This is a genomic window from Vibrio sp. Isolate23 (genome assembly GCF_022398095.1).
Lineage (GTDB): Bacteria > Pseudomonadota > Gammaproteobacteria > Enterobacterales > Vibrionaceae > Vibrio > Vibrio coralliilyticus_A.
In genome coordinates this window covers 1-115,343 of sequence record NZ_JAKEUV010000011.1, presented here as the reverse complement: position 1 = coordinate 115,343, position 115,343 = coordinate 1, and the positions used below count along the sequence as shown (strand labels likewise).

The 115,343-nt window shown below is 46.4% G+C and carries 96 protein-coding genes, 5 tRNA genes and 1 pseudogene (1 of these 102 running past the window's edge); 65 read left to right on the top strand and 37 right to left on the bottom strand.

Annotation, left to right across the window (positions count from 1 at the left end; translation table 11 throughout):
• The 3 genes in view from thiS to thiH are tightly spaced (at most 17 nt apart) and all read left to right on the top strand, a layout consistent with a single transcriptional unit that may run on beyond the window.
• Positions 1-184: the 3' portion of a sulfur carrier protein ThiS gene (gene thiS, locus L1D31_RS19985; RefSeq protein WP_239838777.1), read on the top strand. It extends 26 nt beyond the left edge of the window; the window shows 184 of its 210 coding nt (coding positions 27-210); its start codon lies off the left edge, out of view; its stop codon occupies positions 182-184.
• 5 nt (positions 185-189) lie between these two features.
• Positions 190-957 carry a thiazole synthase gene (locus L1D31_RS19980; RefSeq protein WP_239838767.1) on the top strand — a complete coding sequence of 256 codons (768 nt, stop codon included), beginning with the start codon at positions 190-192 and terminating at the stop codon, positions 955-957.
• Positions 958-974: 17 nt separating this feature from the next.
• Complete coding sequence (gene thiH, locus L1D31_RS19975; protein WP_239838766.1) at positions 975-2,087, top strand: 2-iminoacetate synthase ThiH; 1,113 nt, start codon at positions 975-977, stop codon at positions 2,085-2,087.
• A 97-nt stretch (positions 2,088-2,184) separates the two neighbouring features.
• Here thiH and L1D31_RS19970 read toward each other — a convergent pair whose 3' ends face one another.
• Positions 2,185-3,972, bottom strand: coding sequence for an aminopeptidase P family protein (locus L1D31_RS19970; protein WP_239838765.1), 1,788 nt, complete (start codon positions 3,970-3,972; stop codon positions 2,185-2,187).
• Between the two features lie 89 nt (positions 3,973-4,061).
• Positions 4,062-5,003, bottom strand: coding sequence for a LysR family transcriptional regulator (locus L1D31_RS19965; RefSeq protein ID WP_239838764.1), 942 nt, complete (start codon positions 5,001-5,003; stop codon positions 4,062-4,064).
• A gap of 142 nt (positions 5,004-5,145) precedes the next feature.
• Between L1D31_RS19965 and L1D31_RS19960 the strand changes: the two genes are divergently transcribed.
• Complete coding sequence (locus tag L1D31_RS19960; protein ID WP_239838776.1) at positions 5,146-6,306, top strand: multidrug effflux MFS transporter; 1,161 nt, start codon at positions 5,146-5,148, stop codon at positions 6,304-6,306.
• Between the two features lie 84 nt (positions 6,307-6,390).
• Positions 6,391-6,675, top strand: coding sequence for a hypothetical protein (locus L1D31_RS19955; RefSeq protein WP_239838763.1), 285 nt, complete (start codon positions 6,391-6,393; stop codon positions 6,673-6,675).
• A 35-nt stretch (positions 6,676-6,710) separates the two neighbouring features.
• Here L1D31_RS19955 and asnC read toward each other — a convergent pair whose 3' ends face one another.
• Positions 6,711-7,175, bottom strand: coding sequence for a transcriptional regulator AsnC (gene asnC / locus L1D31_RS19950; RefSeq protein ID WP_239838762.1), 465 nt, complete (start codon positions 7,173-7,175; stop codon positions 6,711-6,713).
• Positions 7,176-7,271: 96 nt separating this feature from the next.
• Here asnC and L1D31_RS19945 point away from each other — a divergent pair, with 96 nt between their 5' ends.
• The 3 genes from L1D31_RS19945 to L1D31_RS19935 all read left to right on the top strand — a co-directional run bounded on the left by L1D31_RS19945 (position 7,272) and on the right by L1D31_RS19935 (position 11,916).
• On the top strand, positions 7,272-10,418 hold the full coding sequence (locus L1D31_RS19945) for an EAL domain-containing protein (RefSeq protein ID WP_239838761.1): 3,147 nt from the start codon (positions 7,272-7,274) through the stop codon (positions 10,416-10,418).
• Positions 10,419-10,471: 53 nt separating this feature from the next.
• Complete coding sequence (locus tag L1D31_RS19940; protein ID WP_239838760.1) at positions 10,472-11,251, top strand: class I SAM-dependent methyltransferase; 780 nt, start codon at positions 10,472-10,474, stop codon at positions 11,249-11,251.
• Positions 11,252-11,352: 101 nt separating this feature from the next.
• Positions 11,353-11,916 (top strand): hypothetical protein, encoded by a 564-nt coding sequence (locus L1D31_RS19935; RefSeq protein WP_239838759.1) that lies wholly within the window; start codon positions 11,353-11,355, stop codon positions 11,914-11,916.
• Between the two features lie 34 nt (positions 11,917-11,950).
• Here the strand turns inward: L1D31_RS19935 and L1D31_RS19930 are convergent, their stop codons facing one another.
• On the bottom strand, positions 11,951-12,832 hold the full coding sequence (locus L1D31_RS19930) for a carboxylate/amino acid/amine transporter (protein WP_239838758.1): 882 nt from the start codon (positions 12,830-12,832) through the stop codon (positions 11,951-11,953).
• 56 nt (positions 12,833-12,888) lie between these two features.
• Entirely contained in the window at positions 12,889-13,314 is a 426-nt protein-coding gene (uspA, locus tag L1D31_RS19925) for a universal stress protein UspA (RefSeq protein ID WP_239838757.1), read from the bottom strand.
• A gap of 155 nt (positions 13,315-13,469) precedes the next feature.
• Here uspA and ftnA point away from each other — a divergent pair, with 155 nt between their 5' ends.
• From ftnA to L1D31_RS19910, 3 genes are all read left to right on the top strand, one after another.
• Complete coding sequence (gene ftnA / locus L1D31_RS19920; RefSeq protein WP_239838756.1) at positions 13,470-13,997, top strand: non-heme ferritin; 528 nt, start codon at positions 13,470-13,472, stop codon at positions 13,995-13,997.
• A gap of 74 nt (positions 13,998-14,071) precedes the next feature.
• On the top strand, positions 14,072-14,395 hold the full coding sequence (gene uspB / locus L1D31_RS19915; protein WP_239838755.1) for a universal stress protein UspB: 324 nt from the start codon (positions 14,072-14,074) through the stop codon (positions 14,393-14,395).
• Between the two features lie 107 nt (positions 14,396-14,502).
• Complete coding sequence (locus L1D31_RS19910) at positions 14,503-15,696, top strand: NAD(P)/FAD-dependent oxidoreductase (protein ID WP_239838754.1); 1,194 nt, start codon at positions 14,503-14,505, stop codon at positions 15,694-15,696.
• Positions 15,697-15,764: 68 nt separating this feature from the next.
• On the opposite strand, the gene L1D31_RS19905 is transcribed toward L1D31_RS19910, so the two are convergent.
• From L1D31_RS19905 to L1D31_RS19895, 3 genes are all read right to left on the bottom strand, one after another.
• Complete coding sequence (locus tag L1D31_RS19905; RefSeq protein ID WP_239838753.1) at positions 15,765-17,246, bottom strand: aerolysin family beta-barrel pore-forming toxin; 1,482 nt, start codon at positions 17,244-17,246, stop codon at positions 15,765-15,767.
• Positions 17,247-17,574: 328 nt separating this feature from the next.
• Positions 17,575-18,036, bottom strand: a complete 462-nt coding sequence (locus L1D31_RS19900) for a hypothetical protein (protein ID WP_239838752.1) — start codon at positions 18,034-18,036, stop codon at positions 17,575-17,577.
• Positions 18,033-18,794 carry a winged helix-turn-helix domain-containing protein gene (locus tag L1D31_RS19895; protein ID WP_239838751.1) on the bottom strand — a complete coding sequence of 254 codons (762 nt, stop codon included), beginning with the start codon at positions 18,792-18,794 and terminating at the stop codon, positions 18,033-18,035. The genes L1D31_RS19900 and L1D31_RS19895 overlap by 4 nt, the downstream gene beginning before the upstream one ends.
• A 242-nt stretch (positions 18,795-19,036) precedes the next feature.
• Between L1D31_RS19895 and L1D31_RS19890 the strand changes: the two genes are divergently transcribed.
• On the top strand, positions 19,037-19,861 hold the full coding sequence (locus L1D31_RS19890; protein ID WP_239838750.1) for an HDOD domain-containing protein: 825 nt from the start codon (positions 19,037-19,039) through the stop codon (positions 19,859-19,861).
• 5 nt (positions 19,862-19,866) lie between these two features.
• Here the strand turns inward: L1D31_RS19890 and L1D31_RS19885 are convergent, their stop codons facing one another.
• Positions 19,867-20,772: a DMT family transporter gene (locus tag L1D31_RS19885; protein WP_239838749.1), complete on the bottom strand. Its 906-nt coding sequence runs from the start codon at positions 20,770-20,772 to the stop codon at positions 19,867-19,869.
• A gap of 164 nt (positions 20,773-20,936) precedes the next feature.
• Between L1D31_RS19885 and rmuC the strand changes: the two genes are divergently transcribed.
• The 7 genes and pseudogenes from rmuC to tatC all read left to right on the top strand — a co-directional run bounded on the left by rmuC (position 20,937) and on the right by tatC (position 27,113).
• Positions 20,937-22,487, top strand: a complete 1,551-nt coding sequence (gene rmuC, locus L1D31_RS19880; protein WP_239838748.1) for a DNA recombination protein RmuC — start codon at positions 20,937-20,939, stop codon at positions 22,485-22,487.
• 56 nt (positions 22,488-22,543) lie between these two features.
• The gene (ubiE, locus tag L1D31_RS19875; protein ID WP_239838747.1) at positions 22,544-23,326 is read left to right on the top strand and encodes a bifunctional demethylmenaquinone methyltransferase/2-methoxy-6-polyprenyl-1,4-benzoquinol methylase UbiE; all 783 of its coding nucleotides are present in this window, start codon (positions 22,544-22,546) and stop codon (positions 23,324-23,326) included.
• Positions 23,327-23,341: 15 nt separating this feature from the next.
• Positions 23,342-23,947, top strand: coding sequence for an SCP2 domain-containing protein (locus L1D31_RS19870; protein WP_239838746.1), 606 nt, complete (start codon positions 23,342-23,344; stop codon positions 23,945-23,947).
• Complete coding sequence (gene ubiB, locus L1D31_RS19865) at positions 23,944-25,575, top strand: ubiquinone biosynthesis regulatory protein kinase UbiB (protein ID WP_239838745.1); 1,632 nt, start codon at positions 23,944-23,946, stop codon at positions 25,573-25,575. Before L1D31_RS19870 ends, ubiB begins: the two co-directional genes overlap by 4 nt.
• A gap of 52 nt (positions 25,576-25,627) precedes the next feature.
• The gene (tatA, locus tag L1D31_RS19860) at positions 25,628-25,864 is read left to right on the top strand and encodes a Sec-independent protein translocase subunit TatA (protein WP_239838744.1); all 237 of its coding nucleotides are present in this window, start codon (positions 25,628-25,630) and stop codon (positions 25,862-25,864) included.
• A gap of 3 nt (positions 25,865-25,867) precedes the next feature.
• Positions 25,868-26,158: pseudogene (gene tatB, locus L1D31_RS19855) on the top strand (Sec-independent protein translocase protein TatB); the annotation flags it as partial.
• A 199-nt stretch (positions 26,159-26,357) separates the two neighbouring features.
• Positions 26,358-27,113, top strand: a complete 756-nt coding sequence (tatC, locus tag L1D31_RS19850) for a twin-arginine translocase subunit TatC (protein WP_239838742.1) — start codon at positions 26,358-26,360, stop codon at positions 27,111-27,113.
• A 47-nt stretch (positions 27,114-27,160) separates the two neighbouring features.
• On the opposite strand, the gene L1D31_RS19845 is transcribed toward tatC, so the two are convergent.
• Positions 27,161-27,922: a TatD family hydrolase gene (locus L1D31_RS19845; protein ID WP_239838741.1), complete on the bottom strand. Its 762-nt coding sequence runs from the start codon at positions 27,920-27,922 to the stop codon at positions 27,161-27,163.
• Between the two features lie 148 nt (positions 27,923-28,070).
• Here L1D31_RS19845 and hemB point away from each other — a divergent pair, with 148 nt between their 5' ends.
• From hemB to polA, 3 genes are all read left to right on the top strand, one after another.
• Positions 28,071-29,117 (top strand): porphobilinogen synthase, encoded by a 1,047-nt coding sequence (gene hemB, locus L1D31_RS19840; protein ID WP_239838740.1) that lies wholly within the window; start codon positions 28,071-28,073, stop codon positions 29,115-29,117.
• Between the two features lie 61 nt (positions 29,118-29,178).
• On the top strand, positions 29,179-29,613 hold the full coding sequence (locus L1D31_RS19835) for a GNAT family N-acetyltransferase (protein WP_239838739.1): 435 nt from the start codon (positions 29,179-29,181) through the stop codon (positions 29,611-29,613).
• A 619-nt stretch (positions 29,614-30,232) separates the two neighbouring features.
• Positions 30,233-33,016: a DNA polymerase I gene (polA, locus tag L1D31_RS19830; protein ID WP_239838738.1), complete on the top strand. Its 2,784-nt coding sequence runs from the start codon at positions 30,233-30,235 to the stop codon at positions 33,014-33,016.
• Between the two features lie 774 nt (positions 33,017-33,790).
• On the opposite strand, the gene yihA is transcribed toward polA, so the two are convergent.
• On the bottom strand, positions 33,791-34,453 hold the full coding sequence (gene yihA / locus L1D31_RS19825) for a ribosome biogenesis GTP-binding protein YihA/YsxC (RefSeq protein ID WP_239838737.1): 663 nt from the start codon (positions 34,451-34,453) through the stop codon (positions 33,791-33,793).
• A 148-nt stretch (positions 34,454-34,601) separates the two neighbouring features.
• Here yihA and L1D31_RS19820 point away from each other — a divergent pair, with 148 nt between their 5' ends.
• The 5 genes from L1D31_RS19820 (at position 34,602) to hemN (ending at position 39,273) form a co-directional block, all read left to right on the top strand.
• The gene (locus tag L1D31_RS19820) at positions 34,602-35,219 is read left to right on the top strand and encodes a c-type cytochrome (protein ID WP_239838736.1); all 618 of its coding nucleotides are present in this window, start codon (positions 34,602-34,604) and stop codon (positions 35,217-35,219) included.
• Positions 35,220-36,007: 788 nt separating this feature from the next.
• Entirely contained in the window at positions 36,008-36,646 is a 639-nt protein-coding gene (locus L1D31_RS19815; protein ID WP_239838735.1) for a class I SAM-dependent methyltransferase, read from the top strand.
• Positions 36,646-37,203: a Der GTPase-activating protein YihI gene (gene yihI / locus L1D31_RS19810; protein ID WP_239838734.1), complete on the top strand. Its 558-nt coding sequence runs from the start codon at positions 36,646-36,648 to the stop codon at positions 37,201-37,203. The genes L1D31_RS19815 and yihI overlap by 1 nt, the downstream gene beginning before the upstream one ends.
• 7 nt (positions 37,204-37,210) lie before the next feature.
• Positions 37,211-37,699 carry a DUF2489 domain-containing protein gene (locus L1D31_RS19805; protein WP_239838733.1) on the top strand — a complete coding sequence of 163 codons (489 nt, stop codon included), beginning with the start codon at positions 37,211-37,213 and terminating at the stop codon, positions 37,697-37,699.
• A 185-nt stretch (positions 37,700-37,884) separates the two neighbouring features.
• Positions 37,885-39,273 (top strand): oxygen-independent coproporphyrinogen III oxidase, encoded by a 1,389-nt coding sequence (gene hemN, locus L1D31_RS19800; protein ID WP_239838732.1) that lies wholly within the window; start codon positions 37,885-37,887, stop codon positions 39,271-39,273.
• 77 nt (positions 39,274-39,350) lie between these two features.
• On the opposite strand, the gene ilvY is transcribed toward hemN, so the two are convergent.
• Complete coding sequence (ilvY, locus tag L1D31_RS19795; RefSeq protein ID WP_239838731.1) at positions 39,351-40,241, bottom strand: HTH-type transcriptional activator IlvY; 891 nt, start codon at positions 40,239-40,241, stop codon at positions 39,351-39,353.
• Positions 40,242-40,386: 145 nt separating this feature from the next.
• Between ilvY and ilvC the strand changes: the two genes are divergently transcribed.
• A complete protein-coding gene (ilvC, locus tag L1D31_RS19790) occupies positions 40,387-41,871 on the top strand; it encodes a ketol-acid reductoisomerase (RefSeq protein ID WP_239838730.1) in 1,485 nt (494 codons plus the stop codon).
• Positions 41,872-42,086: 215 nt separating this feature from the next.
• On the opposite strand, the gene L1D31_RS19785 is transcribed toward ilvC, so the two are convergent.
• The 4 genes from L1D31_RS19785 to L1D31_RS19770 form a co-directional block, all read right to left on the bottom strand.
• Complete coding sequence (locus tag L1D31_RS19785) at positions 42,087-42,338, bottom strand: accessory factor UbiK family protein (protein WP_004745538.1); 252 nt, start codon at positions 42,336-42,338, stop codon at positions 42,087-42,089.
• A 146-nt stretch (positions 42,339-42,484) separates the two neighbouring features.
• Complete coding sequence (locus L1D31_RS19780; protein WP_239838729.1) at positions 42,485-45,607, bottom strand: multidrug efflux RND transporter permease subunit; 3,123 nt, start codon at positions 45,605-45,607, stop codon at positions 42,485-42,487.
• 11 nt (positions 45,608-45,618) lie between these two features.
• Positions 45,619-46,725 (bottom strand): efflux RND transporter periplasmic adaptor subunit, encoded by a 1,107-nt coding sequence (locus L1D31_RS19775; RefSeq protein WP_239838728.1) that lies wholly within the window; start codon positions 46,723-46,725, stop codon positions 45,619-45,621.
• An 18-nt stretch (positions 46,726-46,743) separates the two neighbouring features.
• Positions 46,744-47,325: a TetR/AcrR family transcriptional regulator gene (locus L1D31_RS19770; protein ID WP_239838727.1), complete on the bottom strand. Its 582-nt coding sequence runs from the start codon at positions 47,323-47,325 to the stop codon at positions 46,744-46,746.
• A 201-nt stretch (positions 47,326-47,526) separates the two neighbouring features.
• Here L1D31_RS19770 and rep point away from each other — a divergent pair, with 201 nt between their 5' ends.
• Entirely contained in the window at positions 47,527-49,545 is a 2,019-nt protein-coding gene (gene rep, locus L1D31_RS19765; RefSeq protein WP_239838726.1) for a DNA helicase Rep, read from the top strand.
• Positions 49,546-49,628: 83 nt separating this feature from the next.
• Here rep and L1D31_RS19760 read toward each other — a convergent pair whose 3' ends face one another.
• Positions 49,629-50,042, bottom strand: a complete 414-nt coding sequence (locus tag L1D31_RS19760; RefSeq protein ID WP_239838775.1) for a cytochrome c5 family protein — start codon at positions 50,040-50,042, stop codon at positions 49,629-49,631.
• Between the two features lie 287 nt (positions 50,043-50,329).
• On the opposite strand from L1D31_RS19760, the gene L1D31_RS19755 reads away from it, so the two are divergent.
• The 10 genes from L1D31_RS19755 (at position 50,330) to L1D31_RS19710 (ending at position 58,319) form a co-directional block, all read left to right on the top strand.
• Positions 50,330-50,406, top strand: a tRNA-Arg gene (locus L1D31_RS19755).
• A 41-nt stretch (positions 50,407-50,447) separates the two neighbouring features.
• Positions 50,448-50,523 (top strand) — tRNA-His (locus L1D31_RS19750).
• Positions 50,524-50,576: 53 nt separating this feature from the next.
• A tRNA-Pro gene (locus L1D31_RS19745) sits at positions 50,577-50,653 on the top strand.
• 48 nt (positions 50,654-50,701) lie between these two features.
• Positions 50,702-50,777: transfer RNA gene (locus L1D31_RS19740), tRNA-His, on the top strand.
• Between the two features lie 145 nt (positions 50,778-50,922).
• Positions 50,923-50,999 (top strand) — tRNA-Pro (locus L1D31_RS19735).
• A gap of 792 nt (positions 51,000-51,791) precedes the next feature.
• Positions 51,792-53,507 (top strand): ABC transporter ATP-binding protein, encoded by a 1,716-nt coding sequence (locus L1D31_RS19730; RefSeq protein WP_239838725.1) that lies wholly within the window; start codon positions 51,792-51,794, stop codon positions 53,505-53,507.
• Between the two features lie 87 nt (positions 53,508-53,594).
• Positions 53,595-55,145 carry an ABC transporter substrate-binding protein gene (locus L1D31_RS19725; RefSeq protein WP_239838724.1) on the top strand — a complete coding sequence of 517 codons (1,551 nt, stop codon included), beginning with the start codon at positions 53,595-53,597 and terminating at the stop codon, positions 55,143-55,145.
• A gap of 176 nt (positions 55,146-55,321) precedes the next feature.
• On the top strand, positions 55,322-56,299 hold the full coding sequence (locus tag L1D31_RS19720; protein ID WP_239838723.1) for an ABC transporter permease: 978 nt from the start codon (positions 55,322-55,324) through the stop codon (positions 56,297-56,299).
• Between the two features lie 2 nt (positions 56,300-56,301).
• Positions 56,302-57,240 carry an ABC transporter permease gene (locus L1D31_RS19715; RefSeq protein ID WP_239838722.1) on the top strand — a complete coding sequence of 313 codons (939 nt, stop codon included), beginning with the start codon at positions 56,302-56,304 and terminating at the stop codon, positions 57,238-57,240.
• A gap of 170 nt (positions 57,241-57,410) precedes the next feature.
• The gene (locus L1D31_RS19710) at positions 57,411-58,319 is read left to right on the top strand and encodes an SPOR domain-containing protein (RefSeq protein ID WP_239838721.1); all 909 of its coding nucleotides are present in this window, start codon (positions 57,411-57,413) and stop codon (positions 58,317-58,319) included.
• A gap of 14 nt (positions 58,320-58,333) precedes the next feature.
• On the opposite strand, the gene L1D31_RS19705 is transcribed toward L1D31_RS19710, so the two are convergent.
• Positions 58,334-59,104 (bottom strand): chromosome partitioning protein ParA, encoded by a 771-nt coding sequence (locus L1D31_RS19705; RefSeq protein WP_239838720.1) that lies wholly within the window; start codon positions 59,102-59,104, stop codon positions 58,334-58,336.
• A 105-nt stretch (positions 59,105-59,209) separates the two neighbouring features.
• On the opposite strand from L1D31_RS19705, the gene L1D31_RS19700 reads away from it, so the two are divergent.
• Complete coding sequence (locus L1D31_RS19700; protein WP_239838774.1) at positions 59,210-60,106, top strand: response regulator; 897 nt, start codon at positions 59,210-59,212, stop codon at positions 60,104-60,106.
• Between the two features lie 8 nt (positions 60,107-60,114).
• On the opposite strand, the gene L1D31_RS19695 is transcribed toward L1D31_RS19700, so the two are convergent.
• Entirely contained in the window at positions 60,115-61,722 is a 1,608-nt protein-coding gene (locus tag L1D31_RS19695) for a hypothetical protein (RefSeq protein ID WP_239838719.1), read from the bottom strand.
• Between the two features lie 409 nt (positions 61,723-62,131).
• Between L1D31_RS19695 and L1D31_RS19690 the strand changes: the two genes are divergently transcribed.
• The 12 genes from L1D31_RS19690 (at position 62,132) to L1D31_RS19640 (ending at position 80,356) form a co-directional block, all read left to right on the top strand.
• Positions 62,132-62,869 (top strand): hypothetical protein, encoded by a 738-nt coding sequence (locus L1D31_RS19690; protein WP_239838718.1) that lies wholly within the window; start codon positions 62,132-62,134, stop codon positions 62,867-62,869.
• Positions 62,839-63,222, top strand: a complete 384-nt coding sequence (locus L1D31_RS19685; protein ID WP_239838717.1) for a VOC family protein — start codon at positions 62,839-62,841, stop codon at positions 63,220-63,222. The genes L1D31_RS19690 and L1D31_RS19685 overlap by 31 nt, the downstream gene beginning before the upstream one ends.
• Positions 63,223-63,228: 6 nt before the next feature.
• Positions 63,229-64,428, top strand: a complete 1,200-nt coding sequence (locus L1D31_RS19680; protein ID WP_239838716.1) for an MFS transporter — start codon at positions 63,229-63,231, stop codon at positions 64,426-64,428.
• A gap of 276 nt (positions 64,429-64,704) precedes the next feature.
• On the top strand, positions 64,705-65,163 hold the full coding sequence (locus L1D31_RS22695) for a toxin VasX (protein WP_345772844.1): 459 nt from the start codon (positions 64,705-64,707) through the stop codon (positions 65,161-65,163).
• On the top strand, positions 65,129-68,164 hold the full coding sequence (locus L1D31_RS19675) for a hypothetical protein (RefSeq protein ID WP_345772843.1): 3,036 nt from the start codon (positions 65,129-65,131) through the stop codon (positions 68,162-68,164). The genes L1D31_RS22695 and L1D31_RS19675 overlap by 35 nt, the downstream gene beginning before the upstream one ends.
• Positions 68,165-68,173: 9 nt before the next feature.
• Complete coding sequence (locus L1D31_RS19670) at positions 68,174-69,124, top strand: hypothetical protein (RefSeq protein WP_239838715.1); 951 nt, start codon at positions 68,174-68,176, stop codon at positions 69,122-69,124.
• Between the two features lie 369 nt (positions 69,125-69,493).
• Complete coding sequence (locus tag L1D31_RS19665; protein WP_239838714.1) at positions 69,494-69,934, top strand: PTS sugar transporter subunit IIA; 441 nt, start codon at positions 69,494-69,496, stop codon at positions 69,932-69,934.
• A gap of 11 nt (positions 69,935-69,945) precedes the next feature.
• Complete coding sequence (locus tag L1D31_RS19660; RefSeq protein WP_239838713.1) at positions 69,946-71,343, top strand: fructose-specific PTS transporter subunit EIIC; 1,398 nt, start codon at positions 69,946-69,948, stop codon at positions 71,341-71,343.
• An 88-nt stretch (positions 71,344-71,431) separates the two neighbouring features.
• Positions 71,432-73,846, top strand: a complete 2,415-nt coding sequence (locus L1D31_RS19655) for a GH92 family glycosyl hydrolase (protein ID WP_239838712.1) — start codon at positions 71,432-71,434, stop codon at positions 73,844-73,846.
• 62 nt (positions 73,847-73,908) lie between these two features.
• Positions 73,909-76,614 carry a GH92 family glycosyl hydrolase gene (locus tag L1D31_RS19650; protein ID WP_239838711.1) on the top strand — a complete coding sequence of 902 codons (2,706 nt, stop codon included), beginning with the start codon at positions 73,909-73,911 and terminating at the stop codon, positions 76,612-76,614.
• Between the two features lie 83 nt (positions 76,615-76,697).
• Positions 76,698-79,151 carry a GH92 family glycosyl hydrolase gene (locus tag L1D31_RS19645; protein WP_239838710.1) on the top strand — a complete coding sequence of 818 codons (2,454 nt, stop codon included), beginning with the start codon at positions 76,698-76,700 and terminating at the stop codon, positions 79,149-79,151.
• Positions 79,152-79,513: 362 nt separating this feature from the next.
• Positions 79,514-80,356, top strand: coding sequence for an AraC family transcriptional regulator (locus L1D31_RS19640; RefSeq protein ID WP_239838709.1), 843 nt, complete (start codon positions 79,514-79,516; stop codon positions 80,354-80,356).
• 6 nt (positions 80,357-80,362) lie between these two features.
• On the opposite strand, the gene L1D31_RS19635 is transcribed toward L1D31_RS19640, so the two are convergent.
• Positions 80,363-81,139, bottom strand: coding sequence for a PTS sugar transporter subunit IIA (locus tag L1D31_RS19635; protein ID WP_239838708.1), 777 nt, complete (start codon positions 81,137-81,139; stop codon positions 80,363-80,365).
• 8 nt (positions 81,140-81,147) lie between these two features.
• Positions 81,148-81,450, bottom strand: coding sequence for a PTS fructose transporter subunit IIB (locus tag L1D31_RS19630; RefSeq protein WP_239838707.1), 303 nt, complete (start codon positions 81,448-81,450; stop codon positions 81,148-81,150).
• A gap of 198 nt (positions 81,451-81,648) precedes the next feature.
• On the opposite strand from L1D31_RS19630, the gene L1D31_RS19625 reads away from it, so the two are divergent.
• Positions 81,649-83,511 (top strand): fructose-specific PTS transporter subunit EIIC, encoded by a 1,863-nt coding sequence (locus tag L1D31_RS19625; protein WP_239838706.1) that lies wholly within the window; start codon positions 81,649-81,651, stop codon positions 83,509-83,511.
• Between the two features lie 29 nt (positions 83,512-83,540).
• Here the strand turns inward: L1D31_RS19625 and L1D31_RS19620 are convergent, their stop codons facing one another.
• From L1D31_RS19620 to budA, 3 genes are read right to left on the bottom strand one after another with little or no spacing between them, the layout of a single operon-like run.
• The gene (locus tag L1D31_RS19620) at positions 83,541-84,299 is read right to left on the bottom strand and encodes an SDR family oxidoreductase (RefSeq protein ID WP_239838705.1); all 759 of its coding nucleotides are present in this window, start codon (positions 84,297-84,299) and stop codon (positions 83,541-83,543) included.
• On the bottom strand, positions 84,296-86,002 hold the full coding sequence (gene alsS / locus L1D31_RS19615; RefSeq protein ID WP_239838704.1) for an acetolactate synthase AlsS: 1,707 nt from the start codon (positions 86,000-86,002) through the stop codon (positions 84,296-84,298). Before alsS ends, L1D31_RS19620 begins: the two co-directional genes overlap by 4 nt.
• Before the next feature lie 31 nt (positions 86,003-86,033).
• Positions 86,034-86,819 (bottom strand): acetolactate decarboxylase, encoded by a 786-nt coding sequence (gene budA / locus L1D31_RS19610; protein ID WP_239838703.1) that lies wholly within the window; start codon positions 86,817-86,819, stop codon positions 86,034-86,036.
• 108 nt (positions 86,820-86,927) lie between these two features.
• On the opposite strand from budA, the gene L1D31_RS19605 reads away from it, so the two are divergent.
• Positions 86,928-87,830, top strand: a complete 903-nt coding sequence (locus L1D31_RS19605; RefSeq protein ID WP_239838702.1) for a LysR family transcriptional regulator — start codon at positions 86,928-86,930, stop codon at positions 87,828-87,830.
• 306 nt (positions 87,831-88,136) lie between these two features.
• On the opposite strand, the gene gorA is transcribed toward L1D31_RS19605, so the two are convergent.
• Both gorA and L1D31_RS19595 read right to left on the bottom strand, forming a co-directional pair.
• Positions 88,137-89,492, bottom strand: coding sequence for a glutathione-disulfide reductase (gene gorA, locus L1D31_RS19600; protein ID WP_239838701.1), 1,356 nt, complete (start codon positions 89,490-89,492; stop codon positions 88,137-88,139).
• 173 nt (positions 89,493-89,665) lie between these two features.
• Entirely contained in the window at positions 89,666-90,505 is an 840-nt protein-coding gene (locus L1D31_RS19595) for a 23S rRNA (adenine(2030)-N(6))-methyltransferase RlmJ (protein ID WP_239838700.1), read from the bottom strand.
• Between the two features lie 160 nt (positions 90,506-90,665).
• Here L1D31_RS19595 and prlC point away from each other — a divergent pair, with 160 nt between their 5' ends.
• Entirely contained in the window at positions 90,666-92,708 is a 2,043-nt protein-coding gene (gene prlC, locus L1D31_RS19590; protein ID WP_239838699.1) for an oligopeptidase A, read from the top strand.
• A 58-nt stretch (positions 92,709-92,766) separates the two neighbouring features.
• Here the strand turns inward: prlC and L1D31_RS19585 are convergent, their stop codons facing one another.
• The 5 genes from L1D31_RS19585 to L1D31_RS22625 all read right to left on the bottom strand — a co-directional run bounded on the left by L1D31_RS19585 (position 92,767) and on the right by L1D31_RS22625 (position 95,500).
• Positions 92,767-93,222, bottom strand: coding sequence for a DoxX family protein (locus L1D31_RS19585; RefSeq protein ID WP_239838698.1), 456 nt, complete (start codon positions 93,220-93,222; stop codon positions 92,767-92,769).
• 17 nt (positions 93,223-93,239) lie between these two features.
• Positions 93,240-94,001, bottom strand: coding sequence for a DNA-binding domain-containing protein (locus tag L1D31_RS19580; RefSeq protein WP_239838697.1), 762 nt, complete (start codon positions 93,999-94,001; stop codon positions 93,240-93,242).
• Positions 93,998-94,858, bottom strand: coding sequence for a DUF692 domain-containing protein (locus L1D31_RS19575; RefSeq protein WP_239838696.1), 861 nt, complete (start codon positions 94,856-94,858; stop codon positions 93,998-94,000). The genes L1D31_RS19580 and L1D31_RS19575 overlap by 4 nt, the downstream gene beginning before the upstream one ends.
• Before the next feature lie 71 nt (positions 94,859-94,929).
• Complete coding sequence (locus tag L1D31_RS19570; RefSeq protein ID WP_006957632.1) at positions 94,930-95,190, bottom strand: DUF2282 domain-containing protein; 261 nt, start codon at positions 95,188-95,190, stop codon at positions 94,930-94,932.
• 175 nt (positions 95,191-95,365) lie between these two features.
• Positions 95,366-95,500 (bottom strand): hypothetical protein, encoded by a 135-nt coding sequence (locus L1D31_RS22625; protein ID WP_275666183.1) that lies wholly within the window; start codon positions 95,498-95,500, stop codon positions 95,366-95,368.
• On the opposite strand from L1D31_RS22625, the gene uvrD reads away from it, so the two are divergent.
• Positions 95,499-97,673: a DNA helicase II gene (gene uvrD / locus L1D31_RS19565; RefSeq protein WP_239838773.1), complete on the top strand. Its 2,175-nt coding sequence runs from the start codon at positions 95,499-95,501 to the stop codon at positions 97,671-97,673. The genes L1D31_RS22625 and uvrD overlap by 2 nt on opposite strands.
• A 720-nt stretch (positions 97,674-98,393) precedes the next feature.
• Here the strand turns inward: uvrD and ggt are convergent.
• From ggt to rarD, 4 genes are all read right to left on the bottom strand, one after another.
• On the bottom strand, positions 98,394-100,142 hold the full coding sequence (ggt, locus tag L1D31_RS19560) for a gamma-glutamyltransferase (RefSeq protein WP_239838695.1): 1,749 nt from the start codon (positions 100,140-100,142) through the stop codon (positions 98,394-98,396).
• A 95-nt stretch (positions 100,143-100,237) separates the two neighbouring features.
• The gene (locus tag L1D31_RS19555; RefSeq protein ID WP_038514407.1) at positions 100,238-100,906 is read right to left on the bottom strand and encodes a LysE family translocator; all 669 of its coding nucleotides are present in this window, start codon (positions 100,904-100,906) and stop codon (positions 100,238-100,240) included.
• Between the two features lie 63 nt (positions 100,907-100,969).
• Positions 100,970-101,770, bottom strand: a complete 801-nt coding sequence (locus L1D31_RS19550; protein ID WP_239838694.1) for an AraC family transcriptional regulator — start codon at positions 101,768-101,770, stop codon at positions 100,970-100,972.
• A gap of 71 nt (positions 101,771-101,841) precedes the next feature.
• Positions 101,842-102,756, bottom strand: coding sequence for an EamA family transporter RarD (gene rarD, locus L1D31_RS19545; RefSeq protein WP_239838693.1), 915 nt, complete (start codon positions 102,754-102,756; stop codon positions 101,842-101,844).
• A gap of 153 nt (positions 102,757-102,909) precedes the next feature.
• Between rarD and recQ the strand changes: the two genes are divergently transcribed.
• The 3 genes from recQ (at position 102,910) to L1D31_RS19530 (ending at position 105,974) form a co-directional block, all read left to right on the top strand.
• Positions 102,910-104,745 carry an ATP-dependent DNA helicase RecQ gene (gene recQ / locus L1D31_RS19540; RefSeq protein WP_239838692.1) on the top strand — a complete coding sequence of 612 codons (1,836 nt, stop codon included), beginning with the start codon at positions 102,910-102,912 and terminating at the stop codon, positions 104,743-104,745.
• On the top strand, positions 104,738-105,058 hold the full coding sequence (locus tag L1D31_RS19535) for a DUF3630 family protein (RefSeq protein WP_239838691.1): 321 nt from the start codon (positions 104,738-104,740) through the stop codon (positions 105,056-105,058). The genes recQ and L1D31_RS19535 overlap by 8 nt, the downstream gene beginning before the upstream one ends.
• Positions 105,059-105,305: 247 nt before the next feature.
• A complete protein-coding gene (locus L1D31_RS19530; protein ID WP_239838690.1) occupies positions 105,306-105,974 on the top strand; it encodes a 7-cyano-7-deazaguanine/7-aminomethyl-7-deazaguanine transporter in 669 nt (222 codons plus the stop codon).
• A 59-nt stretch (positions 105,975-106,033) separates the two neighbouring features.
• On the opposite strand, the gene gppA is transcribed toward L1D31_RS19530, so the two are convergent.
• Both gppA and rhlB read right to left on the bottom strand, forming a co-directional pair.
• Positions 106,034-107,524, bottom strand: a complete 1,491-nt coding sequence (gene gppA / locus L1D31_RS19525) for a guanosine-5'-triphosphate,3'-diphosphate diphosphatase (RefSeq protein WP_239838689.1) — start codon at positions 107,522-107,524, stop codon at positions 106,034-106,036.
• A 7-nt stretch (positions 107,525-107,531) separates the two neighbouring features.
• On the bottom strand, positions 107,532-108,833 hold the full coding sequence (rhlB, locus tag L1D31_RS19520) for an ATP-dependent RNA helicase RhlB (protein ID WP_239838688.1): 1,302 nt from the start codon (positions 108,831-108,833) through the stop codon (positions 107,532-107,534).
• A 112-nt stretch (positions 108,834-108,945) separates the two neighbouring features.
• Here rhlB and trxA point away from each other — a divergent pair, with 112 nt between their 5' ends.
• The 6 genes from trxA to fre all read left to right on the top strand — a co-directional run bounded on the left by trxA (position 108,946) and on the right by fre (position 114,765).
• Entirely contained in the window at positions 108,946-109,272 is a 327-nt protein-coding gene (gene trxA / locus L1D31_RS19515; RefSeq protein WP_239838687.1) for a thioredoxin TrxA, read from the top strand.
• Between the two features lie 202 nt (positions 109,273-109,474).
• Entirely contained in the window at positions 109,475-110,734 is a 1,260-nt protein-coding gene (rho, locus tag L1D31_RS19510) for a transcription termination factor Rho (RefSeq protein ID WP_004745495.1), read from the top strand.
• A gap of 103 nt (positions 110,735-110,837) precedes the next feature.
• On the top strand, positions 110,838-111,833 hold the full coding sequence (locus L1D31_RS19505; protein WP_239838686.1) for a hypothetical protein: 996 nt from the start codon (positions 110,838-110,840) through the stop codon (positions 111,831-111,833).
• 81 nt (positions 111,834-111,914) lie between these two features.
• Positions 111,915-113,771 (top strand): 4-hydroxy-3-polyprenylbenzoate decarboxylase, encoded by a 1,857-nt coding sequence (gene ubiD / locus L1D31_RS19500; protein WP_239838685.1) that lies wholly within the window; start codon positions 111,915-111,917, stop codon positions 113,769-113,771.
• Positions 113,768-114,037, top strand: coding sequence for a 2Fe-2S iron-sulfur cluster-binding protein (locus L1D31_RS19495; protein WP_239838684.1), 270 nt, complete (start codon positions 113,768-113,770; stop codon positions 114,035-114,037). The genes ubiD and L1D31_RS19495 overlap by 4 nt, the downstream gene beginning before the upstream one ends.
• 14 nt (positions 114,038-114,051) lie before the next feature.
• Positions 114,052-114,765: an NAD(P)H-flavin reductase gene (gene fre, locus L1D31_RS19490; protein WP_239838683.1), complete on the top strand. Its 714-nt coding sequence runs from the start codon at positions 114,052-114,054 to the stop codon at positions 114,763-114,765.
• The last annotated feature ends 578 nt before the right edge of the window (positions 114,766-115,343 follow it).

The window sequence follows — 115,343 nt, the reverse complement described above, 5'->3', positions numbered from 1 at the left end:
TGAACGGCCTCATAATGTGAGTGCGGGGTCGGACTTAGAGAGCATTATTAAGCAATTTTCATTGCCAGAAATCGGCTGTGTGTTTGCTATTAACAATACGGTTGTGCCTCGTAGCGAGTGGCGCACAACATGTCTGAGTGAAGGAGATACCATTTCACTTTTTCAGGCCATCGCCGGGGGATAATAGTCATGCTGAAGATCGCAGACAAAGAATTTAGTTCAAGATTGTTTACGGGTACAGGAAAGTTTGCCAGCAAGTATTTAATGGGAAACGCAATAAAGGCGTCTGGTTCTCAATTAGCTACAATGGCACTTAAGCGAGTAGATGTGCATGATCACCAAGATGATATCCTACAGCCTTTGCTCCAATCAGGAGTGAATTTATTGCCTAATACTTCGGGGGCGAAAAATGCGAAAGATGCAGTTTTCGCAGCGCATTTAGCCAGAGAGGCGCTAGAAACGAACTGGTTAAAGCTCGAAATTCATCCTGATCCAAAATATCTAATGCCAGATCCCATTGAAACATTATTAGCAGCCGAGCAACTAGTGAAAGACGGATTTACGGTTTTGCCATATTGCCATGCGGACCCAGTTCTGTGTAAGAGATTGGAGGAAGTGGGATGTGCTGCAGTGATGCCACTGGGAGCACCGATTGGTTCGAATAAAGGGATTGTTTCCCATGATTTTCTTGAGATCATTATTGACCAAGCTAATGTGCCGGTTGTAGTGGATGCGGGAATTGGCGCGCCTTCACATGCAGCAAGAGCAATGGAAATGGGAGCGGATGCCGTACTTGTAAACACAGCAATAGCTGCGGCCTCTGATCCAATATCAATGGCAACGGCATTTAAGATGGCCGTTGAGTCTGGCCGATTAGCCTATGAAGCTGGCTTGGCTGGGCAAGTCTCTCATGCTGTTGCATCGAGCCCTTTGACGTCATTTCTTGATGATCTCTAATATGAGTAGGTGTGAGAATGACTTTTACCGACCAATTTAACAGGCTAAATTGGGATGACATTTCGATGTCGATATACGCCAAAACCGCGCAAGATGTTGAGCGAGCATTAGCTAAGCCAAAGCGTGATCTAGAAGACTTTAAGGCACTCATTTCACCTGCTGCAGAGCCTTACATAGAAGCAATGGCCAAGCAGTCTTATGCTTTAACTAGACAGCGCTTTGGCAATACGCTTTCGTTATATATTCCTCTTTACTTGTCGAATCTGTGTGCTAATGCTTGTACTTATTGCGGTTTTTCAATGGAAAATCGCATCAAACGTCGAACCCTGAATCAAGAAGAAGTCAGAGCTGAAATGAATGCCATTAAACAGATGAAGTTTGATAGCATATTATTAGTGACAGGTGAGCATGAAACTAAAGTGGGGATGAAGTACTTCCGTGAGATGTTGCCTATCATCAAACAGAAATTTAACTACTTAGCGATGGAAGTGCAGCCGCTTGAACAAGACCAGTACGCAGAACTCAAATCATTAGGTCTGGATGCTGTCATGGTGTATCAGGAAACTTATCACCCTTTGACGTATGCGGAACATCATCTTCGAGGCAACAAAACGGATTTTGAATATCGCTTAGAAACTCCGGATCGGTTAGCAAAAGCTGGCATAGACAAAATAGGTATTGGCGCATTGATCGGCTTGGAGGAGTGGAGAACTGACTGCTTCTATGTTGCTGCTCACCTTGATTATTTAGAGCGTACATACTGGCAAACGCGTTATTCAATTTCGTTTCCAAGATTAAGACCATGCGCGGGGGCATTGCAACCTAAATCGGAGATGAGTGACAAGCAGTTAGTGCAATTGATTTGCGCATATCGATTACTCAATCCTGAAGTAGAACTCTCTCTATCGACACGTGAATCAGCACACTTTAGAGATAATGTTTTGCCACTGGGTATTACGTCAATGTCTGCAGCATCAAAAACACAACCAGGTGGCTACGCATCAGAAGAAACTGAATTGGAGCAGTTCGAGATCAGTGATGAGAGAAGTGCAAGCTCGGTTGAAGCGATGATTCGCGCCAAAGGCTTTGATCCAGTATGGAGGGATTGGCACTCAGTCTATTCCGGCTGAAGTGCTTAAAGTGTTTCACGTGGAACATTAGTGATACGCTTAAACCTAAAGCTCTCCATTGGAGAGCTTTAGTTCAAGAATCGATTGCTAATAGTAATCAGTAGTGCAGTGGTTGGGTTGCTTTTTCTAACCACACCTTTACATCCCCTTCGACTAAGGGGCTAATATCATGCCAAACTTTTTGGTGGTAATCATTTAACCATGCCAGCTCAGGCTTAGTTAGCATATTAACATCAATATTTCTTGCATCGATCGGACAACGAGTTAGAGACTCGAACGAAAGAACTGGAAAGTCACCATTGGTTTCAGTCTCAACCACTAGCTCTAGGTTTTCAATACGAATTCCAAAGGCATCCGCGCGGTAATAGCCTGGCTCGTTTGAAAGCACCATCCCTTCGACTAAAGGAACATCAATCTGTCGCTTCGATATACTAGCAGGTCCTTCATGAACATTTAGGAAGTGGCCAACACCATGGCCTGTGCCGTGGTCATAATCATAGCCTTCTGCCCACAAATGCTGGCGTGCTAATGTGTCAATCTGATAACCACGTGTGCCTTTCGGGAAACGGGCACGAGCAACACCAATATGGCCTTTCAGAGCAAGCGTGAATTGCTTAATCATTTCGTCACTTGGTTGACCAATAGCAATAGTACGCGTGATATCCGTTGTACCATCCAAATACTGACCGCCAGAGTCGACTAGATAAAGTGTATTGAGTTCTAGCTTACCAGGTTCAGGTTGATTCTCATGATTATAGTGGCACATGGCTGCATTACTACCCGCAGCAGAAATGGTGTCGAAACTCAGATCCATTAGAGTTGGGTCTTGCTTGCGGAAAGACTCTAATTTATCGGAGAGCGTTGCTTCATCATGCAAGTTGCCCGCAGCTACTTGTGCATCTAACCAACACAAGAACTTACTCATCGCAACACCGTCTCGAATATGACAGGCTTTCATACCTGCAACTTCAGTCTCATTCTTCGCAGCTTTAGGCATCAAGCAAGGATCTGCCGCACCAACTACATGAGCGCCGCTGTTTTGCAGAATTAATTTGAACCATGCATTACTGGTCGTTGGGTCGAGCAATACTCTCTTGCCCGCCAATGATTCAAGTCGTGCTTGGAGTGTCTCTGGATGATGAACACTAACTCCTTGTCCGACATGCTGTTCAAAGCCGTTAGGCAGGCGAGCTGGGTCAAGGAAGTATTCCAGTGTTGAATCTGTATGTAAGAGCACATGTGATAAAAGAACCGGTAATCGAGAAACATCTAAACCGCGTACGTTGAGTAGCCAGCAAACGGAATCTAGTGCTGTGATCACGGCACTATCAGCGCCTGATTGCGCGACCAATTGACTGATCTCCTGACGCTTAGATTGGCAAGATTGACCAACCGCTTCCGTTGGCATTAAACGAACGTCTGAAACCACAGGTTTCGGCCGGTCATGCCACAGCTCGTCAATAGGATTGCTGGAGAGTACTTTGAGCTGCAATACGTCTGCAAGCTTTGTCTGCGCCATGGATAGCCAAGCTGAGTTGTGCATTCGCGGATCTATCGCCACAACTTGCCCCAGGGAAAGCTGGTCTTTAACCCAATCTAGAGCTGGTTCTTCAATTAAATGGCAATACTCAAATAAGTCTGCAGGGACTTCTTTGGTCACCTGAACCGTATAACGACCATCAACAAACATCGCTGCTTTGCTCTGAGTGATAACCGCGGCACCGGCTGAACCAGTGAAACCGGTTAACCAATGCAGACGTTCATTATGAGCGGGTACATATTCGCCTAAGTATTCATCTTCATGGGGTATTAGCAACGCATCAATATCGTGCTGAACCAGCCATTCGCGAATGGCTGCCAAACGTTGTTCAGTAGTGGTAAGCATCTATTAATCCTTCATCATTTATTCACGCGTCCTTTCTATAAAGCGGACGATGTGGCAATAAGCTACTCCTTTTACCGTCAGCCTGCAAATCATCTCAATGCGGTAGTTTTTTCTCTGATTATTCTACGTAACCAAGACAAAGCAGGGTCATTTTCTCGGTCTCTATGCCAGAACAAGGTATACGCCATTGGCGGAAACTCTAAAGGCAGCGGTAAGACGGTCAGACCAAGTTGTTTAGACGATAGCTTCACAAAGTGACTCGGGGCGGTAAAGATAAAGTCCGTATAGGAACAAAGGCTGGCTGCACTGTTAAAGTCAGGTACTGTGATGGCAATATCCCGCTCTTTACCAATGTCTGCCAAGCGATAATCCAGTAGCCAGCGATCATTACCATCACAACGAACCTGAACATGGCGTTGTTCGAGGTAAGCTTCTAGGTTCCAGTATCCAGAGAGAATTGGATGATTATGGCGCAATAAGCACATCTGGTTATCTCTGTATATTTCCTGCTCGCAAATATCGTTAGGTGGAAGCATAGTGAGTTTTGCATCGTTAATATCTATGTCTTTACCTGTTATACCGAGATCAATGTCGCCGCGTTGGATCTGACGAAAGGTTTGATCGGCCCATGAATGGGTACTGATGGTCACTCCTGGCGCCCGCTTAAAAATTTCCGGTAGAAAATGAGGAAGAATTAATGGGTAAACACTTTCCACGGCGGCAATCTGAAACTTATGGTCACTCGAGTCTGGCGAGAATTGTTCAGGCTGAGTAATTTGTTCTAGGTGATGGATCAAGCTATCCAGTTTTGGTTTGAGGAACAGTGTTTTTGGGGTTGGCTTTAAGCCATGAGCGTGGCGAACAAACAGAGGATCGTCGAATTGATTACGCAGTTTTGCGAGGTTCTTGCTCACAGCCGACTGACTGAGGCATAGGCGATGTGAAGCGCGAGTCACGTTTAACTCTTCTGAGAGTACTTTCAAGCATACAAGAAGGTTAAGGTCGAGGCGGGCAAGTTTTTCTATGTTCATATGAAATTCCTATGTGGAATATCTTTAATGATTATGTGTCATTGGATGTCATAACTAGACTAGCTTACACTGCAAACAATTTCATCAATTCTTGTCGGGAGTCTTCTTCGTGCCAACCGCTCATCAACAAAATCACGGTAAAATGCAAATGGTGCTACTCACTTTGCTAGTACTGTTTAGTCCTTTGGCAATTGATATCTATTTGCCAGCCTTACCGCTGATTTCTCAAGCGTTTCACGTGGAACACACACTGGCTCAAGATACGATTACATGGTTTTTGTTCGCTATGGGTGTAGGTCAATTATTTGCAGGCCCACTGGCAGACATGGTAGGACGTCGAACTGTTGCATTAGGTGGAATTAGTATCTATGCGTTGAGTGCCTTATTGGCGTGGGGCGCTCAGACGATTGAGTGGATGCTAATCGCGAGGCTGCTACAAGGCTTAGGTGCGTGCGCGACATCGGTAGCAGCCTTTGCAACAGTTCGCGATATTTTTGGGCCACAAAAAAGTGGCAAAATGATCAGCTACTTGAATGGTGCCATTTGCTTTATTCCAGCGTTAGCGCCAATTCTTGGTAGCTGGCTAACTCAGCAATTTGGTTGGCGTTCTAACTTCTCGTTTATGGCTGGGTTTGCCTTGACCGTGTTGGTTGTGATGTTCATGAAAATGAAGGAAACCAACCCTGCGCCAAGTAAAGAACCAGTTTTTCGTCCTAGTCGCTATATGGCGGTACTCAAAACACCTTCGTTTATCTTTCATGCTTCGCTGTGTATGCTCGCGATGGCCGTGATTCTTGCTTACGTAACATCAGCGCCAGTGGTGTTGATGGAGAACCTGGGTCTGAGCATGAACGAGTTTACTCTGTGGTTTGGTATCAACGCCGTGATTAACATTGCGGCTTGTATGACCGCGCCTAAATTTATGGATAAGTATGGTACGCATAAAGCGCTAGTTGTAGGAATCATGACCCTTGGTCTAGCTGGTATTGTGATGCTAGCGATGGCTAAAACACCGACGGCCATGGCTTTTATGTTGCCGATTTTTATGTCTTCGGTCGGATTCGCATGGGTGCTAGGCGCTGCGGCAGGAAAAGCTCTCGCGCCATTCGGTGACAAAGCCGGTACTGCGGCTGCTTTACTTGGCTTGTTCCAGATGAGTGGTTCTGGCCTTGTTGTCGGGACCGTGCAACGACTTGGAATGGAACCACAAGTAATGATAGCGGTGCAGATGTTCATCATTGTTCCAGGGATTTTTGTATTGATGAGTAAAGCAGGAAAAAAATGGCATGCTGCCATAGCGTAAGTTTGTCTAATTGCTTTGAACGACTAAGAAAACATTGTATATTTGATCCTCACTTCTAATAACTAATGTGGATATTAAACCTCGATGTCGATGACAACTTATGAAATGGCTCGTGTACTGGAACAACTAGAAGATGCTCCGGAAAAAGTGATGTTTGGAAAACTATTGAACGAGCTGGGTAACCAAAGTGGAGAGCGTATTCGCAGTGCAGCGAAGCAAGTGCCACTTCATATGTTGCGTGATATTGTGTATCAGTTTCAACAGGTAGTGGAAGACCGTAAAGGGGAAGAGGTTGCTTCGATTGCAAAAACGATTGCCGAACAAGGCATTTCTGCCGAAGAACTCAAAAAGTACCTAGAATCCAAATAGCATAAAGAAGGCCTGCATTATGTAGGCCTTCTTGCTTATGGATTAACGTTACGGTTGATGGGGTTCTGGAGAGAAATCAAAGTCTCTGTTGATTGAACTTCATCGATGGCCTGAAGTTTATCTATCAGAACAAATTGGAGCTCTTCAATTGAGCGACACATCAGTTTAACGAAGATATTATAGGCTCCAGTGGTGTAATAGGCTTCAACCACTTCCTCCAATGCATTTAGCTTCTCAAGTGCCGAATGGTAGTCACGAGCAGCATTAAGGTTGATGCCGATAAAGCAACAGACATCGTAACCCAACTTTTTGGTATCAACGATCACCTCAGTGCCTTGAATGATGTCGGCCGCTTTCATCTTCTCGATACGAACATGGATAGTGGCTGGGCTGACCTCGAATTGTTTCGCCATCTCCGCGTAGGCAGTTTTGGCATTTTCCATCAGTGTTTTTAAGATCGCACGGTCAAGGTCATCGAGCTTGGTATGGTGAGCTTGCATCTTTATCCCTATTTAAAACGCTATGTCCTTAGTTCAAAATATCAACAAGAGTGATACTATTAAACTAATTGCTAACTTCATCTGAGAGCTATTTTAGTGCGCTTTTGCCTGATTCTTCTAGCTGTATTTTGTGCGGCGCTCCCTTATGCTCACGCCAAAGACAAAGATGTACTGATTGTTCACTCTTATCACCAAGGCTTTTTTTGGACTGATGCATTTCAGCGTGGTCTTGAGGATGTGTTGAGAGGAGAAGATATTGCCACGCGCGTGGTGTACCTCGACTCAAAACGATTACAAAATCCAGCCTACTTAGAACAGCTCTATAAGCTTTACCAAACCAAGTTTTCTCAGGAAATCTTCACAGCTATTGTAGTGAGTGATAACAATGCACTTAACCTAATGCAACGCCTGGCCCCCGAGCTTGGTGATACGCCTGTGGTATTTGGTGGCATCAACCACTATAGACCACAAATGCATTCACAACTAAGAGCAACGGGAGTAATAGAAGATATTGATATCTATAGTAATGTTGCCTTGATTGAACGTATACAGCCGCAAGTGGAAAAGATTTATGTTGTCAGTGACTACTCTGTCACAGGTCAAGCGGTTAGGCGACAGGTTGAACATTTCCTGACCCTCAATAGTGAATATCAGCCAATGGTTGAGCTACTAGTACCGGAAAGCTACCAGCAGCTGATAGACTTTTCTGCCAGCCTTGACAGCAAAAGTAGCATACTGTTTTGGGTCTATTACCGAGATAAGCAAGGCCGGATAGCCACGAAGCAGGAGTGGAAAAAACTCAGTCGAGAGTCTAATGCTCCGATATATATGGTGCATGACTTAGGGCTTGGCAATGGTGCGGTTGGAGGCGTTATTCTCAATGGCCGAACACAAGGACAGCAAACGGCTAAACAGCTTCTTAAAGTGCTAAAAGCTGACGATCAATCGTTACCTAAAGTTGAAGTGGCGACTCCCGAAATCAAACTGGATTACCAAGCTGTTGTTAAATGGGGGTTGGGCATTGAAGGAGAGGCCGCGACAACCCTATTCAATAAGCCGCTGCCTTTTGCGGTTCGGTATGAGAAAGAGCTGAGAATCATTACTGGGCTGGTTGTCTTGCTGTCGGTGATCATCATTGCCTTGGTTTACTACCTGAGCCGACTTAAGAAAAGCGAATCCTTAGCCAAAGAGAGCCAAACTTTGCTTGAGATGGTCTTTGACCAGAGCTACCACTTTATCGGCCTGTTGGATGCACAGGGGCGGTCAATATCCAGCAACAGTAAGCTGCAAGAACTCCTCTATCATCAGAATTTCAGTGTTGATCGGCCGATTTGGCAACACCAACACTGGGAAGATCATGCGGCAGATAAATTAAAACGCTACTTCAATGATCGACACCAGAAGCAGAATACTCAGTTTGAAGCTGAAATCTGGCACACCGAACAGGGGACCATGGTGCTTGAAATGTCACTCAAGCCTCTACCCGAAATGGGTCAGGGAGCGGAGTATTTATTGGAAGCTCGTGACATCACCTCAAGGAAAATCACAGAGGCACGTCTCTATCAGAGAGAGGCCAACCTTAGTCATTATTACGACCAGCAGCCTGTGATGATGATTACGCTTGATGAGCACAACCGTATTCAGCAGGTAAACCAATTTGCTGAGCAACTGATTGGTTATTCATCAGACAAAGTACTCGGGCACCGGCTAAGAGAGTTCTACCTACATGAAGATGCGGTTATCCCTCGTCAGGTATTGTTACAGCCGAAACAAGCAATGCGTGGCGTTTGGCGGCGAGAAATTGAGTACCGTCATGCCGATGGCAAACCGGTGTGGATCCGTGAAAATATTCGCCCGCTTGTTGAGTCAGGGCACTTGCTGATCGTTGGTGAAGATATTACCGAAACTAAGCAGTTAGCAGAGCAATTAGAGTATCAGGCTCGTCACGACTTGCTGACAGGGACGTTTAACCGGAATCACTTTGAGATGGAGCTGGCAAAGTCATTATTGGAAGTGGAAAGCTATACACGTACTCATGCCATGCTGTATTTGGACCTCGATCAGCTTAAGGTGCTCAATGACACGGCGGGCCATGAGGCCGGAGATACCGCCATCCAGTTCTGCGCTAGTATGCTGGAAGAGGTCTTACCGTATAACGCCATTCTCGCGCGAATGGGGGGGGATGAATTTGCTGTGCTACTCAAAGACTGTACTGAGCGTGATGCTAAAAACGTTGCCAATACGATTATCATGACACTTAGTGAGCAACCTTTTGTTTGGGATGAGATTCGTCTCAACCTGACGTGTTCGATAGGAATTCGTTTGATTGATCATACCGCTGATTCTCCGCAAATGGTTCATGCGCAGGCTGATACAGCTTGTCACGCGGCGAAGGAAGAAGGGCGCAACCGTTTCAATCTTTACTGCCAAGGTGACGCTGATTTGCGCCGTCGTGAACAGGAAATGGAATGTGTCAGTTTGGTTCACAATGCACTGGCGAATCAGCGCATTGAGCTGTTTGCTCAGCAAATATTAGCGCTAAACCAACAAGAGTCGCTGATGCATTTTGAGATCCTGATCCGTATACGTAACGCGGCAGGTGAATACATTTCTCCGGGCATCTTTATGCCTGCCTCTGAGCGCTACAACATTGCTCAGTTGCTTGATAAACAGGTGGTGACTCAAACCTTAGATTGGCTGGCTGCCAATCCCGTGGCGTTGGCGAATCTTGGCATGTGCTCAATCAATCTATCAGGGCACTCGATGGGCAATAAGGAGTTTATTGCTTTCCTACTAGATAAGCTGCAGCACAACCCTGTACCGTGTGAAAAAATCTGTCTTGAAATTACTGAAACGGCGGCAATGAGTAATATGAATCAGGCAATAGATCTGTTTACTCAGTTTAAACAGCTTGGTTGTAAGATAGCGCTCGACGATTTCGGCTCTGGTTTGTCATCATTTGGCTATCTGAAAAAATTGCCAGTCGACATCGTTAAAATTGACGGATTATTTGTCCGAGATATCGATGTCAATGAAGTTGATCACTTGATGGTTCGCTCAATCAATGACCTGGCAAAGCAAATGGGTAAGAAAACCGTTGCCGAGTTTGTTGAAAATAGCCGTATCATCGACCTCTTAGTCGAGTTGGAAGTTGACTACGCTCAGGGATACGTGATTGGCAAACCCAAACCACTTGAAGAGCTGGTCGATGAGCTGCTGACTGACAAGCATAGTGTCAACTAGCAAAATCCATTACACTGGCGCCCGAGAATTTGACCACTCCTATGGAGCCTATCGTGCAGCTACAACTCATTAGTGAAGATCCGAACCGAAATGAGCAACTGAATCAGTTGGCTCAGCGTTGGGGGCTGTCGCATGATCAACAAAGCGCCTTTGCGCTGGTTCTGACTGCGGAACGCTTAGAGCTGCGTAAAGTCGATGAGCCTAAGTTGGGCGCTATCTTCGTCGATTTAGCGGGTGGTGCAGTGGCTCACAGGCGCAAGTTTGGTGGTGGAAAAGGGCAGGCGATTGCAAAAGCTGCCGGTTTAAATAAAGGCGTGACACCCACAGTGCTCGATGGTACGGCGGGGTTGGGCCGTGATGCGTTTGTACTGGCTTCACTAGGTTGTAAAGTACAAATGGTGGAACGTCACCCTGTTGTGGCAGCCTTGTTAGATGATGGATTGGAACGAGCAAAGCAGAACCCAGAAATCGGAGACTGGGTCAGTGAGCGAATGTCTCTGCTTCATGCTTCTAGCCATAACGCCCTAGAATCTCTAGCCAACGACGCAGAGTTTACCAAGCCTGATGTGGTTTACTTAGACCCTATGTACCCACATCCAGAAGGCAAAAAGAAGAGTGCACTGGTCAAAAAGGAAATGCGAGTTTTTCAATCTCTGGTCGGGGCCGATCTGGATGCTGATAAGCTGTTAGAACCTGCGTTAGCCCTTGCGAGTAAAAGGGTGGTGGTTAAGAGACCTGACTACGCAGAGTGGCTGAATGGGCAAAAGCCCGCGATGGCTATTGAGACGAAAAAAAATCGTTTTGACGTTTATGTGAATGCATCAATGACTTAGCACTCAATCGTGTTTTACAGCGTTATTTAGTGCTTGCTTAATCGTCACCATACAGGTATATCATACTAAGAATTATTCGTATTCTTAGCTGGAGTGGTAGCATGGCTAAACGACTTTGTAAGATGAATCGCAAGCAAATTGCTGATGGATTGAATGAAATCCATCGTTTGGTGGTCGCACCTAAGTTCGTCTGTCGTTCTTGTGCTCGTTCTTCAGCAGAGAAAACCTCTTTGTGCAAGCCTGCCGCCATCCCTCCTCAGCAATGCCAGAGCAAACCTATAGAGCAGCAACGCGCCTGTGGTTTACTAGCGGAAGCTTTACCACCTCAAGAGACTCAAGTACCTCACCTTTCTGAAGAGAAGTCCCAAGCGGTGCGCCGCGTTGTGGAGCGAGTTAAAGAGAAAGCGCAGCCTAAGGTGTCTATAGAAGCCAAAACCACTGCCGATGAGCTGACGCTGGACTTATCCGATAAGAAAGCGATTAAGCAGGCTAAGAAAGCGCTTAAGAAACACTACAAGCAGCAGAAGAAGCTATTAAAGCTGGCTAAGAAGCAACACAAACTGCAAAAGCATGAAGCTAAAATCAAGGCTCGTCTCAGTCAAAACCCTGCCTTGAACCTACCACCAGAGATGTTCGAATCGGCATCGACACCCAATATGCATTGATAAAAAACGCTCTCCAACTGGAGAGCGTTTTTGTTTAGCTTGCGGCTTGATAACTCTGGGCGACTTTACGTTTGACCCAGGTTTCATTTATCCATAGCGACAGCATGATGATCGCACCGCCAATTGCTAGGCGGGTGAGGTCAACGTCTCGATTCCAAATCACTATATTTACGATAAGCCCAGCAGGAACCAGCGCATTATTCATCACCGCTAGTGCACCAGCGTTCACCATAGTCGCTCCTTTATTCCAGGCAAAGTAGCCAAAACCAGAAGCAATTAGACCTAGATAAATCAGAATGCCCCACTGCGTGCTGGTGGTTGGCATTTTGTCGATATTACCCATCAGCGCAAACGCCACCAAAGCAACACATAGAGCCCCTAAGTAGAAATAACCAAAAACAGTATGCTGGGGTAAATCAACCGGTTGCTTCTCCATCAGATATTTGTAGCCCACCTGACCGATGGCAAAGCATACGTTAGCACCTTGCACAACGAGGAAGCCGATCAAGAAGTTTTCATTGATACCTGCAAACTTAATGAAGGCCGCGCCCGCCACCGCGATAGCGGCAGTGACGAGATACCAAGGTGAGAATCGACCTTTGAGTAAATCGTAAATCAAGGTGACGTAGATAGGTGTGAATACGGTGAACAGTAGAACTTCCGGTACAGAGAGTAAAAGAAAAGACTGGTAGTAGAAGCAATACATTAAACCAAGCTGGAAACCGCCCACGGTCATCAGCTTAATGATTAGCGATTTATCAACTCCTTTAAACTTAAGGAATGGAATAAACACCAAGCTGGCGAGCGCAACGCGCATTAGCACAGAGAACCAAGAATCAACCTGACCAGCGAGATAAACGCCAATCAGGCTAAACGAGAACGCCCACAACAGGGTGACTGCAGATAGATAACCCATGATTAATACTCATTATCAACAACTGTTCTGCAGTCTATACCAAAAGTCAGCCGCGATCAGTCTTTAAGTGGCACGACCAACATGTCGACCGGAGAGCAATTGATCAGCTGTCGGGTGGAAGACAGCAGTTTGCTCCAAAAGTCCTGATGATGGCCACATACCACTAAATCGATGTTGAACTCTTTGATGGTATCGCACAGCTCATTACCTAGATCACCGCTACCAACTAAGGTGTGCTTGATAGGGTGATTGGCGTGCTCAGCAAAGCTCTGCAGTTGCTGCTGAGAGGCTTCGATAGCCTGATGCTGGGTTTCGGCGAGGTTAATGTCAATCAAGCCGGTATACAGTTCAGCGTAGTTGACATCAATATGAATAAACGAGACATCGGCGCCGAGAGGTTTGGCAAGGGCTACCGCTTTATCTACTAAGATTTTACTGTCTTCAGATAGGTCTACAGCAACTAAAATATGTTGATAACTCATAGTGCTACCTCCATTTAGGTATCTGATTATAGGTTAGCACTAAGGTGAGAACATTTTTGCCGTGGTGATCTCAGATCCACATTCATTCGTCAAAGTGTTATGGTGTGGAAATGATATAGTTCATTGAAGTTCATCGAGTTAATTAGGAGTGATAAATGCTTTCACAGGCAATGGTTGATCAATTGAATGAGCAAATTAATCTCGAATTTTTCTCATCCAATCTATACTTACAAATGAGTGCTTGGTGTGAAGACAACGGTTTTGAAGGTGCTGCTGAATTTTTACGTGCGCATGCCGTAGAAGAAATGGAGCACATGCAAAGACTATTCACTTACGTGAGCGAAACAGGCGCGATGCCAATTCTAGGGGCGATTGATGCTCCAAAACATGAGTTCGGCAGCCTAGGCGACGTCTTCCGTGAAACCTATGAGCATGAGCAGATGATTACTCAAAAAATCAATAAGCTGGCTCATTTAGCGTTTACATCTCAAGATTACTCTACTTTCAACTTCTTGCAGTGGTACGTCGCTGAGCAGCACGAGGAAGAGAAGTTGTTTAAAGGGATTTTAGACAAGCTAGAGTTAGTGGGTGAAGATGGTAAAGCACTGTTCTTCATTGACAAAGACCTAGCGGCTCTAGCGAAAGAAGGTTCATCTTCTATCATGGATGCCCCTGCTGAATAATGTTCAGCTAAAGACTTTCTAGGCAGATCGTCTTTTTCTTCTGGGCTTCGTATAGAAGGTGTAGGGAGGAAAAGATGATCAATGCTGATACTATTCTATTCACGCTGATGCTAGTGACTCTAGTCAATATGGCTAGGTATCTAACTGCGCTGCGTTCTCTTATCTACATCATGCGTGAAGCGCATCCGCTGCTCTATCAGCAAGTCGACGGAAATGGCTTCTTTACCACTCATGGTAATGTCACTAAACAAGTGAGGCTGTTCCATTACCTGAAGAGCAAAGAGTACCACCATCATCACGATGAAGTGTTTACCGGTAAATGTGAGCGAGTGAGAGAGCTCTTTATTCTCTCAACCTCACTGCTTGGAGTGACGCTATTTGCGGCGTTCATCTTATAACGGGTGATTTGGCAAGCGCTGCATTTGCCGTTAGAATAGCGCCGAAACTGGCTAAGGATGTGCTAAACGCACATCCTTTTTTATTGGATTTTGGTTGAGAAAAGGTCATGACGGAAAAGTTTGATGTGGTCGTCATCGGTGCAGGTGCGGCTGGCTTGATGTGTGCTGCAGAAGCAGGTAAGCGTGGGCGAAAAGTGCTTGTGCTGGATCACGCTAAAAAACCGGGCCGAAAAATCCTCATCTCGGGCGGCGGTCGCTGTAATTTCACTAACTACGATGTCTCAGCCAAAAACTACCTATGTCGTAATCCGCACTTCGTGAAATCAGCATTGGCCCAATACACCAACTGGGACTTTATCTCGATGATCTACAAGCATGAAATCGAGTTTGAAGAGCGTGACCATGGCCAGCTGTTCTGTGTCGGGGATTGCGATGCGAAAGACATCGTCAAAATGTTGTTGGCAGAGTGTGACTTGCCGACGGTAGAGCAACGCTATCGTCAGGATATTCACCATATTGAAAAAACCAATACGGGCTTTGAGTTGCACGCCAATACCGAGGTGATTGAATGCCAGTCATTGGTGGTGGCGACTGGTGGATTGTCGATGCCAAAACTGGGCGCGACGCCCTTTGGCTACAAAGTCGCAGAGCAGTTTGACTTGCCTGTGTTGCCGACGACGGCGGGCTTGGTGCCATTTACCTTACACAAAGAAGATAAAGAGGGTTTCGCTGAGCTGTCCGGTATCGCGATTCCTGTCGAAATCACCACACAAAGCAATACAACCTTCAAAGAAGCCTTGCTGTTTACTCATCGCGGATTATCTGGACCTTCTGTCCTACAGGTCTCGTCCTACTGGAAGCCAGGCGAAGCGGTAACTGTGAATCTCGTACCGGATGCAGATATTGATACTTTGCTGATCCGCTCTTTGGAAAAGCACCCGAACCAAAGCCTGAAAAATACCTTAGCCAAAGTTTTGCCGAAGCGCTTAGTGGAAGTGCTGATTGAACGTAAAGTGCTGACCGATCTGCCACTCAAGCAGTTTGGCGTTCATCAGCTGAGACAGATTACCCAGCAGCTAGAAAACTGGACCATCGCGCCCAACGGAACAGAAGGCTATCGCACTGCAGAAGTAACGCTAGGTGGCGTTGATACTGATCACTTGTCGTCAAAAACGATGGAATGCAAGGATGTTAAAGGCCTGTATTTCATTGGTGAAGTAATGGATGTGACAGGTTGGCTCGGAGGTTACAACTTCCAGTGGTGCTGGAGCTCAGGTTTTGTTGCTGGCCAGTGGGTATAAATTCTCATTAATAAAAAAACGGAAGAGTAGGGAGCTCTTCCGTTTTTGCGTATTGGCCTATGGGCAAGTTATTTAGCTGGTGTAATGGTCAACTGAGCATCACCGAAGCCAAGTGCCTCAAGTTCTTGTGCATCGAAGTTAGTGGTGACTTCGATATCACCGATTCGTTCACTCACCAGAGCTTCCGCTGAGCGTTTGACGCGGCTGCTTTGCGCTGCAGTACCAATCGGTGTGGCTTGGCCGATTTCGATCGTGCCAGCAAATTGAGATTCGGCGTAGAAATCCCCAGAGACGTAAGAGTAAAACGGACGTAGGCTGGCTCCTGTTGCGTACTGCATGTTACCCAAACCATTCTCGTTGATGGCCCAGCTCCAATCCCACCATTTGACTTCACCAGGAATATAGCGGTGGTCCCATTGATAACGGATATCTGCGGAGTTTTCGCTACCGCGTCCCATCGTAAAGGTGTGTGCTTTGTAAGGGCGGTTGTCAGGATGAGAATGCCACGCGTTGCCACCCCAGCGTAGGAAGCCATTAAATTCGACATCGTAGCTGATATCCGCGCCAAAGCGATACGGATAGGAGATGCTCGAACGGTACAACTCGACACGAATTGGGATTTCAGAATTTGCAGGCACGGTTGGTCTTGCTTGAAGCGTCACCTGCTCGCTGGTGGAGCCACCATTCGTGTTAGCGAAACTTTGATTGGCTTCTAGAGTTATGGTCAGTTTGGTGTCACCGACCAAAGGCCATTTGAAGGTGTTTTCTGTCGATACCTTCTGAGCAAAACCATAGCTGTTGGTTTTAGACCAGTTGGTAGACTCATCCACTTTCAGATCCACTACTACTTGTTGCGGGATATCACTGTTGTTGCGGGCGACTGCCGTCACGGTTTTTACCAACTGACGATCCGACTCAGTCACAGTGCCGTGCCAGAAATCGCTGTCGTTAAGAGTATAGGCAAAGTTATCGACGGTGATTTTGGTTTTCTCATCACAGCGATAGCCACTGCATGAGCCGTCATTATTGCCTTGAATTACCCAGCCGTCACCTTCACGCCTGACATCCATATCTTCGCCGACGTATTGGCTATGGTTACCGCCAACCCAAGCGTATCCGAGATAATGAGCAAGGTAGCTTAATGGACGAACAAAGTTGGAGTGATTAGTTACCAGCTCATACTGAATGTCCAGTTCATCACCTTCTGGGATGGATTTAGAAGGGTAGTTTGGAATTTCAGACAAAGCGTTGTCAGGGTAGCACCAAGTGCTGCTATTGGGGTTATCCTGTTTGATTTGACCATGGTAACCAGAGCCCATTATCACCCAGTTGTCTTTTAGTCCTGCGATTTGCCACTGACCCATGCGAGAAACAATGTAGTCCTTTTGCTCAGAGGCTTCGAATCGATCGATAGGACGGTAGCCAGAACGGCAGACATCTTCACCCAGTTGATCAAGTACTAACTGATCAGGGTAAATCTTGGCTTGTGCGCCTGCAGAGAGAACGGAAAGTACCGCTGCTGATAACACATGTTTTTTCACCGTAGACATAGACGTTTCCTTTCGTGATTTTTCTTAGTTTTATGAAGTTGTGTTGTCATTGTTGGCTGCTTATCAAAGCAACAGGTTTACCTTTCCATAGTCATGTAATTTACAATACTGAAAAGAGTTGAATTTTATTTCTATTTAAATTCAATTGGTTGAATTGTGTTGTTTGTCATTTTTATGTAATGAAAATCATCACTGATCGATGGGTGTGATCTTGCTTCGATGGGATTTAGAAAAATTGTGATGTGTTTAGGTAGGAGGAAGAACAGGAGGGCCTGTACTGGCTAAACCATGGGAAGATAACGCTTAGGCTGGTGAGCTTTGTCGATGTTTATCGCTTAGCCAGCAGTTGAACTCGGCCTGTTTGCCTATCACGCACAATCACGAAACGGTCAGTGGAATAAAGAATATCGATATCAAGTGTGTAAGGGTCGTCATTGAGCAAGAGGTAGGGCGAAATGGTCGCATCGTTCATCACGGGGGTTAACGTTTGTACCGAGAGCAGGTTGATGATACCAGACAATGAAAAACCAAACTGACGGAATGATTCCGCTTGGCCCTGAAAACGAATCACAATCGGCTGATCCATATTCTCATCTTGAAGCGAGGCTAAATGCACCACTTGGTTGTTTTCAATTCGTGTCAATCCATCAGAGCGGAAGACTCGATTGTCAGGCTGAATATGAATTTCACTGTGTTGATAGCGATTATCTTCAATACGATTTGACCAAGGTAGGCTTAAGACAGTCGAGAAGACAATCGCGGCAATCACTAGTGTGAGGTATGGGATCATAGTTGCCCCTCCTGTACAAAACGTTCAATCTGAGCCGAAACTTGTTTGAGCTGACTGGGGGCGTAGAAGATATTGATGGACTGTCGGCGCTGTTTATCTAGCCATGAGAGTTCAGAAAAGTGCTCGTTTTTCTCGATATAAACCACGCAATCACACTGGTTCTTCGATAAAAGCTGACGCAGTGGCAGGCTAAGTCGGGTTTGTGGCTCTGTAAAGACTTGTAGCTGTCCGATGGTGTGCTGAGTCAGATACTGATCACTGGGAATGTCTTCCCAGCGCCATCCGTGCAGCTTGCTTAAAGCCAGAATGCCTGATGCAAACAGTAGTGCAATCGCTGCAACATAACACAGTGGCGATTTACACTTCTCAAAAGACAGCTTGAATTTAAGAGAGTGACTTGATGGTGTTGCAGTTAGGGGAGTGTTTGCTTCACGATTGATGGTTTGTGATGGAAGAGCGGCAGGTGCATACGCAATACAATGGCCTACCAGTCGGTAACCGACTTTAGGCACCGTCACAATCGGGGACTCTTTCGCGCCCAGTTTAACGAGGGCTTGCCTCAGTGTACTAATGCTTTTCGCCAGTGAAGTCTCGCCAATATACTCGCTGCCCCAAGCATGTTGAATGATGTCGTGTTTTTTGACGACCTCAGGGGAGTGTTTGAGTAGCAGGTCAAGTACCTGCGCTTCACGATAGCCAATTTTTATGACGCGTTGCTTAGTCGAAAGCTTATTCTGAACGGAGTGGAATAGAATCATACAGCCAGCTTTTTATAGTTATTGTTGTCATCTCAATTCTTATTGAGAGGATCAATATACTATTACGACAATGCGAACGCATGAATATTTTTTGATCAATTATTGAGTTTTTCTTATTGAATTTATCGCTTATTTTTCTGCCAAGCCCTCTTGATCGGGAAGCGCGATATTGTGGCTATCCCTCTTTTGCTGAATTTCTATCCTATAGTAAATGAGGACAGAACTTGCTGAAGGAGTGGTATATGAGCTATCAAGCGCTGATCTCAAGAATTAATGAATTACCCAGAATCGAAAGTGTGCTTCAGGAATTGCTGGAGATGGTGAACAGGGAGCAAATTGATTTTGGTGAGCTGGCAAAGAAAATGGCCATGGATCAGGTGTTGTTAGCGCGTGTGTTAAGGATGGCAAACTCAGCGCAATTTGGTGGTGTAAAAGGAGTGTCGAATATCAACGATGCGATTGTGCGCATTGGTGTCGGCGCAATTCGAAATTTGATTTCATCATCTATTCTCGCCTCCACCTTTCCCAAATTGGAAACTCTCAATATTAAAGATTACTGGGCCAGTACCTTTGAGGTTGCAACTGTTGCCAGTACCATCGCTAAGGACGTCAAAGTGGACCCTAATGAAGCGTTTATTGCCGGCATACTACATAATATTGGAGAGTTGATGATCCACTCCTTAGAGCCTGAAAAAGCGTTGGAGATAAGCCGTCGGGTTGCAGAAGGAGAGAATCCAGTTGAAGTGCAAAGAGAAGTTCTCGGTACGGACGCACAGCAATTGGGGGCGGCCTTAGCGGAAAGCTGGAAGTTTCCCTCAGAATTGATTGATGCTATCGCCAATGTGAATCATCCAAGCAAGGCGGTGGAATCAAAAAGGCTCGCCTGCTTAATGTTTTTAGCTCGCGATATTGACCGTAAATGGGATTCCATGCTCAGTATAGATGAGAAGCAAGGGTATTTGAGTCGACACAAAGCCGCAGCGGCATTGCGTGTTTCTCCTGACCTCACTGGAAAAATTGATGAGGTACGAGGTCAGGGAAGTGAGATGGCTTACCAATTGTTCTAATAATGTTAACTGGTTGATTGAGTGAGATCTTTTTTGCCCAATTTGATCTGCTGGATCACCAACCCTGTAATGATCAGAAGCAAACCTATCAGAGTGGTCGGGTGAATTTCTTCACCAATAACTGTGGCAAGCAGCGCCAGAGAAATGAAAGGTGAAGCGAAAATCAGGTTGCTTATCCGCGCGGTGTTTTGTGTCAGTTTGAGTGCGCTGAGCCAAAGGACGAAAGTCACTCCCATTTCAAACAAGCCCACATAAGTCACGGCTAACCAACCTTGTAATGAGATGCCACGCCAATGAGCGCCTTCATACACACTCAGAGCAACTGCAAACGGGATCGCCACTAAGAAGCCAAGCAAGACGCCGACGATAGGGTCTGCCTTGTTTTTGGTATTCAGGATCCAATAACTGGCCCAAAGCAACGTAGACAATAGAGCTAACCCGACACCCACGGGGCTTTCAAAACTCAGCCCCAGTATGTCACCTTTAGTAGCGATCACGATGACGCCAAAATAACTCAATGTACACGCCAGCCAATCTTGTTTGCGGATCTTCTGACCGAGGAAGATGGCTGCCATAAAGGTCAGTGTAATTGCCCAGCTATAGTTGATCGCTTGTGCCTGTGAGGCAGGAAGTAAGTCATATGCTTTGAACAGAATCACGTAGTAAGCCAGTGGATTGATCAACCCGAGTAACAAGTAATACCAAGGGTTGGCCATGAAGGTGCTTGATAGCGAAGATAGCTTACCCTGAAATAGGCATACGGCTGTCAGAGCCACAGCTGAAACCACGCTGGCAGCGGTTAGCATTTGTATTGGAGTAAATTCTGCGAGAGTTAATTTAAAAGCGGTGGCAACGGTAGACCACAGTAAGACGGCAGACAAAGCAAAACCTAAAGCACGTCGCTCGTTCATGATGTTCCTTCATTAAACCAACACTCGAGTTGTTGGTGATTGGCGGTGAGGTGAATTAAAGAGCGCTTAGTCTAGCTGTTCGATATCTGGTCGACAAACTGGACATTTATCCAGTGGTAAAATACCATTAAAACAGTACTTGAAATAAGAGTTAAACCTTGATTATGCAATGGATTCTGGACAACCAAGCCCTACTTATTAGTGTTATAGGCAGCGCTGCAATCAGCGGGCTCGGAGTTGGTTGGTGGATCAGGCAGAAAATGCGTTTTGATCAACAACTTCTCAAACAGCAGCTTGAGTCCAATCAACAGCTCTCTAATACGCAAATTACCCAGTTAAAAAAAGAGCTTGAGCAAGCCCATCAGGAGTTGGATGAGCTGGATAGTGAGCGAGACAAAGCTGCCTATGAGTTAAAACAGTCTCATGGCAAGCTGATGGCGGTTCTAGAAAAATTGCGTTACTTCGAGGCGGTTAAGCAAGAAAGGCAACAATACGCTGAGGAGCTGACTCAGAGCCGCGATCAGAAAGCGCAGCTTGAAGCCCAGCTCAGAGAGCAAGAAGCTCGCCACCAAGAAGAGAACAAAGCCAACCACGACAAATTGCAATTGTTGGAACAGGCTGAGTCTCGTCTAAAGCAGCAGTTTGAACACCTGGCCAACCAGCTATTTGAGGCGAAAACTGCCAAAGTTGATCAACAAAACCGCCAGAGTCTTGAAGGTTTGCTCAGCCCACTCAAAGAGCAGTTAGAAGGCTTTAAGAAGCAGGTCAACGATAGCTTTACGGTGGAAGCGAAAGAGCGTTATACCTTAGTCCATGAGCTGAAAAACCTACAACGCCTCAATGAACAGATGACGCGTGAAGCGGTTAACCTCACCCAAGCATTAAAAGGCGATAATAAACAGCAGGGTAACTGGGGTGAAGTGGTACTTGCCCGAGTATTGGCCGAGTCTGGATTACGTGAAGGGCATGAATACCAGACTCAGGTTAGCTTGCAAAATGAAGCAGGTAAGCGCTATCAGCCGGATGTGATTGTCCACTTGCCGCAAGATAAACAGGTAGTAGTCGACTCTAAAATGACGCTGGTGGCGTATGAGCGTTATTTCAATGCGGAATCTAACTCTGAGCAGGAACAAGCATTAAGTGACCACTTACTATCATTGAGGTCACACATTAAAGGGTTATCACAAAAAGATTATCATCAACTGAAAGGGATCCAGAGTCTCGATTACGTGCTGATGTTTGTCCCTGTTGAGCCAGCGTTTCAGGTTGCGATTCAGGCTGACCCCGATCTGGTGAAGGATGCGATGGAGCACAATATCATCTTAGTTAGCCCAACCACTTTACTGGTGGCATTGCGTACGATTGATAATCTATGGCGCAATGAACGACAGAATCAAAATGCACAAATCATCGCCGAGCGAGCCAGTAAACTGTATGACAAGCTGCGCCTGTTTGTGGACGATATGGAAGGTCTTGGTGCTGCGTTGGACAAGGCCAATCAGAATTATCAAGGCGCGATGAACAAGCTTGCGACTGGTCGAGGCAATGTGATTCGTCAAGCAGAAAGCTTTAAGCAACTAGGAGTGGAGGTCAAAAAGCCAATATCGCCGAGTCTGACGGAGCTGTCTCAGTATGATGGGCTCACAGAAAATAATGCGCTGAGTGAAAATGATTCTATCGCGGAAAGACATCCGGCTGAGGATAAAGTAAACTAATCGCCCCGCAGCGCTCAGCCGTATTTATTCATAGCGTTGCTCGAAGAGGAATCATCATGACGGATACAAGCGTGCAGTCGAATACAGCTTTAGAATCAAATGAAACCACGCATTTTGGTTTCACCACGGTAGTCAAAGAAGAGAAAGTCGCCAAGGTCGCAGAAGTATTCCATTCTGTTGCCGCCAAATACGACATCATGAATGACTTAATGTCCGGTGGTGTGCACCGTCTTTGGAAACGATTCACGATTGATTGCAGTGGAGTACGCCCGGGCCAACGTGTGCTGGACTTAGGTGGGGGTACGGGTGATCTGACGGCGAAGTTCTCTCGCATTGTCGGTGAAAAAGGTCATGTGGTTCTGGCTGATATTAACAACTCAATGCTCAATGTGGGACGCGACAAACTGCGTGACAAAGGCATTGTGGGTAACGTGCATTACGTTCAAGCTAACGCCGAAGAACTGCCTTTTCCAGATGATTACTTTGATGCCATCACTATCAGTTTCTGTCTGCGTAATGTGACAGACAAAGACAAAGCACTACGCTCGATGTTCCGCGTTTTAAAACCAGGTGGCCGCCTATTGGTGCTGGAATTTTCTAAGCCAGTACTCGAGCCGTTATCGAAAATTTACGATGCCTATTCTTTCCATCTGCTACCCAAAATGGGCGAGCTGGTGGTGAATGATTCGGAGAGTTACCGTTATCTTGCAGAGTCTATCCGCATGCATCCAGATCAGGAAACGCTCAAAGGCATGATGGAAGAAGCGGGTTTCGACAAGACCAGCTACTACAACCTGACTGGCGGTATTGTTGCGCTGCACCGTGGTTACAAATTTTGAGGTTAGAGGATTGCTATGCCATTTGAACCTCTTGTCACTGCTGCGATTGAATCGACTCTCAATACATTGATTAACGACGACCCAGAGTTAGGGCGTCGTCTTTCCCGCCTTAAAGGTCAAGTGATTCAAGTTCACCTTAAAGAGCTTAATAAGACATTGACCTTTGTGTTTAGCCAACAAATTGATGTGTTGGCTCATTATGAAGGGGAACCGGATTGCTATCTGTCACTTAATCTTTCTGTGCTACCTGAACTGCGTGAGCAGTCGAATATCACCAAGCTGATCAAACAAGATAAAGTGATCTTGGAAGGGGATATTCAGCTAGCTCAGAAGTTTTCTCAGTTAATGACAGATTGTAAGCCAGACATCGAAGAGTGGCTTTCTCGTGTGACCGGGGATGTCGTAGCGCACAGCTTAGTGCAAGGCGTGTCGAACCTTGGCCAGTTGGTTAAAACCAAAGCAAACAAGCACCAAAACCATTTGGCACAGGTCATTACCGAAGAGTGGAAACTGGCGCCTGCACCACTGGAAATAGCCCATTTCTGCGATCAGGTGGATGAGGTTACAAGCCAAGCCGCTCGTCTTGAAGCTAAGTTGAATCAATTACTGGAGCGCGCATGACTCCGGCAGAATTAAAACGCCTCTACCGTATTATCAAAGTTCAGCTCGAATATGGTCTGGACGAGCTGTTGCCTAATCATCAGTTAACCAAAGCGCCTTTGCTTGCTCGTAAAGCCCTATTCTGGATAAAAAAACAACATGCGGACAAAGAGTTAGGTGAAAGGCTACGCCTTGCGTTGCAAGAGTTGGGGCCAGTATGGATTAAGTTTGGTCAGATGATGTCGACCCGACGTGATCTCTTTCCTGCTCACATTGCTGATCCACTGGCGTTACTTCAGGATCAGGTTTCTCCTTTTGATGGCCAATTAGCTAAAGAGCAGATTGAACAGGCGTTGGGGGGACCACTGGAAAATTGGTTTAGTGATTTCGATATTACACCACTGGCGTCAGCATCCATCGCTCAGGTCCATACTGCCAAGCTCAAATCAACTAACCAAGAAGTGGTATTAAAGGTTATCCGGCCAGATATTCGTCCGGTCATTGATGCAGATCTAAAACTGATGTATCGAATGGCGCGTATAGTCGCCAAAGCTTTACCTGAAGCACGTCGTTTAAAACCAGTCGAAGTGGTGCGCGAGTATGAAAAAACCTTACTCGATGAATTAGACTTACGACGAGAGGCGGCAAACGCGATTCAGTTAAGAAGGAACTTTGAAGGCAGTGAAGAACTGTACGTTCCTGAAATAATTACTGATTTTAGTAATGAAACTGTAATGGTTTCTGAGCGAATATACGGCATCCAAGTTTCGGACATTGAAGGCTTGAAGGCCAACGGCACCAATATGAAGCTGCTGGCTGAGCGTGGCGTGAGTGTGTTCTTCACTCAAGTCTTCCGTGATAGCTTTTTCCATGCTGACATGCATCCGGGCAACGTGTTTGTAAGCCCTGAGCATCCACATAACCCAAGATGGATTGGTTTGGATTGTGGCATTGTTGGCACACTAAATAGCGAAGATAAGCGTTATTTAGCGGAAAACTTCTTGGCGTTTTTCAATCGAGATTATCGCCGTGTTGCCGAGTTGCATGTTGAGTCGGGTTGGGTTCCACGTGAAACGAACATCGACGAGTTTGAATTTGCTATCCGCGTAGTGTGTGAGCCCATTTTTGCTAAGCCGCTATGTGAGATTTCATTCGGTCATGTACTACTGAATCTGTTCAATACTGCTCGCCGTTTCAATATGGAAGTTCAGCCCCAGTTGGTGCTACTGCAAAAGACATTGCTGTACGTGGAAGGTTTAGGTCGTCAGCTTTATCCTCAGCTTGATCTTTGGCAAACCGCGAAGCCATTCCTTGAAGAGTGGATGATGAATCAGGTTGGCCCACAAGCCGTGATAAATGCGATCAAAGATCGTGCGCCGTTTTGGGCTGAGAAGTTGCCTGAATTGCCAGAGCTACTGTATGACAGCTTACGCCAAGGCAAGATGATGAATCAGCGTATGGACCAGCTCTATCAGGGTTACCGTACTACGAAGCGTCAGCAGGCAACGGGGAAATTTTTATTTGGTGTTGGGGCCACATTAGTCGTATGCTCGGCAATATTGGTCAACAGCCCGTACGAGCAGTTATCGATGGCCACGGCTATTGGCGGTGTCACATTTTGGCTGCTCAGTTGGCGAACTTATCGTTAATAGACGTTAAGCTCTTGAAATAATTTGTTTAATAAGACCCGAGGTATAGAAAATGGGTGGTATTAGTATTTGGCAACTTTTGATTATTGCCGTCATCGTTATTCTTCTGTTTGGTACTAAGAAACTGCGTGGTATCGGTGGTGATCTGGGTGGCGCAGTGAAAGGCTTCAAAAAAGCCATGAGCGATGAAGAGCCAGCAAAAAAAGATGCGGACTTCGAGCCAAAAAATATTGAACAGCAGAAAACAGACGCTTCTGCTGAAACTAAGAAAGACAAAGAGCAGGCGTAACACGTGTTTGATATCGGTTTCTGGGAACTGGTATTAATATCTGTCGTCGGGCTGGTGGTTCTCGGTCCAGAGCGGTTGCCTCATGCGATTCGCAGTGTGTCACGATTTATCGGCGCAGCGAAAAACATGGCAAACAGTGTGAAAGACGAGCTTTCGCATGAATTAAAGGTTCAGGAACTGCAAGAAAACTTGCGTAAAGCTGAGAAAATGGGGATGGAAGATCTATCACCAGAGCTAAAGTCTTCTGTTGAAGAACTCAAGCAAGCCGCGCAAGATGTGCAGCGCCCATATGCGAGTAAAAGCACTCCAACGCCTACCAGCGTTGAAACTGAAATGGATAAACCGTCCATTACAGAAGCGAAACACTCCATAGACGCGGTCGAGTCACTGGATACCGAGCCAGCACCTCAGGCAGATAAAAAAGCCGAATAGTCTCGTATTAGGGGAGCTGCTGTGAGCAGCTCCTTTTCGATCTTTTAGAGTAGAGGTTTTCATGTCTTCTGTAGAGCAGACACAACCTTTGATCAGCCATCTTCTAGAACTACGTAATCGCCTGTTACGAGCGATTGTTGCCGTTCTAGTGGTGTTTATTGGTCTGATCTATTTCGCGAATGACATCTATGAGTTTGTCTCGTCGCCTCTCGTTGAACGCCTACCTGAAGGGGCGACAATGATTGCGACCGATGTTGCATCGCCTTTCTTCACACCACTTAAACTGACTTTAATCGCGTCAATTTTTGTGGCTGTGCCGTACATTCTTTATCAGGTCTGGGCGTTTGTTGCTCCCGGTCTATACAAGCATGAACGACGGCTGATTATGCCACTGATGTTCTCCAGCTCGCTGCTGTTCTATTGTGGCGTCGCTTTCGCGTACTTTGTGGTATTCCCATTGGTGTTTGGCTTTTTCACGGCGATATCACTGGGCGGTGTAGAGTTCGCTACGGATATTTCCAGTTACCTCGATTTTGTGCTGGCGTTGTTCTTAGCGTTTGGTATTGCGTTTGAAGTGCCGGTAGCGATTATATTGTTGTGCTGGACGGGGGCGACAGATCCGAAAAGCTTAAGCGAAAAGCGCCCATACATTATCGTTGCTGCATTTATTGTCGGCATGATGCTGACGCCGCCGGATATGATTTCGCAGACGTTGCTCGCGATCCCGATGTGCTTGTTGTTTGAGGTCGGCCTGTTCTTTGCGCGCTTCTATGTGCGTAAGAATGATGAACAAGAGCAGGAAGAAGCTGGAGAATAGGCGTTCAAATCAGAAAAAGGCTTGCCAAGTGGCAAGCCTTTTTTGTACTACAACTGGAATAGCTTAGTCGCGTTGGACGTGGTGATGGCATCGACTTGTTCGACACTGATGCCACGTAAATCAGCGACTCGCTGGGCAACCAAGGATGTGTATGCAGGTTCATTGCGTTTGCCACGGTGTGGCACTGGAGCTAGGTAAGGGCAGTCGGTTTCAAGAATGACATAGTCCATATCCAGCGACGGAATGACTTTGTCCATGCCACCATTTTTAAACGTCGATACACCACCCAAACCGAGGTGAAAGCCTAATCCATTGATTGCTTTGGCTTCTTCTACACTGCCACCAAAACAGTGGAATACGCCAGACAACGAGCCATCTTGTTCCTGTTCAAGCAGCTGAAGTGTTTCTTCAATGGAGTCGCGGGTGTGGATGACGACAGGTAGCTTCATCTCTTTGGCCCAGTTGAGCTGGGTGACAAAGGCCATTTCCTGCTCGGCTTTGTAGGTTTTATCCCAGTAGAGGTCAATACCAATTTCGCCTACAGCAATAAAGTTGTGTTTCTCAAACCAATGGCGAATCACCTGCAGTGTCTGTTCAACATTGCCATCGACATAACATGGATGAAGGCCCATCATTGAGCGACAAACTTGCGGATAGGCTGCCTCAGTCTTTAGCATCGGCTCAATCGACTCCAGATCGATGTTTGGCAACAGGATTTTGTCTATCCCCTGAGCCAAGGCTCTCTCGACGACTTGGTCGCGGTCACTATCAAATTCGCTGGCATAAATATGGGCGTGTGTATCGATCATGTTTTGTCTCTGTAAAGCTTGCTTGGCCTGAGTATACGGCAGTGTGAGCATTTGGTCATTTCTTGCATTTTTACTGCTTGCGGCTAGCGTCATTACGCAAGAGTGATATCATGCAAATCAAGCACTTTCACCACACAAGGAGAACAGAGTGTCAGTTTCCATTCAAGGTCAGTTCCCTGGCCGTCGTATGCGTCGTATACGCAAGCATGACTTTAGTCGTCGCCTTATGGCTGAGAATCAATTAACCACAAGCGATCTGATCTACCCAATGTTTATCTTGATGGGTAAAGATCGCCGTGAAACCGTTGAGTCTATGCCTGGAATTGAGCGTCTGTCTATCGACCTGATGTTGGAAGAAGCACAGTACTTAGCAAGGCTTGGGGTTCCAGCGATTGCGTTGTTCCCTGTGGTGAATCAAGATGCTAAAAGCTTGTGCGCAGCTGAAGCCTACAACCCTGAAGGGCTAGTTCAGCGCGCGGTACGTTCTTTAAAAGAGCATGTGCCAGAAATTGGCGTGATCACTGATGTGGCTCTTGACCCGTTCACGACGCACGGTCAAGACGGCATCATCGATGAAGAAGGTTATGTTCTGAACGATGCAACGACAGAAGTTCTGGTCAAACAGGCTTTGTCTCATGCGGAAGCGGGCGCTGATGTGGTTGCGCCATCAGACATGATGGATGGTCGCATTGGCGCGATTCGTGAAGCGCTGGAAGAAGCAGGCCACATCAATACTCAGATCATGGCTTACTCTGCGAAATACGCATCTTATTACTATGGACCTTTCCGTGATGCAGTCGGCTCAGCGGGTAACCTTAAGGGTGGTAACAAGAAAAACTACCAAATGGATCCGGCTAACACTGATGAAGCGGTGCACGAGGTCGCGATGGATGTCAACGAAGGTGCGGACATGGTGATGGTCAAGCCGGGTATGCCATATCTTGATGTGGTGCGTCGTGTTAAATCGGAACTGCAAGTCCCGACGTTCGCTTATCAAGTGTCTGGCGAGTATGCGATGCATAAAGCGGCATTCCAAAACGGTTGGCTTAAAGAGCGTGAGACTGTGATGGAATCACTGCTTTGCTTTAAGCGCGCAGGTGCGGACGGTATCCTGACTTACTTTGCTAAAGATGTCGCTGAGTGGTTGGCAGAAGAAAATGCTCAGCCTGCTCAGTTTCTAAAAGACGCGGAATAACTCAGCTTACACATATTCAAAGGCTGGCTTGTGCCAGCCTTTGTTGTTTTAAGGAGAACCGATGAGCGTTGAATATCGAGTTGGAACACTAGAAGAATGTGTTGAGATTGTCGCGACTATCGAAGAGTTCATACATAAAGAAAGCGTAGAAAGCTTGTCCGAACGATTAGACGGCAAGCGATACCTCATTCAGGTAGCTGAAGAAAATGGCCAGCTACTTGGGTTTAAAATTGGATATGAGATTGACGAAAACACATTTTATAGCTGGTTTGGTGGGGTATCACCTCTGGCTAGAAATAAAGGGGTGGCACAGAAGCTACTCGATTATCAGGAGATCTGGGTCAAAAAACACGCTTATTCTCAACTTAAGGTGAAATCTCGTAATCAATTTCCTTCTATGTTAAGACTCTTACTGAGAAATGGTTATCTAATTGAAAAGTTTGAAGTAAAAGAGCCTTTGATCGAATCAAGAATTCATTTCGTGAAGCAGTTGTAGCACTGTCATAAAAATTAAATGAGATTTTTTCTCATTTAGGGGTTGACGAGATAAATGAGAATAATTATTATTTATCTCGTCTTAGGGAATAAGAGAAGTTCACAAGGACGTCGAGTTACCAGATTCAACTTGGAGACGGTGATGACACTGAACTTAATTGAACTTGCACTAGTTCTTTTTGACACGACATTGCTCACATTGCTTCCAGTGTAATTTATAGCTTTATGGCAAAGCTAACTATTCAATTGAATAAGCTTTGACCCCTTTTTGCTAGGCGACATCGTTAAGATGTCGCTTTTTTTATGCTTAAAATTCATCGCTGGATAAAAGGACACCAATAGTCTTTTCCACAGTTAAGGATCGTCATCGGATCGATCTTATGGTGATCGATCTAAAACATTTGTATTATATTTCAATTGCTTGTGATGTTTGATTGCAGTTTTGTGACGAAATGTTGTGATAGTGGATAAATAGTATAAACAGAGTTATCCACAGGTGGAGGTGTCGATCAGGGGATTATTAACCAAATGTGTGAGTAGTGTACACAGAGTTAAAATGGATCCACTGAAAGAGTCATGGCATCCTAAGCAGATCTTAACTTCTTGGATGCTTAAAGACTATGGCTCATATTCCAGACAACCCGTTGATTTTGATTGACGGCTCTTCTTATCTTTACCGCGCATTTCATGCTTATCCGGGCACTATGAGTAATGGGGAAATTCCAACCAATGCAGTGTACGGCGTTGTGAATATGTTGCGCAGCATGATGCGTCAATTTGCTTCCGATCACATTGCCGTGGTCTTTGATGCCAAAGGAAAAACGTTCCGCGATGAGATGTATCCCGAATACAAGGCTAATCGTCCACCTATGCCTGATGATCTTCGCTGTCAGATTGAACCACTGCACAATGTCATTCGTGCTATGGGACTGCCTTTGATCTGCGTTCCTGGTGTGGAAGCGGATGATGTGATTGGGACATTGGCTCATCAAGCATCGCAAGCGGGTATGCCGGTCTTAATCAGTACTGGTGATAAAGATATGGCCCAGCTAGTCGATGACAATGTGACTCTGATTAACACCATGACCAACGTGGTCATGGATCGAGAAGGTGTGATTGAAAAATTTGGTATTCCACCTGAGTTGATCATTGATTACTTGGCATTGATGGGCGATAAGGTCGACAACATCCCTGGCGTTCCTGGTGTAGGTGATAAAACAGCGACCGCATTACTTCAGGGAATCGGTAGCCTAGAAAAACTTTATGAGAACCTCGATGATATTGCATCCCTTGGTTTCCGTGGTTCCAAAACCATGGCGAAAAAGCTGATTGATAACAAAGACAATGCTTTCATGTCTTATGAGTTGGCAACAATCAAGCTCGATGTCGAATTGGACGAGAACTATGACACTCTAGTGAAGAGTGTGCCGAATAAAGATGAACTCGTTAGGCTTTATGGAGAGCTGGTGTTTAAGTCTTGGCTTAATGAGTTACTTGAAGGTGGGAATGGTGTAGTTGAAGCTGATGAAAAGTCGGGAGCGTCACAGCATGATAAGGCCCCTGAGCTCAGTGTTTCGGCCATTACGATTGATCGTAGCCAATATCAAACGGTTTTAGACAAAGACACGTTTAATGCTTGGTTAGACAAACTCATGGCTTGTGATGTTTTTGCATTTGATACGGAAACGGACAGTCTCGATTACATGGTCGCTAACCTAGTTGGTGTTTCGTTTGCGACAGAAGAAGGCGTAGCGGCATACGTACCTGTGGCGCATGATTACCTTGATGCGCCAGATCAGCTTGATCGCGACTGGGTACTAGAGCAATTGAAGCCGATTCTTGAAGATGATGCTCAGGCGAAAGTGGGTCAGAATCTAAAATACGATGCGTCCGTCTTGGCTCGATATGATATTGAGATGAAGGGCATAAAGCATGACACTATGCTCGCGTCTTACGTGTATAACAGCGTTGGCGGCAAACATGATATGGACAGTTTGGCACTGCGCTTCCTACAACATAGCTGCATTTCTTTTGAACAGATTGCGGGTAAAGGTAAGAAACAGCTCACCTTTAACCAGATTGAGCTGGAAGAGGCGTCCCCCTATGCAGCGGAAGATGCAGATGTGACGCTGCGTCTGCATCATCGCTTATCGGCCAATATTGAGCAGGATGAAAAGCTTAAGACTATTTACGAAGAGATCGAAGTCCCGCTGGTGCCTGTACTATCACGTATTGAACGCACAGGGGTGCTGATTGATGATATGAAGCTGGCGGCTCAATCTCAGGAGATTGCGCTTCGTCTCGATGAGTTAGAGCAGAAAGCGTTTGAAATTGCTGAGCAAGAATTCAACATGAACTCACCCAAGCAGCTGCAAGCTATCTTGTTTGAGAAGATGGGGTTGCCAGTGGTGAAAAAGACGCCTTCGGGCACGCCTTCCACCAATGAAGAAGTACTGCAAGAGTTAGCGCTAGACTATCCGTTACCAAAATTGATTCTTGAATATCGTGGTTTAGCGAAACTCAAATCGACCTACACCGATAAATTACCGAAGATGATTAACGCTGAAACGGGGCGTGTTCATACGTCTTATCATCAGGCGGTGACTGCGACGGGGCGTCTTTCTTCGACGGACCCTAACTTACAGAATATCCCAATCCGTAATGACGAAGGGCGTCGTATTCGTCAGGCATTTGTCGCGCCGCATGGTTACAAGATCATGGCCGTCGACTATTCCCAGATTGAATTGCGTATTATGGCGCACCTTTCAGGAGATAAAGCGCTGCTGGATGCTTTCCAGCAAGGAAAAGACATTCACGCAGCCACAGCAGCTGAAATCATTGGTGTGGACATAGAGCAGGTGTCAGCTGAACAACGTCGTCGTGCGAAAGCGGTCAACTTTGGCCTTATCTATGGTATGAGTGCTTTTGGTTTGGCAAAACAGTTGGGTATTCCGCGTGGCGAAGCACAGCAATATATGGATACCTATTTTGAGCGCTACCCAGGTGTGATGCAGTACATGGAAGACACACGCAGTGCCGCGGCAGAGCAAGGGTATGTCGAAACCATCTTTGGCCGCCGTCTACACTTGCCGGAAATAAAATCACGCAACGGCATGCGTCGTAAAGCGGCAGAACGTGCGGCGATCAACGCTCCAATGCAGGGGACGGCAGCGGATATTATCAAGAAGGCCATGTTGTTGGTTGATCGGTGGATTGAGCAAGAAGGTCAGGGTCGAGTGAAATTGCTGATGCAGGTGCACGATGAACTGGTCTTCGAAGTTCAGGAGTCAGCTTTAGCCGAAATTGAAAGTAAAGTACAAGAATTGATGGAATCAGCCGCTCAGCTTGATGTGCCTTTGATTGCGGAAGCTGGCCATGGTGATAACTGGGATCAGGCGCACTAGGCAAAAAATAGCCAAAATTCGCTAAATAACATGAGCCAGCGCCCAATCGCTGGCTTTTTTTTGATTCTAAAAAAGCCAGTGCTTATTAGTGCGTCTTGTAGTTTAATAAAATTTTAATGAAAAAAAATTACGAAAAGAGTTTTCATTTCTGACCAATTGTTGTACATTAAACGGCGTAGGGTACAGAGGTAAGATGTTCTATCTTTCAGACCTTTTGTTTCACGTTATTGGATTAGGCTGATTCAGCCGCCCCAGTCAGCATTTGACTGGGGCGTTTTTTATTGCGTCAAAGAAAATTACAATAAGTTTCATACCCTTACTGATGTCCTTTATTATTTGTTATGATTTGGCTGCTCAATTCTCAATATCGTACTCTTAACTCGTCTTAATCTTGTATTTGGTAACTCAGACCAATTTTGTAAGAAAACTTCAATCACACTTTTATTTTTTCAAATAGAAAATCAAATCAAGAGCTCAGAGTGCTCGTCTCATTTTATAGAGTGATTATTTGTATTTTTTAATGATTTAGGTGTTAGTAGTAGGAAAGGAAAGTGATGGAGACTGAGACGAAACCAGCCGTTGCATTGTTCTCTGCTTTGAACAATCCTATCGGCATAATAATAACTACCTCCTATTTCTCTCCCGTTGCCCCACCAGGATGGTGGGGATTTTTATTTCTGCTGATGGATATTTCTTTCGCTGCAGTTCCGAGGTAAAAAGCAGAGACAAAAAAGCCCCACTGAATAGTGAGGCTGGTATCACCAAGTAGTGCGCTTATTCTTTCTCGTCGCCTTGCTGGTCTTCAATAATCTCATCAGTCAATTGCTCTGCAACGGCAGGGGCAAACCACTCATCAAGTTTGTTGCGCAGGACATCAACACCGATGCCCTTCAACGAAGAAAACGCAGCAACACTCACATCACCACCGAATCCAGCAGAATCCTTCTTGATCTTAAGTACTTGAGCTTTGCGCGCGCCACTTTTCAGCTTATCTGCTTTGGTCAGTAGGACTTGTACAGGGATGCCGCTGTCGACCGCCCAGAAAATAAGTTGCTGATCGAGGTCCTTCATTGGGTGGCGAATGTCCATCAATACGACTAAACCTTTAAGGCTCTGACGCTTTTGTAGGTATTCACCGAGTGATTTTTGCCACTTCTTTTTCATTTCCAGCGGTACTTGAGCGAAGCCATAGCCTGGGAGATCGACGATGTGGCAGCCATCGGTCACTTTAAATAAATTGATCAGCTGAGTTCGACCAGGCGTCTTACTGGTTTTGGCTAAACTTTTCTGGTTAGTCAGTCGGTTAAGAGAACTTGATTTGCCCGCGTTGGAGCGTCCTGCGAACGCAACTTCGATACCTTCATCTTCAGGCATGTGACGAATATCAGGTGCACTGGTGATGAAATGGGTGTTTTGATAATGAATTTTTACGCTCACTGTTAACTCCATCTCGACTTTGTGTAGTCGATTGATTACTTTTTTGTGAAATTGTGTAAAATAACCGTGCTCGGCATAAGGTCGCCTATTGTACCATGAGTGGCAACTCGGAGTGGTACTGGAAGCTTGATAATTATAATGGAATGTCATGAAGAAATTAGCGCTAATCTTGAGTCTTTTAGCCAGCTGCTCTGTATGGGCCCAAGGCAGTATTGAAGCTGGTAAAGCAAAATCCCAAACCTGTGTTGCTTGTCATGGTGCTGATGGCAACAGTCAATTGGCCATGTACCCTAAGTTAGCAGGTCAGCATGCTAAGTATATTGAGAAGCAGCTGAAAGATCTGAAACTAGGTATGACAAGTGGTGGTAAGCAGGGTCGTGTTGATCCGGTGATGGGCGGTATGGCAATGCCACTGTCTGAGCAAGACATGAAAGATCTTGCAGCTTACTACGCATCTCTACCAATTTCTCACAACACGACGCCTGAAAACGTGGTGGAACAAGGCAAAACTCTATATACGGCGGGTGATGCTTCACGTGGTCTGACAGCATGTATTGCTTGTCATGGTCCTCGTGGTAACGGCACTGAGCTTTCAGGTTTCCCTAAAATTTCTGGTCAGCACGCTGACTACATTAAAGCTCAGCTAGTTAAATTCCGCGATGGCTCTCGTGCTAATGATATGAATGGCATGATGCAAGATATCGCGAAGAAACTGACAGACGAAGATATAGAGACTTTGTCTAAATATGTTGGTGGCCTACACTAAGCCCTATTAAATACTGCCCGAGCAATGTTGTATTGAAAGAGCCCAGACGAAAGTCTGGGCTTTTTCGTATGATGCATATCACAACGACTTTTCTTCAGTGTGGTTCGATCTTCCCCAAAGGTTTGTAAGAGATCGCCCATTTATCGTATTGCTCTTTTCTCGTTGTCTTCTGTAACTATCTGAAAAATAATAGAAGAGGAACGGTGGACAAAAAAAAGCCGATTTTTTTCTTCAAATGGATTGTTCAAAATCCATCTATCGTTAAAGTGTGTTCATCGGCAGGGCGCTGATAAAGGAATTTAGGCCATGATGGTCTCCAAGGACGCAAGCGAAGGATGCTTGGAGGTCTATAAAGGAGTTAGGTAAGCAGGAAGCTTACTGGATAGGGATGGTCACCTCGTCTAATGGTTTAGACAGCGAAAAGGATCAGGCTAAGGATTAGCCCAGTTACGGGAAGTAAACGGAAAGCCAAAATTCACTAGGATGGTGAAAAACGACACCTTTTGCAGGGAAAGCGCCAAAAACAAATGGAAATTTGATGCACGATAATATGTGCAACACAGTTTCGCCGAAAGGCATTTTTAGAAAGCGATAGAGTGATCTATCGCTTTTTTTATATCTCAAATCCACCAACTTCAGCCTCTCACCAACTCGGTTCCTTTATTACATCGATAAGATTATTGGTCAGAGAGGGAAAATTTCATTGAATTGGTGATTATTTACCCAATGGCACTCCACTCTACAGCTACTTTCTGGTATGTTTCGCATCCCTGTTTGAGGATGTCAGCATGCACCACTGCCCACTTTGTCATTACCCAGAATCGCATCATTACTTTGAAGATAAGCGTCGAGCCTATCTCCAATGTCGGCAATGCGAACTGGTATTTGTCAATCCAGAGCAAAGGCTGGATGCAAAGGCTGAAAAAGCCCACTATGATCTGCATGAGAACGATCCAAATGATGCTGGCTATCGTACCTTTTTATCTCGGGTAGCTAACCCCATATTGGAACGTATTGAGCCTAGCTCAACAGGGTTAGATTTTGGTTGTGGTCCTGGACCGACTCTCTCTTTGATGATGGAAGAGCAGGGGCACAACATGTCAGTGTATGACCTCTATTATCACCCCAATACCGAGGTGCTAGAGTGTACATATGACTTTATGACTGCCACTGAGGTGATTGAGCACTTGTATCATCCGGATCAGGTATGGCAGCAATGGTTGAATTTAGTTAAGCCAGGTGGCTGGATTGGTCTGATGACCAAGATGGTCATTGATGTCGAAGCGTTTGCCAAATGGCACTATAAAAATGACCCTACGCATGTGGTCTTTTTTAGCCGCAATACGTTTAAGTACTTGGCAGAGCGGGATCAGCTCAAGCTTGAATTTATTGGTAATGATGTAATTTTACTGAGGAAAACCCAGTAATGAGCCGTAGTAAGAAAGTAAGATCGGGCGGTAATGGTGACGTAATTGTTGTCCGTAATCGCACAGAAGCTGACGTCGAAGGGCGTCTACGTAAGAAAGAGAAAAAACGCAAAGGCCTAAAAACGGGCGGTCGTAACTCTGAAGCGAAGCAGAATAAACAGCAGACAGCTGGACAAAAGCGCGACCCACGTTTAGGCAGCAAGAAGAAAATTCCTCTTGTGGTTGAAGCGGTGAAGAAGCCAACCAAAGCAGAACGTCGAGTCAATGCAGAACAAGAGCTAGAGATGCTGGAAAATGATGCCCAGCTGAATGTCTTGCTTGATCGCCTTGATAACGGTGAAAGCTTAGGCGTAGGCCTACAGAAATACGTCGATGAGAAATTGGCGCGTATTGAAGTGCTGATGAAGCAACTCGGCCTCTATGAAGAGGAAGAAGAGCCAGAAGTCGTTGAGGAGCCGAGCGCACCTGTGGCGAAAAAGGTGAGCAAGAAAGCTTCATCAGAAGATGAACTGCTGTCGCAGTTCGAAGATCTGGATTTGAACCAGTTTAAAGGGTAGGAAAATTGTGAATGTAACCTTGTTAGCCATTGCTGGTGGAGTCATTATTCTCGGCTTAGCGTCCTATGCGGGTTACCTTCTGCTCCAGCTAAAGAAGCAAAAGGAATTGCAGGAACAGCATACGAAGCTGGCTATTGATAAGCGCAACGCCAACATTTTTGAAAGTGTTCATGTGCTTTGTTTAGCCGGTATTCAAGGCCAGTGTGATTTGTCGGAAATCAGTATTCGCTTATACAACATCATGGACTATGTTCAGGGTGAAGATCGGGTGGATTTTGATACAGAGTTCCCAGCGACATCGGAGCTTTATCATCTTGTCAAAGACATGCCACGTGGTGAAGATCGCCAACAAATGGCGAAGAAAGATCGCATGAAGCAAAACTTAGAGCGTCATAAAGCGGAATCTCGTTTGCAAGATGCGATAATCGACGAGCTCAAGCTGCTGCAGAAAAAAGTTCAGCCTTTAAACAACCAGATCAACATTCAGATGATCTAGATTGATACTTTAGTCACTCGATCACTTACACTTATGGGTGAGTGATCGAGTTATCAATTCTGACTATTGTTACTCAAAAAGCGCTATGCCACCCGGCGACCCGCCTCTGCGTGTGGCAAAATAGCCCCCAAAATATAACGGTTAATCACACCGGATACGCATTACAGCACTAACGGAAGTACACCATGTCTCAGCAAGTCGTCGCAAGCCAACAAATAGTATGGGATCAAGCCATCCTTAATAAATACAACTATTCTGGTCCGCGTTATACGTCTTACCCAACCGCGTTGGAGTTTCACGAAGCGTTCACTATTGCCGACTATGACATGGCGTGTACTGAATACCCGGATCGTCCGCTGTCGCTCTACATCCATATTCCGTTTTGTCACAAGCTTTGCTACTACTGCGGTTGTAATAAGGTCATCACCCGTCACGCACATAAAGCTGATGAATATCTCGATGTTCTGGAGCAGGAAATTCTGACACGCGCCTCCTTACTGCAAGGGCGCAAGGTGACTCAGTTGCATTTTGGTGGCGGTACACCCACATTTCTGAGCAAGACCCAAATCAGCCGTTTGATGAACATTCTACGAGCGGAATTTAGCTTTGAAGCCAGCGCAGAAATCAGTATTGAAGTCGATCCGCGTGAGATCGAACTGGATATGCTTGATCACCTGCGTGAAGAAGGTTTTAACCGTTTGAGTATTGGTGTTCAAGATTTTAACAAAGAAGTGCAAAAGCTGGTTAACCGCGAGCAAGATGAAGAGTTCATTTTTGCTATGGTTGAGCGAGCGAAAGTGCTTGGTTTCCGTTCGACCAACCTTGATCTGATTTATGGCTTACCAAAACAGACTAAAGCGCGCTTCGCTGAAACATTGAATCGGGTTTTGGAGATGCAGCCAGGGCGTTTGTCTATTTTTAACTATGCTCATATGCCACAGCTGTTCGCTGCTCAGCGTAAGATTAAAGATGAAGACCTGCCACAAGCGGAAGAAAAAATGGCCATTCTTCAGGATACTATTGCGACGTTGACCAATGCTGGTTACCAGTTTATCGGTATGGACCACTTCGCAAAGCCTGATGATGAACTGGCAGTCGCTCAGCGCGAAGGAATTTTGCATCGCAACTTCCAAGGTTATACCACTCAAGGTGAGTGCGATTTAGTTGGCTTTGGGGTTTCTGCTATTTCAATGATCGGCGATGCCTATGCGCAAAACCAGAAAGAGTTGAAAAAGTATTATTCTCAGGTTAATGAACATCGCCATGCACTATGGAAAGGTGTTGCTCTTGATAGTGATGACTTACTTCGACGTGAAGTGATTAAACAACTTATCTGCAATTTCAAACTCGATAAAGCGGCAGTAGAAGTAGAGTTTGATATTCAGTTCAGTCAATACTTCAAGGAAGACTTGGAATTGCTGCAAACCTTTATTGATGATGAGCTAGTGGAAGTCGACGACAAAGAGATCCGAGTGACATTACGCGGTCGTCTACTGATTCGCAATATCTGTATGTGTTTTGATAAATATCTCCGAGCAAAGGCGCGTCAGCAGCAATTCTCGCGAGTGATTTAATCGCGGCCATTGTTTCGACAAGTATGAATTTAAAAGCCACCGAAAACGGTGGCTTTATTGTTTTTGTGGGTAAGTCGTTAAGGCGCGATGTAAGCGTCCTGTGCGACTTCCCATAAAGCTTTAACCAGCGGATTATCCAGTTGCGAACGCTTGCAGCATACTCCGAGCTTAAAGGGTTTAATCGACGCTACTTTGAGCCGCTGAATCTTCTCCTTGACAGGGCTGTTGTTGATCACCACGTCCGGCGCAATACCCACGCCACAACCTAGTGCGACCATACTGACTATCGCCTCATGACCGGAGACTTGCGCATAGATGTTGGGTTTGATTCTCATCGCTTTAAACCAAGTATTGGCGCGGTCTCGCGCGGTACCTGATTCGGGCACGATGAAAGGAATGGACGACCAGTCAGGTTTGTCCTTTTGCAGTGCTTCTGCAAAGTTGCTCACGCCGACAGGGGCGATTACTGAAAGAGGTATTTCACTAATGGTTTCAAATTTGAGTTTAGCAGGCAGCACTTCCGGTTGGGCGGAGATTGCCACGTCCACTTCATCATTAAGGACTTTGTTTATCGCTTGAGCCGGATCGCCTGTAGACAGTTTAAACTCAATAAACGGATGCTGAAGGCGAAACTCTGACAACAGCTCAGGCAGGTGGCTGTAGCTGGCGGTCACCGAGCAAAATAGGCGAATCTCACCTTTTAACTCTTCTTCGTGCCCTTGAATCTGCGCATTGAAGTTTTGCCATTCTCCGAGAATCTTTAAAGCCACAGGCAAAAGTTTTTTTGCCGCTGGGGTCAATTCAACACTACGGTTGTCCCGTACGAACAATTCTTGCCCGGTTTCTGCTTCCAACTTTTGTACCTGACGACTGAGCGCAGAAGGGCTGATGTGCATAGCAGAAGCCGTTTTGGCGAAGCTTTTGCTATCACATAGATGAATGAACAATTGCAGACTTTTAATGTTCATGAAATAAGTGCTTCCTCGTTGCATTTTTTGCAATAACTAATTGTGAATATATCACTTTAAGCAACCCGGTGTCTGATTTAGTATCGAGGCATTCGGTAATGAAACGCCGACCCAAACGGATAAATTCTCAAAGGAGAGCCCCAACATGGCTAACTATTTCAATACATTAAACCTACGTGAGCAGCTAGATCAGCTTGGCCGTTGTCGCTTTATGGACCGCAGTGAATTCGCTACAGAAGCGGATTACCTGAAAGGTAAGAAAGTGGTTATCGTTGGTTGTGGTGCACAAGGTTTGAACCAAGGTTTGAACATGCGTGACTCAGGTCTTGATGTGGCGTACGCACTGCGTCAGGCAGCGATTGATGAGCAACGCCAGTCGTTCAAAAACGCGAAAGAAAATGGTTTTGAAGTAGGTAGCTACGAGACGCTTATTCCTCAAGCAGACCTAGTGGTTAACCTAACGCCAGACAAGCAGCACACGAACGTGGTTGAGACGGTAATGCCGCTGATGAAAGAAGGCGCAGCACTAGGTTACTCACACGGCTTTAACATTGTTGAAGAAGGCATGCAGATCCGTAAAGACCTAACCGTCGTGATGGTTGCGCCTAAGTGCCCGGGTACTGAAGTACGTGAAGAGTACAAGCGTGGCTTCGGCGTTCCTACGCTAATCGCAGTTCACCCAGAGAACGATCCAAAAGGTGAAGGTTGGGATATCGCCAAAGCTTGGGCAGCAGGTACTGGTGGTCACCGCGCAGGCTGTCTAGAGTCTTCATTCGTTGCTGAAGTGAAATCTGACCTAGTGGGCGAGCAAACTATTCTATGCGGTATGTTACAAGCAGGTTCAATCGTGTCTTACGAGAAGATGGTTGCTGAAGGTATTGATCCAAGTTACGCAGGTAAACTGATTCAGTACGGTTGGGAAACCATCACGGAAGCATTGAAGTTTGGTGGTATCACACACATGATGGATCGCCTATCAAACCCGGCGAAAATCAAAGCGTTCGAGCTTTCTGAAGAGCTGAAAGAGTTGATGCGTCCGCTTTACAACAAGCACATGGATGACGTAATCACAGGCCATTTCTCTAGCACTATGATGGCTGACTGGGCAAATGATGATGCGAACCTACTAGGCTGGCGCGCAGAGACAGGCGAAACAGCGTTTGAGAACTACCCTGCAGGTGATGTGGAGATCTCAGAGCAAGAGTACTTCGACAACGGTATCCTTCTAGTTGCAATGGTGCGTGCGGGTGTTGAGCTAGCATTCGAAGCAATGACAGCGTCAGGTATCATTGATGAGTCAGCGTACTATGAGTCACTACATGAGCTACCACTCATCGCAAATACAGTCGCGCGTAAGCGTCTGTACGAAATGAACGTTGTTATCTCTGATACGGCTGAATACGGTAACTACCTATTTGCTAATGTCGCTACACCACTACTGCGCGAGAAGTTCATGCCTTCTATTGGCACTGACGTGATTGGTAAAGGTTTAGGTGAGACTTCTAACCAAGTAGACAATGCAACGCTAATCGCAGTGAACGATGCAATCCGTAACCACCCTGTTGAGTACATTGGTGAAGAGTTACGTGGATACATGACGGATATGAAGAATATCGCGGTAGGCGGTTAATCTTCTTCGCTAAGATGAGTAAAGAACTCCAGACAGACTGGAGTGATAAATACAAAATATAAACACAACACTTAATGAAAAGGCTTGGTCGCCGTTGACCAAGCCTTTTTTATTTTCCATAAGCTAGGTATGCACTGAGGGATAGAATAAGGTTTGAGAAAACAAAAAGGGCTGACGCATTACGCCAACCCTTCATATTTCATCACTATTAGCTTTTACTTATCTGCTAGTTTCTCTTCTAGATCGGCTAGCTTCTTTTCCATTTCAGTCAGCTTCTGGCGAGTGCGAAGGAGTACCTGAGTCTGAACATCAAACTCTTCGCGACTAACGACATCCAGCTTATTCAGCTGACCTTGGATAACTTGACGAACTTTCTGATCAACATCTGCACCAAGTTCTTTTACTGGCGCGGGCATGGAATCATGAATCTGTTTAGCAATTTGCTCTAGTTTCTTTGGGTCAAACATGTGACGAGAACTCCTGTATCTTTGTGTATATTCTATGTAATTGGTACGGGAAAGTCGTTATTTGGATAACAAAAATTCGATGTGGTCAGCGGTCAATCTAAACCAATGAAAAAGGCCACCGAAGTGGCCTTTAGTTAACGCAGAGCTTAGCTGTTGTCGGCTAACTCACGTTGTGCGGCTTTTGCTTCATCAACACGAGCCAATTTCTCTAAGTCTTTATCTTCAACAAACACTGGTAGTGGTTTGTGCTTCTCAGCTAAGTAGCTATAGATAACTGGCAGTACGAACAGGGTAAACAGAGTACCGATCGCTAGACCAGCTACGATAACAATACCGATACTGAAGCGCTGAGCGGCACCAGCACCTGTTGCGTACATCAGTGGGATCAGACCTGCAATCATCGCTGCGGTTGTCATTAGGATAGGGCGTAGACGAACTTTCGCCGCTTCCATGACCGCTTCTGTCTTGCTCAATTTATTGTGTAGCTGCTCTTCTTTGGCCACCTCACAGATCAAGATACCGTGCTTGGTGATCAGACCTACCAAGGTGATCAGGCCAACCTGAGAATAGATGTTCATCGAGGCAGCTCCCCAAGCCAGAGCAATCAAGGCACCACATACCGCCAATGGAACGGAAACCATGATAACAATTGGGTCTTTAAGAGATTCAAACTGAATCGCCAGAACCAAGAAGATGATAGCCAGTGCTAAGCCAAACGTTGCGTACAGTGCACTACCTTCCGTAACATATTGACGAGCTTCACCCATGTAGTCGTGGTTGTAACCATTGGGCAGTTTGTTGCTTGCCAACTCTTCCAACCAGTTTACCGCGTCACCCATTGCTGTCCCTGGTGCAGGTACGGCACCGATGGTCGCTGAGTTTAGCTGGTTGAAGTGTGGTAGCGAACGTGGCTCAGCGACAACATCGATAGTAATCAGGCTACCAAGTGGAACCGCGCGGTTATCTGCGGCACGCACGTAGTAGTTATTCATCGACTCAGGGTTAAGACGCCACTTACGCTCTACCTGTGGAATGACCTCGTAGGAGCGGCCGTTAAGGTCGATACGGTTTACATAGCCATCGGACATCATGGTACTCAACGTAGTACCAATGTCTTGCATTGTTACGCCGTATGCGCCCGCTTTGTCTTTATCAATGTTGATCTTCATCGTTGCTGAGTCGTAGTTGAGGTCCAGCTCAGAGTAGACAAACATTGGGTTAGACGACACCTCGCCAAGCACATCTGAGGCAATAGCGAATAAGCTCTCAAACGCATTAGGTGTGGTGATAACGAACTGTACTGGCAGACCGGAACCGGCACCTGGTAGTTCTGGCATCTGGAATGCAGTTACCGCCATGCCTGGAACGTTTTTCACAAGGCCTGTCACGCGATCAGCTACTTCAGACTGGCTTGCTTCACGCTCACTCCAAGGCACCATAGAGGCGATACCAAACGCTTGGTTTGAGTTAGGCACACCAGTAAACACCTGTGCGTAAGCCACTTCTGGTTGATCAGACAGAATTCGGTTTACGTCGTTCATGGTGTTTTGCATGAAGTCGAGGTTAGCGTTTGATGGAGCCGTACCCATCAGCATCACCACCCCTTTATCTTCCGATGGCGCCAGTTCGCTTGGAATGAATTTGAACAGCATCGGTAGGCTGGCAAAAACAATCACAGCGAAACCAAGTACTACAGGGCGATGTTTCATGACCGCACCCAGCATGCGTTCATAACGGTTGGTCATGCCATCTAGCACACTATGGACTTTTTGTTCGAATTTGCTTGGGGTTTCATTGGCCTTGAGCATTTTCGAACACATCATAGGTGACAGAGTCAGAGCGACGATACCGGAAACGAATACTGAGCCTGCGAGGGTCAAAGCGAACTCTTTAAACAGTGAGCCTGTGATGCCCCCCATTAAGGCTATTGGCGCATACACCGCACCCAGTGTTAGGGTCATAGCGATAACCGGAACAGCAATTTCACGTGTACCAATAATAGCAGCACGGAAAGGCGACTCACCGAGCTTGATGTGTCGGTCGACGTTCTCTAGAACAACGATCGCATCATCCACCACCAGACCGATGGCCAATACCATGGCGAGTAGTGTCATCAGGTTCCATGAGAAGCCCATCGCTTGCATTACCATCGCCACACCAATCAGTGAGAGAGGGATAGTGACGATAGGGATCATTACCGCACGGAAAGAACCGAGGAATAGGGTAATGACGATCAATACAATCAGTGCTGCTTCCGCGATGGTCTTAATAACCTCGTTGATCGATTCATTGATAGCAATAGTCGAGTCATACATCACGTTCATATTGATGTTGCTCGGTAGGTTACGCTCTAGTTGAGGTAACAGGTCCAGCACATCAGCCGCAATGTTGATTGGGTTGGCACTTGGTGCTGCGTTGATCGCAACTACTACCGCCTCTTTACCGTTGGCACTTGCGCGGTAAACATCATGGCTCTTCTCAAGCGTTACCTTAGCGATATCACTCAGACGAGTAACATCACCTTCATCAGAGCTTACGACAAGGTTCTTCAGCTCTTCTACGTTTGATACCTGAGTATCTGCACTACCGTTATACAGAACGAACTCGCCTACAGCCTGACCAGCTGCTGACTGATAGTTGTTGGCACTTAGCACGTTCATGACATCGGTAGCGGTTTTGCCCAGCGCGGCCATTTTGGCCGGGTCTAGCCAAATACGCAGGGCGTATTTCATGCCACCGTAGAGGTCAACCTTAGAGACACCATTTACAGTGAACAGCTGTGGGTTGATTACACGCTCTAGATAGTCAGTGATCTGGCTCGATGAAAGTTCATCACTGGTAAAGCCGATATAGAGTACTGCGGTAGTCGAGCCCGTAGACATGGTCACGGTTGGGTCTTCGGCTTCTTTGGGAAGCTGAGAGCGAACCGAGTTGGTCTTAGCCAGAATGTCAGATAGGGCTGCATTCGGGTCAGTGTTCAACTTCATGTTAACGGTAATGGTCGATGTACCGAGTACCGACGATGATGTCATATAGTCGATATTATCGGCTTGAGCTACGGCCTGTTCCAGAGGCTGAGTAATAAAGCCTTGGATCAGATCGGCACTGGCACCGTAGTAACTGGTTGTCACCGTAACTACAGTGTTTGTCATTTCAGGGTATTCACGGACCTGCATTTTGAATACTGCTTGTAAACCAAGCAGGGCTATCAAAAAGCTGATCGATACCGCTAAAACTGGACGTTTAATAAAAACATCAGTAAAGCGCATGAGGCCTCCAATTACAGCATTGGTGTTTCAGCTGGTGGAGTAGTTGCATCGCTTTCTACTACACGAACTTTCGCGTCATTGCTCAAACGAACCTGACCAGATGTCACAACCACATCACCAGGCTTCACGCCATCTAGGATATGAGCAATGTCTTTCACGCGTTCACCCACTTTAACCACTTGCTGTTTAACGCGTTTTTCACCATCTTTCTCGGAAATGATGTACACATTGTCACCGTAAAGAGTAAAGGTGATAGCCGTTTGTGGCAGAGTCACTTGATTTTCCAAGGTTGGCAGAATGATATTGGCACGAGCGAACATACCACTACGTAACTTGCCATCGCTGTTTGGAATATCCGCTTGAACCTGAATCAAACCACTTTGAATATTCACCGCAGGTTCTATTGCTGTGATTGAGCCTTCGAATGGTGTTTCAGGGTAAGCATCGACGAAGATATCAACTTGTTGACCAAGCTGGATACGTGAGATGTCTGTCTGTGGCACAGTGAAGCGTAGGCGCATGACGCTGGTGTCTTCAAGACGAACAATATCAGTACCAGCTTGTAGGTATTGGCCTAGGTAAACGTTACGAATACCTACCACGCCCGAAAAAGGCGCCTTGATGTCACGGCGGTCAATCGTTGCTTTAAGGCTTTCGATATCGGCTTTTAGCGAGAAATAGTTTGCTTCGGCGTCATCATATGCTTCTTTCGATACAGAGCCTTTTTTGTATAGGCCTTGGTAACGTTTGTATTTCGCTTGGGCTGCAGGCAGCTTTGCCTGTGAGCTCTTCAAGTCAGCTTTTTCCACCTTAGAATCCAGCAGAACAAGAGGCTGACCTTCTTCAACTGTAGTACCTGAATCGAACGTGATTTTATCAATCACACCTGCTGTTTCATTGGCGATAGTGACACCTTGATTCGGCTCAATGAAACCGATCGCTTCGATCACAGGTACCCAATCAACCGGCTTCACTTCCGTTACAGTAACCGGAAACTCAGGCTCTGGGCGATTAGCCAAATATTCGGCTATCTTTTGTTGTTTGAATAGATTGAAGCCTATCACGCTGCCAAACAGCAGTATTGCGATAAGCAACATAAAGAAAGTCCACTTTTTCATTCTGATCAGAACTCCAAGTTAGTGTTGAATTATTGCATCCCAACTGGCTTCGATTGCGGCTTCTAAGGCTGCTTCATCCAGGTGGTAGTATCCCAAAGCATGTTTTCTCGCCAGTGCGACACTGGCTTCAAAACTCAGCCCTGAAAGAATCTCATTGTCGAGAGGTTTAAAGATCCCTTGCTCTTTTCCTTGCTTAAACAACCGATCCACTTGGGCAAACATTTGTCGCTCAAGTTCCCGAGTCTTTCTCTTATTTGCACAGGGAAGAGATTCATATTGAACGCGACTACTCAGGGTTTCCATATCTGAACTGGCTAAATTCCATATGTTTAACCACATAGTGCGATAGCGTACTTTCAAGGGCATATCGTCGTTGACACCAGATTGGACGGCAGATGCAATCCGCTCGGCGACGTTCAAACGTACTTCATCTAGGAGATGCTCTTTATCTGAGAAATAACGATAGATAGTGCCTGCAGCTACACCTGCTTCTTTGGCCAGCTTATGCATCGACAGGCCTTGAAAACCCGACTCTGCAATCAGCTTTTCGGCTGCAGTGAGGATCTGTTCTTGCTTATCTATTGCAGTGTTACTAGACATAGTTTCATTACCCAATGAATGAACGTTCATTCATTATAGCCTAATAGCTGTACACTAGTGCAATAAAATATTTGGTTAATTATGTAAATTTATAGGTAATGAGATCATTTTAGCTGGCACTAGTCGGTGTCGATTAAGCATAGCAATCGATCTGTTGCAGCATTATTATAGGCGCCAAAGAATTTGACCTCAGAGATCTTTATGAAGCTGAACCCCAATCAAGACCAAGCCGTAAAATATGTATCAGGACCTTGTCTGGTTTTGGCGGGAGCGGGATCTGGCAAAACTCGCGTTATTACTAATAAGATTGCGTATTTGGTTCAGCAGTGTGGTTATAAGGCGCGCAATATTGCTGCGGTGACGTTTACTAATAAAGCAGCACGTGAAATGAAAGAGCGTGTCGGCCAGACGTTAGGTAAAAACGAATCGAAAGGCTTGATGGTTTCGACTTTCCATACTTTGGGTCTCAACATTATCAAACGAGAATATAAGTCGCTGGGGTTAAAGGCGGGCTTTTCTTTGTTTGATGATCAAGACCAGTTAGTGCTACTGAAAGAGCTGACAGAGAAGCAGTTGGATGGCGATAAAGATTTATTGCGTCAATTGCTCAGTACGATTTCTAACTGGAAAAATGACATGCTGACCCCTGATGAAGCCAAAGCGCGCGCGCAGGGTGAGCAACAACAACTGTTTGCGTTCTGCTTTGAAATGTATCAAAAGCAGATGAAAGCCTATAACGCCCTCGATTTTGATGATTTGATCGCTTTACCAGTTCTGCTGCTGCGTTCCAATGAAGAAGTCCGTCAGCGTTGGCAAAACCGCATTCGTTATTTGCTCGTTGACGAGTACCAAGATACTAACACCAGCCAATATGAGCTGGTGAAATTGATTGTCGGTGAGCGTGGCCGCCTAACGGTTGTGGGAGATGATGACCAGTCGATTTATTCTTGGCGTGGTGCCAAACCTCAGAACTTGGTCTTACTTGGTGAAGACTATCCGAATCTTCGTCTGATCAAACTGGAGCAAAACTATCGCTCAACCAGCCGCATTCTGCGTGCTGCGAATATTCTCATCGCCAACAACCCACACGTGTATGAAAAGTCACTATTTTCCGAAATACCCGACGGTGAAAAGCTCAAGGTGTTACTGGCGAAAGATGAAGAGCATGAAGCGGAGCGGGTGACCGGTGAGCTAATCGCCCATAAGTTTCTTAATCGTACCGATTATCGAGACTATGCCATTTTATATCGTGGTAACCACCAATCTCGTCTGATTGAAAAATCTCTGATGCAGAACCGAGTGCCCTATAAGCTCTCAGGCGGCACCTCGTTTTTTGCCCGCGCGGAAATCAAAGACATCATGGCGTACCTGCGCGTGTTGGTGAATCCTGATGATGACAATGCGTTTTTACGTATTGTGAATACGCCACGGCGTGAAATTGGCCCGGTAACCTTGGAAAAGCTGGGCAGTTACGCCAATATGCGCAGTAAAAGCCTGTTTGAGTGCAGTTTTGAGATAGGGCTGGAACAGCATCTCACTGGGCGAGGGCTAGAGAACCTGCGCCGTTTTACTCAGTGGTTAGTGAAAATAGCAGACCAAGGCGAGCGTGGTGATACGGTGGAAGCGGTACGTTCATTGGTTCGTGATATCAATTATGAAGATTGGCTGTATGAAACCTCTGCCAGCCCCAAAGCGGCAGAGATGCGGATGAAAAACGTTTCTGATCTGTACTCCTGGATTGTCGCAGATCTGGAGGGAGATAATTACGATCAGGAAGAAAAGAGCCTTAAAGAAGTCGTTCAGCGCCTGACACTGCGTGACATGATGGAGCGAGGGGAAGAAGATGAGGACAGTGATGCTGTTCAACTAATGACTCTACATGCCTCGAAAGGTCTTGAATTCCCTTATGTGTATTTGATTGGTGCGGAAGAAGGTATTTTGCCTCACCAAACCAGTATAGATGAAGACAATGTTGAAGAAGAGCGCCGTCTGATGTACGTAGGGATCACCCGTGCACAGCGCGAGTTGACCTTTACCATGTGTAAAGAGCGTCGCCAATTTGGCGAATTAATTAAACCGACCCAAAGTCGATTCCTAGATGAATTACCGTTTGATGATGTAGAGTGGGAAGTGAATAAAAAGCCCCAGACCCAAGAAGAACGAATGGCAAAAGGGCAGGCACATATCGCTAATATTCGAGCGATGTTTAATAAAGATTGATGTACTGTTTATAGAAGACTGTAATGAAAAGGGCTTGGTGAAAACCAAGCCCTTTTTCGAATCGCTTCTTATATAAAGACGAATTACAAGCCGGCAATCATGTGCTCAATTGCCGCAACGATTTCATCGTCTGAACAATCCATACAGGACCCTTTCGCTGGCATAGCATTAAAGCCGTTGATAGCGTGGTCTTTCAGCACGTCTTTGCCCTGTGCAATTCGCGGCCCCCAGTCACCAGCATCACCGGTTTTTGGTGCACCACTAACGCCTGATGCGTGGCAAGCAATACAGAAGGTGCCATACACGGTCGCGCCATCACGTGGACCGGTTGGCTCTGCTTTGACTGGTTCTGAACCTGCAAGGTACACATCACCGACAGGTTTAATGCGCTCTGCAATCGCATCATAGTCTTCTTGGCTAACATTAGCTGCAAAAGAGGCGCTAGAAAAAGTGATCGCAGCGACCAAAGCGGTTAAGATTTTTCGAGACATATCCATTAAACTCACTTTACATTCCTGAAGGTAAGTTCGTGCTTACCTATTATTAGAGTGTGGTTTGATCCACAGCGTTTTGCTGTTAAATCAATGTAAATATTGGGTGATTATATCCTGATAACTTGTTGCAATAAACAACAAGTTAACCGCTTCCATGGGGTTATATAATGGGAAATAGGGGTTTATCACACTTTAATTGCCCAAAAAGGCGCCAAACGATAAAAAAAGTTTAAAAAGTACTAGACGGCCTAGTGTGATATACGTATTATTCCACTCCGCCGATAGGGCATGCGCCCGTAGCTCAGCTGGATAGAGCGTTGGCCTCCGGAGCCAAAGGTCGAAGGTTCGAATCCTTTCGGGCGCGCCATCCGGACGCTTACTAAGGTAAGTTAAATTGGCAGTATAATGGTGGCTATAGCTCAGTTGGTAGAGCCCTGGATTGTGATTCCAGTTGTCGCGGGTTCAAGTCCCGTTAGCCACCCCATTATTTTGGTGGCATTGTCTCCATTCTTGAATCACTCGAGATAAAACATAAGTCGGTGAATAGCGCAGCTTGGTAGCGCATCTGGTTTGGGACCAGAGGGTCGGGGGTTCGAATCCCTCTTCACCGACCACTCTTTCGTTTATGGCTTTTAAGAGCGGTAAACATCAAAATTTTGATGGTGGCTATAGCTCAGTTGGTAGAGCCCTGGATTGTGATTCCAGTTGTCGCGGGTTCAAGTCCCGTTAGCCACCCCATTACTCAGGTGGCATTGCTTCCTTTCTTGACTCTCTTCAAGATAAATATAAGTCGACGAATAGCGTTATTTGTATCGCATCTCGGCTCTTGGAATAAGTGGGACCAGAGGGTCTATAACGTAAACCAAGTAAAAAAATCCATCGTCGGTGAATAGCGCAGCTTGGTAGCGCATCTGGTTTGGGACCAGAGGGTCGGGGGTTCGAATCCCTCTTCACCGACCACTATTGAAAGCCTCGACAGTAATGTCGGGGCTTTTTTGCATTTAATACTCATCATTAAGTCTACTAACGGGCTCAAGCCTCTTTCTGCTCTCCAATGGTTTAATCCAGAGGTACATACAATGCCACGCTTTCATGGTCCCAACAGGTTTGAATGAGCCCGAACATGAATGGCGCATAGATTGTTAAACATGGTTATACAAAAGCTTTCTTGGTAACGCTTGAATAAAGAGCGCTCAGTTATATGTGCTGATTATGCATTTAATAGTTACGCATAATCGTGTGGTGATACTTGCTGTTTGGTGTGAAATTAACCATAGTTATTTAGTCTGTCTTTTCGGTTTTTATCTGGTTCTATATTTGGTTAATTTTTATTTTCGTGGAGTTTAGGTCTAGCAAATAAATTTTATCTGACCTAATGTTTTTATTTTGTTAAAGGGTTGGCTGGTCTTTTTTGTGAATTAATATTCATCGTTTTTTATGGCTAAAGGTTTTAAGTTATAACTAATCTGCTTATTAATCTTACTCTGAGGCTGAGGTTTTTATACAGGTATGACCAACCGATGATCTAGCTTGATTGCATATTTATTTTCATAAGCTGCTTGGTTTTTGTTCGAACTCGACTTTTTATCCTATGTTTGTTGCTTTTCTGTGAATTTTTTGCCAAATTGATGACCTTGTAAATTGCCAGAACGATATACCCAATTCGTTTTTTAGATTGGGTGACGAGCTGGCTTGAATGGATTCACTTTTCAGACAGGGCAGAAAGCTGCCAAAGCAGTAGAGGTCTGGTTAATGTCACTCTTAGAAGTTAAAAATCTTCGTATTGAATACCCGTCGCGTCACGGTGTGCATGCAGCGGTTAAATCGTTATCGCTCAATATTGAGCGAGGCGAAATCGTGGGTGTGGTTGGGGAATCTGGTGCGGGTAAGTCAACAGTTGGTAATGCTGTGATCGATTTGCTTAGCCCTCCTGGCCGTATCGCCAGTGGTGATGTCTATTTGGACGGTGAGTTGATCTCCGGTTTATCGGCTGAAGAGATGCGACAAGTTCGAGGCTCAAAAATTGGGTTTATTTTTCAAGATCCAATGACTTCTCTTAATCCGCTATTTACGGTTGAGCACCAGCTCAAAGAGACTATTCACGCCAACATGAATGTGTCAGATGAAGAAGCTTATCAGCGTGCCTTATCTTTAATGCAGCAAGTCGGTATTCCACAGCCAGAAAATCGCCTTAAGCAGTACCCTCACCAATTCTCAGGTGGTATGCGCCAACGTGTTGTTATTGCTATTGCGCTTGCCGGTGAGCCTGATTTGATCATCGCTGACGAACCGACCACGGCGTTGGACGTCTCTATTCAAGACCAAATTCTGAGCCTGATCCGCGAATTGTGTATCAAGAATAATGTTGGTTGTATGTTGGTCACCCACGATATGGGCGTGGTTTCTAATGTCACGGATCGTGTTGCGGTCATGTATCGAGGCGACTTAGTTGAGTTTGGCCCGACAGCAAAAGTATTAGGCGATCCTGACCATTCATATACTCGCAGCTTGATTTCTGCTGTTCCTCGCTCAGATATGAAGCTTGAGCGTTTCCCTCTGGTGAGTTACATCGAAGAAGCTCATGAGATGGCGCCTTTGGATGTGAAAAATCATTGGCTAGGCCAAAGTCAGGATCATCGTGAATACACAGGTTCATTGTTGACCGTAGAGAATGTCAATCTTCGCTTTACCACCAAGGATTCATTGTTTGAAAGCCGTCGTGAGTACGTGCAGGCATCGAACAATGTCAGCTTTGAAGTCTTCGAAGGGGAAACCTTCGGTTTGGTGGGTGAATCGGGCTCGGGTAAGTCAACCATTGCACGTGTGATTGCGGGTCTGTATCAGCCAAACTCGGGCAAGGTTACTTTTGAAGGTATTGATCTGACTTCGCTAAAATCTGAAAAAGAACGTCGTCCACTTCGTCGTCAGATGCAGATGGTGTTTCAGAACCCATACACATCTATGAACCCGCGGATGAAGATCTTTGACATCATTGCTGAGCCAATCCGTTTCCATAGGTTAACCCGCGATGAAACGGAAACCAGACAGATCGTCAACGATCTGCTTGACCACGTTGGTTTAGGAAAGATGGCTGGTGTGAAGTATCCACATGAATTCTCTGGTGGTCAGCGTCAGCGCATTTCGATTGCGCGTGCTCTAGCGACTCGTCCACGTCTTCTGATTTGTGATGAACCAACGTCCGCACTGGATGTATCGGTTCAGGCACAGATTCTTAACCTATTAAAAGACTTACAAGATGAGTTAAATCTCACCATGTTGTTTATCAGTCACGATCTCCCTGTGATTCGCCAAATGTGCGATCGAGTGGGTGTGATGCAAATGGGAACACTATTGGAAGTTGCGCCAACCGAGCAGCTGTTCAATTCACCACAGCATGAATACAGTCAACAACTGATTTCTTTAATGCCTGAATTTATAGGCTTAAGAGAAGAAGTAAAAACGGCGTAAGTCGTAGACATTACCCAGATGTACTTGGGTGACCAAACAGAAGCAAACACAACAACTAGGGATGAATCCCGCATAAGGAGTTATGCAATGAAAACCATGAAAAGCAAACTAGCAGTGGCTTTAATGGCAGCTGGCTTGAGCTTTAGCGCAGCAGCAGCAGATATCACAGTGGCTTACGATGCTGACCCAGTATCTCTGGACCCGCATGAGCAGCTATCAGGCGGTACTCTGCAAATGTCTCACATGGTGTTTGATCCACTAGTTCGTTACACACAAAAGTTTGATTTTGAACCTCGCCTAGCTGAGAAATGGGAACGTGTTGATGACACAACTTTCCGCTTCCAATTGCGTAAAGGCGTGAAGTTCCACTCTGGTAACGAACTGACGGCTGACGACGTAGTTTGGACGTTTGACCGTCTGAAAGACTCTCCTGACTTCAAAGCGATCTTCGAACCATACGAGAAGATGGTAAAAGTAGACGACTATACGGTTGAGCTAATCTCGAAAGGGGCTTACCCGCTAGTTCTACAAACGGCAACTTACATCTTCCCGATGGACAGCAAGTTTTACTCTGGTAAGACAGAAGATGGCAAAGACAAAGCGGAAGTTGTGAAGCACGGTAACTCGTTCGCTTCAACAAACGTTTCTGGTACTGGTCCGTTTATCGTTACTCAGCGTGAGCAAGGTGTAAAAGTGACATTTGAGCGTTTTGGTGATTACTGGGACAAAGACACAGGTAACGTAGATAAGCTAACGCTTGTACCAATCAAAGAAGACGCGACACGTGTTGCCGCGCTACTTTCTGGTGATGTAGACATGATTGCACCGGTTGCGCCAAACGATCACAAGCGTGTCAAAGGGGCGAAGAACGTAGACCTAGTGACATTACCAGGTACACGTATCATTACGTTCCAAATGAACCAAAACAGTAATGAAGCACTGAAAGACGTTCGTGTTCGCCAGGCGATTGTTCACGCGATCAACAACGAAGGCATTGTGAAGAAAATCATGAAAGGCTTTGCCACTGTTGCTGGTCAGCAAGGCCCAGAAGGTTATGCTGGTTACCAAGCAGACCTAGTGCCACGCTATGATCTGAAGAAAGCCAAAGAGCTGATGAAGGAAGCGGGTTACGAGAAAGGCTTCACGCTAACAATGATGGCGCCAAATAACCGCTACGTAAACGATGCGAAAATTGCTCAGGCTGCTGCGGCCATGCTGTCTAAGATCGGTATCAAAGTGGATCTGAAGACTATGCCTAAAGCGCAATACTGGCCAGAGTTCGACAAGTGTGCGGCTGACATGCTGATGATCGGTTGGCACTCAGATACAGAAGATTCAGCGAACTTCTCTGAGTTCCTAACCATGACGCGTGATGAAGCAACAGGTAAAGGCCAATACAACTGTGGTCATTACTCTAACGCTGAAGTTGATAAGCTGGTTAATGCATCTAACGTAGAGACGGATCCAGCGAAGCGTGCAGAGATGCTTCAGAAAGTAGAAGCAACGCTGTACAACGAAGCGGCGTTTGTTCCTCTACACTGGCAGAACCTTGCTTGGGGTGCAAAATCTAACGTTGATATCGCGCCAATCGTGAACGCGATGAACTTCCCTTACTTCGGTGACTTGGTGGTGAAATAACCCCTCACAGAATTAAGTTGGAATATTGGCACCCTTTTCGGGTGCCAATACTTAATTTTTTGGTGCTTAGCTTTGTTTCAGTCGGGTTAGGTGCCATTTTTCAGACTGAAAGTGCGATCAGATGAGTTTTTCTGGTTTAGCAGACTGAAATCTACGGAAAGTTAAAGGGGCAAGGAATGTTTTCGTTTCTGGTCAAGCGCCTGTTTCAGGCACTGATAGTGATGTTTGTGATCAGTTTGGTGGCGTTTGCCATTCAGGATAATCTGGGTGACCCGTTGCGTGAGCTTGTTGGTCAATCGGTTTCTGAAGCGGAGCGTCAAGCTCTCCGTGATGAGCTCGGCCTTAACGATCCCTTCATTACGAAATACACTCGCTTTGTTGGCGCTGCGCTACAAGGTGACTTAGGGACTTCTTATTTCTTCAAGCGTCCAGCGGTTGAAGTAATTCTCGATAAATTGGTGGCGACACTAGAGTTGGTGTTTGGTGCCACAGTGATCATCATTGTTTGTTCAATTCCTCTCGGCGTTTACTCGGCAATTCACCCGAAAAGTATCTTTACCAAAGTGGTGATGGCGTTCAGTAGTATCGGGATCTCTATTCCGGTCTTTTTGACCGCGATAATGTTGATGTATGTCTTCTCAATTGAACTTGGCTGGCTACCGTCCTATGGTCGGGGAGAAACCGCCAATGTGCTCGGCTGGGAATCTGGCTACTTTACTCTTGATGGCCTTGCACACTTAATCCTGCCATGTATTGCGCTGGCGTCTATTATGCTGCCACTTTTCATCCGTCTGGTTCGTTCTGAAATGCTGGAAGTGCTGAGCTCTGAGTACATTAAATTTGGTAAGGCTAAAGGCCTTGCTCTTAATAAAATCTATTACCAGCATGCCCTGAAAAATACCATGTTGCCTGTGTTGACGGTTGGTGGTGTACAAATCGGTACTATGGTGGCCTACACCATTCTGACCGAAACTGTGTTCCAGTGGCCGGGTACTGGTTTCCTTTTCCTAGAAGCCATCAACCGTGTGGATACGCCGCTGATCACCGCCTACGTAATTTTCGTTGGTCTGATTTTCGTTGTCACTAACACCATTGTGGATTTGCTATACGGTATCATCAACCCGACCGTTAACCTGACAAGCAAAGGAGCATAATCATGAGTCAAACAGTAGCTGCTCCTTCTCGTTGGGAGCGTTTCAAACAATCGGATTTTCTTTATTATTTCAAACGCGACAAGGTGGCGATGGCCAGCTTTACCGTGTTTATGTTATTCCTCGTAATGGCGCTTGCTGCGCCAGTGTTGTCGCCAACTGACCCGTATGATCTCGCGTCTATCGATATCATGGACTCAGAATTGCCACCTTCTTGGATGGAAGACGGTGACGAGCGATTTGTGCTTGGTACCGATGAGCAAGGTCGTGACATCCTTTCAACCATACTTTACGGTTCTCGCTTGTCATTGACGATTGGCTTTTTGGCGGTCGGCTTACAATTGATACTAGGTATCGTGATTGGCCTGTCGGCGGGTTACTTCGGTGGCCGTATCGATAGCTTCCTGATGCGCTTTGCTGATGTCCAGTTGTCATTCTCTACGATGATGGTGGCGATCATAGTGTCAGCTATCTTCAAAGCCAGCTTCGGTAGTGACTTTTACGCCCAGTATGCGGTAATTATGCTGGTGGTGATCATCGGTGTAGCTGAATGGCCGCAGTATGCGCGAACTATTCGTGCTTCGGTTTTGGCTGAGAAGAAGAAAGAATACGTGGAAGCTGCACGAGTCATGGGCTTTAAAGCTCCTCGTATCATGTTCCGCCATATTCTACCGAACTGTTTGTCGCCTATCTTGGTTATCTCGACGGTTCAGGTGGCAAACGCCATCATGTCAGAAGCGGCACTTTCTTTCCTTGGCTTAGGCCTTCCGGTAGATCAACCATCACTTGGCGCTCTGATCAGTATCGGCTTTAACTACATCTTCTCAGGAGCTTGGTGGATTACGGCTTTCCCAGGTGTCGTTCTGGTGACACTAGTGTTGGTTATCAATCTATTGGGTGACTGGCTACGTGATGTATTTAACCCGAAAATCTACAAAGGGTGATCCAAGCCTAAGATTTGGTTATAAAAACCTCACTACACTAAGAGCCGTAACATGTTACGGCTCTTTTTTTGCATCTGAATTTTTTCAGTAGTGAGTCGTCAATAATGCACTCTATCGTTTAGAGTATGGACATCGAATTTAAGGTTTGAATGAAGAATATGGGAACGAGAATGGCCGTTACATTTAGGCGACCTTTAATCGCACTTATGAGCATTGCGGTATTCGCTTTACCAATGCAGTCTGCTCCGGCCTATGCGGAAGAATTTTTGTGTGATGCGACTCAGGCCTCTAGCGACACTTTGCCTTTGCTCGATGCTGCTTGCCCGATTGGTAAGGGGATGTGGGGAAAACAAAAACCAAAAGGTCAGGCGTCTTATTTCTGGATTCAGTGTGGTGTGTATGGCAAGCCTCTGGCTTTGCCTGAAGCGAAGAAAATATATCAACACATCAGTGCGGATGTATGGGCTAAGTCAGAGGGGAAGGCGTATCGTTGTTTGATTGGCCCGTATAAAGCTTTTTCTGAAGCAAAGTCCGATCTGGCTAAAGTCAAAAAATTACCGGATTACAAAGAAGCCTTTATTCGTGAGATCGTGAAAGGTGCACCAACGGTCAAAGCTGTCCCAGTTACTAAGTCGGCGGCCAAGCCACCTACTAAAGTGGCACAGCAAAAAACGACGGTTCTTCCTGCACCAAGTAAACCTGAGCCTAAAGCTTTAGCCCAAGCGAAGCCGGAACAACCGCGAGACCAAGGGGTGGCGATTCGTCAGCACGCCACCATAAACGGTGTCGAGTATAAGGTACCGTATAGTATGTTTGGTAACGATCAGTTCTATATGGAACATGAACTGCCTTGGAATCGCATGGATTATGAAATGGCTTATAAGACTTGCTATCGAATGGGAATGCGTTTGGCGACGGAAAAAGAGTGGCAAGCCTTGCTCAATGCTGACGTTATGTCACGAGATAAATGGCCAATGCATTTGCCCTACTGGGGCGCGGATCGAATTGGTTTATTCTACAGTGGTAAAGTTAATCACCTGAAGGGCACATCTTTGCTGAATGTGATGTGCGTGAAATAGCAATCAACCAGTAGCTAAGTGGGTGACTGGTTTTTTTCTTCACTCTCTTTAATTAAGTCGAGGTATTTCTTCTCGACAAAGTCTTTCTCTTTGGTGATGTGGTGCAGTTGCTGCTGCACAGCTTCAAGTTGGGTTCGCACTTCACCGATGTCGCCTTTCTCAGCCGCTTTCTTCTTATAGGTCTCTATGATGCCGAGCAATTGTTGTCTTTCTTGCTGATAGTCTTGTTCGAGCTTATTGAAGCCGCCAGCTTCACTGATCTGGACATACTCTTGCTCAAGCTGCTCGAACTGTTTCTCTAGTTGCTCTTTTTCTTGTTGCAGGCTCTCTACGGTATCCGATTGCTTCAGGAGTTTGTTCTTGGCTTTTCTTAGCCCTTTAATGCTGCGGTTGAGGTCGCCTTTGAGTTTTTTTATCAATTGATGTGACTTACTCAGTTTTTGGTTGAGGTCTTCGATGGATTCCTGATCTTGAGCACTTAGCCCTCCTTCATTAGCCGATTTGATTTGCGATACTTGTGCCTCTAATGCTTGCTGAATAATGATCAGGTCATTCAGTGTGTCACTATTTTCTGCGGTGTAGTTCAAGGCGCTGTCAACCGACTGTTGGCAAAGTTCATAGGTATTGCGGTCCATATTTTGGCCATGAACGACCTCTCGCGCAAAATGGCGAAACTCACGCAGTATCAAAAGTAATATCACAAACCAAACTAGCAGAATAAAAAGACCCATATCGATCGCTAGGGCGACGAGGTTCTCTGCTGTGAGAAGAGGTGCTAAATCCATGAACTCATTCCATGTTTTTTGAATCCTATTAGAGTCTAAGTTTAGTTGTCATCACAAATTGTGCCTATAATTTAGACAGTCCCCAGCTAGAGTAGAATGCGATTTGTGAAGATCCTGATTGTCGATGACAGTAAAGCCACATTAGAAATTGTTCGGCGAGCGCTGGAAAATTTTGGTTATCGCCGTTTGTCGATCCAGAAAACAGACAGTGCTCTGGATGCCTTAGAGCAAGCTAAGCAATGGCAACCAGAGATTGTGCTCACCGATTGGTATATGCCGGACATGACAGGGTTGACCTTAATTCAAGAAATCAAAAAGCTGGGGTTGGACATCAAGATGGGCATGATCACCACCGTTGACGATCAGTTGCAAATCAATCAAGCCAAGGCAGCTGGCGCCAGTTTTGTACTGTCTAAACCTTTCGATGATAAAGAGCTGCATCGCAAACTTTTGCCGTTGGTTCAGGGGGCAGAAGAAAGCGAGCGGGCATTGGAAAACATTAACGATGTGCAAAAAGAGCTCGCGCTGCCTAAATTGTCTCAGTTGGAAAAGCTGATGAAGCGAGAGGTGAGTGACCGCTTAGTGTTGAATAATATTCGTCAGCAGTCGTTTGATGAAAGCAAAATCCCTTGCCTGCTGGCGGTTTATGAAGATGGTGAAACTCAAAGGCCGCGCGCGGTGGCTATTCTCGACATCTATGCGATTTGTGTTTTCTCTCGCAGTAATTCAGCCATCAGCAAGCAAGATCTCCAACGCGCCATTCATAGTAAATTGGTGAGTAAAGATATTCTCGATACTTGCCAACAGGTATTGGAGAAATCTGCACTGGCGTTTCTGGATAGTAATTCACGTAAAAGCCTGAGATTGAAAAATGTCAGTTTTATACCTTCCGCATTTGAAAAACTTGAGGCCTTGTACAGCAAAGAAGCTGACAAGAGGGTCGACTTTTCTTGTCAGCTTGAAGATATGGCACAAGGCAAAGTGACCTTGATCGGCTTTTAACGCCTAGGTCAGTCTCTTGCAGGTTGGTTAACGTAAATCGGGTTAGAGTAGAACCACAAGTCTTTCCAAGCCATCGCGGCAATATCTGATTGATCCTTATGGAGATCAGATATTGGATTACCTTGCTCATCTACGTAATTTTCAGTACCTTTTGGCGTGTTTGAACCTCGCAGGCGCAAATAATAAGGATTATCTTGTGCGGGGATTGTAAAGCTCAGTGATACAGTGTTGCCTTCTCTTGACCAGCTTTCGGTTCCGCTTTCGAAGCTCTGAATGACTTTGGCCAGATCTGTGTATGGCTGGTCATACATTTCATCACCGGGTAGCAATACCTGATTGGTAATCGTACCCATAATGACATCGACGAACTCTACGTTTACATCATCGCCGTTATGGTTCTTGTCTGGCATGGTAAATTGAATGTTTACTGTTGCTGGCAGAGTATGATCAATGGCTTGGCTTCGGCCCATCTTAACTTTTTTGCCATTTTGAGTCATATGGAAATCTAGGTCGGTGATCAGGTCACCATGTGTAGCAAAAGATTTACCGCTTTTAATTGCGTTAATAATACCTTGTGGAGATTCTTCAGTGAGGTACAAGTGCGTTTTGCTGTACTCGCCGGGCCAAAAGTCTTTGAGCATGCTATGAAAGTCACTGCCGACGAAAATCGAGAACTGATGACCTTCTGATAATAAAGCGTCCCATGCTCCGCCCACTTTCGCTGTCATATAATCAAAACCGCCATAGGTTGTACCATGGTAGGCTTTGTAGTGTTCACCTTGGGTATTTGTCATCATGATCGGCGTGACCATTTCATATGAGCCTCGCGCCTCAGGATTACGTTGGTGTCCCGGTGCTCCTTCCATACCAGCAAAGACATCGGGGCCTGTGGCTAACATTTCACGGATAATCTCAATACGATACTCATGTTTTCGAGATGGGTGGTTTAATGTGAAGAAACTGTTTGTTGGGTGGTTTTGTTGCAAGTATGCTACGCCGCCCAACATATTTTGCTTGTCGGCTCCACCCTCGGATTGGTCATTCGGGTTGCCCTTAAAGTAGTGGTTATGGAAGCTGTTGAGTTCTGCAGAAGTATGATAGCCCTCATCGATAAACAGCGTGGTATGCTCGTCCACGTATGGGGCGGTCCATTCCATGCCTTTTAATAGCAGCTTATCGCTAGCTAGTTCCTGTTGGCGATAATTGTTCAGATGCTCCAGCATGATATTGGAGTTAAACGCATACTCGCGTTCGTGCTTAGCGTATTCAAAGTTGTCTTTGGCGTAGTCGTGGTTGTGAGGCTCTTGCTGATCTTTCCAGTCTACGATAAATGAGCCTTGGCGAGCCATACGCCACATATTGTCTGATGAGATTTCAAAACTCTTAAAGCCACCGTGATCGGTCGAAATTAAATAGTCCATTCCGTACTTGTTGTAGCCGATATCCAGCACAGATGTAATTAAGTTATGACCATCAGACGCAGTGGAGTGGATGTGCATATCACCGGTTACCCATCGACCTGAGGGTGTTGGGTCTATTTTCGCTTCTTCGTCTTCACAGCCTGATAGTAAGGCGAGGGGTAAAAGGAGAGGGGCAGTATGCTTGCGGATTATCATCGTGACTCGTCGGTATTGGTTATCAAAAGCCGCGAGTGTATTTTTGGAATATTAAGGTGAGGTTACGAATATATTTCAACACTCAGACTCATGCAGAATCATCCTTAACATCCGATTTGCTTCGTTAGGGGATAGTGATTAACCATTTTTTGGGGTTATGGCGCGATGAAACAGATAGTTGTCATTAATAAAAAGTGCTGATGTACATTATCCCTCCATACGTCTACATGATTGTTTTAATTGATATTAATATCAGTGTTGGGTGGTGCCGCCATTGGGTTGTTATATGATTTATCTGTTTTTATCTTAATTATTGTTAGTGAGTCGAAGTCAGTGCTTTTTTGGTAGTAAAACCCAATGCATAAGGTATGATGCGCATATTGTTTTTTACTGATAACGTTAACAAACCATGGATGTACGTAACGCTGATATGGAAGCGATGTGCCATGTATTCAAACGCTATGTTGAATATATGGGGGTTGATCAGACGGTGTCTTTTTCTCGGGTGGATACACAACTTGAGCAAGTTAAGACGGTCTCGACCAACTACTCATGGCATCTAGCCTATTGGGGTGACGAGTTATATAAGAACCTGCATTCACGCTTAAAACCGGGTATTAACTTGTGGAATAGCCAAGGCGCCCAAAACTTCCGTGAATCAGCGCAAGCGAGCCATAATCGCGTCGATATAGTCACCAACCAAGGCTCGCAGTACGACATCCTTTCGATTTCTTTGCCTATCACGCCTTTACCCTGCGACGTGGTCAGTCAAGCGATTGCGTTCCGTCCTAAGGTCAATCATCTTGCTCTTGAGTGTTGGAGTGACAAACCGATCCAGATTCCGATTGATAGTTTGTCAGTCACTAATACCGCTCAGTCGAATTATGCCGAAGAAAAACCGTATGTGTTTGGTAACCTGACGCTGACACACGATGAACTGACCAGCGTACGTTACTTTCTTGAGATGAAAACCTTTCAAGAAGTGGCTGTACTTCGCGGCTGTAAAGAAGCGGAAGAAGCGCACCGAATCTATACCATCAAGTGCAAACTTGGCTGTGAGAATCAGCCCGATTCGGTATTTTTTAGAAAACTGGTGGAACACGGAGTGACCGTCGCATGTCTGGACAGTTTCATCACGTATCGCTAACGGTCAGCGACTTAGTTGCCAGCCAAGATTTCTATGCATTGTTTGGTTACCAGCTTGAACGAAGTTATCGGGATGAGCAGGTCACCATTCATATGTTGGAAAACCAAGGCTCGAGAATCGAGCTTTTTCATTTTTGTGGGGATGTTTCAGCCCCAGTTCCTGAATCATTGATCGCGTTAAAAAGAGTGGGCATCACTCACTTCGCTTTACGTGTCAATGATCTTGAAGCCTTTCATAGAAAATTATCGGAAGTCACCAACATCACTACTATTTACAACGCTAGGCTAGGTCGTTTCCGTTACTTTTTCTGTTCAGACCCCGATGGAAATCAATTAGAACTTATAGAGGAGTAAAACAGAATGTCACTCACCTGGAAACAGCGCACCAGTGCTGTCCTTGGTAATGCCATGGAGTTTTATGATATCGCTGTATTCGCATCGATATCTATGTACATTTCCCAGCTATTTGCCACCCAAGGCATTGAGCACTCAGAGCTGGTGGTGTGGGGCGTCTTTGCCCTACGTTTTTTGATCCGACCTTTTGGTGGCGTCGTGATAGGTCGTTATGCCGACAAATACGGGCGTAAACGAGCACTGGTTTTTTGTAACCTTCTGACTGGCTTAGCTACGGTATCGATGGCATTTGTCCCTGTGGATACTGTTGGCCAGTATGTGGTAGTGGTGTTTTTATTCTTCCAAATGATTCAAGCCTTTAGCTTTGGCGGTGAATACCCAACGTTAATTAACTACCTTCTCTACGATGCGCAGAACTCCGAACGCTCACGTGTGAGCAGCTTGATTGTTGCGAGTTCCATTGTCGGTGTCATCATTTCTCTCCTTATCGTAGCAGGCTTAGAACACTATTTAACGGCAGAAGAGATGAGCGCTTGGGGCTGGCGAGTACCGCTGCTAGTGGGTGTTGCGAATATCATGGTGAGCCTGTATTTGCGCTTGTCTCTACCAGAATTGCCGAAAGCTGAAGCGGTGGCGAGTAAGTCTAGTCGTCAGATTGTGGCCAAAGTGTTTTGTATCTCCATTCTCGGTGCGGTGGTGTTTTATGTGCAGAACCTAGCCAGTGGTATCTTGGGTAAAGCAATGGGCATTGAGAACCTAGCGCTGATCAACTCGTCAGTGTTGGTTGTATTGTTGTTCGTATTTTCTTTCATCGTAGACAAACGCTCTTCACCTCAGCAAGCGTTCAAAGTCGGAGCGCTGTTTATGCTGTTTGCAGCGGTCCCCTTGTTTGCGCTGCTTGGTTCCAGCGAATTTATCTGGCAAGCGTTAGCAGTGTTGGGTATCAGCACGTTGGCAGCGATCATTTTAGGTAACTTGGCCGCGCTGTTATGGCAGCAATCTGCTAACCAAACCACCAGCTTAGGTATTGGTTACAACATTGCCTTGTCTATTTTTGGTGGTTTGACACCGCTGATTGTGACAGAAGCGATGTCGTTTAGTTCTGCCTATGTCGGGGTTTATGTGGCGATAGCGACATTGCCGGGGCTTACGGTGTTGTATCGCTTCAGTGCTGCGGTGCACCAAGAGCCCATTCAGTCGGCATAGCAATTCAACGGTTTTAATAAAGGCTTTAAGGCGATGTACTTAGAGCCTTTGTTTTAAGCGATAGCTTTGAATTGAACCGTTTAAAGTGAATAAGACGACAACCAAAAATTGAAGGCTGAACACAAGAAATTGGAAGATTTTCCAATTTTTCGTAATTGATGAGACGTAAAAAACTCTAACCTTTTGAATATATTAGAATATTAAAGTGGGCGTACTTTTTGCTTGGTTTGCGCTCCAGCCTTGAGGTTAGCCTTGTTCCAATGACAGAGTAAAAAGATGAGTAAAAGCCTGCCACTACCCCCTAAAACGTCAATGTTTTGGGTTGACCATGCCTATTCTTGTGAAGAGGCGACGGCTGCCTATGAAGCGGATGGCAATTTGTTGTCGTTCGCTGAGGTATCCGAGAATCCATCTGATGATGTTGCAGGCTCTCCGCCTAAGCACAGTATGTTCTGGGAAGGGGGGACGGAAAAAATTGAGCCGCCTGTCCAAAAAGAGCCGGAGCCGCGCAAGTTTACCAAGCCAAAAACATCAAGCGAAGCGGCGCCCGCTCACTTTGTTCCCGTGCGCTACGCCTTGGACCAGTTAGAGTCTGAAGACACACAATCATTTGGCCTGCCGGAACATTGGCGCGGTCAAGGGCCAGCACGGTTGAACACACTCAGTTACACCCTAAGACAGCTAAGAGATGGCTGGCTGTATGTCTACGATGCCAAACAAAAAAACGCTGGATGAGTATGAGGTGAAAGGTGCTCAATTCACCTATTACAAACTAAGTGAAAGTGAAGACCCACAATCATCGCAGCGGGGTAGCCCTCAAAAAACTTCTCCCTTCCTCAGTTATTCTGAGGACAGTGTGCTGTCACTGTGTTTTTCAGAGCACCGTTGGACATGGACTATGTACTTAAAGGTTCTGGACAATGCAAGCTCCCACATTGGTCGGATGCAAACCGTCGTGCTTATGCCTAATGACCACCAGCGTCATATCAGCCCGATTGAGAACCTCACCGAGGTGGCTGACATTGAAGCGTCTGCCATAGAAGATGGGCGCTTTGCACAGTCCTGTGTGGTAACGATGGCCGATGATGCCTCTAGCACTATCAAGCCAGTTGCGGTTGAAAGCGACATCACCGGTGCGTTACCTGAAGATGAGGCGGCTTATTTTGTCGCGGTCACAGATCATGCCGCAGATGTCCGAGATATGGCGCTCCATTTTGCCAGCATTACTAGCCCTTATCGGCTGTTTACCGAGCAATACGCCAGCCAATGGCAATTGATGCAGACGGCGATGCAATTGTGTTTGTTTGGGGCCAGCGACAAGATCGATTTTCCCTACCGCGTTAGAAGCAAGAGTCAGCAACTCGAGTTTTATCAAAAGATGGGGGAGTATTATGACAATCTTGGTATGTTGGAGCTCACCCAGCAATCGCAAGGTCCTATCGTAAAAGGAATGCCTTCGACGTTTTCACAAGGGGATATTGACTATTACCAACACCAGACCACGTTAGTGGCGGAGTCGATTCAAAAAGAATTTGGTATTTCAGCCTCACAATTTGGTCGCTACGAGCAGTGGATAGCTACGGATCGCTGGCGTAGGCAGCTGAATTGGCAACAAATGCTCAGTGAAATGCAAGCGTTATCTGAGCAGAAGGAAGCGATGTTAGCTCAGGTTGTAGCCGCTAAGCAGGATTTTATCGCGGCACTGGAAGCATTGTCGCCACACCACCTTGAGCAGATATTCGATTTATACAGCGAAGAGACGCAATGGAGCCTTAGTCAGCTTCACCTTGAAGCAGTCGAGTCTTTCAGTTTGGTGATAGAAGAAGACGATAGAGGCTGGGCGGAAAGTCAGTGGTCAAAACCCACCAGTATGTTGCCACTTTATACAGCGGGCTTCAGCCGAAGCATCTATAAAAAGCTGGAAGGGGCGTTACCGTCGCCACTTGAGGTCAATAGTGAATCTCAAGAAGGCATCATGGAGCATGTATCGGCGTGGAGCAATCGCACTGGTATGTATGCCAAAATCATCGACTTTATGTCGAACCCCAACAGTTCAGAAACCACGATACTCAAAGAGCTTGCACAAGGCTTCCAGAAGTTGGATGAGATCTTTAAGGCCGCGGCGAGCGCGGCAATGCGGGGTGTGGCTGAGTTTTCATTGAGCTATAGTGCTCAGGCCTCTTCGCTACTGATGGCTACGCTTTCTAAGCCCATGCAGCGCCACCATTTCCACTGGCGTGCTGCCTTCGCTGAAATCGTCGCCCATGCCACTGCTGTGACTATACCTAATGACTATGCGGCCAAGTTTGCAGATTGGCGTGAGCGTATGAATCAATCTCACAAAGAGTTAAAACTGGTCAATCAAGAGCTTGCTGCCCAACGCAGTAATAAGGTATCAAGCAAACAGCGCCAAGCCTTGCTGGACAAAAAACGTCACCTACAAAAAGTGGTCAATGCCAATGCCTTGGGGTATCCGCAGCGGATTGTACTGGAAGATAACCTAGTGCAGCGCACATTAGAGTTGCAGCGCAAGATCTTGAACAATCAAGTCAAAAATCTGCATACCTTATTTGAAAATGTCGGGGGCCTAAGTTTTCTGGCCTTTCTCTTTAACGCCATCGCGCTCGGGGATGCAATCATTACGATTGAAGAAACCGGGCTGATGTCAGAGGATGACTTCCTTGATGTGCAACAAAAGCTGTTTTATGTCGCAGCGGCATGGACTGGGATACGGACAGGGACGTTATGGAATAATGTTAGAGCCAGTGAAAAATTGAGAGGCTCTTCATTAAACGCACTACGCGTTTTAGTGGCTAACAATGATAGATTTTCGGGTTTGGTTTTAGATGATCTCAAGTTGTTTAACAAATGGTTAGCCATCACTGCAAGCTTTGGTATGTTAGCTTCTGGGATTGAAGCTTACCGTTCATTCCAGAAAGTAGATCAAAGCCATGGTGTTGAAAAAACAATCCAGCGGATCCATTTTTCTTCACTGGGTGCTATGACCCTTGTTGGTTTATTCCAAGCTACTGGCGCGTCTACGGGAGCCTTGTCAGCCAATATTCTCTTTGGTGGCCCCGTTATGGCAGCGCTGCTTACTCTTACCTTAGTGTATCTCTGGGCTAACTCTGTACTCGGTGATCTAAAGCAAGACCGATATCAAAAGTGGCTGGATCGCTTACCTTGGGGTTATCACCCGGAGCGCGCGCGTTGGAGCCAAGCTGCGACACTGGCAGAGCGGGAACAGCAGGATCGTCAACTGGTTCAAGAAGCCTTATTTGAGCTGCACAGTATTGTTCAGCAGCCTACGGTATATCATAAGCCGATTGAGCAAGTGCAAGCCTTCCCTAGGTACACTCATAAAACGCTGGTAGGGGTTGAAGTGCATATTCAGTTGCCCAATTCGGTGGCTAAGCAAGGGGTAACACTGCGCACCAATACCCAAGCCAGTGCAAAAGAGCTCACCGCTGGGCGCTGGTACCCAAATGCGGAGCTAGAGAGCTTGGCCGCCAGTGCGACCCCAGGTAAAAGCGTGTACAGTGTGACGCTGCCAGTCAGTGACAATATGCAGTATTTGGCATTGCAAATCAGCTACCCAAGCGAGGAAGGGGAGCGTCACTACTGGTTGCAACATGCGATTAAACAAACCGCTTCTTACAGTGTGATTTCAGAAAGCAGCAAACAAGCAGCCATTATTAAGACGCTAAGCGATACGCAAGGCGAAACCGTGTTATAGGAGTAACCCTTGGCTTATTTACCCTTTTATATGACTCCAGAAGAGTTTGCGGAGAAACAAAAGCAGCAAGAGCAGGAGATTGCCTCTGGTCGCAATCAGATAAGTTGGCATAAATACGATATTGAGGAGCCTTTTCGTTATTTCAATTATTGTATATCTATCGCTGTTAGTTCTCCTGCTTACCTTCTTGCCTATGTGCTTTTTGAGCGTGGTGAAACTTTTTTTAATGTATTGATGATCGGACAGGCGATTTTCTTATCCGGCCTTGCTTACCTTATGTTTGGCCTTGATTATCGTTATGACTATACGCTTTCAGAGAGAGGGTTAGTGGTAAAGAAACGGCGCAATATGCCACGATGGGTCAACACTGCTGCGCAGGTTATGGCATGGCTGGGGGCGGGTGTTTGTATCTTTATGGTTGCCACGGTCGGCCCTATGATTCTTGCCGGTGCGGGTGGGTTGATTTTACTTTCTTTTGGTATGCTCAAACGCCAGCCGGATGAAAAAGTCGAAGTGCGAATTGGGCACAGTGAAGACTGGTTATTTTCTTATTACAATACTCAACGCAAAGTGATTGTTCTCTATCATAAGTGTGATCATTGTGAATATGAGGATGTTGCTAAGACTGAAGTCGTTCGTAGTCAGAGCAGAAGTGGTAGTTACCTCTTCTTTAAAACGGTTGAAGAAATGAGGCAGGTTGTTAATACGCTGAGTCAGTGTCATCAGCTAGAGTGTTGTGAAATCAGTAACCCTAAGTCTCTTTTTGGATTAGATGGTGGTAGGCCTGAACCATTGCTAAAGATACCCTCGCGAACGATGTTTTATCAGAAGTCAGAGGTCGATCTATTGAAGCAAAAAAAAGCGCCCCTTCCAGACTGGAAGTACCTCTATCAGGGAAAATTTCGTACAAAAGAAGAAATTACAAAACTACAAAGCCAGCCACTGACCGCCGCGAAATAACCCTTGGCTTCTTGTTTGGTCACTATAAAACCAAGCAGCTTTAAACTGAGTGATTTTTAAACCACGCAAAGCTTTAACTCACAAAGCTCTGTGTGGTCTATAGCGCTGACGCTTTACCAATCTATACATGGCCATTTTCTGGTTTTGTTCCCCCCAACAATGATTCCACTCGACCTCTGATTATTAGCGAAGAGTCGAGGTCTGTGATAGCCCTATCATTTTTCCCATGCCTATTTTGAGCCTTATGACATTGCTCACAATAGAGTTTAAGTGATACAAAAATATAGTTATTGGTTTTTTTTTGCTATTTAAGAAATATCCGACATTCTTTAAATTTAACTCATTACTTCAGCACCAATGAGTTAAATAATGATTACAGAACTAACTAACGTCAATTTAATTAAAGGAAACCTTCAGGCCAACAATAAAAAAGAAGTTTTTGAAGAGCTTTCCAGCATGCTATTTGAAAATGGCAACATTAATAGTAAAGAGAATTTTTTATCTGATATTGAAGCACGTGAATCATTAAGCGTGACGTCAATGGATGGTATTGCTTATCCCCATTCCAAAAGTAAAGCGGTGGTTAACCCTGCTATTGCGGTTGGTGTCAAGCGTGAAGGTATTGATTACGCTGATGAAGAAGGTGTTGAACCAACAGTCTTTTTTATGATCGCTTCTCCTGATAATGGTGCAGATCATCATATCTATGTCCTCCAAGAACTATTTGGCAAGTTTAGCGAAGAATTTATTGGAGAAATTCATAACGCACAAGACGAACAACAAATATTAAATGTTTTAATTAATTCTTAAGGCGTGAAATTATGACGGCAATTATAGCTCAAGAAAATAATAGTAGTGACTATAAAAAAATATTAACTACGATGAAAGGCCATCTTTTATTTGGTACTTCACATATGTTGCCCTTTATTGTGGCTGGTGGTGTACTACTCGCTCTTGCAGTAATGGCATCAGGTAAAGGTGCGGTGCCAGCAGACGGCCTGTTAGCTGATATTTCTAATATCGGTATTAAAGGTTTGGTGCTGTTTCCTATTATTCTTGGTGGTTTTATCGGTTACTCAATTGCAGATAAACCGGCATTAGCACCAGCGATGATCGCTTCTGGCATTATGGCAGATATGGGCGGTGGCTTTCTTGGCTGCATCGTAGCGGGCTTCCTTGCTGGCGGTGTCGTACTTCAGCTTAAGAAGATACCGCTTTCTACCAACATGACCGCGTTGGGTGCGTACTTTATTTACCCTCTTCTTGGCACACTGATCTCGGCGGGTATTGTGCTGTGGGGGATTGGTGAACCAATTAAGGTTTTCATGGCGTCAATGAATGAGTTCTTGGCTTCAATGGCTGGGGCATCAAAAGTAGTGCTGGGAACGATTCTGGGTGCGATGACAGCCTTTGATATGGGCGGCCCAATCAACAAAGTAGCAACACTGTTCGCTCAAACTCAGGTGGATACTCAGCCTTGGCTAATGGGTGGCGTTGGTATCGCTATTTGTACACCACCACTGGGTATGGCACTTGCTACCTTCCTATTTAAGAAAAAATTCACCAAGCAAGAGCAAGAAGCGGGTAAAGCGGCAGCAATCATGGGCTCAATCGGTATCTCGGAAGGTGCTATTCCATTTGCCGCAAATGACCCTGTTCGAGTTCTGCCTTCGATTGTAGTGGGTGGTGTGGTTGGCTGTGTATTTGGCTTCTTAACTGACGTATTGCTGCATGCCCCATGGGGAGGCCTGATTACTGCGCCTGTATCTAGCAATATTCCAATGTACGTTGTCGGTATCGCATTAGGTTCCATGACCACTGCTCTGATTGTCGGTTTCTGGAAGCCTGTTGCTGAAGAATCAGAAGACGACACGCAAGAGGCTGAGCCTGCTCAGGCAAAACCTGCACCTGTAGCTGGCGAAGGCGAGCATGACATTGTGGCGGTAACGTGCTGCCCTTCAGGCGTTGCACATACCTTTATGGCGGCAAAAGCACTGGAAAAAGCAGGCGCTGCGGCAGGCATTAAAATCAAGGTTGAAACCCAAGGTCAAAACGGCATTCAGAACCGTATCACTGACCTAGATGTTGCCAATGCGAAGCTGGTTATTCTGGCTCATGATATCCAAGTGAAAGATGTTCACCGTTTTGCAAACGCCAAAGTGGTGGAATGTTCAACCAAAGAGGCCATGCGCAAGGCAGCAACACTGATTAATTCATAACTACCCATAACGTTAAGCTCCTAATTAAGAGCCCTTTCCCCCAAAGGGCTCTCCTCCCTACTAAATATAACGATAATACGGTAAGTACATGTATAGACGTAGTTTACTTTCACTCGCCATTCTAGTCGGCCTTTCTGGCGGGTTAGTCGGCTGTAACAGTGACAATGACACCAGAGAAAAAAAACCTGTTGATCTGACAGTGTTGGAATATGTCGACCCAATGATTGGCACCGCGGCATCGGGACATACCTTCCCCGGAGCAACGGTACCGGCAGGCATGGTGCAGTTGTCCCCCGATACGTTTATCGGCTCTGAAACGGACCATGAATCTGGTATGAACCCTTGGCATTCAGCTTCTGGTTATTGGGATTCATCAAATTACGAAACCGGTGAAATAGTCGATACTGATGTGCCACTTTACGGTTTCTCCCATACTCATCTCTCTGGCACAGGTGCCACCGACTTGGGTGATATCCTAGTTTTACCTTATGCTGATTTAGCCGATACCCAGATAAACTCCTTTGACAAAGTCAATGAAGCAGCAAGCGCGGGCTACTACAAAACTAAGCTAAACCAAGGCCAAATTGAGGTTGAGCTGAGCGCAACCAAACGGGTTGGTTTACACCGATATGTCTTTGCTGAAGGTGCTGAGCGAAACGTTAAGTTCGATTTAGGCCATACCCTTTTGAACAATAACGGTGAATCACTCAACAACAAGCTGGAAGTGGTGGATGACTACACGCTTCGCGGTAGCAAAAAATCCACTGGTTGGTTCCAAGGCCAAGATCATCAAGGTCACGATATCTTCTTCTATGCCAAATTTAGTCAGCCAATTGCTAGGGCAATGTTGGGCGAAAGTGACAGTTTGCCTACTCAACTGATGGCTCAGAGTTCGGTTTACGAAGGTGACGACCTAACCGCCTATCTAAATTTTGGCGCGGGTGAGGAAGCTATTGAAATTCGAGTGGGTATCTCACCGGTGAGCTGGCAAGGCGCACAGAAGAACTTAGAAGCCGAAGCGCCTGAGTTTGATTTTGCACAAGCGAAAGAAGACGCAGAGTATGCATGGGCTGAAAAGTTAGCCAAAATCAAGCTAGAAGGAGGCAGTGACGCAGAGAAAACCAACTTCTACACCGGTATGTACCACATGATGATCGCCCCGATAGAGTTCTATGATGTCGATGGGAAGTATGTGGATATGCTGGGCGGTTTGCGTCAGTTGGAAGCAGGGGATACCCCTAACTACTCTATCTATTCCACTTGGGACACGTTCCGTGCTGTTCACCCGATGTGGACCATTATCGATCCTAAACAAGCGACTTTGTACGCCAAAGATTTAATTCGCAAATCCAATCAGGAATTTGGGTTAGTGCCTAAATGGGAAGGGCACAGCTCAGAAACGGGCACTATGATTGGTTATCCTGCGGCTGCGATCTTGGGTGATGCCGTGACCAAAGGCTTAGTTGATGCTGAAGCGGCGTATTCCGCCTCGGTGAAGTCTGCACGTTACGCTCCAGATGAATATCCGCAGATCCACGATGATATTTTAAGTTCAGTGATGGCGGGTCAACTGAGCTATCACGAAGATGAACAGTGTGTTCGGTATCCGAATTGGAACTCAGTCTCATACTCGTTGGAGTACGCTTTCTACGATTGGACCATTGCCGAAATGGCCAAAGCCGCAGGCGATATGGACGGCTACGAAGAGTTTAAAGCGCGTTCCTATTACTCGCTTAACCATTGGGATGCTGATGCCGGTAATGCTGATGGCACAGGTTTCTTTGTACCTACCGAGCTGAAAAAGGGTGGCGTTGACCCATGTGAGCTGAAATATGCCTCTGCCGACTTTGACCCTTATCTATCAGATGCTTATTACTACACTGAAGGGAATGCATGGCAATGGCAATGGACCTTTATGCAGGACTTGGACAAGCTAACCGAGATCATGGGGGGCACGTCAGGTTTAAACGATAAACTCAACAACCTGTTTAATGCTGATCCAAATGGCGGTGATGCCCATCAAGATATGACGGGTTACATTGGCCAGTACATTCATGGTAACGAGCCATCGCACCATGTGATTTATCTCTACAACCGTACGGAAGAATCGTACAAGGCGCAGGAGTATCTGGATCAAGTCTATGACGAATTCTACAAGCCTACTCCGGATGGCATTATCGGTAACGAGGATGTTGGCCAAATGTCGGCGTGGTACTTAATGTCTGCCCTCGGTTTTTACCAAATTTCCCCTACGGATCCTACCTACAGCATAGGCCGACCTATTTTCGACAAAGCCACCGTAGATATCGGCTTGGGTACCTTTACAGTGACAGCGGAAAATAACGACCCAGACAACATGTACATCAAAGAGGTGACCATTAACGGTAAGCCTTTAGATAAGTACAACACCTTCCAGCACAGCGAATTCAAAGCGGGTGGCGAACTCCATTTCGTCATGACGGGTGACAAGTCTCAGGCAATGAAAGCCAATCTTGGCGAGTAATCATTTCTAAGGGGGCTAAGTGCTCCCTTTTTTGTGTGCAAACTCAATCTTGGACAATAACCATGCAATTTAAGAAAACACTTCTCTCAATCGCAGTGCTCAGTGCTGTGTTTAGTCTGGCTGCTTGTAACAGCGATGACGAATCCGCATTTGATGTGACTGCTACGCCCACTCTGGCATACGTTGATACCTTGATTGGTACCGAGGGTTTAGGCAATGTGAACCCTTCTCCCGTGATGCCTGAGGGGATGATCCAGCCCTCACCGGATAACTTTGACCCGACAGGGTGGGAGGGTAAAGGGTCACCTGTGGAGTATGACCCAGTACACGATTTGCTGTCCGGCTTCTCTATGACCCATATCTCAGGTGCGGGTAAAGGGGATTTAAACGACTTTGCCTTTTTACCTTACACCGGATTCGACACTGAGCCAGTAACGATGGATAAAGCATCGGAAGTGGCGGAAGTGGGCTACTACGCCGTGGATCTGGTGGAGACGGGCGTTAAAGCTGAACTTTCGGCCACAGATCGTGTGGCATTCCAGCGCTATACCTTCGAGCCCGGAGAAGACCGAAAAATCCGCATTGATCTACAGCATGAGTTGCTAGAACAGTACGGTAACCATTCGCGCAATATCTATTACAAAAGGGTCAATGATACTACCGTGGTTGGTGCCCGTACTTCTAATGAGTGGGGACAGTGGCAAACCGTCTTCTTTGCTGCTGAGTTTTCCGAGCCTATCGTTGAGGAAAACTTGTATTCAAAGCTGGTCTCAGAAACGGAGCTGACAGAGACGGACGCTACTGAGGTGGGGTTAGAAGACTACCGAGGGTACGCTGAGCATGAGTCCGTTCCGGGCGAGCCGGAACCAGATCCGGAGCGTTTGGCTCGGATGGCCAATGATGTAATGACACATTTGAACTTTGGTCAGGGTGACGAGGCGCTAGTGGTCAAAGTCGCTGTGTCTGGAACGGGAGTGGACGGCGCACTGAAAAACTTAGCCGCAGATACTAATGGCTGGGATTTTGAGCGTGTGGTCGCCAAAAATCGCACTGCATGGCAAAACGTGCTGGGTGATTTTGAATTAGAGGGGAGCAATCAGGCAGATAAAACCCTCTTTTATACTTCTTTGTATCGCACTTTCATCGCGCCATTTGTCTACCAAGATGTGGATGGAAAGTACCGGGGTATGGATGGCAAAGTTCACCAAGCGGAAGAGGGCGTGGTGAATTATTCTGTCTATTCGATGTGGGATACCTTCCGCGCTGCTCAACCGTTGAAAACCATCGTAGATAAAGAGCGTGCCATCGAACATGTCCGTGACCTCTTGAATAAATACCGCACTGGCGGCGTACTACCTAAGTGGGAACTGCATTCCGATTATACAGGGGAGATGGTCGGTCATCCTGCTATGGCTGTGATTGCTGATGTCATGGTGAAATACCCTGACGCTTTTTCAGCCGAAGAGTTTGATTTGGCGCTGCAAGCAGCTGAAGAGTCGGTGAATTTTGACCTGAACAAAACCGAAACTTGGGTTCCTTACCAAGACGCATGGAATGGTGACAAACGTTTCACCATCATGACCCGCCACAATGAGTACCAAGAAGACAATGGCTTTATTCCAGCTAATACGAAGTGGGCCGATGATGCGGGCGATAAGCCAGGCTATGTCGATGGTCTGAAAGTGGATAAATACGATGAACTGGTCAGTGAATCTGTTTCTTATGGTTTAGAAAATGCGTACTACGACTGGTGTATCGCGCAAATAGCCAAACTAGCGGGTGATGATGCCCAATATCAGCGCTATATGGCACGTTCAGAGTCGTTCAAAAACTACTTCGACTTCAATCCAACCTACTACGGTAAGTTGCAAGATACCGATGGCAATGCCTTAGGTGTGACCGGCTTTATGCGCCCTGTTTATCTCAATAATGGCTCGAAAGAGTGGGCAAATAACCTGAAAGTACAATGTCTGGATGACAATCTGGCGCTCGCGATTCCAGATCATATGGATTACGACCAGTGTAAAGACCGCGCGGATCTCAAACCTTACGACACGTTCTGGCCATATCGCGCCGAGCACCGTGGTGAAGACTTCACCGAAGGCAATAGCTGGCAGTGGACTTGGTTTGCACCGCACAACCTCAATGGTTTAGCTAATGTCATGGCGGGCGAATTCATTGAACGTGATGACTTCTCGTTACCTGAAGATGTTACACCAAAAGGCAAAGCGGCATTTTTGACCAATTTGAACGCCTTGTTCAATGCGGATCCAAATGCAGATACCAGCCAATCTCACGACATGTCGGGCTACATTGGCCAATTTGTGATGGGTAATGAGCCCGATCACCATGTGCCTTATCTCTACAACTGGACGGCACAGCCATGGAAGACCCAAGAGGTCATTGATCAAGCCATGAACACGTTTTATCACCCGACCCACGATGGCTTGATTGGCAATGAAGATGTCGGTCAGATGTCGGCTTGGTATGTGATGTCCGCTTTGGGTTTTTACCAAGTGACGCCAGGTGATGCGACTTACACGATCGGACGCCCGCTATTTGATAAAGCAGTGATCCCTGTTGATGGCGGTCAGTTCACTATTACGGCGGAAAACAACAGTGACGAGAATATCTACGTCAAGTCAGCCACCATCAATGGTCAGCCTCTTGGGGAAAATTTTACTTTTGCCCACAACGAGCTTAGGGACGGTGGTGAATTGCATTTTGTGATGACATCCGATCAATCTGAAGCGATGCAAGCACAGTAATCCAGCCTCTCCACAATCGCAAAAAGAGGGGCAAGCCAGCCCCTCTCTTTCTGTAGACACTTTAATCACTATGGAATAGAAACATGAAACTAAAAAGAACGCTCGTCTCTACTGCAATCATCGCTGTGATGTTGGGGCTCGCTGGCTGTAATCCTGAAGAGGACAGCAGCGGCTCCGGCACGGTTTTAGACACCACTCTGACTCAATATGTCAACCCAATGATAGGTACCGGAGCTGATGGCCACACCTTTCCTGGCGCGGTCGTGCCTTATGGCTTGGTTCAACTTTCCCCCGATACTGAGATGGAGGGCTGGGGATCAGCCGCGGGTTACTTTGATCATGGTGAGCTGACTGAAATTCCTGTTTACGGTTTCTCTCACACTCATCTCTCAGGCACCGGAATTACCGATCTTGGTGACATCCTCATTTTGCCCTTTACCGAGAAAGAAAATGCGGTTTACAACACTTTCGATAAAGAAAACGAAACTGCAGCAGCAGGGTATTACGCTGTGGAACTAAACGAAGGCAAAATCCAAGCTGAGCTGACTACGACGCAACGTGTTGGTTTTCATCGCTACACGTTTAAACAAGGCACAATTCCACGTATCAAGTTCGACCTTGACCACACCCTTAACAAGGGCCATTTTGATAACCGTACAATGAATGGCGACCTTGAGTTTATTGACGCTTACACCATACGCGGTATGCGTAGCTCAAATGGTTGGGCGAACAACCAGCATGTCTATTTCTATGCGAAGTTCAATCAGCCAATCGTCAAGGCAATGGCGATGGTGGATGGCGTAGAGACTGAAATTGATGTTGAAAATGACAATATAGATGCCACGAAAACCATCGCCTATTTAGATTTTGCGCCTTCATCGGTACCGCTGGAAATTCAAGTCGGCTTGTCTCCGACAGGTGTCGAAGGCGCTCAAAAGAACTTAGAAGCCGAAGCACAAGGTGTCTCTTTTGATATGGCACGTGAAAAAGCCAACGATGCGTGGCACCAAGAGCTGAGCAGAATGATAGTTTCGGGTGGCTCAGAAGATCAGAAAGAAATCTTCTACACCGCGCTTTATCATGCCTCGATTGCCCCTATGATTTTCCAAGATGTAGACGGTCAATATCCGGCGATGCGCACCCGTATTCAAAAAGATGCCGGAGAGACACCGAACTATTCCGTCTACTCAATGTGGGATACCTTCCGTGCCGCTCACCCGCTAAAGAGCATCATAGATCCTGAGCGAGCCGAAGAATTTGCTAATGACTTGATTCGTAAGTATCAAGATGGGGGAATTTTGCCCAAATGGGAGTTGCACAGCCATTACACCGGCACCATGATTGGCTTCCCCGCCGTTTCCATCATTGCGGACGCAATGGCGAAAGGCTTGGATGTCGACCCACAGCTTGCCAAAGAAGCCGCGGAGTTCACCGTTCGTTACCACGAACCTGAGGAGTTCCCAGACTGGACCGAAGATAACAATATCGGCGCGGCAAGTGTGGTGCAGGTACAAGCGTACGAGGATAATGGCTTTGTCCACCACGGCTACTGGAACAGTGCCTCTTATACCCTAGAGTTTGCTTATGGCGACTGGGCGATGTCAGAAATTGCCCGCATGGCGGGTGATACGGATCTGCAGAACGAGTTCTTAACTCGGGCGGAAAACTGGCTGAACCATTGGGATCCAAGAACGGGGTTTTTACGCGCGAAAAACCATCCTGACAGCACATCACCTAATAAACCACCACTCGAGTTTTATCAGCCAGTGGATGAGGAAAGATTGGATGAGTGTGTTTTGGTGGAGTTCCCTAGCGGTTCTGGCGAAATGAAACCGCAATGCCCGTTATTGCCGTTTGACCCTTATTACGTTGACGAGTTTGCCTATACCGAGGGCAATGCATGGCAGTGGAAGTTTCAGCCGATGCATGACTACAAGCGTTTAAAAGAAGAGATCTATAATGCGGATGCAATACGAGGTAAAGACACTACTCCAGAGATAGCCTTCCGTGAAGATTTGGATGAGCTCTTTAATGCCAGTTCATCCAATACTGGCGAAGAATTACCTGATTTGACGGGCTACATTGGTCAATACATGCATGGCAATGAGCCATCGCACCATATCCCATACCTGTATGCGCTTACCGATGAACCTTGGAAGACGCAGGAATATCTCGACCAAATCATGTCCGAGATGTACACCACTGAGCCGACCGGACTGATTGGTAACGAAGATGTGGGTCAAATGAGTTCTTGGTATCTGATGTCCGCCATGGGCTTCTATCAAGTGACCCCAGCCGATCCAACTTACACTATTGGCCGCCCACTGTTTGACGAAATTACCATTCCGGTAAAAGGCGGTGAATTTAAGATTATTGCGGACAATAACAGCCCTCATAACAAATACGTCAAGTCAGCCACCATCAATGGTCAGCCTCTGGGTGAAAACTTCACCTTCAAGCACGATGAAATTAAAGCCGGAGGTACACTCCATTTTGTGATGACCGGCGATAAGTTACAGGCGCTTCAAGCTCAGTAAGCTGTGATAGCAATATAAGGAAATGGCTTGGCAATCTGTCCAAGCCATTTTTATTGGCGAGTGGCCGTGGTAAAAATACTAAAGGGAGAAAACTGTATATATGTAACCTTTCCCAATGGTGGAGATATCTGTAAGGCAAATAATAAAATCGTTAACATTATTATGTTCTAGGCAGTTTGTGGCGTAGTGTTTACTGTAAGATTGGTGTGATTTCTGGATTTTTGTAACCTTAAAATGAAAGTGTGAGATGGCTCATTAGTACAAAAGACCGGTAGGGTGTATACCTGTAGGCAGAACTAATTCAAACATGGGTTATCTTGAATTAGCTTTGTGTATAGAACCCTATGCGTAGAGTGTAGCTAATGATTTTTAATGACTTAATTTCATCGGTATTAAATGAGCGAGAGCCATTTCATAACATATGGTTTGCGGGGGATTTTCACACACCGCCAGAATTTAGCTATCAGGTTAATTTCCCCCGTTTAGAATTGGTTCTTAATGGGGAATATATTAATGAAATGGAGAGTCATGACCTCAAAGTGACTCAAGTTGTTGCTCAACAAGGGGACGCGATATTTATTCCTCCCAATTGCTGGAATAAGCCGGATTGGGATACCGATTGTTCTGTGTTAAGCATTCTATTTGGTCGCCGCCAAATGGGCTTTAGCCTAGTCAGTAAGCGAAAAAATGAAGCAAGCTTTTTTGATATCCAAAAGCATAGTATTCAAACTCGTTCCGGCTTTGCTATTGATAACATTCTAGAGGCACTCAGTGCTTTAGCTCGTGAAAGCAACAAGAAACCCATGGATGAGCTTTTACTACAGGCACTACTGCAGTATTCAAAGAGTATGCTGGACACTCCAGTTGAGAAGAAATCCCATAATCGTGTTCAGGATCTGTATCAGGGGATTTGTATCTATATTCAAGAGAACTTTCATCGCCCAATTACCCGTGTCAGTATTGCATCGCGTTTCAGTATCTCCTCTAACCACCTCTCTCGTTTGTTCCGCCAGCAGGGGCACATGACACTCGCGGACTACATTACATGGGTCAGGATCGATCGCGCTAAATTCATGTTGAAGAAGTATAACTTTAAGCTGAATGAGGTATCTATCCGCTGTGGATTTAAAGATGTGAATTACTTTTGTCGTGTGTTTAAAAATCGAACTGGTAAAACACCTACAGAATACCGCGCATCTATCTAGTTGATATTAAATAAGTAACCTTGACATGGTGTACATAAGTAGCGCTTGTAAGTCGACACTGCTTCTTGTTAGTAGCAACCGCTCAGCGACTTGGCCTGTCAGTAGATTACGGGTGAGGTTGGTTGCTGCCATGATTTGCTCAGGCGTTGGCTTGGTTGGCATAACCAGAGCTATGGCGAGATTGACGTTGCCCATTTTGGACGCCCAATCTATTGGTGCTTCACTGGCAATAACAGCGACAGCAAGGTGCTCTGCATCCTCAAACATGACATGGGGGAGAGCGATACCCGGTGTGACACATGTGGATGAGCGCTCCTCTCGCTTAATGAGGTCGAGAACGAGCTTATCGGCTTGGAGTGGATGAATGAGCTGGGCTAATCCTTTGAGGCATTCGAACTTATTGAGCTCAGTGTAGGCTTTGGCGTAGTACCATTGGATCTCACAGGGTGGGCATATTTGGGGTATGCGTTCAGCCAGTTGGCTGCAAAACTGATAGTCGATATGAGAGCCAACCACAGTAAAGTGTTCCGCGATGATATCTTTGATGACAAAACAGGCTAGCTCCGCATCAATACCCATAGCGGTTATCTGGCAAAGGTCACCATGTTGAAGACCCACTTGCAACATGGCAACGGACTTGGTGAGGTTAGCACTGCGGTTTTGCGTGATATTGATGATACGTAACGTACTTTTGAACTTTTTGGCTACCCGATTAAGGGGCAAGCTCACGTAGGCGCTGGCATTACTATTGTCGACAAAAAAGGTGATTTGGTATTCGCTCATCAACAGACTTAGCCACGGCAATGCACTAGGAATACTTTATCGACATTAAGTAACACACTTTCGATTGAGATTTGAACTTGGTTGGAACCTTCAAAACGGCCGGGCTGTTCAATCTCAATATCGGACACAATCAATACGCGATCCGCTTGATCAATATCATGGGGGGTGAGTTGGTTTTCTATCCCCATCGCGCCTTGAGTTTCAACTTTAATCTGTACGTTATACTTTGGGGCTGCTTTGATGAGAGCATCCGCTGCCATATAAGTATGAGCGATGCCTGTAGGGCACGCTGTCACCGCTACGATTTTCATAGTTTATCCACCTATTTTTGGGGGATATTATCACAGCGCTTTGGAGGGGAATTGATTTAATATCAATAAACACAAGAGCACTATCACAGTTTAAATTTCACGTTACATTAATCCAGTAAATGCACCTTCTGTCCTGTATATCGAGGGAAGCGGGGTCGCTAGGGTATATACCGCGTGGAGCGTTTCAAGGTACCAATAATGGACATAACCAACCTAATAAAGCCGGAGACCATTTGCTTAGATCTTAAGGCCGAAACCAAAGAGGAAGTGCTCAAGGAGCTTGTGGGCATGCTCGATGATGCAGGTAAGCTTGAGAGCAAAGAAAGGTTCCTCTCTGATGTTTGGCGGCGGGAGGAGATTGGCAATACTGGCTTTGATGAGGGGATCGCCATTCCGCATGCCAAAAGCGATGCGGTAGTTCAGCCATCTGTTGCTGTGGGCATTAGTCGTAAAGGCATCGATTACGGTGCTGATGACGGTGAGCTATCAGATGTTTTTTTTATGCTGGCATCGCCAAATAATGACGAGCACCACCATATTGAAGTATTGGCACAAATTTCTACCAAGATCATTGAAGATGGTTTTGTTGAGCAGCTCAAAGCGGTTGATACTGCTTCAGAGGCGCTAGAGTTACTGACTGGTACTCAGAACAATGCTAATGAGAGCGCATTAGGTTCTTCTGAGTATGTGCCTGTGAGCCCATGGGCTCGAAAACTCAGTCGTATCAAAGAGCACCTGTTGTTTGGTACCTCCCATATGATCCCGTTTATAGTCGCGGGTGGGGTGCTGCTTTCCCTTTCGGTGATGTTATCCGGACATGGTGGTGTGCCCGAGGAAGGCGTTCTTGCTGATATTGCAGAGATGGGCATGGCTGGCCTTACACTCTTTACAGCGGTATTGGGTGGTTACATCGCTTATTCTATAGCGGATAAGCCTGGTTTGGCCCCTGGAATGATAGGCGCTTGGATCGCAGTGAGTCATTACAATACTGGTTTTTTAGGAGCAATTGTCGTCGGTTTTTTCGCCGGGTTTGTGGTTTGGTTACTAAAGAAGATTCAGTTGCCAGACAGCATGATGTCGCTTGGCTCCATTTTTATTTATCCGTTGATTGGTACGTTTGTTACCTGCGGGGCGGTGATGTGGTTGATAGGATCACCCATTGCCACAGCCATGACGGTAATGAATGACGTGCTCACTGGTATGGCAGGTTCTGGTAAGGTGATGTTAGGTACGGTATTAGGGGCGATGACCGCCTTTGATATGGGAGGGCCGATCAATAAAGTCGCGACCTTGTTCGCCCAAACCCAAGTCCATACCCAGCCTTGGCTGATGGGCGGAGTGGGTATTGCCATATGTACCCCGCCATTAGGCATGGCATTAGCAACCTTCCTGTCACCGAGTAAATTCAAACGTGAAGAACGAGAAGCAGGAAAGGCGGCGGGTCTCATGGGGATGATCGGAATTAGTGAGGGTGCGATTCCTTTTGCCGCTGGCGATCCCGCTCGAGTACTCCCCGCGATTGTGGCTGGTGGTGTTGTGGGAAATGTGGTGGGTTTTATGTTCCACGTGACCAACCATGCGCCATGGGGAGGCTGGATTGTGTTACCTGTCGTTGATGGCAAGGTTGGCTATATTGTGGGCACGGTTGCAGGCTCACTGACAACAGCTCTGATAGCCATTGCTTTGAAGAAACACGTAGTGGAAGGTGAGAGCCTTATTGCTCAGTCGCAAGCTTATTCATCCGTTATAGGTGAGGGCGAAGCGGATATTCTCGCGGTGACTTCATGTCCGTCAGGGGTAGCGCATACTTTTCTGGCGGCGAAATCTTTGGAAAAAGCAGCAGGTGCTGTGGGGGTTAAGATTAAGGTCGAAACCCAAGGGGCAAATGGCATCATCAACCGAATTACTCCCGCTGACATCGAAAAGGCTAAATTGGTGATATTTGCCCATGATGTTGCAATCAAAGAGCCTGAGCGTTTCAAAAAGATGCGAGTTATTGATGTGAGTACCAAAGACGCCATGCTTAACGCTGCTGCGTTAGTACAGGCGAACACAAAATAATTCGCATCTGGTGCTGAAGCTTGGTTAGATTACACGATTTTAGGTTGTCCGTCTGAAGCGGTGGCACCACCATCAACGGGTAAATTCACACCATTAATAAACGAGGCATCCTCACTGGCTAAAAACGCGACTACCGCAGCAATTTCTTTTGGTTCAGCTGCACGCCCCAAAGGGATACGTTCATTAAACTTGTCGCGCACTGAATCAGGCCAACCATTAGTCATATTGGTTTTTACTAAGCTTGGGCATACGGCATTGATGCGAACCCCGTCCAAACCATGGTCCAGCGCCATTGCACGTGTTAGATTCACCACCGCTCCTTTCGTTGCACAATAAAATGCTGCCCCCCAATCACCGCCTAAACCAGACACCGATGCTGTGTTGATGATGCAGCCGCGGGATTTCAGTAACTCTGGTAAGGCAAATTTTGCACAGTAAACCACACCATCGATATTCACTGCCGAAATTTTACGCCAATCTTCTACACTACATTCCAGCACATTTCCGGGAATATGAATGCCCGCATTGTTGACTAGAATATCCAGTTGCCCGAAATTTTCGACACAAGTTTGGATTAAGGCTGCCACTTGTTGAGCATCTGAGACATCGACTTTCTGCACGGCCACGCGAGACTGATCAAAGTGCTCTAAAGCTTTGAGCAACTGCTCTTGATCCCAGTCTGCTAGCATCAATTGAGCCCCTTCGTCATAGAGACGTTGCGCAATAGCTAAACCAATACCATTCGCGGCACCAGTGATGATTGCCACTTTGTTGGTTAAACCTTTCATAGAAAAACTCCTTCGTTGTTAATTTGAAAAACAGGATCTTGTTGCTCTTCGCTTCTGGCTTGCATGAGTTTGTAGTTGTCTGAGTAGTCGACGGGAATCGCGACGACTGCTGGCCCTTCTACTTCCATCGCTTGGCGGAGAGTAGGCATTAATTGATCCGCTTGTGTCACGGCAAACCCATGAGCACCAAACGACTGCGCGTAAGCTTGAAAGTCTATCGGTCCAAACTTTACGCCTGAGATGCGTTGATATTTTTTCTGCTCCTGTATTTCCACCATGTTGTAAGCATTATCGACCCAAATAATATGAACTATGTTGCAATTTAAGCGCACTGCGGTTTCCAGCTCCATGCTCGACTGCATAAAGCCACCATCACCAGAAACTGACACTACCTTATGCCCAGGTTTTAATAAGCTCGCAGCAATTGCCCAAGGTAGCGCCACTCCCATCGTTTGCTGACCGTTCGAGACCAGCATCTGTCGAGCGCGAAAACAGCTTAAATAGCGTGCTATCCAAATATGAAAACTCCCCATATCGAGACACAAGGTGGTATCGGGTGTGATGATTGCCTGCATGGTTTTGAGCAAGCTTAACGGGTGAAAACCTGCTACTCGCTGCTTAATCGGAGAGCTTTTGATGATATGCCTTTGTTGCGCCACTTCTTCTAGAATCGATACTGCCGTAGACGATAAACGGGAGCATTCGCGTATCTGTGTACAAAGTGTTTGTAATGTCGAACCAATATCACCAACAATTTCGAGACAGGGTTGGTAGTGCTGTTGATACTGCGCAGGCTCAATATCAATATGAATGATTGAGCAACGGCGAGCATTCCATAGTTCTGGGTCGTATTCGATGGGGTTAAAGCCGATGGTGATAATCAAATCGGCATCTTGCAGTAGCACATCCCCCGGTTGATTATTGAATAGCCCGACTCGGCCAGCGAAATGGTGATAATAGTGAATATCGACGGCCCCTGCTGCTTGATAAGTCCCCACCACTGGTAATTGCGTTTTTTGTAAAAATTGACTGATCGTAGAGGCGTTGGCTTGATCGCTGGCATGTAAGCCAAGCAGTACTACGCAGCGCTGTGCTTTATTAATCCGATGAGCGGCTTCTTCAATGGCGACCCGATCCGCATAACCGCTTGGGCGAAAACTAGGTGGGATAACTAAGTCTGTATCCGTTTGCTCACTTAAGACATCTTGTGGAACGCTGATAAAACATGCACCTTGGCGTCCAGACTCAGCAATTCGAAACGCATTGGCCATGATTTCACTCGCTGCGTCAATATGCTGGATCTCTGCGCTGTATTTGGTTACTGAGCGAAAAATGCTCACCGTGTCCATGCTCTGGTGAGTCTGTTTTTGCTGGTAAGTTCGTTTTACCGCGCCACCAATAGCCAGCATCGGATCACCCTCTGCGTTGGCTGTTGCAACACCGGTGACTAAATTCCCACACCCCGGACCTGAAGTCGCCAAGGTCACGCCCGCTTTACCCGTCAAACGTCCCATGATGCCTGCCATAAACGCGCCATTGGCTTCGTGTCTTACCGGAATCAGTTGCACTTTAGTGTCTTTCAGAGCGTCAAATAAGCGATCAATTTTAGCTCCGGGTATACCAAAGACATACCGAACACCTGAGGTTTCTAGCTGCTGGGCAATTAATTGCGCGCCACTGCGCAAAGCGTGAGGGGATGACATAACATTTCCTTTTGACTGACTATGTGTTGAGTTATTTTTCAGCCGCTTCGATAGCGGCATGAAGATCTTTTGGTACTAGATTGGCATCAAGAAAATCGCTTGATACTGGTGTATCAATCACAAGACGTGAGACACGACCGATTTGTAGAAAACCCGATGAAATTAGGTAGTCCTGAACATGGCCTCCGCCTGTTCTCGCTCGATTAATAAAATGTTCGTGATAGCCGGGGACATTAATTCCAGTGGTGTACCTAGGACTGCGAAATCCTGCCATCACCCCGGATTGATGCTTAAAATGAAACGTGGGTTGCTGTTTTATTGCTTCGAGCATGGGCCGATACGGACGCTGCTGTTTAGGCACCGTGCGGGTTTGGACGAGTGGAAAACTCCCTTCAAGCCGAATCGCACAAAAGATGTTGTCACTAGGAATCAGACGATCGATAAGTCGATGGACTTCTTGACGGGTTAACGTGTCATTAATTGGCAGCTCAATGTCTGGTTTGAAAAAAGTGAACACCGCGAAAGGGGTTTTCTGATCAAGCTGAGCAGGATGTGCTGAGCCATTCGCGTGCAGTTGGAATACTTGATTATCAAAAGCAATCAATTCGCCATCTAATTGATTAAAAGTCCCTAAACCAAAATCACCGTGTTCAAGCAATTCAGCAATAGTTGTTGACCCTTCATAAACACCAGCAATCAAAGCACTCATCAGTGAAGTTTGATAAATCTCGCCTTCTCCTGAGCCTTGCTGATAGCGAGCAAACTGTTCTGAAATTTGCTGAGTGCAAGAACAGACTGAAGAGATAGAACGTTGCATAATTGAACCTAAATATGAATCAAGATGTATATTTAGATTGACTTGAGGCGCCCAACAAATCCAATATAAAAAAGATTTATTTTGATATGAAAAATATATGGATGAATGATGGAATTTCGCTACATGAAGTACTTCGTTGCAGTAGCTAAAGCGAAACATTTTACTCGTGCAGCAGAGCAGTTAGGCATCGCTCAACCACCGTTAAGTCAACAGATCAAGAAACTAGAAGAGGAGTTAGGCGTTACTTTATTTAAGCGCTTATCTCGCGGTGTTGAGCTGACCGCAGCGGGTGAAGAGTTTTATCATGATGCACAGCACATTTTACAAGAGGTGGAGTGTTGTCAGCGTAAGCTAGAGCAAATTGCGCGAGGGGAAAAACAGGAGTTACGTATCGGACTTGCTTCTTCAACGGCGAGTAGCAGTGAAGTTTTAGAAAATATTCGCAGGCTACATGAGCAATATCCGACGCTTAATTTAGTGGCTGTTGAGCACTCAATGCCCGAGTTGGTCACATTGCTTAAACAGCGGTGTTTGGAATTCGCTTTTATGCGCCTGCCTTGCTATGCCTGTGAGTCACTTAACCGGCAGGTCTTATTTGATGATCCTCTTGTGGCAGTTACTCCCGTTAGCTATCGTTTGGTTGCTCATTCAACACTCGACTTGACCCAGTTAAACAATGAGAATGTCTTAATGTTCCCTCGTGATGCTGGTCCAGCGCTGTATGACCGTATTGAGGCGGCTTTACATAATGCGGGAGTACATATTGCTCGACCTTATGCTGCGCCACAATTGCGCACCGCAATTACCATGGCACAAGCCGGCTTTGGCATTGCGATAGTACCGTTATCTTTAACTGAACATCTTGATCAGTCAGTCGTTATACAACAAATCAATGATATGCCTTTTGTCAGTCAGGTCGCGTTGGTATGGGATAGCCATCATCATCACCCCTTAATTAATACCAGTATTCGATGCATGAATAGCCTTAAACATGATCGCTTGCATGCCTAACACATGTACTCAATATCAGACTTATGCACGGTATTTTTAATGGTCAGTTTGTCTGTTCATAGACATGACTTGATTGGATTGACATCCCCCAAATTGGCCAAGAAACCTAGGTTTACTCGTGTGGAAACCAATTGGTTTTCGCGACACATTGCTTATCGGAAGCGGGAGGCTAAGAGGATTAAAACTCGTGTGTGATGGCTTGGAGCGGTATGAGTATTGAAGTAGTGAAAATAAAGCAGCACAGCAAGGCCTGATTGCTGTACTGCTTCCAGTATTATTTACCTGTGTAGGATGTTTTTCCTAGGACTATCTCATGGTAACAAACTCTTCTGAGCCTGTTGGGTGGATAGCCACTACAGAGTCGAAGTCGGCTTTGGTTGCGCCCATCTTCATTGCTACGCCGAAGCCTTGGATCATTTCATCGACCGTGAAGCCGATACCGTGTAGGCCGACGACGGTTTCTTCTTCACCGGCGCAGACTAGTTTCATCTTACATGGTTGACGATGCTTAGTAACCGCTGTGTACATTGCGGTAAAGCCAGACGTGTAGATTTTAACGTTGTCTTTACCGTACTTCTCTTCGGCTTCTTGGGTTGTTAGGCCGATAGTGCCGATTGGCGGGTGGCTGAATACCACCGTTGGCACTAGGTTGTAGTCCATCTTGGCTTCTGGTTTGTTGTTAAACAGACGCTCAGATAGCTGACGACCCGCTTTAACGGCCACTGGCGTTAGCTCAATACCGCCTTCCATGATGTCACCGACACAGTAGATACTAGGCACGTTGGTCTGCTGGTATTCATCGACTTTGATGTAACCACGGTCATTGGTTTCAACACCTGTTGAGGCTAGGTTGATAGCATCGGTTGCCGGATGACGACCAATCGCCCAGATCAGCGTATCGACGTTTTGAGTATTGCCGTTCTCTAGGTGAAGCGTTAGGCTGCCATCGGCTTCCTTAACCACTTCTTTTGGTACTGAGTGAGTGTGCAGTGTTGGGCCTTCCGCTTCCATCACTTCAACCAGCGTCTCAATGATCATCGGATCAAAGCTACGCAGTGGTGATTCTTTACGGCAGAACAGGTGAGTTTCTGTGCCAAGAGCGCTTAGTACGCCAGCAATTTCAACGGCGATGTAACCCGCGCCAATAACTGCTACGCGTTTTGGTTGCTCGCTCAGCTCGAAGAAACCGTTTGAGTCGATGCCGTGCTCTGCACCTGGGATGTTAGGAATCGTCGGGCGACCACCTACAGCGATTAGGATGTGATCAGCGGTGTAGTGCTCGCCGTTCACTTCTACCGTTTTCTCGTCAACAAACTTAGCGAAGCCTTTAATAACATTAACTTTGTTGTTGCCAAGTACGCGATCGTAAGATTGGTGAATGCGACCGATGTAAGCTTGACGACTTTCAACCAGTTTGCTCCAGTCGAAGCCTTTCACATCAACATCAAAGCCGTAGTCTTCAGCGTATAGGTTCATCGCTTCGGCCACCTGCGCACCATGCCACATGACTTTCTTCGGAACACAACCAACGTTGACACACGTACCGCCTAGATCCTGAGCTTCAATCAACGCAACTTTAGCACCATACATCGCTGCTCGGTTTGCTGAAGCAATACCACCACTACCGCCACCGATACAGATATAGTCAAAATGAGTCGCCATTACTTTCTCCAATTATTTGCGGGATGAAGCTGCTGTGCGATATGAGCTGCCCAGCGACAAACTCCCTGCGAGTTTTAATTTATTGTCTTTGATATGGAGGATAGATCGGTTGAACTCAATCTATCCTGTTTAATTTTTCTTCCGCCTACGCTGTATCTGAGCGCGAGTGTCCGTTATTCCGGTACGATCCAGTCTACTTTGAAATGACCGGTTGCAGGCGCGATGGCTTCTTTGAGGAAAGGCAGAATGGCCTTCATTTGGCTCTCCAGCTTCCATGGCGGATTAATCACAATCATGCCTGATGCGGTCATTCCGTGCGCATTGCTGTCTGCCGCGACACCCAGCTCAATTTGTAAGATCTTACGGACGCCAAGGCCTTCAAGACCTTCAATCATGTCTTCAATGTCGCAGCGATTAACGACCGGATACCAGATAGCATAGATGCCCGTGGCCCAGCGTTTATGGCTCTGATAAATCGCTTGGACGACATCACGGTATTCCTTCGCCAGTTCGTAAGGCGGGTCAATCAGTACCAGCCCACGACGCTCCTGTGGCGGTAAGCTTGCCTTGAGGCGCTTGAAGCCATCTTCCTTATAAATACTGACCTGACGGTCGCGATGAAACTCTTGCTCCAGCAACGGGTAATCACTTGGGTGAAGCTCCGTCAAGACCATGCGGTCTTGTGGGCGCAGGTGCGCGCGAGCCACTCGCGGTGAACCAGGGTAGTAACGCAGTTTGTCACCGTTATTCAGTGCCTTGATAGATTCAAGGTAGCTTTGGATATCTTCTGGAATCTCAGTTTGTTGCCAGACACGTGCGATACCATGCTTGTATTCACCTGTCTTTTCTGACCATTCGTGGGTTAAGTCATAGCGACCCACTCCTGAGTGGGTATCATGGTAAACAAATGGTTTATCTTTTTGCTTGAGCGCATTAAGGATAAGGCTTTGAACAATATGCTTAACCACGTCAGCATGGTTGCCTGCGTGGAAACTGTGGCGATAACTTAACAAATTGACACTCTCTAACGGGTGACCGCACTGGGTAATTTAATGGCTGATAGTATACGCCACTATTGAAAATTGCTGAACCTACCTATATTTACTATTTAAGACGAACTAGCAATAACCAAGACGAACCCGTCAGTTCGCTTTGCCAATAAAAGGAATCTTTATGTCTAATCCTCTTCTTAGCTTTACCGATTTGCCCCCGTTTTCTGAAATCAAACCTGAACATGTGAAACCAGCCGTTGAGCAGGCGATAGCAGATTGCCGTGCAAAAATCGAACAGGTATTAGAAGGAAACAGCGACCCAAGTTGGGAAAATATCGTTGCGCCAATTGAAGAAGTGGATGATCGTCTCAGCCGCATTTGGTCACCCGTGAGTCATATGAATTCGGTGATGAATAGCGATGAGCTGCGTGAAGCGTACGAGAGTTGTTTGCCGCTACTGTCTGAATACGGCACTTGGGTTGGTCAGCACAAAGGTTTATTTGAAGCTTACAAAGCGATTAAAGCGAGCAAGGCATTCGCTGGATTGACTCAGGCACAGCAGAAAACCATCACAGATTCCCTACGTGATTTCGAGTTGTCAGGCATCGGTTTGCTAGCCGACGAGCAGCACCGTTACGGTGAAATCAGCAAGCGTATGTCTGAGCTGGGTTCTAAGTTCTCCAACAATGTGTTGGATGCGACTATGGGTTGGACCAAACACGTTGAAGATGAAAAACAATTGGCAGGTATGCCGGAATCTGCTCTGGCAGCAGCCAAAGCGGCGGCAGAGTCCAAAGAGCTGGATGGTTACCTGCTAACGCTGGATATCCCGTCTTATCTTCCGGTGATGACTTACTGTGACAATCAGGAATTACGTAAAGAGCTGTATGAAGCTTACGTCACCCGCGCCTCAGATCGTGGCCCTAACGCAGGAGAGTGGGACAACAGTGAAATCATTAACGAGCAGCTGAAGCTGCGTTATGAAATTGCCCGTATGCTGGGCTTCAATACTTACAGTGAGAAGTCTCTGGCGACCAAGATGGCCGAAACGCCATCGCAAGTCTTGGGTTTCCTCAATGATCTTGCCAGCAAAGCAAAGCCGCAAGGCGAGCGTGAAGTTGAAGAGTTACGCCAGTTTGCTAAGAGCGAGTTTGGTGTAGAAGAACTCAACCTTTGGGACATTGCTTACTACAGTGAAAAGCAGAAGCAGCATTTGTTCCAGATTTCTGACGAAGAGCTACGCCCTTACTTCCCAGAACAAAGAGCGGTAAGTGGCTTGTTTGAAGTTCTAAACCGCGTATTTGGTATGAGTGTCAAAGAGCGAGAGGGAGTTGATGTTTGGCATGAGTCAGTGCGATTCTTTGATATTTTTGATGCTAACGATCAGCTTCGTGGCAGCTTCTACCTTGACCTGTATGCGCGTGAACACAAGCGAGGCGGTGCATGGATGGACGAATGCCGTGTGCGTCGTATCAATGCGAAAGGTGAGCTGCAATCGCCAGTGGCGTATCTGACCTGTAACTTCAACAAACCGGTTGGCGACAAGCCTGCGCTGTTTACTCACGATGAAGTGGTGACTTTATTCCACGAATTTGGCCACGGTATTCACCACATGCTGACTCAGGTCGATACCGGGGCTGTCTCAGGTATTAATGGCGTGCCATGGGATGCGGTCGAACTGCCAAGTCAGTTCCTAGAGAACTGGTGTTGGGAGGAAGAGGCACTGGCGTTTATCTCCGGTCACTTTGAAACGGGGGAGCCATTACCAAAATCGATGTTGGATAAGATGTTGGCAGCGAAGAATTTCCAGTCGGCGATGTTTATTCTTCGTCAGCTAGAATTCGGTTTATTTGATTTCACGCTGCACACCGAATTTGACCCTGAAATGGGGCCTCGCGTGCTAGAAACCTTGGCTGAGGTCAAATCTAAGGTCGCAGTCTTGCCAAGCCTAGAGTGGAATCGATTCTCACACAGCTTTAGCCATATTTTTGCCGGTGGCTACAGTGCAGGCTATTACAGCTACCTGTGGGCAGAAGTGCTTTCTTCAGATGCTTTCTCACGCTTTGAAGAAGAAGGCATCTTTAATACCGATACCGGTAAGAGCTTCCTAAACAACATTCTTGAAATGGGTGGTAGTGAAGAGCCAATGGAGCTATTCAAGCGATTCCGTGGCCGTGAGCCGCAAATCGATGCTTTGCTGCGTCATTCAGGAATTCGTGCTTAAGCACTGAGCTTTGAAACTAAAAATGCCCTCCAACTAGGAGGGCATTTTCGTATGGGGTTTAGCCTTGTAACTTACTCTTAATTAGCTTATCCAGAGAAACCAAGCCCGGTCCCCAGACTATGACGTTGAGAATCATCAGACCCCAAAGCTGATGGTCGTAGAAGCCTTTCTCCCATAGCAGCGGGTAGGAAACGACGGCGATGATATTGAATACGAACAAGATGGCCGCCATTGGGCGGGTCAACAGGCCGAATGCTAAGAAGGCAGACAGAATAAGCTCGGCGGCGGTACCCATGTAAGCCGCTAATTGCCAAGGTAAAATCGGCACCTGATATTCGTACTCAAATAGGTACAAAGTACTGTCCCAAGAGGCAATTTTGGTCAGGCCAGAATTGAAAAAGACCCAAGCAACCCAGAGTCGACAAAACAGTAGCAGCAGAGGCACAAAGACACATTGGGCTTTATCGACTAAGGCGTCGTAGCTCTCGCTCATGTTTTTTATTGCGTTAGACATAGTAACAATCCTTATTCTTATTGGGCGAGAGAAAACCCAGAAATTAACTGGTTCTCCAGTAGTACTCCCAGATAAGGCAGGTGTGTTTCCGGGATTTCCCCTAGCGTGTAACCTGAGCTGAGATACTGAAGCAGTTCAAAAGGCAGCTGTTCGAGTGACATAGTCCAACATTGACCGTCGGGTTGACTGATGATCACGCCATATTCAGCCTGATTGAGCGTCAGCTGTTCGAAATCATTATTCTCAATGGCCAGACGCAGCGAGTACACCGCGTAGGGCGAATGAAAAGGTAAAGTGCCGGGCGAAAGATGAAAATGGATGCAAGGCTGCTGCTGTTCTGCGACTTCCGCTAGGCGAGCAATTGGCAAAATATCCTCTGGTGTTTTGAAACCCCATTGAAGCTGTTGAGAGATGTCGATTTGCCATTCAAAACGTGCCACATCTGCAGCATAAGGCGCCGCTTCAACCACGGCAGAGAAAGCTTCAATGGTAGTCGCGAAATGTTCACCATAGTAAGTCACGTCACCAGAGCGAAGAGGGTGGTTGAGCACATGCTGACGAGCTAATTGTTCAAAGCACTCTTCACCCACCAGCGTCAGCACCATAGGGTAAGTCGCCTGAAGTACTTCACTTAAGCTGATGATGAAGTTGTTGCGGTAAATCTGCATTCGTTCGTCGGCACTGAAGGTATCAGAGCAGATATCACAGATATCACCCGTCGCCTGATAGTGCAGAGCACTGGCGAAATTTTTCTGTAGTTCTGCTAGAGATTGAGTCATGACGCCTCTCTCCCCTGCAACGCGTCAAACTGAATCAGCCTTTCACTGGCTTTATGGCATTCTGCCAGTAACATGTCAGGCTGAGGAATATCCAGATCCCATTCAATCAGCGTATGGCGCGGGCCGTGAGTCGCCAGCCATTGTTCGTATAGCGTCCACACTTCATCAGAAACAGGCTGACTGTGGGTATCAATCCAGATTTCACCTTTTTCCAGTTTCTTAATCGTAAAGCCTGCCAAATGAATTTCATCGACTTTATCGGCTGGAATCGCGTTGATGTAGGTCTGGCTATCGAAATCGTGGTTAAAGGCGGAAACGTGAATATTGTTGAGATCAAGCAGTAGTCGGCAGTCGGTGCGCTTTTGTACTTCAGCCAGAAATTCCCACTCGGCAATCGTAGAGTGAGCAAATCTCACATAGCTCGAAGGGTTTTCTATCAGCATTGGGCGCTGAATATAATCCTGAACTTCGATGACATTGCGGCAAAACACTTCCAAGGCTTCTTCTGTATAAGGCAGTGGCAGAAGATCATTGAAATAGTGGCCACCATTTTCACTCCAGCTGAGATGATCGGAGACCAAAAATGGGTTGACCTCATCAATGAGCGATTTGAGTTGTTTAAGGTGCTTGGGATTGACTCTTTCAACGCTGCCCAGCGATAAACCAATACCGTGACAGCTGATCTGGTAGTCATCCATCAGTTTGCGCAGGCTTTGTCTAGCTGGTGAGTAGGGCTGAAAGTAGTTTTCACTGTGGATCTCCAGCCAAGATAAGGCGGGCTTATTGTCAGTGAAATAATCGATATGAGGAGAGCGCAGTCCTACACCCACCTGGTCGTGGTAGTTGTCCTTATTCACGAACTCTTCCTATGCGAGTAAAACAAAAATAAAGGCGACCGGGTTGAGCCTAGGTCGCCTTATCCAATCTATTAAGAAGACTGAGTGCTACCGCCAGCTAGCTTGCCACATAGTCCTTTAGGAACGACTACGAAGGCATCTTTCTGGTTATCTTCTTTTGCAGTACCTGCACAAGAACTGGTTTTGGTTGCACAATCATTTTTACCTGCTTTTGAAACGCCGTAGCATTTCTCTTTCTCTGCAGCAACAGCCGGTGCTGCAGTGAGCATTGTGCCACCTAGAGCTAGTAGACCAGTAACAGCAGCAGTAACAGCAAGATTAGACTTTTTCATAGTAATTTCCTCAGACTTTTCCTTTCTTAGTGAATACCCAAGTAATCTCCGTCAAAGCGGTTCTTTAGAGGTCACTTGGGTATTTTTCACAAGCTAATTCATCAACTTGCTTAATTAAAAGGATAGAAAAAGCGCAAATAAACTTTCAGAAAAATAATAAAAAAACACTCTCTTATTACTTTTGTATATTTAAGGTTATGTTTTTTAAAGGAAATGCAACATAAAAAATTTGTGTTTTTTCTTCTGAAATAGGCAGGGTGTTTAGGTTATAATCGATTTTCATGTATAGATAACCAGTAGCTGAACTCATAATGGATCCTTCATTACTTCTTGACGGCCTTAACGATAAGCAGCGTGAAGCTGTTGCCGCTCCACTTGAAAATTTACTTGTCCTAGCGGGCGCGGGGAGTGGTAAAACCCGGGTGCTGGTGCACCGTATCGCTTGGCTGATGTCGGTGGAGCAGACATCTCCTTTTTCCATTATGTCGGTGACGTTTACCAATAAAGCCGCAGCGGAAATGCGAGGCCGTATTGAAGAGCTGATGATGGGCAGCGCTTCTGGGATGTGGAACGGTACCTTCCATGGTATCTGTCATCGCATTCTGCGTGCGCATTACCTTGATGCCAAGTTACCGGAAGATTTTCAGATCATCGATAGCGATGATCAGCAAAGGCTGTTGCGCCGTCTCATCAAAGCGCAAAATCTGGATGAAAAGCAGTGGCCAGCGCGCCAGGTGAGCTGGTGGATCAACGGCAAGAAAGACGAAGGCCTGCGTCCAAATCATATTGATGCTTACCACGACCCTGTGACCAAAACCTATCTGCAGCTCTATACGGCTTATCAGGAAGCGTGTGACCGTGCGGGTTTGGTCGACTTCGCTGAAATTCTTCTACGTGCTCATGAGTTGTTGCGTGATAACAAGTTTATCCGCGAGCACTATCAGGCACGCTTTAAACATATCTTGGTGGATGAGTTTCAGGATACCAACAACATTCAGTACGCCTGGCTGCGAATGATGGCTGGTCCAGAGTCACACGTGATGATTGTCGGAGACGATGACCAGTCTATATATGGTTGGCGTGGCGCTAAGATTGAAAACATTGAGAAGTTCACCCGCGAGTTCCCAAGTGTAAATACCATTCGTCTGGAGCAAAACTACCGCTCGACCAAAACTATTCTGGAAGCTTCCAACACTCTGATTGCCAATAACACAGAGCGTATGGGTAAAGAGCTATGGACTGATGGTGTCGAAGGTGAGCCCATCTCGGTTTACTCTGCTTACAATGAATTGGATGAAGCACGCTTCACAGTCAACAAAGTTAAAGAATGGCAGGAAAAAGGTGGTGCACTGAATGATGCTGCCATGCTTTATCGTAACAACGCCCAGTCTCGTGTACTGGAAGAAGCGTTAATTCAGGCCGGCTTGCCATATCGTATTTACGGTGGCATGCGATTCTTCGAGCGTCAGGAGATCAAAGATGCGCTGAGCTATCTACGCTTGATGGCGAACCGCAATGATGACGCGGCGTTTGAGCGTGTGGTTAATACGCCAACACGTGGTCTCGGGGATAAAACCCTAGAGACGATTCGTTTCGCGGCTCGTGATCGTGGCTGCACTATGTGGGAAGCCAGTGTTGCTTTGTTGGATGAAAAAGTCTTGGCGGGCCGAGCGGCGGGTGCTTTGGGCCGTTTTGTTGAGCTGGTTAATGCATTGGAAGATGATACCTGTGAAATGTCACTGCATGAACAGACCGACCACGTGATCAAGTACTCTGGTTTGTTTGCCATGTACGAGCAGGAAAAAGGTGAGAAGTCCAAAGCACGCATTGAGAACTTGGAAGAGCTGGTAACGGCAACGCGTCAGTTTGAAAAACCGGAAGAAGCGGAAGAGATGACCTTGCTTACGGCATTCCTGACCCATGCTGCGCTAGAGGCGGGTGAAGGTCAGGCCGATGAATTCGACGATGCGGTGCAATTGATGACCTTGCACAGCGCGAAAGGTCTAGAGTTCCCATTGGTGTTTATGGTCGGCGTCGAAGAGGGCATGTTCCCAAGCCAGATGTCCGCTGAAGAAGCCGGGCGTTTAGAAGAGGAACGTCGACTTTGCTACGTGGGGATGACACGGGCGATGGAGAAACTCTACATCACTTACGCAGAGATGCGTCGCTTATACGGTCAGGACAAATACCATAAACCATCGCGCTTTATTCGCGAATTGCCAGAAGGCTGCTTAGATGAAGTGCGTATGAAAGCGCAAGTCAGTCGCCCGGCAAGTTCGGGGCGCTTTAGCCAGACTGTGGTCAAAGAGAGCTTCAATGAAACGGGCTTCAGCCTAGGCGCAAGAGTGATGCATCCTAAGTTTGGTGAAGGGACGATCATCAATTTTGAAGGTAGCGGTCCACAGAGCCGAGTTCAAGTCGCTTTTAATGGTGAAGGCATTAAGTGGCTGGTGACGGCTTATGCCAAACTGGAAAAGATGTAGATTAGAGAGATGTTTCAGAGGATGGCTCTTTGACTCGACTACATCGAGCCTGCTCCTGTGCATAGGAAGCCAATGTTCAGGGGCAAAAACTGAAGAAAAATAGATAAAGAAAAACCCCGAGGGCTTGCGCCCATCGGGGTTATAGTCTTACTCGCAGCAATCCGGCTACTAGAAGTGCTCCATGCATCAAATCCTTGATAGTATGCTGACGTCCTTCAGCTTAGTCCATTCATCGCCATCCTAGCGGTGTCCTTGACCCTATCCTGGTCTGCTAACAATCCTCGTTAGCTCACTTCGCTTGTTCCTTGAGCGGTGTCCTTTTCATCATCCTGATGATAAGTCCTTTCCTCGTCCAGAGGTGTCCATTTCCCATCCTTAGTAGCAACCATCCTAGTTACTATTGAGTCCGTTCAATGTCCTATTCGTTATCCTTGCCGATTGTTCATCCTGAGCAACCGTATCTTCTTCCTGAAGATTACCAAATCCGTGGTAATTCCTGTTCCGTGTCAGCATCCTTCCGACAGGTTTAATATTACGTTTTTGACGGTTTTCAGCAATAGCACAGATTTTGACTTATTGAATAAAAGTTTGGTTAAAATTAGAACGTCTTCTTTTATTACAATGACATACGCATAATAAGTTGTAATCTTCTCACTAAAAAAGCTATTTTTGCTCACCAGCCTGTAAGAGATCTCGCACAAGCTGGTGAGCAGATCGACGCTATTGGCCGATAGCGGCACCTTCGCGTCTTGGGTCCGCGGCGCCTTCTAATTCATTATTTTTGAATAGAATCGCGTGTAAGCCAGAATTCAAGTCACGAATATTCACTTCGAAGCCCATTTTCTCCAGCTCCGATTTGAATTTTTCTGCCTCTGTACCTTGCTCAATATCTAATGTACCGAAGCGATTCAGTAAGTGTGGTTGGTTGATGGCTTGTTGAATATCCATATCCCATTGCGTGTGAGCAATGATCGCTTGGGCAACATAGCCAATAATGCGGCTGCCACCCGGAGAACCGATCGCCATATAAGGTTTGTCGTCTTGCATGATGATGGTCGGTGCCATTGAGGAGCGAGGGCGTTTGCCCGGCTCTAAGCGGTTTGCGATAGGGTAGCCATCTTTGTGGGTACGGAACGAGAAGTCGGTCAGCTCGTTGTTGAGCAGGAACCCATTGGTCATCAAGCGTGAACCAAACGCGTTCTCAATTGTGGTGGTGATCGACACCACGTTGCCCTCTTTATCAACCACATTGAAGTGGCTGGTAGATGGCAGTTCGATGGACTCATCACGGCTTTGGTGCTGAGCGTAGTTCCAAGGTGGTGTGCCCGCTGGTGCTGACTCCAGTGCTTTCCCCGGAGTGATCAGTTTCGCGCGCTGCTTAAGGTAGTCTGAGTTGATCAAACCTTGAGTTGGCATAGGGACAAAATCTTCATCGGCCATGTACATGCCACGATCTGCAAAGGCTAAGCGTGAAGCATCGGCGATAACTTGCCAGGATTTAGCGTTATCAGGGCCCCAGTTTTTGAGATCAAACTGCTCTGTCATCGCCAGAATCTGACCCACGGTAAGGGCGCCAGAACTTGGTGGACCCATTCCACAGATGTCGTAGCTTTGATAAGTGGAACAGACAGGTTGACGCTGTTTGATTTGGTAAGCATCAAAATCAGCTTGTGCCAGTACGCCCGGGTTGCCAGCGGCTGACTGAACGGTGTTGATAATATCGCTTGCAATCTTGCCCTGATAAAAGGCCTCCGCACCACCTTTGGCGATGGCTTCGAGTGTCGCTGCATATTCAGGGTTCTTAAGTAATATGCCTTGCTGTTTGGCAGAGCCATCACTATTAAAGAAATAGGCTTTTGTGGCAGGGAAACGCGACAGGCGCTCTGCATCTTTCTCAATTAAGGTTGCTAGACGAGGGCTGATAGTAAAACCGTTCTTAGCGATTTCGACCACAGGATCAATTAGCTTTTTCCATGCAAGCTTGCCGTATTTCTGATGAGTATCCCACATCAGTTTTACGGTACCTGGTGTACCAACAGAACGGCCACCCACGACGGCGTCGTAAAACTGCATTGGTTCGCCATTCTTATCTTGGAAAAGGCGAGGGGTTGCGGCTAGAGGCGCGGTTTCACGGCCATCATAAGTGGTTAACTGCTGCTTTTTAGCATCCCAGTAAACCAAGAACGCGCCGCCACCAATCCCTGAGGACTGCGGTTCAACCAGACCCAGCATGAGCTGAGTGGTGACCATAGCATCGATAGCGTTACCGCCTTGCTTGAGGATATCAGCGCCCGCTTGTGTCGCTAGCGGGTTGGCGGCGGTGACCATCCAGTCTTTGGCCTTAACCAGTTGCTTTTGTTCTAAGCCACTACTGTGTTCTGGGGCAACTGAATCGGCAGCCTGATTCGCGGCAGCACCAACGGACGTTAATAATAGGCACGTCGTTAGGAAAGTACGTTTCCACTGCATCTTGTTCTCCTTGTTATTTATGCAGCGACAAGAGTGACAGTGGAGTAACTTTGAGTCTAAGGATTTGTTATGAAAATGTAATCTTGAATCAAATTTTAGACACTTGAGAGCAGGGCAGACAGGGATTGCCACAAAATGCTCAGGCCGATAAGGGTGAATAGGACGCCACAAAGGCTATCGATATATACGGCCAGAGAATGAATTTTTCGCTGCATACGTTGAGTTGATAAGGCCCAAGCAAGAAATGAGAACCACAGTAAAGACAGCCCCCAAAGAATAACCAACGCCATTCCTTTACCGGTTAATGACATACTGGCTGGCACTAAGCTCGACATCAGGCTGACAAAGAACACCAACGCCTTTGGGTTGAGGATGTTAGTGGCAAAGCCGCGCGAGAATGCTTGACGCTTGTTGCTTAGTAATAAGCTGGTTTGAGCAGGCGGCTCGTCGTTTTGCTTGTTATTACGTAGTGTTGACCAACTGGCCTTGAGTGCGCCGTAGCCTAGGTAGAATAAGTAACTACCGCCAGCGAGTTGCAGCACCGCAAATAAAGTCGGCTGCTGGTGAACAAGGTAGCTGACGCCCGTTAGGCTCAGTACAGAGTGAAGCAGAATGCCAAACGACAAGCCAAGCGCAATGTATAAGCCCGTCTGGCGGCCATAACGTGTTGCGTTTTGTACCACGAGCGCGAAATCCGGCCCAGGGCTCATTAAAGCGATAAAGTGTACAGTGGCTAACGTGGCAAGAATGGTCAGTTCGTTCATGGTAAGGCTCTTTAATAATTGATGACCGGATTGTGCCCTGTTCGAAAGCACAATAATTGTAAATTATCGGCACTGAACCTTAGAAGGGGGAACACCATAAGTGGCTTTAAACGCTTTGCTGAAATGGGCTTGGTCGTAGAAACCAATCTGGTGCGCCACTTCGGTACCGCAGACACCGCTTTTGAGCAGTTTAAACCCCTGCTCTAAGCGCAGGCGGCTCAGCCAGGCGTAAGGTGTCAGACCTACTTTGGCTTTGAAGTGGCGCTGGAATTGCGTTGGGCTGAGGTCACATAGCTGGGAGAGTTGTTCAAGTCTGACCGGCTGCGCCAAATTTTCCATCAGATAGTCTTTTAACGTTGAGACTGACTGATTACCTAGCGGGACGATAGGCTTTTGCTCCAAAGCACCATAATGAGTGAAAAGATGTTCAAAGCCTTCATAAGGCAGGCAGTCTTTCGCCAGCTGACTCAATTGGTTATCGGCTAATGCACTGTGCAGCTGAGCGAGAGGGTTGAAGATTCGCGAATTGGAGACAATCAACTGATTGAATTGGATCTGAGCATTGTTTTGCTTCAGCTCGGCTAATTCACTGAACCACTCCGGTTCGACGGAGAACACACGCACTTGATAGCCGCTGTCGAGCATTGAGCGCCCATCATGCAGTTCATCCGGTGGCATGATGACGATTTGACCGGCACCAACATTGTGGCTCTGACCTTGATAATGGAATTTTTGCTGGCCATGTGTGATCAACCCGATATGAAAATCAAGATGATAGTGGCGCTGAAAGGCAAACTTCTGATAGTTGGCTTCAATCAGGCTAATCTCTTTATTTTGTGTCGTGTGATAGTTGACCTGGTCCATAAAACAAAAAAGCTTGGTGAAACTTTCACCAAGCTTATATCGGCTGTGTCACATTGTCTTGTAAAAAACGATCACTTTATCGTTGCGATTTTTCGTGATTGTTTATTGGTCTTAAGCCCGTCAAAGCTAAATACCATGAGTGCGCCCCAGATAAAGGCAAAGGTAATGGCTTTATCTGTGGTAAAGGCTTCGCCATATACCAGTACTGCCAGTAATAACATCAGGCTTGGGCCAATGTACTGAAAAAAGCCCAAAGTGGAGAGCTTAAGACGGGTAGCAGCCCCAGTGAAACACAACAGCGGTAAAGTGGTGATGACGCCTGCGGAGATCAGCAGCAGATTCAGGTTCATCGGGTTCGCTGCAAAATCGGAAGTGGAAGAGTCAGCAATCCACAGTAAATACACCGCGGCGGCAGGTAGCATGATCAAAGTCTCAATGAATAAGCCTGTTTGGGCATCTAGGCTGACTTTCTTACGTAATAGTCCGTAAAAACCAAACGTCAGTGCCAGAGCAATGGCGACGGTGGGGACTGAACCAAAAGCGATCAACTGAACCATGACACCGCAAGCCGCAAGTGCAACGGCAAACCATTGTAGCTTGCGCAGTCTTTCGCCTAAGAACAACATACCGAGCAGGACATTAATCAAGGGGTTGATGTAGTAACCGAGGCTGGCATCTAACATGTGATTGGTATTCACTGACCAGATGAAAATTAACCAGTTTACCCCGACGAGAAGTGAGGTAGAAACCAGAAATAGCATTTTGGTTTTGGAGCGGATCACATCGCGCACACCACGCCAGCGACGGCCAACGTGCAGTAACACGGCCAGTAAAACAAAAGACCACACAACGCGGTGACCTAAGATTTCAAACGGTGAAACTTCACTGATGGTTTTAAAATAGATCGGTGCAATCCCCCACATGGTGTAGGCACCGATGGCGAGAAGGACGCCTTGCCGTGCTCTCTGTTGCTCTTCTGCTGTCATTGACGTTTACTCAAAGGGTGATTTTTCAAAATGAAGCATCCAGTATACGAATGAGTCAGTTAATCACCTAGCAATTTGCGGTTTTATTCATATCGTAACACTACTACAATGTGCCCTTTGCTTTCCTCCACTCTTGGCGCTATCGAGATATCAATGACCGCGACGCTGCTTGCTGAACAATCTGACCCTTCACTGACACCACAAAGCGTACTTGAGGATGTGTTTGGTTATCAGTCATTCCGAGACGGCCAACAGGAAGTAATCGATGCCGCTGTTGATGGACAGGACAGTTTAGTCATCATGCCGACGGGTGGCGGTAAGTCACTCTGTTATCAGATCCCAGCACTTGTCCGTGATGGTCTAACTTTAGTGATTTCGCCGCTGATTTCATTAATGAAAGATCAAGTCGATCAGCTTAAAGCCAATGGTGTGGCGGCGGAGTGTGTCAACTCAGCTATGCCTCGTGAAGATTTGGTTTTTGTATATAACCGTATGCGTTCAGGTCAGCTTAAACTGGTGTATGTGTCACCGGAGCGTGTCTTGATGCGTGACTTTCTCGAACGCCTTGAAAGTCTGTCGCTGTCCATGATCGCCGTTGACGAAGCACACTGTATCTCCCAGTGGGGGCATGACTTCAGGCCGGAATACGCTTCACTAGGGCAAATAAAACGACAGTTTCCTCATGTGCCTTTTATGGCGCTGACAGCAACGGCCGATGATGCAACACGCAGTGACATCATGCACCGTCTTCAGCTCAAAGACCCACACATCTATTTGGGCAGTTTTGATCGCCCTAACATCCGCTACACCTTAGTGGAAAAGCACAAACCGATTTCTCAGGTGATCCGGTTTCTCGATACACATAAAGGCCACTGTGGCATTATTTATTGTGGTAGCCGCAAGAAAGTCGAGATGGTGACAGAAAAACTGTGCAACAACCATATACGTGCGGCCAGTTATCATGCTGGGTTGGAGGTTGATGAACGTGCCTATGTGCAAGAAGCGTTTCAGCGTGATGATATTCAAATTGTCGTCGCGACTGTGGCGTTTGGTATGGGGATCAACAAACCCAACGTGCGCTTTGTGGTTCACTTTGATATTCCGCGCAACATTGAATCCTATTATCAAGAAACTGGTCGTGCAGGTCGGGATGCCTTACCTGCGGAAGCGATGATGCTGTATGACCCAGCGGACATCAGCTGGCTAAGGCGCATGTTGGATGAAAAAGACGACGGGCCACAAAAGCAGGTTGAAGCGCATAAGCTCAATGCGATGAGTGCTTTTGCTGAAGCGCAGACGTGCCGCCGTCAGGTGTTATTGAATTATTTTGGTGAGTACCGTGAGCAGCCTTGTGGCAACTGCGACATCTGTTTGGACCCGCCCAAGCATTTTGATGCCACCGAGCAGGCACGTAAAGCCTTGTCTTGTGTCTACCGGGTTAATCAGAGCTTTGGTATGGGTTATGTGGTTGAAGTCCTGCGCGGAATGCAGAATATCCGCATCCGTGAAAATGGCCACGACAAGCTCACTACCTATGGTATTGGGCGTGAAAACAGTCACGATTACTGGGTGAGTATTTTCCGTCAGTTGATCCATAAAGGGATGCTGTTCCAGAACATTACTCGCAACTCGACCTTACAGCTTACTGAGGAAGCGCGCCCACTATTGCGTGGAGATACCGCTCTTGAATTAGCCGTGCCTCGTCTGGATACCGCCGCAAGAGCGGCTAAGTCCGACAAACTCACCAGTAAAAACTACGACAAAAAGCTGTTTGCCAAGTTGCGTAAGTTACGCAAAGCGATTGCCGATGAAGATGGCTTACCACCGTACGTGGTATTCAGCGATGCCACCTTGATTGATATGGCGGAAATTTTGCCAACCTCTTATGGTGAAATGCTAGCGGTCAATGGAGTAGGGCAACGTAAGTTAGAGAAATACGCGGATCCATTCTTAGATTTAATTCAGGAGCACATTACTCATCATGGTTGATTCAGGGCAACAAACGGAATTTGGTTTACTTGAGTATCAAGCGCAAGAAGGTCGTATCATCATTCGAGCCCCACGCTTTGATTTTGATAGTTTTCCTCAACTGGCTGATAAGCTGATTACACTCCTTTCTGCGTCTGTGATTGAAAAGCAATGGGATGCTGACATTCACTCATGGTTGATTGATTTTGAAGGCTGTCAGCTGTTTCTGAAGTCTGAGCATTACAGCGAAAGTATCTGGTTGGAAGCTCTGAGTATAGATGCCAGCAAAGAAGAGTTAGATTACCTAGCGGGCCTGTTTCAGCGTGGATTTTAGCTAGGTTAACGATTGCGTAAAACCTGCCTATTGCGACTCATATTGGTTAATGTATAATCGCCCGCCGCGATATTTGTCGTGTTGGAGGTTTTTGCAATGTAATGGCTGAGTGTCAGTTTGCAGAAACGGCACGACTTAAATATCACATTGATTTTTCATTTTACATTGTTGGTCAGAGTCCTTCCGTGGCTTGGAAGTGATTCGATTTGGGTTCCCTCACCCCCAAACCAAACTAAAAAGGTATCGCATGAGTAACTTTACCCCTGCGCAGCAGCGCAAAGCCCTTTTCTTATTAGTCCTGTTCCACCTGATCATTATTGCATCAAGTAACTATCTGGTTCAGCTTCCGTTCACCGTGTTCGGGTTTCATACCACTTGGGGCGCTTTCACTTTCCCGTTTATCTTCCTAGCGACCGATTTGACGGTGCGGATTTTTGGCGCGCAACTAGCTCGTAAGATTATCTTCTTGGTGATGCTGCCAGCTCTTGCGGTGTCTTACGGCCTATCTGTCCTCTTCTATGAAGGCGCATTCCAAGGCTTTAGCCAATTAGGCGAGTTTAACTTGTTTGTGGCACGAATCGCGATTGCGAGTTTTATGGCTTATTTGCTGGGTCAGATTTTGGATGTGCACGTATTTAACCGTCTACGCCAGCTAAAGCAGTGGTGGGTTGCCCCAACGTGCTCAACCTTATTTGGTAATGCGCTCGACACCATCGCGTTTTTTGCGATTGCGTTTTACCAGAGCCCTGATCCATTTATGGCCGAGCACTGGACAGAAATAGCGCTGGTGGATTATGGATTCAAACTGGTGATCAGCTTAGGTCTGTTTGTGCCTATGTATGGTGTACTGCTGAATTACTTGGTTAAGAAACTCACTGCCGTTAATCCTGACTTTAAAGTGATTGGCGCTCAGTAAGTGTGAATCAAAACAAAGCCCGGTAGAGAATACTCTGACCGGGCTTTTTATTGGGCTTGCTACTTAGCAATGATATTCAAGGGCCAGCCAATATCACTTTGGCGGTTGGCTTCAATTTCTAACTCTGCGGCAGTTAGAGGGTTGGCTTTCAGCCATTGTTCCGCGATAGTCAAAGTTAGCTTATCACCTTGAGATTGAAGAGTGATGCTTGGTTCTAAATCTGGGTTGCGACGATGAGTGAGAAGAACCGCCAAACGCAACAGGCGCAGGACTCGTTTGGCACTGTTTCCTGACAGCGCATGTTGCTCTGGCAGAGAAGTCAGTTGTTCGCGATAACGACGTGATACTTCACCAAGGAAGTGCTTTTGTGCTCGGGTATAACCCGGTAAATCAAGGTTTTGTAGCAGGTAGGCACTGTGCTCACCGCCTTTCTTGAAGTCAATCGTCAGACCGATTTCATGCAGCTTCGCCGCTGTCTCTAGCAATACGCTGCCCTGAGCTTCTGTAATCCACTCGGCTTCACATTGCTCAAGTAATTTACTGGCTAAAGTAGCCACTTGCTCCCCGTATGCGGTATCAATCTGGTAGCGGGTTTGAACACTGGCAATTGTACGAGCACGAATGTCGTCTTGCTTGAGTTCATCGACCATTTCATACACTAGACCTTCGCGTAGTGCGCCGCCAGCCAGTGTCATCGAATCAATTTCAAGCAGTTCAAAGATAGCGATGAGAATCGAAAGACCGCTCGGAAAGACTAATGCGCGTTCTAGCGTTAGCCCTTCGATTTCCAGTTCTTCCAAATGATCCGCCAGCATGGCTTGTTTTTGCAGACGTTTGAGTTTGGCGTGAGTAATGACCTCGTCCATACCTTGCGCCAGCATAATTTCCTGCAAAGCCTGAACCGTACCAGAAGCACCGACACACACGTCCCAACCAATTTGAGTGTATTGCTGAAGGATAGGTCTCAGCGTTTCTTTAGCCGCTTCTATCGCATGATTAAAGTTGGTTACAGTTAGCTGGCGGTCTTTGAAGTGACGTTCTAGCCAAGTAACACAACCCATTTTCAGGCTGGTCAGTGCTTTAGCTTCAAAACCTTGACCAATAATCAATTCGGTACTGGCACCGCCAATGTCGACCACCAAACGTCGTCCGCAGCCACCTGATGTGTGGGCGACCCCTTTATAAATGGTCGCGGCTTCCTCCTCACCGCAGATAACGTCAATCTTGTGGCCGAGAATCTGATTCGCTTTCTCAACAAAGACATCCGCATTGGTTGCGGTGCGCAGTGTAGCGGTACCCACAATGCGAATGTGTTGAGCTGGGATATCCTGAAGTCGCTCGGCAAAGAGACTCAAGCAGTCCCACCCGCGTTGCATGGCCTCTTGGCTTAACGCATTATTGCTATCTAACCCTGCGGCAAGACGAACCTTACGTTTGATTTTGGCCATAGTTTGAACGCTGCCATCAATATGACGCACAACGAGCATGTGAAAACTGTTCGACCCGAGGTCGATGGCAGCGTAGAGTGGAGAATAAACTGCTTGGCTCATAGACGACTTAAGAATCCTTTTGCTGACGTTGACGAGAGCGGTTGTGGTTACGACGGTTGCCTGAGCGTGAGCCACCAGTATTAGTGCGACGTTGCTGCGGACGGTTAGAGCGCAGACGTAACGGTGCTGGTAGGTCTTCAATCAAAGCACTTGGGTCGTAGTCAGACACTGGAATCGTGTGTTCAATATACTCTTCAATTGGCGGAAGGTTAATCGCATAATCTTCACACGCGAAGCTGATTGAGTGACCACTGGCTCCTGCTCGACCTGTACGACCGATGCGGTGTACGTAATCTTCGCAATCGTCAGGTAGGTCAAAGTTAAATACGTGAGTCACTTGAGGGATGTGGAGACCACGAGCTGCCACGTCTGTCGCCACTAGCAGGTCAACTTCACCTTTAGTGAACTGCTCTAAGATGCGTTCGCGCTTCTTCTGTGGTACATCGCCCGTCAATAAGCCTACGCGGTGGCCATCAGCGGCTAGGTGACCCCATACGGATTCACATTTGTGTTTGGTATTGGCAAAGATGATCGCGCGCTCTGGCCACTCTTCTTCAATAAGAGTTTGTAGCAGAGACATCTTGTGTTCGTTAGACGGGTAAAACAGCTCTTCCTGAATGCGGTGACCGGTTTTGACTTCCGGTTCCACCACAACGTGCTCTGGGTTGTGCATATGTTCGAAAGCCAGCTCTTGAACACGGTATGACAGTGTTGCTGAGAACAACATGTTCAAGCGCTCTTTGGGTTCAGGCATACGGCGGAATAGGAAACGGATGTCTTTGATGAAACCAAGGTCGAACATGCGATCGGCTTCATCAAGCACAACCGCCTGAATATTGTTCAGGTTGAAGACTCGTTGCTTATAGAAATCAATAATGCGACCTGTAGTGCCAATGAGTACATCGACGCCTTGCTCAAGCTTCGCCAACTGCTTGTCGTAGCTTTCACCACCGTAAGCTAAAGCTGCTTTGATGCCTGTGCTTTGGGTGAGAGGTTCTGCATCGTTGTAAATCTGAATTGCCAGTTCACGGGTCGGTGCCATGATGATGGCACGTGGTTGCGTTGGTTTACGACCCTCGTGCTCTGGAGTGTTCAGCAAATGGTTAAAAGTAGCCGTCAGGAAGGCAAGGGTTTTCCCTGTACCTGTTTGAGCCTGACCTGCGATGTCTTGGCCGGTGAGCAGTACCGGCAACGCCAAAGCTTGAATTGGGGTACAAAACTCGAACCCTTTTTTCTCCAAACCTTCAGTAACTTGGGGGTGTAAACCCAAATTGGCGAACTTTTGCTCTGTGATATGCGTCTTTTTCATGGCTATAGAATATCAGCTTAAGCTTGCAATACGAAAGTAAATACATTCCAATAGGGCATCTAAATACTGGTTATCATCCAACCAGTTCCGAAAAAACACATTGGAGTGGAAGATGAGTGATAAGATTTTGCAGCTAACTGATGACGGTTTTGAAGCCGACGTACTAAACGCTGCAGGCCCGGTTCTTGTTGATTTTTGGGCAGAATGGTGTGGTCCTTGTAAGATGATTGCTCCTATTTTGGACGAAATCGCCGACGAGTACGAAGGCAAACTCACTATCGGTAAACTGAATATCGACCAAAACGCAGGTACTCCACCGAAATTTGGTATTCGTGGTATCCCAACGTTACTACTTTTCAAAGATGGTAGCGTGGCAGCGACGAAAGTAGGTGCTTTATCTAAGACTCAACTAAAAGAGTTTTTGGACGCGAACCTATAAATAAGTTGTTCAGATAAGACCGTACATTGGCCTCAATGTGCGGTTTTGTTTTTGAAGGCTAACAAAATCTAGACTAGGCTAGTATTTAGTGCTAATTTATCGCACGTTAAATAAACAAGTATCTCTTCTTGGTCGATCCTGTGACCAAATTCATCTTAACTAAATAACAGATCCTATTTTGACTAAAAAAGTATCCACCACAATGAATCTAACAGAACTGAAGAACAGACCTGTGTCTGATCTTGTCAAACTTGGCGAAAGCTTGGGCCTTGAAAACCTGGCACGTCTAAGAAAGCAAGACATCATCTTCGCCATCCTTAAAGCACATGCAAAAAGTGGTGAAGATATTTTTGGCGACGGGGTTCTGGAAATACTTCAAGACGGTTTTGGCTTCTTGCGTAGTGCAGACAGTTCTTACTTGGCAGGTCCAGACGATATCTATGTCTCTCCGAGTCAAATCCGCCGTTTCAACCTTCGTACTGGCGACTCGATTGCCGGTAAGATTCGTCCACCAAAAGACGGCGAGCGTTACTTTGCTCTGTTGAAAGTTAATACAGTTAATGATGACAAGCCGGATAACGCACGTAATAAGATTCTATTTGAAAACTTAACGCCACTGCACGCCAATGAGCGTATGGTGATGGAACGTGGTAACGGTTCGACAGAAGATATTACAGCTCGTGTTTTAGACCTAGCCTCTCCAATCGGTAAAGGTCAGCGTGGTCTAATCGTGGCTCCGCCAAAAGCGGGTAAAACAATGCTGCTGCAAAACATTGCTCAAAGCATTGCTTACAACCACCCTGAATGTGAGCTAATGGTACTGCTTATCGACGAGCGTCCAGAAGAAGTAACCGAGATGCAACGACTAGTTAAAGGTGAAGTGGTTGCGTCAACGTTTGATGAGCCAGCGTCTCGCCACGTACAAGTTGCTGAAATGGTGATCGAGAAAGCGAAACGCTTGGTTGAACACAAAAAAGATGTGGTTATCTTACTTGACTCTATCACTCGTCTAGCTCGTGCATACAACACGGTAGTTCCTTCATCAGGTAAAGTTCTGACTGGTGGTGTCGATGCAAACGCCCTACATCGACCTAAGCGCTTCTTCGGTGCTGCACGTAATGTAGAAGAAGGTGGTAGCCTGACGATTCTAGCAACGGCTCTAGTTGATACTGGTTCTAAGATGGATGAAGTTATCTACGAAGAATTTAAAGGTACAGGTAACATGGAAATCCACCTGAACCGTAAGATCGCTGAGAAACGAGTTTTCCCTGCTATCGACTTCAACCGTTCAGGCACTCGTCGTGAAGAACTTTTGACTAAGAATGAAGAACTTCAGAAGATGTGGATTCTGCGTAAGATTGTTCATCCGATGGGTGAGATCGACGCGATGGAATTCCTAATCGATAAGCTAGCAATGACTAAGACCAATGATGAGTTCTTTGATGCTATGCGTCGTCAGTAAGAATTTGTGATTCCAAACGCCATCGACATTGTCGGTGGCGTTTTTGTTTGCATTCTCATTTGATAGGGCTCACAATGAGCGAGAATGTTAAGAGGAGGTTAACATGCAACAAGGAATGTTGTCGTCGGTTCTCCTATGCACATCTTTATTGATTGGAGCGCCAACGGTTGCTGCGATGGAAATGCATCCAGACAAAGCCGAACAGTTACTTCAGGATCAGCAGATTCACTACAAAGTCGCTGAACTTCTCCAATACGCTGTCGAAAATAATATCGACTCGCTCAACTTCGCTCTCGAAAGACTGTCGCTTCCTCAACAAGAAGTGGCTCGCTACCTTTTACTCAAAAAAATTGAAGACCAAAATGTCATCTTGACACCGAAAATGGCTTTATTCGTTGAACAGCAAAAAGCCATGGTTCCGACCTATCAGGTGTTGGAAAGAGGCGATGGTTATGAATTTTCTGTTCCTGCGTTTAATTATCCGGCAATAGCCAGTCGGTTGCTCAAGCAGTGGCACCAAGATCAGTCCACGCTCGATTTTGTTCTGAGTGCCGAGCGCGGTGAATTGGAACTGAAAAAGTGGCTGTCTGGTAGTGATTACCAGGTACAGGCTCGGGAAGCATTACTCATCCGTGAGTTGGACAGCTTATCACCTGAGGCGGTTGATAATTTAGTCGTTCAGTTGACCGGAGAAGCGGTTACCAGCTGGTTACCCTCTTCTCAAGTCATGGTTCGTTTAGCTCAGGTCAGTGAAAATCCAGAAGTCTATAAACTCCTTTGGTTGATGCGAGCAGATTTCCACAGCGAGTCGGAGCTAAGCCGATTAGCTAAGGTGGGTGATGTCTTTGCAGTGAACCAGATCATGCACGCTGCTCATAACCCCAGTCTTAAAGAGCAAGCCATTAAAGAGTTGACTCGAATTAAACCCATGACTGAAGAAGTGAAAGCCTTCTTGATCGATAGAATGGCGATTCGTGATGAGGCCTCCATGGTGGCCACGGAATTAGCCAATCAGGGTTATTCCACTTGGCTAGAAGAGCTTGCTAGCCATAATCAAAAAGTACGCAGCAGCGCGATTTTGAACGTATTATCACAATAAAAATAACCTTAGTGAAAAGAGGGATCGGAAGATTCCTCTTTTTGTTATACTGCCTGCACTTTAACCAGTCACAGAAGACCTATGAGTTTTAAGGATTTACGCGACTTTATCGCTCACCTTGAGCAGGAAGGGAAGCTTAAACGCATTTCCGAGCCTGTCGATCCACATTATGAAATGACAGAGATTAGTGACCGTACTTTACGTGCAGGTGGCCCGGCATTGTTGTTTGAAAATCCCATTGGCTACGATTTACCTGTGCTGACCAACTTGTTTGGCACTCCTGAGCGGGTCGCGATAGGTATGGGGCGCGAAAACGTCAAAGATCTGCGTGAAGTGGGTAAATTGTTGGCTTATCTCAAGGAACCCGAGCCACCACGTGGTTTTAAGGACGCGTTAGAGAAACTGCCTGTTTTTAGACAAGTCTTGAACATGCCTGTCAAAAGGCTACGTAAAGCTGCGTGTCAGGAGATTGTCTGGCAAGGTGACGAGGTTGACCTCGATAAAATCCCGGTGATGAGTTGTTGGCAAGATGATGTGGCACCTCTGCTTACGTGGGGGTTAACCGTGACTCGAGGTCCTCATAAAAAGCGCCAGAATCTAGGAATTTACCGTCAGCAGAAAATTGGTAAGAACAAGATCATCATGCGTTGGCTAGCGCATCGTGGTGGAGCCCTTGATCTGCGTGACTGGATGGAAACCAACCCGGGAGAACCCTTCCCTGTTTCAGTCGCATTTGGTGCTGACCCAGCCACCATATTAGGCGCGGTAACACCAGTACCAGATACCTTATCTGAGTATGCGTTTGCGGGCTTGCTTCGTGGCAGCAAAACTGAAGTGGTTAAATCTGTAAGTAATAATCTTGAGGTGCCTGCTAGCGCAGAGATCGTGCTTGAGGGTTACATTGACCCGAATGAGTATGCGGACGAAGGGCCTTATGGTGACCACACTGGTTATTACAACGAAAAAGAAAAACACCACGTCTTTACCATTACTCACATTACCATGCGTAAGGACCCGATCTATCACAGCACCTACACAGGGCGTCCGCCAGATGAACCTGCTGTATTGGGTGTTGCGTTAAATGAAGTGTTTGTTCCTATTCTGCAAAAGCAGTTTCCTGAAATAGAAGACTTCTATTTGCCACCAGAAGGCTGTTCGTACCGCATGGCGGTGGTAACAATGAAAAAGCAATACCCAGGGCATGCTAAGCGAGTAATGATGGGGGTATGGTCTTTCCTTCGCCAGTTCATGTACACCAAGTTCGTTGTAGTGTGCGATGAAAGTGTCAATGCGCGCAGTTGGGATGATGTCGTGAAGGCCATGTGTGAGCATATGGAACCTGTTCGCGATACCTTAATGATTGACAACACGCCTATTGATTCTCTCGACTTCGCCTCACCGGTTGTAGGGCTTGGCTCTAAGATGGGCTTGGATGCAACGATTAAATGGGATGCCGAGAAGGCTTCTGACCCAGAGTTAACATCCGCAAGCCAAACAGCGATTACGGATGAGCAGCTACAACAACTTCGTCAGGCATTTCCGGAAATTGTTGATATTGCTTTACCAGAATCTGCTGGCGCCGATCGCTTCATGGTGGTATCGATGAAGAAAACGCACGCGATGCAATCGAAAGCGGTGCTTAATGGTGTGTGGGAGTTTCTCAAGCAGTATACGGATGCCAAGTTTGTTATTCTCTGCGATGATGACGTCAATGTGCACGATTGGAATGACATTATCTGGGCGATCACCACCAGAATGGATCCTAATCGTGACACCGTACAAATAGAAGCAAAAGAAGGTCGCAGTTCTAAGTTAGGTTTGGATGCGACCAACAAGTTTGAGGGAGAAGTCCAGCGAGAGTGGGGCATCCCAATCAAGAAAGATTCTCAGTTAGTTGCGCAGGTCGATGCAAAATGGAGTAAGCTGGGAATATTATGAGCCATTTGGTGACCTTGCAGCCGCAGAATATACAGTTCGATGTGCAGGTAGGGGAAACGGTATTGGAAGCTGCGCTCAACAATAACATCAGCTTCCCAAACCGTTGCCAAGTGGGAGCGTGCGCAGCGTGTCTGTGTCGGAAAATAGAAGGTCGAGTCACTTACCAGCTTGAGCCAATGCTCACAGAGAAAGAGCAGCAACAAGGCTGGGTGTTTGCTTGTCAGGCCTTCGCAGAAAGTAATTTGGTACTTACTTTTGAGGAGTAAGTAAGAGGAATAACATGACCATCCAATGTAAAGTAAAGTCTATTGAGCCGTTAGCTTGTAATACCCATCGAATTCTGTTGCATCCAGAGACGCCTGTCAGCTTCAAAGCTGGCCAGTATCTAATGGTTGTGATGGGAGAAAAAGATAAACGTCCATTCTCTATTGCAAGCAGCCCTTGCCGTCATGAAGGCGAGCTAGAGCTTCACATTGGTGCAGCAGAGCATAACGCGTATGCTCTTGAAGTTGTCGAAGCGATGCAAAGCGCATTAGAAAATAATGGTGACATCAGTATTGATGCGCCTCATGGTGATGCGTGGGTTAAAGAAGAGAGTGAACGTCCACTACTTTTGATTGCTGGTGGTACAGGCTTTAGCTATGTGCGTTCGATATTGGATCACTGCGTAGCTCAAAATAAGACCAATGAGATCCACCTTTATTGGGGTGGCAGGGATGAACGCCAACTATATGCTAAGGACGAACTGGATGGTATCGCAGCACAGTTCAGCAACGTGCATTTTATTCCAGTAGTAGAAGAAGCGGTTTCTGACTGGCAAGGCAAAGTTGGAAACGTACTTCAAGCCGTCAGTGACGATTTTGATTCTCTTGCAGAATATGACATCTACATTGCTGGACGTTTTGAAATGGCGGGTGCAGCTCGTGAACAATTTACCCAGAACAAAGGTGCCAACAGCGATCGTATGTTTGCTGACGCGTACGCATTTATTTAAAACTGAATGAAATAGATAAAAGAGGGTTTTTTGCCCTCTTTTTTGTTGTTTTGAACACATTTTCAACGAACGGTGAGTTTTTTCAATTTTTTTTGATAAAGGGCTTGCGCTATCAGAAGGACTCCCTATAATGCGCATCCACTGACACGGCAGACGCCACAAGGCTTCAGCAGTGTGAGAGAGGTGAAAAGCTTCTGAGAAAATAAGTTTGAAAAAGTGTTTGACTCTTCAAATTATCTCGCTAGAATGCACCTCCGCTTTGAGAGAAAGTTTCTTGAAAAGCACAGCTCTTTAACAATATAAACCTATCAATCTGTGTGGGCACTCGTTGATGATAATCCAAATAGATACTTCGGTATCAATTTAGGTTTCAATGAAACGAAGTGACCATTGAGTCGCAAGACTCAGCACAGTCAATTCAAACATTACTTATGTAATGTTCAGTATTCATTGAGCCGACAAAATCTTAAATTGAAGAGTTTGATCATGGCTCAGATTGAACGCTGGCGGCAGGCCTAACACATGCAAGTCGAGCGGAAACGAGTTRTCTGAACCTTCGGGGAACGATAACGGCGTCG

Bases quoted from the DNA above. Each gene is read 5' to 3' on its own strand.
- hemN (WP_239838732.1), top strand. From the start codon at position 37,885: ATGTCTCAGCAAGTCGTCGCAAGCCAACAAATAGTATGGGATCAAGCC.
- L1D31_RS19690 (WP_239838718.1), top strand. From the start codon at position 62,132: ATGGATGTACGTAACGCTGATATGGAAGCGATGTGCCATGTATTCAAA.
- L1D31_RS19895 (WP_239838751.1), bottom strand. From the start codon at position 18,794: ATGATTCTATTCCACTCCGTTCAGAATAAGCTTTCGACTAAGCAACGC.
- rep (WP_239838726.1), top strand. From the start codon at position 47,527: ATGAAGCTGAACCCCAATCAAGACCAAGCCGTAAAATATGTATCAGGA.
- L1D31_RS19620 (WP_239838705.1), bottom strand. From the start codon at position 84,299: ATGAAAGGTTTAACCAACAAAGTGGCAATCATCACTGGTGCCGCGAAT.
- L1D31_RS19535 (WP_239838691.1), top strand. From the start codon at position 104,738: ATGGTTGATTCAGGGCAACAAACGGAATTTGGTTTACTTGAGTATCAA.
- L1D31_RS19960 (WP_239838776.1), top strand. From the start codon at position 5,146: ATGCAAATGGTGCTACTCACTTTGCTAGTACTGTTTAGTCCTTTGGCA.
- uspB (WP_239838755.1), top strand. From the start codon at position 14,072: ATGATCAATGCTGATACTATTCTATTCACGCTGATGCTAGTGACTCTA.
- budA (WP_239838703.1), bottom strand. From the start codon at position 86,819: ATGCAACGTTCTATCTCTTCAGTCTGTTCTTGCACTCAGCAAATTTCA.
- L1D31_RS19660 (WP_239838713.1), top strand. From the start codon at position 69,946: ATGACGGCAATTATAGCTCAAGAAAATAATAGTAGTGACTATAAAAAA.
- L1D31_RS19910 (WP_239838754.1), top strand. From the start codon at position 14,503: ATGACGGAAAAGTTTGATGTGGTCGTCATCGGTGCAGGTGCGGCTGGC.
- L1D31_RS19815 (WP_239838735.1), top strand. From the start codon at position 36,008: ATGCACCACTGCCCACTTTGTCATTACCCAGAATCGCATCATTACTTT.
- yihI (WP_239838734.1), top strand. From the start codon at position 36,646: ATGAGCCGTAGTAAGAAAGTAAGATCGGGCGGTAATGGTGACGTAATT.
- rho (WP_004745495.1), top strand. From the start codon at position 109,475: ATGAATCTAACAGAACTGAAGAACAGACCTGTGTCTGATCTTGTCAAA.
- L1D31_RS19965 (WP_239838764.1), bottom strand. From the start codon at position 5,003: ATGAACATAGAAAAACTTGCCCGCCTCGACCTTAACCTTCTTGTATGC.
- tatA (WP_239838744.1), top strand. From the start codon at position 25,628: ATGGGTGGTATTAGTATTTGGCAACTTTTGATTATTGCCGTCATCGTT.
- L1D31_RS19890 (WP_239838750.1), top strand. From the start codon at position 19,037: ATGAGCTATCAAGCGCTGATCTCAAGAATTAATGAATTACCCAGAATC.
- ubiE (WP_239838747.1), top strand. From the start codon at position 22,544: ATGACGGATACAAGCGTGCAGTCGAATACAGCTTTAGAATCAAATGAA.
- L1D31_RS19730 (WP_239838725.1), top strand. From the start codon at position 51,792: ATGTCACTCTTAGAAGTTAAAAATCTTCGTATTGAATACCCGTCGCGT.
- thiH (WP_239838766.1), top strand. From the start codon at position 975: ATGACTTTTACCGACCAATTTAACAGGCTAAATTGGGATGACATTTCG.
- L1D31_RS19705 (WP_239838720.1), bottom strand. From the start codon at position 59,104: ATGGATTTAGCACCTCTTCTCACAGCAGAGAACCTCGTCGCCCTAGCG.
- L1D31_RS19655 (WP_239838712.1), top strand. From the start codon at position 71,432: ATGTATAGACGTAGTTTACTTTCACTCGCCATTCTAGTCGGCCTTTCT.
- ftnA (WP_239838756.1), top strand. From the start codon at position 13,470: ATGCTTTCACAGGCAATGGTTGATCAATTGAATGAGCAAATTAATCTC.
- L1D31_RS19870 (WP_239838746.1), top strand. From the start codon at position 23,342: ATGCCATTTGAACCTCTTGTCACTGCTGCGATTGAATCGACTCTCAAT.
- ubiB (WP_239838745.1), top strand. From the start codon at position 23,944: ATGACTCCGGCAGAATTAAAACGCCTCTACCGTATTATCAAAGTTCAG.
- ubiD (WP_239838685.1), top strand. From the start codon at position 111,915: ATGAGTTTTAAGGATTTACGCGACTTTATCGCTCACCTTGAGCAGGAA.
- uspA (WP_239838757.1), bottom strand. From the start codon at position 13,314: ATGAGTTATCAACATATTTTAGTTGCTGTAGACCTATCTGAAGACAGT.
- L1D31_RS19760 (WP_239838775.1), bottom strand. From the start codon at position 50,042: ATGGATATGTCTCGAAAAATCTTAACCGCTTTGGTCGCTGCGATCACT.
- L1D31_RS19720 (WP_239838723.1), top strand. From the start codon at position 55,322: ATGTTTTCGTTTCTGGTCAAGCGCCTGTTTCAGGCACTGATAGTGATG.
- L1D31_RS19780 (WP_239838729.1), bottom strand. From the start codon at position 45,607: ATGCGCTTTACTGATGTTTTTATTAAACGTCCAGTTTTAGCGGTATCG.
- L1D31_RS19680 (WP_239838716.1), top strand. From the start codon at position 63,229: ATGTCACTCACCTGGAAACAGCGCACCAGTGCTGTCCTTGGTAATGCC.
- L1D31_RS22695 (WP_345772844.1), top strand. From the start codon at position 64,705: ATGAGTAAAAGCCTGCCACTACCCCCTAAAACGTCAATGTTTTGGGTT.
- L1D31_RS19930 (WP_239838758.1), bottom strand. From the start codon at position 12,832: ATGGGTTATCTATCTGCAGTCACCCTGTTGTGGGCGTTCTCGTTTAGC.
- L1D31_RS19845 (WP_239838741.1), bottom strand. From the start codon at position 27,922: ATGATCGATACACACGCCCATATTTATGCCAGCGAATTTGATAGTGAC.
- gorA (WP_239838701.1), bottom strand. From the start codon at position 89,492: ATGGCGACTCATTTTGACTATATCTGTATCGGTGGCGGTAGTGGTGGT.
- L1D31_RS19555 (WP_038514407.1), bottom strand. From the start codon at position 100,906: ATGAACGAACTGACCATTCTTGCCACGTTAGCCACTGTACACTTTATC.
- L1D31_RS19820 (WP_239838736.1), top strand. From the start codon at position 34,602: ATGAAGAAATTAGCGCTAATCTTGAGTCTTTTAGCCAGCTGCTCTGTA.
- L1D31_RS19955 (WP_239838763.1), top strand. From the start codon at position 6,391: ATGTCGATGACAACTTATGAAATGGCTCGTGTACTGGAACAACTAGAA.
- recQ (WP_239838692.1), top strand. From the start codon at position 102,910: ATGACCGCGACGCTGCTTGCTGAACAATCTGACCCTTCACTGACACCA.
- prlC (WP_239838699.1), top strand. From the start codon at position 90,666: ATGTCTAATCCTCTTCTTAGCTTTACCGATTTGCCCCCGTTTTCTGAA.
- L1D31_RS19885 (WP_239838749.1), bottom strand. From the start codon at position 20,772: ATGAACGAGCGACGTGCTTTAGGTTTTGCTTTGTCTGCCGTCTTACTG.
- rmuC (WP_239838748.1), top strand. From the start codon at position 20,937: ATGCAATGGATTCTGGACAACCAAGCCCTACTTATTAGTGTTATAGGC.
- L1D31_RS19580 (WP_239838697.1), bottom strand. From the start codon at position 94,001: ATGACTCAATCTCTAGCAGAACTACAGAAAAATTTCGCCAGTGCTCTG.
- polA (WP_239838738.1), top strand. From the start codon at position 30,233: ATGGCTCATATTCCAGACAACCCGTTGATTTTGATTGACGGCTCTTCT.
- L1D31_RS19570 (WP_006957632.1), bottom strand. From the start codon at position 95,190: ATGAAAAAGTCTAATCTTGCTGTTACTGCTGCTGTTACTGGTCTACTA.
- L1D31_RS19685 (WP_239838717.1), top strand. From the start codon at position 62,839: ATGTCTGGACAGTTTCATCACGTATCGCTAACGGTCAGCGACTTAGTT.
- L1D31_RS19725 (WP_239838724.1), top strand. From the start codon at position 53,595: ATGAAAACCATGAAAAGCAAACTAGCAGTGGCTTTAATGGCAGCTGGC.
- L1D31_RS19585 (WP_239838698.1), bottom strand. From the start codon at position 93,222: ATGTCTAACGCAATAAAAAACATGAGCGAGAGCTACGACGCCTTAGTC.
- L1D31_RS19980 (WP_239838767.1), top strand. From the start codon at position 190: ATGCTGAAGATCGCAGACAAAGAATTTAGTTCAAGATTGTTTACGGGT.
- L1D31_RS19775 (WP_239838728.1), bottom strand. From the start codon at position 46,725: ATGAAAAAGTGGACTTTCTTTATGTTGCTTATCGCAATACTGCTGTTT.
- L1D31_RS19505 (WP_239838686.1), top strand. From the start codon at position 110,838: ATGCAACAAGGAATGTTGTCGTCGGTTCTCCTATGCACATCTTTATTG.
- gppA (WP_239838689.1), bottom strand. From the start codon at position 107,524: ATGAGCCAAGCAGTTTATTCTCCACTCTACGCTGCCATCGACCTCGGG.
- L1D31_RS19770 (WP_239838727.1), bottom strand. From the start codon at position 47,325: ATGTCTAGTAACACTGCAATAGATAAGCAAGAACAGATCCTCACTGCA.
- L1D31_RS19650 (WP_239838711.1), top strand. From the start codon at position 73,909: ATGCAATTTAAGAAAACACTTCTCTCAATCGCAGTGCTCAGTGCTGTG.
- L1D31_RS22625 (WP_275666183.1), bottom strand. From the start codon at position 95,500: ATGAGTTCAGCTACTGGTTATCTATACATGAAAATCGATTATAACCTA.
- L1D31_RS19785 (WP_004745538.1), bottom strand. From the start codon at position 42,338: ATGTTTGACCCAAAGAAACTAGAGCAAATTGCTAAACAGATTCATGAT.
- trxA (WP_239838687.1), top strand. From the start codon at position 108,946: ATGAGTGATAAGATTTTGCAGCTAACTGATGACGGTTTTGAAGCCGAC.
- L1D31_RS19495 (WP_239838684.1), top strand. From the start codon at position 113,768: ATGAGCCATTTGGTGACCTTGCAGCCGCAGAATATACAGTTCGATGTG.
- L1D31_RS19640 (WP_239838709.1), top strand. From the start codon at position 79,514: ATGATTTTTAATGACTTAATTTCATCGGTATTAAATGAGCGAGAGCCA.
- L1D31_RS19710 (WP_239838721.1), top strand. From the start codon at position 57,411: ATGGCCGTTACATTTAGGCGACCTTTAATCGCACTTATGAGCATTGCG.
- L1D31_RS19635 (WP_239838708.1), bottom strand. From the start codon at position 81,139: ATGAGCGAATACCAAATCACCTTTTTTGTCGACAATAGTAATGCCAGC.
- L1D31_RS19605 (WP_239838702.1), top strand. From the start codon at position 86,928: ATGGAATTTCGCTACATGAAGTACTTCGTTGCAGTAGCTAAAGCGAAA.
- L1D31_RS19530 (WP_239838690.1), top strand. From the start codon at position 105,306: ATGAGTAACTTTACCCCTGCGCAGCAGCGCAAAGCCCTTTTCTTATTA.
- L1D31_RS19935 (WP_239838759.1), top strand. From the start codon at position 11,353: ATGGCTAAACGACTTTGTAAGATGAATCGCAAGCAAATTGCTGATGGA.
- L1D31_RS19550 (WP_239838694.1), bottom strand. From the start codon at position 101,770: ATGGACCAGGTCAACTATCACACGACACAAAATAAAGAGATTAGCCTG.
- L1D31_RS19905 (WP_239838753.1), bottom strand. From the start codon at position 17,246: ATGTCTACGGTGAAAAAACATGTGTTATCAGCAGCGGTACTTTCCGTT.
- L1D31_RS19835 (WP_239838739.1), top strand. From the start codon at position 29,179: ATGAGCGTTGAATATCGAGTTGGAACACTAGAAGAATGTGTTGAGATT.
- L1D31_RS19675 (WP_345772843.1), top strand. From the start codon at position 65,129: ATGTCTACGATGCCAAACAAAAAAACGCTGGATGAGTATGAGGTGAAA.
- rhlB (WP_239838688.1), bottom strand. From the start codon at position 108,833: ATGAAAAAGACGCATATCACAGAGCAAAAGTTCGCCAATTTGGGTTTA.
- L1D31_RS19665 (WP_239838714.1), top strand. From the start codon at position 69,494: ATGATTACAGAACTAACTAACGTCAATTTAATTAAAGGAAACCTTCAG.
- ggt (WP_239838695.1), bottom strand. From the start codon at position 100,142: ATGCAGTGGAAACGTACTTTCCTAACGACGTGCCTATTATTAACGTCC.
- L1D31_RS19715 (WP_239838722.1), top strand. From the start codon at position 56,302: ATGAGTCAAACAGTAGCTGCTCCTTCTCGTTGGGAGCGTTTCAAACAA.
- ilvY (WP_239838731.1), bottom strand. From the start codon at position 40,241: ATGAACATTAAAAGTCTGCAATTGTTCATTCATCTATGTGATAGCAAA.
- alsS (WP_239838704.1), bottom strand. From the start codon at position 86,002: ATGTCATCCCCTCACGCTTTGCGCAGTGGCGCGCAATTAATTGCCCAG.
- L1D31_RS19970 (WP_239838765.1), bottom strand. From the start codon at position 3,972: ATGCTTACCACTACTGAACAACGTTTGGCAGCCATTCGCGAATGGCTG.
- rarD (WP_239838693.1), bottom strand. From the start codon at position 102,756: ATGACAGCAGAAGAGCAACAGAGAGCACGGCAAGGCGTCCTTCTCGCC.
- L1D31_RS19900 (WP_239838752.1), bottom strand. From the start codon at position 18,036: ATGATCCCATACCTCACACTAGTGATTGCCGCGATTGTCTTCTCGACT.
- fre (WP_239838683.1), top strand. From the start codon at position 114,052: ATGACCATCCAATGTAAAGTAAAGTCTATTGAGCCGTTAGCTTGTAAT.
- L1D31_RS19625 (WP_239838706.1), top strand. From the start codon at position 81,649: ATGGACATAACCAACCTAATAAAGCCGGAGACCATTTGCTTAGATCTT.
- asnC (WP_239838762.1), bottom strand. From the start codon at position 7,175: ATGCAAGCTCACCATACCAAGCTCGATGACCTTGACCGTGCGATCTTA.
- tatC (WP_239838742.1), top strand. From the start codon at position 26,358: ATGTCTTCTGTAGAGCAGACACAACCTTTGATCAGCCATCTTCTAGAA.
- ilvC (WP_239838730.1), top strand. From the start codon at position 40,387: ATGGCTAACTATTTCAATACATTAAACCTACGTGAGCAGCTAGATCAG.
- L1D31_RS19645 (WP_239838710.1), top strand. From the start codon at position 76,698: ATGAAACTAAAAAGAACGCTCGTCTCTACTGCAATCATCGCTGTGATG.
- L1D31_RS19630 (WP_239838707.1), bottom strand. From the start codon at position 81,450: ATGAAAATCGTAGCGGTGACAGCGTGCCCTACAGGCATCGCTCATACT.
- L1D31_RS19695 (WP_239838719.1), bottom strand. From the start codon at position 61,722: ATGATAATCCGCAAGCATACTGCCCCTCTCCTTTTACCCCTCGCCTTA.